Origin of the sequence: Micromonospora sp. NPDC048835, assembly GCF_040649995.1 — a bacterium.
GTDB lineage: Bacteria > Actinomycetota > Actinomycetes > Mycobacteriales > Micromonosporaceae > Micromonospora.
The window spans coordinates 55,825-169,110 of the sequence record NZ_JBEZGM010000002.1 but is presented as its reverse complement, the minus strand read 5'-3'; the positions used below and the strand labels follow the sequence as shown (position 1 = coordinate 169,110).

Here is a 113,286-nt window from a genome sequence, read left to right as displayed (position 1 = left end):
TTCCGGCAAGGCCGTCGGCGGCCGCCGCGCCCAGGCAGCCCGCAACGACGAGGTCATCCTCGAAGCCGCCCGCGCCGTCTTCCTCGACGACCCGAAGGCCCCGATCGCCGCCGTCGCCGAACGCGCAGGCGTCGGCATCAGCGCGCTCTACCGGCGGTACGCGAGCAAGGAGGACCTGCTGCGTCAGCTCTGCCACGACGGGCTGCGCCGGTACGTCGCGGAGGCCGAGACCGCCCTCGCCGAGCCGGACGACTGGACCGCGTTCGCCGACTTCCTGGCCCGGGTGGTCGACGCCGACGTGCACTCGCTCACCGTCCACCTGGCCGGCACCTTCACCCCGACCGAGGAGATGGGTCGGGACGCGATGCGCGCCGGCGAGGTGGCCAGCGCGCTTGTCGATCGGGCCCACGCGAGCGGGCGGCTGCGCCCCGACGCGGTCGTACACGATCTGGGGTTGCTGTTGGAGGCGTGCGCGGCGGTCCGCGTACCCGATCCGGAGCGGACCCGCCAACTGCGCCGCCGGCAGCTCGCGGTCCTGCTGGCCGGCCTGTCGTCGGTGCCGGGCGCGGACCCGCTGCCCGGTCCGCCTCCGGCGGCCGGCGAGTTCGACTGGCGGTGGCGTCGCCGGGAGTGATGGCCGTCACGCGCTAAGGTTGAGCGGAATACGCTCAACTCTGGTTGTGTCCAACCCAATGGACAACGCCGATCCGGGGGAGCCCATGAACGCCGAAAAACTCACCACCAAGAGCCGCGAGGCCATCACGGGCGCTGTTGCGCTGGCCAACCAGCGTGGCCATGCCACCGTGGAGCCCTGGCACCTGTTGCTGTCACTCCTGGACACCGACGGCTCGACCGCCACCGGTCTGCTGCGCGCCGTCGGGGCCGACCCGACCGAGCTGCGCCAGACCGCCCAGCGCTCGGTCGACAACCTGCCAGCCGCCCGGGGCTCCAGCATCGCCGAGCCGACGTTGGCGCGGGAGTTCGTCAACGCCATCGGCGCCGGCGAGCAGATCGCCCGACCGTTGGGCGACGAGTACACCTCCACCGAACACCTGCTCGCCGGCCTGGCCCGGGTGGGCGGGGCGGTGTCCGGCGCACTGAAGACCGCCGGTGCCACCGAGGAGGCCCTGGTCGCCGCCTTTCCGACCGTTCGCGGCGGCGACCGTCGGGTCACCACCGCCGACCCCGAGCAGACCTACCAGGCCCTGACCAAGTACGGCGTCGACCTCACCGTGAGCGCCCGGGACGGCAAGATCGACCCGGTAATCGGCCGGGACTCCGAGATCCGTCGGGTCATCCAGGTGCTCTCCCGGCGTACCAAGAACAACCCGGTGCTGATCGGCGAGCCCGGCGTCGGCAAGACCGCGATCGTCGAGGGCCTGGCCCAGCGGATCGTCGCCGGCGACGTGCCCGAGTCGCTGCGCGACAAGAAGCTCATCTCGCTGGACCTCGGCGCGATGGTCGCCGGCGCGCAGTACCGCGGCCAGTTCGAGGAGCGGCTGAAGTCCGTCCTGGAGGAAATCAAGAACTCCAACGGGCAGGTCATCACCTTCCTCGACGAACTGCACACGGTCGTCGGTGCCGGCAAGGGCGAGGGCTCGATGGACGCCGGCAACATGCTGAAGCCGATGCTGGCGCGGGGCGAGCTGCGGATGGTCGGTGCCACCACGCTCGACGAGTACCGCGAGAACATCGAGAAGGACCCGGCACTCGAGCGCCGATTCCAGCCGGTGCTCGTCGGCGAGCCGACCATCGAGGACACCATCGGCATCCTGCGCGGGCTCAAGGAGCGCTACGAGGTGCACCACGGCGTACGGATCACCGACGCCGCGCTCGTCGCCGCCGCCACGCTCTCCGACCGCTACATCACCGACCGATTCCTGCCGGACAAGGCGATCGACCTCGTCGACGAGTCCGCGTCCCGGCTCCGGATGGAGATCGACTCTCGTCCGGTCGAGGTGGACGAGATCGAGCGGGCGGTCCGCCGGTTGGAGATCGAGGAGATGGCCCTGGCCAAGGAGCCGGACGCCGCCTCGGTCGAGCGGTTGGAACGGCTGCGCAAGGAGTTGGCCGACAAGCGCGAACAGCTCACCGTGCTCTCCGAACGGTGGCAGACCGAGAAGAGCCACATCACCAAGCTCTCCACCGCCAAGGAGGAGTTGGAACGCCTCGGCGGCGAGGCCGAGCGGGCCGAACGCGACGGTGAGCTGGAACGCGCCGCCGAGCTGCGCTACGGCCGGATCCCCGCCCTCAAGGTCGAGTTGAAGCAGGCCGAGGAGGAGCTGGCTCAGCTTCAGGCCGATGGCGCGATGCTCAAGGAGGAGGTCGGCGCGGACGACATCGCCGCGGTGGTCGCCTCCTGGACCGGCATCCCCGCCGGTCGGCTGCTCGAGGGTGAGACGGCCAAGCTGCTGCGGATGGAGGAGTCGCTCGGCGGCCGGGTGGTCGGCCAGGCCGAAGCGGTAGGCGCGGTCTCCGACGCGGTACGCCGTGCCCGGGCCGGGATCGCCGACCCCGATCGTCCGACCGGAAGCTTCCTCTTCCTCGGCCCCACCGGCGTCGGCAAGACGGAGCTGGCCAAGGCCCTCGCCGAGTTTCTCTTCGACGACGAGCGGGCGATGGTCCGCATCGACATGAGCGAGTACGGCGAGAAGCACTCGGTGGCTCGTCTGGTGGGTGCCCCGCCCGGATACGTCGGCTACGACGAGGGCGGTCAGCTCACCGAGGCGGTACGCCGACGGCCGTACTCGGTGGTGCTGCTGGACGAGGTGGAGAAGGCCCACCCGGACGTCTTCGACGTGCTGCTCCAGGTGCTCGACGACGGCCGGCTCACCGACGGCCAGGGCCGCACCGTGGACTTCCGCAACGCGATCCTGATCCTCACGTCCAACCTCGGGTCGTCGGTGATCAGCGACCTGACCCTCGCCGACGAGCAGCGCCGGGAGGGTGTGCTGGCCGTGGTCCGGTCCCACTTCAAGCCGGAGTTCCTCAACCGGCTCGACGACATCGTGGTCTTCGCCTCGCTGCGCGGGGACGATCTGCGCTCCATCGTCGACATCCAGTTGAACCGGATGCGACGGAGGTTGGCCGATCGCCGGCTGGGCATGGAGATCACCGACGCGGCCCGGGACTGGCTGGCCGAGCACGGCTACGACCCCATCTACGGTGCTCGCCCGCTCCGCCGCCTGGTCCAGACAGCCATCGGAGACCAGTTGGCGAAGGCCCTGCTCTCCGGCCAGATCCGAGACGGCCAAACGGTAAAGGTAGACCGAACCGAAACCGCAACCCTCTCGGTAACCCCCGCCTAACCCCCACCCCCTGACCCGGTGATCAAGAGGTTTGCGTCAGATTTGCGCCCTCTTTTGACGCAAACCTCTTGATCAACAGGGTGGGGCGGGGGTGGGGCGGGGCCGGACGGGGAAAGGGTGGGGGCATGTTTGGGATTGGGAAGCAGAAATGGGAGCGCGAACTCAGCGCGGCCGTCGACACGGTGGCGGCGGCTGACACGCTCGCCTTTGGTGGGGTGGGGATCGCCGGGACGCTGTTGCCGGTGACCGAGGCGTACGAGCGGGTCTCGGCCGCCCTCGACGACCACCCCGAGGAGGTACGCCGGCAGCTCGACCGGGTGCTGGCCGACGGCACACCCGCCGGCCGGGCGTACGCGGCCACGCTGCTGGAGCGAATCGACCCGACGGCGGCCCGAGCGGCGTGGACGTCGCTGCGGGACGATCCGAGCGAGCTGACCACCTTCGTCGGCTGCGTGATGGACCGGGAAGCGCTCGGCACGTACGCCAGTCGGCGACTCACCGCAGCATGATCTATTCGCCGGTCGGTGCTGCCCGATCGGTTCTGCCGGTTGCTGACGACGCGCCGTACGTTGCGAGCCATGAACCCGTCCGTCACCGTGCCGCGTCCGCCCCGCCCGGTCACCGTGACCATCGCCTTCTGGTTGCAACTGGCCGTGGTACTGGTGCTGCTCGGCCTGGCCGCGCTGGCGGTGGTCGAGGCGGTGCACTTCGACGGCCAGATCGACCGGGCGGTACGGCTGGTGCCGGACGCCGACCCGGAGGAGGTTTCTGGCGAGCGGCAGGGCAACGTCGCGATGACGCTGATCCTCGGCGTGCCGGCGGTGTTGCTCGCGGTCTGGCTGGCGGTCACCGCCGTCCCGGTCCGGCGGGGCGCCAACGTCGCGCGGATCCTGGTCTTCGTGGCCAGTGGCGCGCAGTTGCTGGTCTGCTTCGCGCAGTGCTGTTCCGGCGGGCTTCTCGTGCCGCTGCTGACCATGCCGGAGATCAGCGACGAGCCGCCACCGGACTGGGACGAAGAGTGGGAGACCTCGACGTTCTTCGACACGCTCTACTCCGGCACCGACGCCTGGGACGGCCTGCTCGTCCCCGCGGCAGGGCTGGGTGTGCTCACCGTCCTGGCGCTCTCCGCAGCCGTGGCCCTGCTACTGGCGCTGCCGCCGGCGAACCGCTGGTTCGTGCCGCGTGCCGCGAACGAGGCGCCGCCCGGCCCCGCCTGGGTGATGCCCGTACCCGCCTACGCCCCGACCGGTTACGGCTATCCGACAGCTCCGCTCGTGCCGGGCTTCCTGCCGCCGAATCAGCCGCTCCCACCCGGCTACCTGATCTGCCCCGACCCGGCCGCGCACCTGTCGCCTGGCGCGCCGGGCACCTCACCAGTGCCGACCCGCCCGCCGACGGCATCTCCGGAGGAGGCACCCGACCACCTTCGCTAGCTGAGCTGTCGGCCACAGCGCGGGTCTCCCTGGTGCCGAGGGTTGTTACCGTCTGCGCCGACGTACCTGGGGAGGTGGTCGGGTGGACGCGCTGATGATGTGCCTGGTGGCGGCTGTCGTCGTACTCGCGGTGGTCGTGGTCGTCGTGCGGGCCCGCCGGCGGACGACGAACCGGACCGCCGGCCAACCGGCGGAATCGCCGCGCGGCGGCCCGCTCCGTCTGACCCTGGGCGACCGCGTGCGGATCCGCGAGCGGGAGTACGCGGTGAGCGCGACGATCCGCCTCGTCGAGGGCGACTGGAGCTGGGTGCAGCATCTGCTCGACGACGACACCGGCACCCGTCACCGGCTCTCCGTGGAGGACGGCCCCGAACTCGAGCTGGTGCTCTGGACCGCCGAGCCGGGTGCCACCGTCACCCCGGGCGCCCCGACCATCGAGCTCCGCGGCCGGCGCTACACCTGGGCCGAGACCGGGCAGGCGCGGTACACCGCCACCGGGGAGACCGAGCTGCCGCCGACCGGCACCATGCGCTACCACGACTACCAGTGCGGTCCCGCCGCGCGGCTCTCCTTCGAGGCGTACGGCGAGGAGGGCTGGCGGGTGGCCCGCGGTCACCTGCTCGACCCCGCCGACCTGACGATCCGCCCCGCTCCCGACGCTCGCTGAGCCGCAGCGGGCGGGCGCGCCGGGCTCGTCACGGTATGCCGAACTGGCCGGTTGTCGATACGGTGTGTGCGCGATCTTAGGGAAGGAGAATCGTGGTCGATCCCCAGAGCACTCCGGCCCGTCAGCGGCCGTCCATTGTGTCGATATCCAGCTACCTGCTCTTCCTGTTCCTGGCGCTCCAGGTGATCAGTCTGATCATCACGCTCAGCACCTTCGGTAAGACGCGGGACGCGCTCCGCGCGGCGTACGAGGGCAGCAGCACCGACGGTGAGCAGGTGGCCGACGTCTTCGCCGCCTTCGGCATCGGCGGCAGCATCGTCCTGTTGCTGCTCGCGCTCGTGCTGGGTGTGCTGGCGCTCTTCAACAACCAGGGCCGTAACGGCGCCCGGATCACCACCTGGATCGTCGGCGGCATCATGGTCTGCTGCGTCGGCGGTGGCCTGCTGAGCAACGCGGCCGGCGGTTTCAACACCGGTGGCGGTGGGACCGGCAACGGGCCGAGCCCGGAGGAGATCCAGCGCCGTCTGGAGGAGGCCCTGCCCTCCTGGGTCACCCCGGTCAGCGTCCTGCTCGGTGTGCTCAGCCTGATCGCGCTGATCACCGCGCTGGTTCTGCTGGCGCTGCCGAAGGCGAACCCGTTCTTCCGTAAGCAGGCAGCCGGCTGGGAGCCGCCCACCCCGGGTGCCAGCTACCCCGGCCAGCCGCAGGCGCCGGGTCAGCCCGGTTACCCGCAGGCATCCGGTGAGCCGGGCTATCCGTCGAGTGGGGAGCCGAGCTACCCGCCGCCGGCCGCTGACCGGCCGGACGACACGCCGCCCACGGACCGGCCCGGGTCGAACCCGCCGCCCACGAGCTGACGGCTGGATAAGCACGACGCCGACGATCCCTCCGAGTAGGTTGCAACCCGACGCCTACCGGAGGGATTCGTCGTGTCGTACCCGGAATCGGCACCGGCCCGGCGGCCCGCCGCCGTCCTGTCGGCTGCGACCGTGCTGGTGGTGATGGCGGCCGCCGCGCTCGCGTACGCCGTGGTCGACCTGGTGGTGCTTGGCGGCACCGTCGACGCGTTCCGCTCCGCCGCCCGCGACACGTCGGCGAGCCCGGAGCAGATCGACGACGTGGTGACGCTGATCCGCGCGTCGGCGGTGCTGTCGGCGGTGGTTGCGGTGCTCTCCGCGCCGCTGCTCGCCGGCCTGGCCCTCGGGCTGCTGGCCGGTCGTAACGGCGTCCGGGTGGCGACCTGGGTGGTCTGCGGGCTCGGCCTGCTCGCCGGTTGTTGCAGCGTGGCGGTGGTCGTCGGCGAACGGGCCGCGCCACTGCGACTGGGCTCCGGCGAGCAGGCTCTCGCCGAGCTGCTGGGCCTCGTCGGCGACGCCTACCCGTCCTGGTGGATCCCGCTCAACGCCGGGGTTTCCGTCGCACAGGGGCTCGGTTACCTTGTAGTAGCTGTGCTGCTGGCGCTGCCGGCGGCGAGCCGCTGGTTCGGCCGTCACCGCACGACGACGCCGACCGCACCACCGACGTTCACGCCCGCACCGCCGATGTTCACGCCCGTCCCGCACCAGCCCCCGTCGGCGCCGCCCGCGCCCCCGTACCCGCCCAGGTGAGGATCGCCCCGTGACGCTCGACCCCACGACCGCCGAGCGCCGAGCCCTGATCACCGGGGCCACCGCCGGCATCGGCGCGGCGTTCACCCGGCGGCTGGCCGCTGACGGCTGGCATCTGGTGCTCGTTGCCCGCGACGCGGCACGGCTGACCGAGTTGGCCACCGAGCTGGGCTCCACGTACGGCCGCGAGGTGGAGACGATCCCCGCGGATCTGTCCACCGACGACGGCTGCGCCGCCGTGGAGCAGCGGCTCGCCGAGGGCAGCCCGGTGCACCTGCTGGTCAACAATGCGGGGATCAGTCTGAACAAACCGTTCCTGCGCTCCACGGCCGAGGACGAGGCACGACTGTTGCGGCTCAACGTGCACGCGGTCATGCGGCTGACCCTGGCGGCACTCGGACCGATGACCGAACGGCGAAATGGGGCAGTGATAAATGTCTCTTCGGTCGCCGGGTTCGGCACGGCGATGCCGGGATCGACATACTCCGCCAGCAAGGCGTGGGTCACCAACTTCAGTGAGTCCGTCGGCCAGTCGGCGCGCCCGCTCGGCGTTCAGGTGATGGCTCTCTGCCCCGGTTACACGCGCACGGAATTCCACCAGCGGGCCGGCATCAACATGTCCAAGACACCTGAATGGCTGTGGCTGCGGGCCGAGGATGTGGTCGACGAAGCCCTGCGTGACCTGCGCAAAGGCAAGATGGTCAGCGTTCCCGCCTGGAAGTACAAGCTGGTTGTCGCCGGCATGCGCCACGCGCCGCGACGGTTGCTCCAGGCGGTCGCCCGGGACACCCGTGGTCGGATCGGTCGCGACGAGCGCTGAGCCTGGACGGGCCCACCAGCCCCGGGTGAAGGGCCGTACGCAGTTGGCGCGCCGCTGCCAGGCCAGTCGCTGAGCGTAGTCGAACATCGCCACTCATCGGTCTCCCGAGAGGCTGATCAGGGTGGACCCCACACACGGCGTTCAGAGTTGCGCAGTAACCTCTATCGCCATGGGGGACCACGACGACCTGCGTAAATTCATTACCGACCTGGCTGTGGTCCACGGCCGGGTCGTGCTCTCGTCGGGGCGCGAGGCAGACTGGTACGTGGATCTGCGCCGCGTCACGCTCCATCACCGGGCCGCTCCTCTGGTCGGCCGGGTGTTGCTGGACCTCACCGCCGACTGGGAGTTCGACGCGGTCGGGGGCCTCACCCTGGGCGCGGACCCGGTCGCGCTCTCGATGCTGCACGCCGCCGCTCCGACCGGCCGGGCCCTGGACGCCTTCGTGGTGCGCAAGGCGGGCAAGGCCCACGGTCTTCAACGGCGGATCGAGGGACCGGAGGTGGCCGGCCGCCGTGTGTTGGCGGTGGAGGACACATCCACGACTGGCGGAAGTGTTTTGACCGCTGTCGAGGCGCTTCGCGAGGCCGGGGCGGAAGTCGTGGGCGTGGTGGTTATTGTTGATCGAGGCGCCGGCGACGCGGTGCGAGCCGCCGGATTGCCGTACCGGGCGGCCTATACGTTGGCTGACCTCGGCCTTGTGGCGTAAAAGTCTGCCGATTCGGATCTGCTGATATGCAGGCGGATCGATGCTGCTGGTGGAAGGATGGAATACGTGGGAACTGCGTTGGCCGAAATGACTATGCCTCAGATCTCGCCGCTAAACGGCGAGCCGATCGAACGTGCCGATGCCGAGCGTCTCGCCGGGGTCCTCAAGGCCCTTGCTGATCCTGCTCGGTTGCGGCTGCTCAGCCTGATCCAGTCGGCCCCCGAGGGCGAGGCGTGCGTCTGTGACCTGACCGCGCCGCTCGGCCTCTCCCAGCCGACGGTCAGTCATCACCTGCGTATCCTCACCGAGGCGGGCTTGTTGCAGCGGGAGAAGCGCGGTGTCTGGGCGTACTACAGCCTGGTCCCGAGTGCGATCGCGACGATCGCCGACCTGCTGACCCCGCCGCGTAAGCGAGCCACCAAGAAGGCCCGCTGACGTAGGCACCATCCGCCGTCCCGAGCCGGGGCGGTGTCCGGCGGCGAGCCAGGGGTGGCGCCACCGGATGGTTGACACCTGCTCGTCCCCGGTCGCGCACCACCGGAGGTCGGGTTCGACATGCCGACGGCCGACCCCCATTCCAGGGGGCCGGCCGTCGTCGTACCTCTCAACGATCCTGACCGTGCTCCGGGCGCTGACGACCGTGCTCGTGCCGGTCGTGCTCGAACGCCTCGCGGGCTGCCTCCACGGCACCGGCGGCGCTTGCCGCCGCGACCACCGCGACCGCCTCGCCGCGCTTGCGCGCGCGCCGGTCACGCAGGAACTCGAAGAAGATCGGCAGCACCGAGATCAGGATGATCAGGGCCACCACCGGCAGGATGTAGTGGTCGATCTTGTCGCCGATGGCCTGGTAGATCTGCTCGGCCAGCAGGTAGCCGATCAGCAGGATGCCGTCCACCCAGAGCACCGCGCCGACGATGTTCCAGAGCAGGAACTTCCTGGCCGGCATGCCGAGTGCACCTGCGACCGGGTTGAGGAACGTCCGGACGATCGGGATGAAGCGCGCCAGCACGACGGCCTTTGCCGGCCCGAACTTCTGGAAGTAGTACTCGGCCTTCTCGACGTACTCCTTCTTGAAGAGCCGGGAGTTGGGCCGCTCGAACATCGGCCGGCCGTATCGAGCGCCGAGCCAGTGCCCCAACTGGGCGCCGAGGATCGCGCAGATCGGCCCACCGATCAGCAGGCCGGCAAGGGAGAGGCGGGTGCCGTCGCCGAAGATCGCGTCCGCCACCGGCGACGAGGCGACGCCAGCGAGGAACAGCAGCGAGTCACCGGGGAAGAAGAAGCCCACCAGCAGGCCGGTCTCGGCGAAGAGGATCACCCACACGCCGATCAGCCCGAAGGTCTGCAACAGATCCTTGGGATCGAGCGGGTTCAGGGCGACGCTCTCCAGGAGAGCGCGGGTCTTCTCAGCTGTGTCCACGGCCACATAGGGTACCGAAGCCCAGGGCCCCGGCCGCGCCGGACCGGCCCGTCACCACCCGCCCGCGCAGCGAGGCCCTACGACGGTGCCCCGCCGACCCGGGTGGGTCGACGGGGCACCTGTGGTGCGGGGTCGATCAGGCGACGAAGCGGGTCCGGCGGCGCTTGGCCACCAGGTAGCCGCCGACGCCCGCGGCGAGCAGCAGCGCGCCGAGGCCGGCGATCAGTCCGGTGGACTGACCGGTGATCGGCAGCGACGGGCCGTCACCGTCACCGTCACCGCCGCCACCGCCCGTGCCGCCGGTCGCGTTCACCAGGATCTTGGCGACGTCGTTGGCGGGCTTCAGGTCGTCGTAGAAACCGCCGTCGCACTGACACGGCAGGTTGATCTTGACGGCACCAGTGTCGTTCGGAACGACCTTGTCGATTCGAAGCGTGAACTCGGCAGTCTCCTGGTCGCCGGCCTTGATGAACGGCGTTGGGTAGCAGCCGTAGACCCGGCCGCCCGGCTGACCCGGCTCGCCCCACTCCTCACCGTTGATCGGGAAGCAGAATTCCGGAGCCGCCACCGCCGTGGTGTTCTTCGGGATCTCCACGTTCATGTGGGTGACCGCCGAGCCGCCTCGGCTGCGGTCCAGCGTCGCCGGTCCGTTGTTGCGGAAGCCGACGGTGACCTCGACCTCGTCGCCCTTCTTGCCCGTGGCGTTGTCGCCGATCGCCTGGAGGTCGGTGCCGTTCTTGCCGGTCACCTTGACCACAAGGCTGGACCAGTTGTTGTCCGGCTCGGTGTCGGCCTGGGCGCCCCGAGCCCCGGCCTTCCCGGGGAGCTTGGCGAGGGAGAGCTTCCCGTCGGTCCCCGGCTTGCCCACCGAGACACCCATGCTGTCGAGATACGCGTCGAAGTCCTCGAACTCCGCGGGCGTCATCCAGCTGACCTCGCCGTACTCCGAACCCGGGGCGTACGAGTCTTCGCCGACCCGATAGGCGAGGCTGGCGCCGTAGGTGGCACCCGGCGCGAGGTCGTCGTCGAAGTGACAGCTACGCAGCTCGTCGTCCACGTAGGTGCAGTTGCTGTAGTGCTTGTCCGCGCGGATGCCGTAGTCGTTGTAGAAGATGACGCTTGCACCCTTGGCGGTCGTCTCGCCGGAGTTGCTCACCTCGACTGCCGCGGTGAACCTGCCGCCGGGGGCCGCCGACTTCTCGATCTCCGGCCCGGCGGCGAGGTCGACACCCTCACCCACACGGATCTTGGCGTCGTGGCTGATGGAGTCGAAACCGGCGGCGCTGAGCGTCACCTTGAGGGTGCCCGCATCCCCGTCCTTCGCGCCCTTGACGGGCGCGATGACGACGGGGGCGACACCGCCGAGGCCCCACTCCTCCACACCGATCTCAAAGGGATCGGCGCAGAGCAGGACGCCCTTTTCGGGGGTCGTGCAGTATTCGGACGGCGTCTCCGCCGCGACGGTGACCTTGTCTGCCAGGTCACGGTAGTCGTAGCGAACAGTGACGTCGCGGAGCACGACCGGAGCGCTGCTGTAGATGGTCGTGGAATCCACCTTGCCGGCGGAATCGGTCGCGATGGTCGTGTCACCGAAGTACAGGCCCAGCTTGACGGGCGCTTCGTCAACGGCGACGGCGGGGGTGGCGGAGGCGGCAACGAGCGCGCCTACGACGCCCAGCCCGGCGAGCCAGCGCCGGGTGGAGTGCTTGAGCATGGGGTTCCCTCGTGTCGGGGGACGAAAGGTGGAGCCAGCGGATCTTAAGAAACAGCTAAGGCTTCCGCCGCCCGCACCGGCCCGCCAGCGCGGATATTGGCCGAACGGATGATCGATCCCGCCGCAATGTTTCGCCCACCCGCTCCCGTCATCTGAGGCAGGAGCCCCGGGAGGTGCAGTGAGGTACGAGGAGTTCGCGGACACGCGGCTGGCCCCGCTACTGCGGTACGCGGTGATGCTCACCGGCGATCCGCACCAGGCCCAGGATCTGGTCCAGGAGACCATGGTCCGGGTCCAGCTCAACTGGCGTCGGGTCGCCCGCGCCGACTCGCCCGAGCGTTACGTACGCCGGATGCTCACCAACCAGTACGTCGACTGGCGGCGCGGCTCGTGGGTGCGCCGGGTGCTACTGCGCGGCGAGCCCGACCCGTCGGTGCCGGTGCCCACCGACCATGCCCAGTCCGCCGTGGACCGGGACCAGATCTGGACCTGGCTGTCCCGGTTGCCGCGTCGGCAGCGGGCCGCTCTGGTGCTGCGCTACTACGAGGACCTGCCCGACGTCGAGATCGCCGACATCCTCGGCTGCGCCGTCGGGACCGTCCGTTCGTCCATCTCCCGAGCCCTGGCGACGCTCCGGGCCGAATGCGTGGAGGCGTGAACATGATCGAGGATGACCTGCGTGCCGCGTTCGCCCGGCACGAGCCGTTGACCCCGGCGACCGGCCCACTGCGGGCCGCGATCGACCGGCTCGCCGCGGGCCGCCGTCGCCGCCGCCAGCGGTTCCAGGCAGCCGGCGTCACGCTCGCCCTGCTCGCCGCGCTCGGGTTCGGGGTGCCGCAGTTGCGCCCCGATCGACCGGCTGCGGACCCGCTGGTGTCGGAGCGAACGGCCGACGCGCGGTCCGAGGCGCTCAATGTCCTGCTGCTCGGTGTGGACGGGTTCGGCGACGAACCGTCGTACCGGTTGGCGGACTCCGTCCTGCTCGTGCACATCCCGGCGGACCGGAGCCGGCCGTACCTCATCTCGTTGCCGCGCGACCTGGAGGTGCCGATCCCCGGCCGGGGGGTCGACAAGCTCAACAGCGCGTTCTACACCGGCGCCAGCGAACCACGGCCCGACCTGGACGCCGGCTACGACCTGACCCGCCGGGTGGTCGCCGACCTGACCGGGGTACGCATCGACGCGGGCGCGGTGCTCACCTTCGCCGGGTTGCGCCGGATCACCGACGCCGTCGACGGTGTGGAGGTCTGCCTACCGAAGGAGGTTCGTTCCTGGCACACCCGGCGGGTCTTCCCGGCCGGCTGTCAGCGGCTCGACGGAGCCTCCTCGGTCGACCTGCTGCGGCAACGGCGGTACCTGCCCGACGGCGCGTCCGACCGGGACCGTAACGCCCAGCGCTACGTCGCCGGGCTGATCCGGCGCGCGGTCGCCCAGGAGGTGCTGAGCAACCCGGTCCGGCTCGCCGCGCTGCTGTCGGCAGCCGGTAAGGGTATGGCGTTCGACGACGACGGCGCGCCGTTGACCAGGCTGGTGGCGGTGCTGCCCGAGCTGAAGAGCCTCGATCCGGTGGGGCTCAGCCTGCCGGTCGGCCCGTCGGTGGGCAACACCGCGCGGTTGTCGTTGGACCCGAAGCAGGGCCCGGAGTTCCTCGCCGCGCTGAGCGGGGACCGGTTGGCGCAGTGGGTGGCGCAACACCCGGAGCAGGTCAACACCACCCGGTGATCACGCCGGCACCCCGTCGGCCCGGTACGGGTCGACGGGGCGTCGGGCGGACGGCCCGGGTCAGGCGTCGAGGCGGGTGGTGCGGGGTCGGGCGAGCAGGTAGCTGGCCACGCCGCTGACGAGCAGCAGGAAGCCGATGCCGGCGATCGTGCCGGTGGGGGTGCCGGTGATGGGCAGCGAACCACCGTCATCGCCACCGTCGCCGCCATTGCCACCGCCGCCGTCGCCTCCGCCGCTGCCACCCTGGGCCACGTTCACCACGATGGTGGCGCTGTCGTTTGCCGGTCTGGTGTCGTCCCGGAAGCCGCCGCCGGCGGGGCACTCGCACGGCGCGTTGACCCGCACCGCACCCCGGGCGTTGGGGATGACCTTGTCGATGCGCAGCCGGAACGTCACGGTGTAGGTCTGCCCGGCCACCAGGAGCATCTCCGAGGCGCACAGGTAACTGCGGGTGCCCTGCCGCACCTGGCACGTGTCGGGGACGTCGACGGCGGTCGTGCCCGGCGGCAGCTCGACGCCGGTGTGGGTGGCGGCCTCGTAGTCCTCGTTGGTCCGGTCGAGCGTCGCCGGGCCGTTGTTCCTGAAGCCGACGGTCGCCGTGACGACCGCGCCGGCCCCGCCCTTGAGCGTGGCGCCGACCGCCGCGAGGTCGGTGCCGTTGGTGCCGGTGGCCTTGATGGTCCACCCGGTGTGGTCGTTGCCCGGCCGGACGTCGGTCTGGTCGGCCTGACGCATCCTGCCGGGTGCCTCGGTCAGAGTCAGTCTCGGGCCGCTGCCGGGGGTGGGCGTGCGTGCGCCGACGGCCGCCCGCACCCGGCTCAGGTCCTCGAAGTCGGCCACCGTCATGAACTGGGCGTAGCCGGACTGGTTGGTGGGCGCGTAGGTGTCCTTGGCGAGTTCGAGGTTCAGCGTGGCGACGAGCCCGGTGCCCACCGGGATCTCCTCGTCGAACTGGCAGGAGACCAGACGGTCGTCGGAGTAGCGGCAGTTGCTGAACCGGTCCCTGGTCCGGATCGAGTAGGGGAGGTCGAAGACGGCGACGAACCCGGTGACGGTCTCGTCACCGACGTTTGCCACGGCCAGCGGCACCGTGAACGCCCCACCCGGCTTCGAGGAGACAGTGGTGAACGGCCCGCCGGCCAGGTCGACCCCCGCACCGACCCGCACCTGCGAGGTGTAGCTCCCGCGCCGCCCGCCGGCTGCCTGGAAGCTGACCGCGACGTCGCCGGAGTCGCCGAGCTGCGCATCGTCGGTGGCGGCGATGGTGACCTGCTTTGCCCCGTTGCGGTAGATGCCGCTGCCGAGCGGCGCCACCTCGTGCAGGACGATCTCGTCGGGCTCCTCGCAGACGAGAACGCCCGGCTCCGGGGCGGTGCACTTCTGGCCGTTGGCCGGGGCGATGGTGATCGTGTCGGCAAGCGAGCGGTAGTCGTATCGCACGGAAACGTCGGTGAGGACCGTGGGCTCGTCGGCGTACAGCGACAGGGCACGGGTCGTCGGGGTCGCGCCGACGGCCAGGGTGGCGTCCTGGAAGTAGGGCTCGACGGCGACTGCGGCGACGGCGGGGGTGGCGGAGGCGGCGACCAACGCGCCGGCAGCGCCGAGCCCGGTCAGCCAGCGGAGCGAGTGCTTGAGCATGGGTTCTCCCGTGGGGGCTCTCGACGCGACGGGCAGCCGGCCCGGCGGCGGGATCAGCGGTAGTCGTCCTCGTCCCCGGTGACCACCCGGGCCTGCTCCATCGCGTCCCAGTCGCCGACCTCCAGGCCGCGGTGCGGCTCACTGTCGACGTCGGCGGGGCCGGCGACAGTGGCCTGCTCGACCGCGTCCGCCGGGTTCGCCTCGGGGTCGCGTTCGTTCGGCGCCAGGTGGTCGCCGGGGGTGAAGTCCTCGTCGGGCTGACCCATCGTCCCTCCCGGGGTCTCGGGGCACGGTTGCACACACCGTACGGGCTGAAGGGGCGCTCTGCCCGGAGGTGGAGTAGGCGGAATCAGCCCTCGGCGACGCGACCCGGTGCCAGGATGGTGCCGTGGGCTTCCTCATCAGACTGGCGATCACCGCGGTCGCGTTGTGGATAACCACGCTGATCGTGCCCGGGGTCGACGTGCACGGCCGCTCGGGCGGCAACACCGTCCTCACCCTGATCGTGGTGGCGCTGATCTTCGGCGTGATCAACGCGGTGCTGAAGCCGGTGATCCGGGTCGTCGGCTGTGTGTTCTACCTGCTGACCCTGGGGCTGTTCGCGCTTGTGGTCAACGCGTTGCTGTTCCTGCTCACCGACCGGATCGCCCGCGGGCTCGACCTGCCGTTCCAGGTGGACGGATTCTGGCCGGCGTTCTGGGGAGCGATCGTGATGACCGTGGTGACCTGGCTGATCAGCGTCATCGTGCCGGACAGGCTGGACCGCCGGTGAACGGCTGGCACCGGGTCGGTTGTTCCGGTGCCTCTCACCTACGGGATACTTCCCACGGAGGACAGCGCGGTCCGGCGCACACATGAAGAACAGCGGCCAGCACGGCCGAGAGTGGTAAGTAAGGAGCGCATCACATGCCCATCGCTTCCCCCGAGGCTTACGCGGAGATGCTGGACCGCGCCAAGGCCGGCCGGTTCGCGTACCCCGCGATCAACGTGACCTCCTCCCAGACGCTGAACGCGGCGCTCAAGGGCTTCGCCGACGCGGAGAGCGACGGCATCATCCAGGTCTCCACCGGTGGCGCCGAATACCTGTCGGGTCCCTCGATCAAGGACATGGTCACCGGCGCGGTGGCGTTCGCCGCGTACGCGCACGAGGTGGCCAAGAAGTACTCGGTCAACATCGCGCTGCACACCGACCACTGCCCGAAGGACAAGCTGGACAAGTTCGTCCGTCCGCTGATGGGCATCTCGCAGGAGCGGGTGAAGCGCGGCGAGGAGCCGCTGTACCAGTCGCACATGTGGGACGGCTCGGCCGTGCCGGTCGCGGAGAACCTGCAGATCGCCGCGCAGCTCCTCGACGAGGCCGCCAAGGCCAAGATCGTCCTCGAGATCGAGGTCGGCGTCGTCGGTGGCGAGGAGGACGGCGTCGAGAACGCCATCAACGACAAGCTCTACACCACCACCGACGACGGCCTGGCCATGGTCGAGGCGCTCGGCCTCGGCGAGAAGGGCCGCTACATGGCGGCGCTGACCTTCGGCAACGTGCACGGCGTCTACAAGCCGGGCAACGTCAAGCTGCGTCCGGAGATCCTCAACCAGATCCAGGAGGCGGTCGGCGCCAAGTACGGCAAGGACAAGCCGCTCAGCCTGGTCTTCCACGGCGGCTCGGGCTCCCTGCTCAGCGAGATCCGCGAGGCTCTGGACTACGGCGTGGTGAAGATGAACATCGACACCGACACCCAGTACGCCTTCACCCGCCCCGTCGCGGACCACATGCTCCGCAACTACGACGGTGTGCTGAAGATCGACGGCGAGGTCGGCAACAAGAAGCAGTACGACCCGCGCGCCTGGGGCAAGGCCGCCGAGGCCGGCCTGGCCGCCCGCGTCGTCGAGGCCTGCGAGCACCTGCGCTCGACCGGCACCACGATGACCAAGTAACGACGGACCACCAACGGCCGGCACCCCGCACGGGGGCCGGCCGTTCGTCGTCAGGCGGTCAACAGGCGTACGGCCTCCCGCACGTCGTCGGTCAGGTGGATCGTCGCCGCCAGGTCACCGAACGGGGACGCGGCCAGCAGCGGGCGCAGCAGCGCCTCCACCGGCAACTCCTGGGTCCAGTAGGCGCGGTCCAGGAAGATGTACGCCCCGCTGGCGCCGTCGGTGCCGTAGTAGGTCTTGGTGGCCGCCTGGAACACCTCCTGCACCGTGCCCGCCCGCCCCGGCGCGAAGACGATGCCGCCCCGGGCGAGGCGCAGGATGGTGTCCTCCCGGATCGCGTTCGAGAAGTACTTCGCGATCCGCCCGGCGAACAGGTTCGCCGGCTCGTGCCCGTACAACCAGGTCGGGATGGCCAGACCACCCGCACGCGCCCAGCCCAACTCGTCGCCACGCTGCCGGGGTATCCCCGCGTACCGCTGCCGGACCGTCAGCGCCGTGGCCGTGTACCGCTGGTGATCGGTGAAGTCGGGGGCGGTGGCCAGCAGGTCGATCGCGGCCGTCACGTCGGTCGCCGGGCGGTCCGCCAGGTAGGCGCCGAGGTTCGCGGCCTCCATCACACCCGGGCCGCCGCCGGTCACCACCAGCCGGTCGGCCCGCGCCAGCTCCCAACCCAGCACGGCAGCCATCCGGTACGCGGGGCTGCCGCGCCGCACCGCGTGGCCACCCATGATGCCCACCACCGACTGCGGCCCGTACGCGGCCAGCCAGACCCGGGTGGCGTCGGCGAGCGCGTTGTCCACGCCGTGGTCGTGCAGCCGCTGACCCAGCGCCTCCTTGACGTCCGGCAACGCGCCGCCGTGCGCCCGGTAGTGGTCGTACACCCGGGTGTCGTACATCCCGGTGAACCCGCCCTCGGCGAACCCGGCGGCCAGGTCGTCAGGGGTGTAGAGGTGCGTCGGCTGGGTCGGGTACGGCAACCCGGAGAACGGCGGCACCACGTTCGCGCCGCGCCGGACCAGATCGGCGCCGACGTCCCGGGACGCGAACCGGCAACCGACGAAGAGGGTGCCGGCGACGTCGACGCCGGTCAGGTCGGGCACCGGCGCCAGGTCGAGCCGCAGGCCCTGCACGGTCAGCCCGGTCAGCCGGCCGGTGGCCAACTGCTGATCGAACTCGGCCCGGGTCTGGATCTCACCGGCGTGCAGGTGCGGCTCGATGACGTCCGCGGGAGGTGGAGTCGGCACCGGGCCATCCTGCCCGTCCGACGGGGCCGGCCAAACCTCGGGCCCGGGGTGGAACCGACAGGAGCCCGGTGGTCGTGGCCACCGGGCTCCTGCGTAACCGGTTCCTGGGGAGGCTCCGGACCATTAGTTGTAGTGGAAAACACCAGGCTCCGGCATAGGCCGCAGGCGTGACCAACTCCTCAGCCGTTCAGCGGAACACGTCGGCCGACCCGCTCGCGTGTCGCCCTGTCCAGCGGGTTGAATGGGGCGATGCAGAACCTTTTGCCAGAGCCACCGGCCACCCGCCTGCCCGTGAACGACGAGGCCGACGCCGCCCTGGCCGCCGCCGCCGAGGCCGGCACCGACGAGGCGTACGCCAACGTGGCGGCCGGCTTCCCGACCTACAGCGCGGCCTGGGCGGAGCTGGCGGCGCGGGCGTTCGCGCAGGGCCAGGTGGTGACGGCGTACGCGTACGCCCGCACCGGCTACCACCGGGGCCTCGACCAGCTTCGGCGCAGCGGGTGGAAGGGGCACGGCCCGGTGCCGTGGTCACACGAACCCAACCGTGGCTTCCTCCGCTGCCTGTACGTGCTGTCCCGGGCTGCCGACGAGATCGGCGAGGCCGACGAGGCGGCCCGCTGTGCCCAGTTCCTGCGCGACTGCGACCCGGAGGCGGCGGACGCGCTCGCCAGCAACTGACCCGACCCCCGACGGCCGGCCCGACACCGGGCCGGCCGTCGTCGGGTCACAGCCCCTCGGCTACCGCGGCGGCGATCTTCAGCCAGGCGTCCCGGGTGGCCGAGGAGAGCCCGCCGTACCGGATCGGCTCGCCACTGTCGATGAGCCGCTCGTACGGGGCCAGCAGCACCGCCCGGGTGCGGGCCGCGAAGTGCTCCTGGATGGCCGGCAGGTCGATCTCCTTGCGCGACGGCGGCATCGACACCACCGTGACGGCCTGACGGACCAGCCGTTGCCGCCCGCTCTGCTCCAGGTGGTCGAGCATCCGGGCGGCGGTCTCGGCCGAGTCGTTACGGGCCGACATGGTGACCACCAACTGGTCGGTGGCGTCCATCGACGCCTGCCAGTTCTGCGCCCGGACGTTGTTCCCGGTGTCCACGAAGATCAACTTGTAGAACCGGCTGACCACCTCACGGATTTCGGCGAACGCGGCGGCGGTCAACATCTCGCCCCCGGTGGCCGACTCGTCCGAGGCCAGGACGTCGAACATCCCCTCGCCCTGCGAGCGGACGTACTGCGACAGGTCGCCGACCCGGCCGTGTGCGCCCTGGAACTGCCCGAGGTCACGCAGCATGTCCCGCACCGTGCGGGAGTGGAAGTCCTGTTGGGCCCGCATCCCGAGGGTGCCCTGGGTCTCGTTGTTGTCCCAGGCCAGCACGTAGCCGCCGCGCTTCTGACCGAAGGTCATCGCGAGCAACAGGATGGCCACCGTCTTACCGGCGCCGCCCTTCGGGTTGACGACAGTCACCTGCCGCAGGCCGCCGAAGTTGCGACGCACCATCTCGATGTCCCGCTTGAGCTCCTGCTCGTGCCGCCCCGGTGAGAGCCGGAGCAGGCCCATTTTGTTGACCACCGCGCGTACGCCCATCGTCGCCACCGGGTCGGCGGGCCGGACCTGGCGGCGTCGGGCGAAGTCCTCGGCGGTCGGCGCGGCGGTCTCCTCCGGCGTCCAGCTCGCGTCCGGGTACGCCGCCGCGTCCGGGTAGGCGGGGGCCGGCATCCGGGTGACCCCGTCGGCCTCCTGGTACGCCTGCCCGGGAGTGCCACCGGGCGAGCCCTGCTGCCAGGGTGGCGGGTACCAACCCGGTGAGGGCGGGAACGGCCCCGGCGGTGGGGTCGCCGACCCGGCCTGCGGAGGGGCGTGCTGCGCCGCTGGAGGGCTCTGCGGCGGGGTGCTGAACTGCGTCAGGTCGGGCGGCGGCGGAATCTGCGCCGGGCCGACCTGGCCCGGGATCGTCGGGGTGGACGACGGCCCGGAGTGCGCCTGCGCGGGACCGACGGGTGGGATGACGGGCGGCGGCGGAATCGGAGGCGTGGCGCCGGCCACGTCCTGAGCGGGCGCTGCTCCGGCCGGGCGTTGCGGCGGATACGCCCACGGCGACTCGGCGATCGGCCGCGCCGACCCGTCGGCCGACCCGTCGTCGCCGGACCCACCGGCCTGCGCTGCCGGTCCACCAGCCTGCGCTGCCGGTCCACCAGCCTGCGCTGCCGATTCAGCGGTCTGCGGTGCTGGTCCACCGGCCTGCGCTGCCGGTCCGCCAGTCTGCGGTGCCGGCCCGGTCGCCGCCACGGAGCCTGCGGCCGGGGAGGCTGCCGGCGGGGTGCCGGCGACCGTCGGGGGCTCGGTGACGCCCGGACCGGCGGCGGACGCGGTGGTGGCCGGGATGGGCCGGTCGGTAGCTGCGGCCGACTGGTCGGTGACTGCGAACGTGGCGGGGCGGTCCACAGCGGCAGTGGGGCGATCCAGGGTGAACGGCAGGTCCAGGTCCACCCCGCCCGGGGTGTTCGGCACCGCGGGCGTCGAACCCCGGTCGCCGGGCTGCGCCTGCGGCGCTGCGCCAGCCTTGCCTGCCACGTCGGCTGCGGCACCGGCCGCGCCGCTCACGGCGGGGCGGCCGTCACCCGGCGTGGCGGTGATGTGCGGTGTCAGCGCGGCGGGGGCGCTTGCGCCAACCGGCCCACCGTTGCTGCCGGGGCCGGTTGCCGGCGTCGTCGGTCGAGCACCGCTCGTCGGCGGCGCGGGCGGCGGTGACGCCACGGCCGGGTCGGTCGGTGGTGGCCAACTCGGCTGTGCCGGCGCCCAACCCGACCCGGTGCCGGACGGCCCGTTGGCCCCCCACCCGCCAGGCGCGGGGACGGCGCCGGTGAGCGACGGGTAGTCCGACGGCGAGGGCGGTGCCTGGGCCGCAGCGCCCGGCTGACCAGGGACCGGCGGTCGCCCGGTCGGCGGCGCCGCCACCGGTGGTGTGACAGGTGGCGTGACCGCCGGCGGCCCACCCCGCTGCTCGGCGACGGCAGCCCAGGGCGGCACCGCGCCCCGGTCGCCCGGCTCCGGCGGCCAGAGTGGTTCGACGTCCCGCTCCGGCACCGGCTGCTGGCCGGGCACCTGCGCCCGGTCGGCGTTCTCGTCCATTACGGCCCTCCCCAGTCCTCCTGCGAGGATAGGCCCATTCACCCAGCAGGGCTGATCGGCGCAGGCAGGTCGGCCGGTCGATGCGTCGAGGTCAGTTCGACCAGACCGCCCAGGCACCCGGCTCGATCCACCAGGACCGCTTGCGGGTCAGCTCGCTCTCGACACCATCGTCGAGGTACGGCACCTTGCCCTCGCGGGGCAGCACCGACACCGCCCGCCCACGGGCCCGCCGAACTTCGAGGCGTACCCGCTTGCGCCCCCACGCCGAGCGGACGACCACCGGCACTGCCACCGCGACCTCGACCTGGCCGTCGGCCGGGTCCGGCCCGCTCAGCAGGGTCACGTCGTTCAGCGTCGCGTAGCCGCCGGCGTTGCCGACCGCGCAGGCCAGCAGCGGTTCCGTACCGTCGCTGAGAATGGTGTCGTCGACCTCCACCCGGGCGCGCCAGTGCAGCGGCCGGCCGGTGTCGTCGGCGGCGCCGAGGAGCGCGCCGTCCAGGGTCACCGAGCCGCCGTCGTTGCGCAGCAGGTCCAGTCGGCGCGGCGTGCCGTCCAGCACCGCGGCGGCCACCGCCGCCGGGTCGCGGGGCAGCCCGAGCTGCGCGGCCAGGTCCCGGTGGGTGCCGCCACGAGCCGGGTCGAGCGGGAGTACGGCCACCGGCGGCAGGTCGGGCAGGGTCCGGTTGCCGGGCAGGTCCGCGGGGCGCTTGCTCGGCGCCGGGGCGTACCGCCGGACCAGCCGGCGCAGCACGGCGCGCAACTGCCCGTCGCTGGCCGTGGCGACGACCAGCCGGGTCTTGCTGTCCTGGTCCGGCCAGGTGAGGCCGTCCGGACGGGCCGGGCCGTCCAGCCGGGCCAACACCGCGTCGATCTCCGCGTCGGAACGGGCGGTGACCATCTCCACCCGGGCGCCCCGGGCGGTCAGGGCATCGGCGCAGGCCAGCACGGGCACCCGTGGCCGCTCCGTGGCGCACTGCCCGGTGTCGGCCTGGTCGCTGGCCCTCAGGGCGTCGGCCCGATCCTCGCTGGTCTCGCCGGTTTCGGTCTGGTTGGCCTTTCCGGCGTCGGCCTGGTCGGTGCTGGTCTGGTCGGCGTCGGCCTGGTCGGTGCTGGTCTGGTCGGTGCTGGACTGGCCGGCGTCGGCCTGGCCGGTGTCGGTCCCGTTCGCGCCGCCGCAGCAGGCCCCGCCGCTGCCACAGCCCCCGGGAGCGTCCCGCTCCGAACCGAGGGTGAGCAGCACCACGTCGTACACGGAAGGAGCCTCCTGCCTCTCGACGCGACCCCTGCCGGCCGCGCCGTCACTACTTGTTAACCTGACACCCCGGGCTCGCCGAGCGGTCGCCACCTGGCACCCGAGCCTTCTGGAGGCGGAAGAGATGCCAGCGATCGTGCTCCTCGGCGCTCAGTGGGGCGACGAGGGCAAGGGCAAGGTTACCGACCTGCTGGGTGAGCGGGTCGACTACGTCGTGCGCTACTCCGGCGGCAACAACGCCGGACACACGGTGATCACCCCGGACGGCCAGAAGTACGCGCTGCACCTGATGCCGTCCGGCGCGCTCTCACCGGACGCGATGATCGTCATCGGCAACGGTGTGGTCGTCGACCCGAAGGTGCTGCTCGCCGAGATCGACGGCCTCGCCGAGCGCGGCGTCGACGTGTCCCGGCTGCGCATCTCCGGTGACGCGCACCTGATCATGCCGCACCACCGGGCGCTGGACCGGGTCATCGAGCGCTACCTCGGCTCGTCCCGGATCGGCACTACCGGCCGTGGCATCGGCCCGGCGTACGGCGACAAGGTCGCCCGGATCGGCATCCGCCTCCAGGACCTGCTCGACCCGGGCATCCTGCGCAAGAAGCTGGAACTCGCCCTGCGCGAGAAGAACCAGATCCTGTTCAAGGTCTACAACCGCAAGGCGATCGACCTCGAGGCCACCGTCGAGGAGTACCTGGAGTACGCGGAGCGGCTCAAGCCGTACATCGCGGAGACCCGGGCGATGCTCTGGGACGCCCTGGACCGGGGCGAGACGGTGCTGCTGGAGGGCGCCCAGGCCACCATGCTCGACATGGACCACGGCACCTACCCCTTCGTGACCTCGTCCAACCCGACCGCCGGTGGCGCGTGCGTGGGCGCGGGCATCCCGCCGACCGCGATCAACAAGGTCATCGCGGTGAGCAAGGCGTACACCACCCGGGTCGGCGCCGGGCCGTTCCCGACCGAGCTGTTCGACGCCAACGGTGACCACCTGCGCAAGATCGGCGCGGAGTACGGCACCACCACCGGGCGGGAGCGGCGGTGCGGGTGGTTCGACGCGGTCGTGGCCCGGTACGCCTGCCGGCTCAACGGCGTCACCGACCTGGTCATCACCAAGCTGGACGTGCTGACCGGCCTGCCCAAGGTGCCGATCTGCGTCGGCTACGAGATCAACGGCGTCCGGGTCGACGACATGCCGATGAGCCAGACGGACTTCCACCACGCCACGCCCGTCTTCGAGGAACTCGACGGTTGGTGGGAGGACATCACCAAGGCCCGCACCATCGAGGACCTCCCGGAGAACGCCCGCCGCTACATCGCGCGCGTCGAGGAACTCTGCAACACCCGGGTCAGCGTCGTAGGCGTAGGCCCAGGCCGAGAAGAAAACGTCCACATCCACCCCCTCCTCCCCTAACAGCCCCCTCCCCTCCCCCTCCCCTCCCGCCTCCCCCGGCGCGCCTTCCCGCCTTCCCGCCTTCCCCGGTTGATCAAGAGGTTTGCGTCAAAATCCGGCCTGGATCTGACGCAAACCTCTTGATCGCCGAGGGGCGGGGGGAGGGGGAGGGGAGGGGGGAGGGGGAGGGGTTAGGGCGGGGGAGGGGGGAGGGGCGGGGTTATCCACAGGGATCCGTGGGTTGTCCACAGGGGCTTCGGTGGGATGGGGTGGGTGGGCAGGGTGTTGGTGTGGGACCACACCAGCTTCTTCGTGACGTCGCGGCCGGGCAGGACGGGATGGTCACCCTCGCTCAGGCGTTGCGTGCCGGCCTGACCAGGGATGAGGTCCGACAGCTCTGCCGGTCCGGCAGGTGGCAGCGGCTTCTGCGCGGCTGCTTCGTGCCGGACGCGGAGTTGAGTGATTCGACGCTACGACGGGCGCGGATCCGCGCTGCGGTCGTGAGCCTTGGTCCAGGGGCCTTCGTTGTTCTGGACACCGCTCTGGAACTGCACAGCATTGCGGGCCTCGGGCGGACTGCCCAAGTCCACGTCTCGGTACCGGCGGATCGACCGAGGCATCAGCGCGTCCCGGTGCCGTGGCTGACCGTGCACCAGATCACGGTTGATCCCGGTGACATCGTCGAGGTCGCGGGCATTCGTGCGACCTCTCCGCTGCGCACCGTCTCGGACGTCGTTCTCCTGGTTGATCGTTACCCAGCGGTCTCGGTCCTGGACTCGGCGCTCAATCGACGGCGCATCGATCCGGCCCAACTGATGGTGATCCCGAGCCTCATCCGCGGGCGGCGGGGTGCGGTCGCGGCACGCGCCTACTTGTCAGAGGTGGACGGGCGGGCGCAGTCGCCACTGGAGACGCGTAGCCGACTGCGGTGCGTGGACGGCCGGGTCCCACCCGACACGCTGCAGTTGGAGGTACGCGACGACGACGGCTGTCTGCTCGGCATCGGCGACCTGGGCTGGCGCGGCCCGAGGGTCATCGCGGAGGCAGACGGCCGAGACGCCCATGGTGCGCCGGAGGCCGTCTTCGCCGACCGTCGCCGGCAGAATCGCCTGGTCAACGCCGGCTGGACCATTCTCCGCTTCACCTGGCAGGACACCTTGCACCCGGCATACATCCCGCACACCGTTCGGCAGGCGATCGCAGCCGCCCAGCGCAGGTGATCAAGAGGTTTGCGTCAGATCGGGGAGGGATTCTGACGCAAACCTCTTGATCAACGCCGATGGGTGGGGGGTGGGGTGGGTGGGGGTCGGTGGGGGTGGGTGGGGGTTGGGAGGGGGCTGGGTGGGGGTGGTGGGGGCAGTAGGATCTCGGGCGTGCGGGTTCTTTTGGTGGGTGGTGGCGGGCGGGAGCATGCGCTCGCGCTCGGGCTGGTCGGCGATCCGGGGGTTTCCGCGGTTGTCGCGGCACCGGGCAATCCGGGGATCGCGAGCGTGGCTGAGCTGCGGTCGGTGACTCCGACGGATCCGGCCGCGGTGGCGGCGTTGGCCGTCGAGACGGCTGCTGACCTGGTGGTGATCGGGCCCGAGGCACCGTTGGTCGCCGGGGTCGCCGACGCGGTACGCGCCAAGGGCATCGCCGTGTTCGGTCCGTCCGGTGCGGCCGCGCAGTTGGAGGGCTCCAAGGCGTTCGCCAAGGACGTGATGACCGCCGCCGGCGTGCCGACCGCCAGGGCGTACGTCTGCACGGACGAGGAGAGCACGGCTCGGGCGCTCGACGAGTTCGGCGCACCGTACGTGGTGAAGGACGACGGGCTCGCCGCCGGCAAGGGCGTGGTGGTGACCGACGACAGGTCCGCCGCGTTGGCGCACGCCGGCGAGTGTGGACGGGTCGTGGTCGAGGAGTTCCTCGACGGCCCGGAGGTCAGCCTCTTCGTGGTCACCGACGGTGAGGCGGCGCTGCCGCTGCTGCCGGCGCAGGACTTCAAACGGCTCGGTGACGGCGACAGCGGGCCGAACACCGGCGGCATGGGCGCGTACGCGCCGCTGGCCTGGACCCCGCCCGACCTGGTCGACGACGTGATGCGCGACGTGGTGCACCCGACGCTCGCGGAGATGCGTCGCCGGGGCACCCCGTTCGCCGGGCTGCTCTACGTCGGGCTCGCGATCACGGCCGCCGGCCCTCGGGTGATCGAGTTCAACGCCCGCTTCGGTGACCCGGAGACCCAGGTGGTGCTCGCGCTGCTGGAGACTCCGCTGGGCGGGCTGCTGCACGCGGCGGCCACCGGCACGTTGGCCGAGCATCCGCCGCTGCGGTGGCGGGACGGCAGCGCCGTGACCGTGGTGCTCGCCTCGTCGGGCTACCCGGCCGCGCCGCGCACCGGTGACGTGATCACCGGTGCGGAGGGTCCGGGCATCATCCACGCGGGCACCGCCCGCCGGGCCGACGACGGCGCGTTGCTCTCCGCCGGCGGCCGGGTCCTCTGCGGTACGGCCACCGGCGCCGATCTGGCCGCCGCGCGGGATGCCGCGTACGTGCTTGTCGACGGGGTGGAGTTGGCGGGTTCGCAGCACCGTACCGACATCGCCGCAGTGGCTGTCGAGGGTCACATCACGATTCCCCGCTGAAGCCGGGCAACCCTCGCCCACCTCCGCCATGGACAGCCCGGCCTGACCCGCTATCCGTGGACGAGGTCAGCCGTAGTAGCGGCGTAGTTCGCGGGCGAGCACCTTGCCGGTGGCGTTGCGGGGCAGGTACTTCACGAAGATCACATCCCGGGGGACGCTGAACCGGGCCAGGAAGTGTCGGACGTACTCGCGTACCGCCTCGGGGTCGAGCGTCTCGCCGGGGTGCAGGGCGAGGAACGCGGACAGGCGCTGGCCGTACTCGGGGTCGGGTACGCCGATCACGGCCGCCTCGCGGACCTGCGGCAACTGTGCGAGCAGGTCTTCCACCTCGGACGGGAAGACGTTCTCGCCGCCGGAGACGATCATGTCGTCGGCGCGACCGTCGACGAAGAGCAGTCCGTCGGCGTTGAGCCGGCCGAGGTCGCCGGTGTCGAGCAGGCCGTCGCGGGTTTCCCGGCTGGCACCGGAGGTGTAGCCCTCGAAGAGCATCTCGTTGCCGACGAAGATCCGCCCGACCCGTCCCTCCGGCACGGGCTGGCCGCCGTCGTCGAGCAGTTCCAGCCTGGTGCCGCGCGGTGGACGGCCCGCGGTGGTGGGCGCGTGCCGCAGGTCCTGCGGGCCGGCGATGGAGGCCCAGGACACCTCGGTGGACCCGTAGAGGTTGTAGAGGACGTCTCCGTAGACGTCCATGAACTTCGGGGCCAGGCCGCCGGGCAGGGCGGAGCCGCTGACCGCGACGACGGTGAGCGACGGCCGTGGTTCCGGTGGGGGCACCTCCAGCAGCCGCTGCAGCATCACCGGTACGGCGAAGAGTGCGCCGCAGCGCTGCGCGGTCAGGGCGGTGAGGGTGGCGCTCGGGTCGAAGCGACGGTGCAGCACGATTGTGGCGCGCAGCGCCAGGCAGACCTGGAGGGCGGCGAGTCCCCAGGTGTGGAAGATCGGCGCGGCGATCATCACCCGGTCCCGGGCGTGCAGGGGGATGCGGTCGATGATGGAGACCAACGGGCCGAAGCCGCTCGGCGTCGGCCGGCGGGCGCCCTTGGGCGTGCCGGTGGTGCCGGAGGTGAGCACGATGATCCGGCCGTCGCGCTCCGGCGGGTGCAGGTCACCCGGCAGTGCCCCGGCCACCAGTTCCTCGCGGGCGCGTTCGTCGAGCCGGGGCAGTTCGGCGGGGAGGCCGAGGACCCGCTCGGCGAACTCGTCGTCGTGCACCAGGAGCCGCAGCCGCTGTTCCTCGGCGACGGTGCCCAGTTGGGCGGCGCTGAGCCCGGTGTTGACGAGCACCGCGTCGACGCCGAGCAGCGTGGCGGCGACGATCGTCTCGATCAGTCCGTGGTGGTTGCGGCAGAGTACGCCGATCCGGTCGCCGGCCTGCACGCCGAGCCCGGCCCGCATCGAGCGGGCCATCCGTTCGGCCCGGTCCAGCAGGTCGTGGTAGGTCAGCTCGACGCCGTTCTCATCGATCACGGCGGGGCGTCCCGGGTCCCGGGCGGCCGCCTGGCGTAGCTCGCCTGCCAGGCTCCACCCCCACGTCCGCAACGCGTTGAGCTGCGAGGCGACCCGGACCGGACTGCCTGGAGTGAGCAGCCCGCGACGGGTCAGGGTGGCAACCATGAACGGCAGGTCCATGCCGCAGACCTCCTAGGGCGGTGCGCGGACGGGGCGGCGGATCCCCGTCCATCAGGGCTTCTTTCCTTGATCATGCACTGGGTGCGGCTGAAGGCCCAGTTCGCCTCGGCACGGGGTGACGAAGACGGCACAGATCGTGGAATCCGGGCCGCCGTCGGCCCGACCCGTTGCGGAGGGGTCGAGCCGACGGCGGTCAGCGGATCTGCATCCCGGAGATCGCCCTGGAGATGACGAGTCGTTGGATCTCCGACGTGCCCTCGAAGATGGTGTAGATCTTGGCGTCCCGGTACCAGCGCTCGACCGGGTGGTCACGCAGGAAGCCGGCACCACCGAGTAGTTGCACCGCCTTCTCGGTGACCGACACCGCCACCTCGCTGGCCTTGAGCTTGGACATCGACCCTTCGCCAGCGGTGAACGGGCGGTTGTTGCGGCCCATCCAGGAGGCTCGCCAGACCAGGAGCCGCGCCGCGTCGATCTCCGTCCGCATGTCGGCGAGCGCGAAGGCGACCGCCTGGTTCTCGATGATCGGGCGTCCGAACTGGACCCGGTCCTTCGCGTAGTCGAGCGCGTACTCGTAGGCGGCCCGGGCCACGCCGAGCGCCTGCGCGCCGACAGTGGGTCGGGACAGCTCGAAGGTGCGCATGGCGGCCTGCCCGCTGGCCCGCTGTCCGGAGCGGGCGCGGGCCAACCGCTCGTCCAGCGAGTCCTTGCCGCCGAGCAGGCAGCGGCCGGGTACGCGTACCCCGTCGAGGAAGACGTCGGCGGTGTGCGACGCGCGGAGGCCGAGTTTGCGCAGCTTGCGGGTGGCGGCCAGGCCGGGCGTGCCGGGTGGTACGACGAACGCCGCCTGGCCTCGGGAGCCGAGCGCGGGGTCGACGGAGGCGGTGACCACGTGCACTCCGGCGATGCCGCCGTTCGTGGCGTACGCCTTCTGGCCGGTGAGCACCCACTCGTCGTTGGCCTCGTCGTAGACGGCCCGGGTGCGCATCGCGCTGACGTCGGAGCCGGCTTCCGGCTCGCTCGTGCAGAAGGCGGCGACGGTCGGCGAGTCGACGTCGCCGAAGCACTGCGGCACCCACTCGACCATCTGGTCCGGGGTGCCGGCGCCGTAGATGGCGGCGACGGCGAGCGAGGTGCCGAAGATGCTCATGCCGATGCCGGCGTCACCCCAGAAGAGCTCCTCGCTGGCGATCGGCAGGGAGAGCCCGGTCGGGTCGGCCCAGCAGGTGGCGAGGAACTCGAAGCCGTAGAGACCGACCTTGGCGGCTTCCTGGATCACCGGCCACGGCGTGTCCTCGCGCTCGTCCCACTCGGCGGCGGCCGGGCGCACGACCTCGGCGGCGAAGCCGTGCACCCAGTCGCGGAGGTCCCGCTGTTCCTCGTTCAGGTCGAGCGAGAACTCGGCCATGTCAGGCCTTGGGGATGTCGAACAGGTTGGCGATGTTTGCGGCGAGGCCGAGGTCGCCCTTGGCCTTCAGCTTGCCGGTCATGAACATCATCACCGGGTTGGCGCCACCGGAGACGATCTTCAGGAACTCGACCGGGCCCATGGTGAGGCTCAGCTTCGGGTCGTGCTGCGGGGGCTCGTTCACCACGCAGGTGCCGTCGGCGATGACCACCTCGTAGGTGTCGCTGCCACCGTCGGGGCGGCCGGTGATGACCCAGTGGATGACCGCGTTGGTGGCGCCGGCCCGGTCGGCGCGGAACAGCGATGGCATCCGGCCGAACACCTCGCCCAGGATCTTGTCGCGCGAGTCACCGGACATCACCTGGGCGATCTTGTCGTCCGGGGTGGACTTGACCAGCTGGGCGAACTCCTTGGGGCCGACGTTGGCGAAGGTGGCCGGGTCGAAGTCAGTCATCAGGTGCGCCTTCCGGAAGATTTGGCTACTCGCGCGTAACCCTACGCACGAGTAGGTATGCTCGCAAGGTGTCCAGCGCCCCCGCCTTCAAGCGCCTGCCGCGCGCCGTCCGCGAACAGCAGATGCTCGACGCGGCCGTCAAGGTCTTCTCCCGGCGCGGCTTCCACGCCGCGGGCATGGACGAGATCGCGGAGGACGCCGGCATCTCCAAACCCATGGTGTACGCGTACCTCGGCACGAAGGAGGAGCTCTTCGTCGCCTGCCTGCACCGGGAGGGCACCCGGATGATGCAGGCCATCGCCGGGGCGGCGGCCCCCGACCTGCCGGCCGACGAGCGGCTCTGGCGCGGGCTGCGGGCGTTCTTCGGCTTCGTCGGGGCCTACCGGGACGGCTGGGCGGTGCTCTACCGGCAGGCCCGGGGCGAGCAGCCGTTCGCCGGCGAGCTGGCCACCATGCGGACCCGGCTGATCGAGGTGGTCGCCGGGATGCTCGACCACGCGCTGCGCGCCGAGGGCCGCGAGATCGCCGCCCTCGACCTGGAGGTCGTCGCGTACGCCCTGGTCGGCGCGACCGAGTCACTTGCCGACTGGCTCGCGGACCACCCGGACGCCGACCCGGAGAAGACGGCCACCCGGATGATGAACGTGGCCTGGCTCGGTGCCGCCCAACTCCTGCACGGCGTCACCTGGTGTCCGCCGTCCGACTGACGGTCCCGGCGGAGACGGCATCGATGCCCGGCTGGGCAGCCCGCGCCGCACGCCCTCGTCCCCGGAGCCAGCGGACCATCTCGACGACCACGGTCACCGTCAGGGCGAGACCCAGACCGAGCAGGAGACCACGGAGCGGGTCCTGCTCGAAGGCCAGCCCACCGAGGTAGCCGACAAGCGCCGAGTAGAGCCCCCAGGAGCCGGCGGCAAGCGCGTCGAAGGCCAGGAACCGTCGCCGGGGATAACCCACCGCACCCATGGTGAGGGTGACTGCGGTACGGCCGCCCGGAACGTAGCGGGCCACGGTGAGGATCAGACCACCCCGGGTGGCGATCCCCCGGCGGGCCCGGTCGATGGCGGCCCGACGTCGACCCTCGGGCGGCAGCCGGTCGAGCAGCCGGGTGCCACCGCCGCGTCCGATGGCGTACGAGATGTGGTCGCCGACGAGCGCCCCGGCGGCGGCCACCAGGATCACCGCCGGCAGGTACGGCGCCCCGGAGGCCGCGAACACCCCCGCGGTGATCACCGCCGTCTCGCTCGGCACCACCGGGAAGAAGCCGTCGAGCACCGCGATCCCGAAGATCGCCAGGTACACCCAGGGCGAGGACATCGTGTCGTGCAGCAGGTCGAGCAGATCCATGATTCCGATGCTCGTCGGGGCGGTGGCTGCCGACATCGGCCAGTGGTCAGGCGGGCGGCACTACTTAGGTAGCGTCCGGCCCGGAGCGTGCGTCGGGGTCATCCCCCACCTCACCCGGGTACGGAGCGGCGGGGCGCCCTGATCCGTCGGCCGAGCCCTAGGCTCGCCGGGTGGCCTTCAGTGCCGTCGCCCTCCGGCGGGTCGTCAAGCGGTACGGCCCGTTACTGCTCGCCGTCACGGTCGGGACAGCGGTCGGGGCCAGCGCCACAGGTGACATCGGCGTCCGCTCGCCGCTGCCGGGCGCGGTCGTGCTGCTGATCGCGCTGGGCTCGGCGTGGGCGGCCGGCACCGTCCGTACCCGTCGTTGGCCGTTGTTCCTGGCCGCGGCGGTCGGCTGGTTGGTGCTCGCCGCAGCGGCCGCCGGGGTGCTGGCGTCGTACCAGGCGGGTCTGCGGCTGCGCGGTCGCCAACTCGCCGGGTTCCTCGCCGGTGCGGCCGGGGTGCTGGGCGGCGGGGTGCTGGTCGGGCTGGCGGTGGGCGGCGTACGCCGGATGACCACCGCGTCGAGCGGCAACGTGCTGCTGCTCGCTGCCTGCCTGGTCGGGCTTCCGTTGGTCTTCGGCCTCTGGGTGCGGGCCCGTCGGGACGCGCTCGCCGCTCTGCGGGACCGGGCCGAGCGGCTGGAACGCGAGCAGGAGGCCCGCGCCGACCGGGTCCGCGCCGAGGAACGGACCCGGATCGCCCGGGAGATGCACGACGTGGTGGCACACCGGGTCTCGCTGATGGTGGTGCACGCCGGTGCGCTGGAGGTGACCGCCGGGGAGCCGGCGACCGTCGAGGCCGCCGCGCTGATCCGGACGACCGGCCGGCAGGCGCTCACCGACCTGCGCGAGGTGCTTGGCGTGCTGCGCCAGGCCGACCCGGCCGTGACGCCGGAGCGGGGGCTCGACACGTTGGACGAGTTGATCGGGGAGTCCCGGGCCGCCGGGCTGCGGGTGTCCCGGCGGGACGAGGGCGTGCCGACGGCACTACCGGCGACGCTGGGGCGTACCGCGTACCGGGTGGTCCGCGAGGCGCTGACGAACGTACGGAAGCACGCGGCTGACGCCGAGACGACCGTCTGCCTGCGCTACCTGCCCGACGGGTTGGAGGTGCTGGTCCGCAACGGCCCGTCCGAGGGCGGGCCGACGCTGCCCGGTGCCGGGCAGGGCATCCTCGGGTTGCGGGAGCGGGTGGAGCTGCTCGGCGGCCGGTTGGAGGCGACTCCGGTGGACGGCGGCTTCCTGGTCCGGGCCCTGATTCCGCTTGCGGGCGCGGCGTGATCCGGGTGGTGGTGGTCGACGACGAGCAGTTGGTCCGGGCCGGGCTGCGGCTGATCCTCGAGGCGGCGGAGGACATCACCGTCGTCGGTGAGGCGGCGGACGGCGTCGGCGCGTTGGAGCAGACCCAGCGGTTACGTCCCGACGTGGTGCTGCTCGACGTGCGGATGCCGGGCGTCGACGGGCTGACCGTCGCGCCCGAGGTGGTCGCCGCCGGCCCGAAGGTGATCATGTTGACCACCTTCGACCTCGACGAGTACGTGCACCGGGCGTTGCGGGCCGGCGCGGTCGGCTTCCTGCTCAAGGACACCCCGCCCCGCGAGTTGGCCGCGGCCGTCCGCACCGTGGCCGCCGGAAACGCGATGCTCGCCCCGACGGTGACCCGGCGTCTGATCAGCTCGTTCGCCGAGCGCGGGCCGGGCCGCCGGGACGCGGCTCGGGCGCGGCTCGCACCGTTGACCGAGCGGGAGTTGGCGATCGTCCGGGAGGTGGCGCGCGGGCACGGCAACGCCGAGATCGCTCGGCGGTTGACGATGAGCGAGGCCACCGTCAAGGCCCACGTCAGCCGGGCGCTTGCGAAACTCCACGTGGGCAACCGGGTGCAGGTGGCCATCATCGTGCACGACGCCGACCTGCTGTGACGGGTCCGGCCGTCAGCGTCGGGCGGCGCGACGGTGCGCCTGGCGGCGTAACCACCGGATCCCCTCCAGGCCGAACGTGACGACCACCGAGAGCCCCACCCCGACGAGCACGCCCTTCACCGGGTCACGTTCGAAGGCCAGCCCGCCGAAGTAGCCGAGCAGCCCGCAGTACAGCGCCCAGGTGGTCGCGCCGATGCTGTCGTACAGCAGGAACGACCGGCGGGGATAGCGCACCGCGCCCATGGTGAGGGTGACGGCGGTCCGTCCGCCCGGCACGTACCGGGAGGTGGTCAGGATGATTCCGCCGCGCCGGTCCACCGCCCGGCGGGCCCACTCGGAGCTGGCCCGCCGGCGGCTGCCGTCGGGGAGGCGGGCCAGTCGGCGGGCGCCCCCGCCCTGCCCGATGGCGTACGAGACGTGGTCGCCGACAAGCGCGCCGATGGCGGCGCTCACGATCACCAGGGTCAGGCTGGGGTGACCGTCGCTCGCCGCGAGCACCCCGGCGGTGATCACGGCAGCCTCGCCCGGCACCGCTGGGAAGAACGCGTCGACCGCGGTGAGCCCGAAGATCACCAGATAGACCCATGGTGACGTGACCGTCCCACGGAGGAGGTCGAGCAGGGCGTCCATTCCCCCATGCTTGCCGGGCGCGACCTACCCGGTGGGCGAGTCGCCAGATCCCCCGGTGTTGTCAGTCGGCGTGCACCAGGGCCGGCGGAGCGAGCAGCGGGCCGCGCGTCCTCTTGTCGTCGGCGGTGGGGCCGTGCGAGGTCAGCACCACAGGTGCGTCCAGCTCCGTGCTCACCGCCTCGGCCCAGTCCGACGGCGGGTCGTCGTACACCGGGCGGGAGCGCAGCAGGCGGGCGGTGAGCGCGGCCTGCCGGTCCAGGTCGCCGGGCGGGCCCGGAGTGAGCCGGTCGGTGGTGTCGTAGCGGCGGCAGATGCGCAGGTCGGGGCCGGCCAGGTCGAGGTGGGTGAGGGCCAGGCCGTCGACGCCGCCGGCCGCCGCGAGGGCGTACCGGTGGGCGACCGCGTCGAAGTGGCCGAACCGGAACCGGCCCTGCCACGGGTTCGTCGGGTTGTGCGGGTCGGCGAAGGGCAGCGCCGGGTCCTCGGTCACCAGCGGGCCGGGTCCGTGCCGGGTGGTGACCAGCCGGAGCACCCCGATCCGGGTCACCTCGCCGGCCCTGCCCGCCTCGGCGAGCAGGCTGTCGACGTTCGCGAACGTGGTGGTGCTCCAGGTCGTGTACGGGTGGAAGCCGCGCCACTCGTCGAGCAGCACCCCCTGTGCGCCCTCGAAGACGCAGGTCCCGGTCCGCAGCGCCCCGGCGAGCCAGCTCCCGTCGACGATGGCGACCCGCCCGGCGAACCCGGTGTACGCGGGCAGGCAGTCGTCGATCGGTGGCGCGTCGAGCGGGCCCAACTCGGCGGTCAGCCGGTCCCGCAGGGTGGTCAGCCGGCGGCGCAGCAGCGCCGGGTGGTGGCAGTCGGCGACCCGGGGCGCGTCGTCGGGGTGGGCGAGACCGTACGCGACGGCCTCGCCCACCCCCAGCCCGCAGGAGCCGTGCCGGTCGGCTCCCCGGGCGATCTCGCGGGCCCGGTTGGCGGCCCGGTGGTACGGGGTGGCGAGCAGCGCGTCCCCGTCGACGGTCAGCCGGTCGAGCGCGTCGGGCACCCCGACCGTGGCGAGGTGGTCGGCCTCGGCGGCGAGCGCCAACGGGTCCACCACCACGTGCCGGGACAGGTGCGTACCGACACCGGGATGGAACGTGCCGGCCCCGAACTGCGCGAACGTGTGGTGCCGCCCGTCGCGCAGCACGACGTTGTGCGCCGCCTGCGCGCCCCCGTTGAAGCGGACCACCGTGTGCACCGGACGGGTGGCGCAGAGCCAGTCCACCACCGTGCCCTTGCCGGCGTCGCCGTACCCGAGGTCGACCACCGCCACGTGCCTCACAGCCGGGTCACCCCGCTGGCCGTGTCGGTGAAGGCGGGCAGCGTCGACACCTCGGCCCGCCGTTCCCGGCCGAGGCGGGCCAGCGCCTTCGACACGGTGCCGGTGGCGGTGGAGCCGGCCCGGTCCAGGTCACGAAGGCCCTCGTCCAGGTCGATCGCCTGCTCGCCGAGGCCGATGGTGAGCGCGATGGTCTCGCAGACCGCGTCGAGGTCGTCGAGGACGACGGCGTTCTGCCCGAGCAGGTCCCGCCAGAAGTCGAGCACCTTCGCGTTGCCGGCGTAGTGGCTGCCGGCGGGGAGCAGGTAGTAGGTGTCCCAGCGGCGGGTCACCTCGTCGACGACCTGGCGTAGCGGCACGTCCTCGGAGAGGTCGTCCCCGATCAGGCCGGCCACCTCCCGGGCCTTCACGCGGAGGTACGCCAGCTCGTCGCCGATGATGAACAGGTAGCCGCGCCGGCCCCGCTTCTCCCAGTTGTCGGTGACGGTGTGCCGGGCCATGAAGTACATGGCCAGCTCGTACGACTCGCTCATCTGCCCGCCGCCACCCCCCTCCAGGACGATCCGGCTGAGGTCGTCGTCCATCCGGTTGTCCGACTCGAACTGGCCCACCTGCAACGGCACCCGGTCGCAGGTGGCATCACCGATCGCGCCGAACATGATCTGCGGGTCGCTCGCGTAGCCCTGCCGTTGCAGCAGCCCGAGCAGTTGCGGCAGCTTGGTCTGCAGGACCCGCGGCACGTTGCGCATCGAGCCGGTCACGTCGAAGAGCACCGCGACGGGTGTCGAGTGGGGGTGCTCTTCGGAGTCGCGGCTCTCGCGGGTCGCGTCCCGGGGGTCGAGCGCGGGGTGCACGGTGCGGGCACCGCTGTCGCTGTAGGAGAAGGCGCTCTTGCCGGTGGACCGGCGGTAACGGTCGGCGGCGTCGTACACGTCGGTGGACCAGATTCCACTGCCCATGACAGCTCCTTAGGGGGTGAGGGTGAAGGGTCGGAAGGTGCGTGGCCCGTAGAGGCGTTCCAGCACCTGGTCGAGGTCGCGCAGCAGCCGCCAGGCGTCGTCGGGTCGGGCGGCGAGGGACCGTTGCCGGCAGCCCTGCGCGAAGGCGCGCAGCTCGCGGGGCGCTCGGGGGCCCATCAGCCAGCTCATGAGGTGGCTGGCCATCGCGATGTCGGTGCCCGGCCCGCAGGGCTGCTTCGTGAGGACCTCCTCCGGGTCCCAGCCGTGGCCGGGCACCACCGCCGGGATGGTGCCTCCGACGGCGGCCGAGAAGCACCAGTCGACGAGCACCACGCCGTGGGCGTCCGGCTCGATCAGCACGTGGCGCGGCAGGACCGCGCCGTGCACCACGCCCGCCCGGTGGGCCAGGCCGAGCACCACCAGCAGCCGCCGCCACATCCAGGCCACGTCCCGGGCGTCCAGCCCGTCCGGGTACGCGCGCCGCACCTCGTCGAGGTCGTGCAGGCCGGGTGCGGTGGCCAGCACGTTGATCCGCCGTTCCGCGCCGGTGGTGGCGTCGCGGTGCCGGAACTCGTCGACGAGTCGGGGCACGTATGGCAGGTAGCGCGGGTCGCCGCGCTCGGCGATGGTGCGCAGGGCGTGCGCCTCCCGGGTCATCAGGTCGTTGTCGGTGGGCCGCCGAGGCAGCTTGAGCAGTCGGTCGTCGCCCACGTCGTAGAGGTCGGCCAGGTCACCGGAGTGGGCCAGCGCGCCGAGCCGGTAGTCGCCGAGGACCGTGGTCTGCCGGGCCCGCCACCTGGTGGTGACGTGGATGAACGCCTCGGTGGCTTCGGCGCGTACGGCCGGGTCGGCCGGCAGGCGGTCGGGGTGCAGGGCCGCGACCAGCTCGCGGTAGCGGCGGGCCGGCTGGTCCGCGCCGAACAGGTCGGCGTCGGTGCGCGCGGCCGCGACCAGGCCGATCGCCTCCGCCGCCCTCACCGCACCGTCTCCTCGCGGGCCGGGCGCAGCAGCGCCGGGTGCAGCAGGCGGGCGTCGCCGGCCCGGTAGAGCCGGGCGCGGGGACCGCCCCGGGCGCCACCGCGCTCGGTGCTGGTGCCGGTGCTCTCCACGAAACCCGGCACGGAGAGCACCTTGCGGTGGAAGTTGCCGGCGTGCAGCGGGTGCCCCCAGACCGTCTCGTAGACGGCGCGCAGCTCGCCGATGGTGAACTCGGCGGCGAGGAAGCGGGTGGCGAGCGGCGTGTACTCCAGCTTGGAGCGGGCCCGCTCCAACGCGTCGTCGATGACCCGGCCGTGGTCGAAGGCGAGCTGTCGGCTCGTCAACGCGGTCACCGGCAGCCAGATCGCCTCGTCGGCGTCGCTGCCGGCGGCCGGGTCGGGCAGGTCGGGGGCGAACGCGAGGTGGGCGATCGAGACGACCCGCATCCGCGGGTCACGGTCGGGAGCGCCGTAGCTGCCCAACTGCTCCAGGTGTACGCGACGCAGCGCCTCGCCGCCGAGCCCGGTCTCCTCGGCCAGCTCCCGTCGGGCCCCGGCGGTCAGGTCCTCGTCGGGGCGGACGAAGCCCCCGGGCAGCGCCCAGTGCCCGGCGAAGGGTGCCTCGCCGCGCCGGATCAGCAGCAGGTGCAGTGCACCGTCCCGGATGGTCAGTGCCACCACGTCGACGGTCACGGCGACCGACGGGTAGGCCCGGGGGTCGTACGCGGCCAGGAACTCCTGCTCGTTCATCGCGTCTCTCTCATTCTGAGAACATCTCGCTGTGAGAACAACTTAGCGCAGAAGTGCACGCCTGCCAAGAGGCGTACGGAATGCGCCTCAGCGCACGAGACCTGCCAGGTGCGCTCAGCGCACGAGACCTGCTAGATGTGGTCGGCCCCGGGAGTCGTGCACCGCGAACCCGCCGTCCGGCAGGAGCGCGAAGCTCACCGTGCTCGGCAGCGGCACGGGCAGCTTGAAGGCGACCTCGACGGTGTACGCGTCCGGCAGGCGGGCCTCGAGCGCGGCCAGGCAGCGCGCCTTGCTCCACATGCCGTGCGCGATCGGCCGACGGAAGCCGAACAGCCGTGCACCCACCCGGGAGGTGTGGATCGGGTTGTGGTCGCCGGAGACCCGCGCGTACGCCGTACCGACGCTCGGTTCCACCCGCCAACGGGCGGTGGCCGGCGGCGCGGCGGGACGTACGCCTCGATCGCCCCCGCCCGTCCTGCGCTCCCGACCGAGGTACGTCGAGACGCCGCGCCACACCTCCTCCCCGTCGACCGAGCCGACGAGCACCACGTCCACCTGCCGCCCCCGGTCGTGCGGGCGCAGGTTCTCCGCGTACGCCGTGAAGTCGAGGGTGTCGTCGGCGGTGACCGGGCGGTGCGTGGTGATCCGGTTGCCGACGTGCACCAGGCCGAGCAGCGGGATGGGAAAGTCCGCCGCGGTCATCAGACGCAGCGCCAGTGGAAAGCCCATGACGTGCGGAAACGTCGCGGGCAGTCGATCGCTGAGCCGGAACCCGCAGACCCGGTCGTAGTCGGCCAACTGCGCCCGGTCGACGGTCACCCCGCCCACCGTCACCTCGACCGCCGGCAGGTCGGGCCCGCGTCGCCCACCGCCGAGGCCCGGTAGCGCGCCGAGCAACGCCCGCCGGTGCAGCGCCCCGGCCGCCGGCATCCGGGGCAGTTCGACCCGGGAACGGGTACCCATCACGCCCCCAGCAGGCTCTGGCCGCAGACCCGGACCACGTTTCCGCTCACCGCGCCGCTGGCCGGCCAGGCCAGCCAACCGATCGTCTCAGCGACATCCACCGGCAACCCGCCCTGGGCCAGGCTGTTCATCCGCCGGCCCGCCTCGCGGACGACGAGCGGGATGCGCGCCGTCAACCGGGTCTCGATGAAACCGGGGGCCACGGCGTTGACGCTGATCCCGCGTTCCCGCAGGGCCGGCGCGAGCGAGTCGACGAGCCCGATCACGCCGGCCTTGCTCGTGGCGTAGTTGGTCTGCCCCCGGTTGCCGGCGATCCCGGCGATCGAGGAGACCGAGATGATCCGCCCGCCGGCCGGGACCAGCTCCCGCTCCAGCAGCACGTCGTTGATCCGCTCCTGGCTGGAGAGGTTGACGTCGATGACCTGGTCCCACCGGTCGGCGTCCATCCGGCCGAGCGTCTTGTCCCGGGTGATGCCGGCGTTGTGCACCACCACGTCGACGCGGCCGTGCCGGCTGGCCAGGTGGTCGGCGAGCCGGGTCGGCGCGTCCGGCGCGGTCAGGTCGAGTTGGACGGCGCTGCCACCGATCTCGTTCGCCACCGCGGCGAGCGCGTCACCGGCGGCCGGGACGTCCAGGGCCACCACCCGCGCGCCGTCGCGGGCGAGCACCGTCGCCAGCGCCGCACCGATCCCCCGCGCGGCGCCGGTGACCAGCACGACCTGCCCGTCCAGCGGGCGGTCCCAGTCGGCCGGCACGCTCGTCGTGCCGCCGCCGACCCGGATGACCTGCCCCGACACGTACGCGGACCGGCCGGAGAGCAGGAACCGGAGCGTCGATTCGAGGCTGGTGAGGACACCGTCCTCGGCCCGGGTCACGTAGACGAGTTGCGCGGTGGCGCCCCGGCCGAACTCCTTGCCGATGCTGCGGACCAGCCCTTCCAGGGCACGCTGGGCGGTCGCCTCGCGGGGCGTCGCGCACTCCGGCGGCGGGGTGCCCAGCACGATCACCCGCCCGCCTGGCAGCACGGCCCGGGCCTGCGGGTGGAAGAAGTCGTAGAGCTGGCGCAGCTCGGTCGAGTCGGTGATCCCGCTGGCGTCGTACACCAGGGCGCCGAAGCGGTCCTGCGGGCCGACGGTGCCGGTGTCGCGCAGCTCGACCCCGGCGGTGGTCAGGATCGTGGCCACCGGCTCGGCGAACCGGCCGCCGGTGGCCGCGCCGAGCAGGGCCGGGCCGGGCAGCAGCGGGTCGCCGGGGTGGTGTCGGCGCAGTCGGGGCGGATCGGGCAGCCCGAGGCGCTTGACCAGCGCGCGGCCGGCGGCCGATTGGACGAAGCTCGCGCACCTGTCGGTCATGGGCGTAGCCTACTGGCGAGTAGGGTTCGAGCAACACATGCCGAGGAGGCGGATCGTGCAGAGCATCCGGCGGGTCGCGGTCATCGGGGGCAACCGCATCCCCTTCGCCCGTTCCAACTCCCGCTACGCGGACGCGTCGAACGCGGACCTGCTCGGCGCGGCGCTCGACGGCCTGGTCGCCCGCTACGGGCTGGCCGGACAGCGCATCGGCGAGGTGGTGACCGGCGCGGTGCTCAAGCACTCCCGGGACTTCAACCTCACCCGCGAGGTGGTCCTCGGCTCCCGGCTCGACCCACACACCCCGGCGTACGACATCCAGCAGGCCTGCGGCACCGGCCTGGAGGCGACGATCCTGGTCGCCAACAAGATCGCCCTCGGCCAGCTCGACGTGGGCATCGCCGGCGGCGTCGACACCACCTCCGACGCCCCGCTCGCCGTCAACGAGGAGATGCGACGCACGCTGCTCAAGCTCAACTCGGCCCGTACGCTCGGTGAACGGCTCAAGATCGCGGCGAAGCTGCGCCCGCTGCAACCGTTCAAGCCGGAGATCCCGCGCAACGCGGAGCCACGTACCGGTCTGTCCATGGGCGACCACGCCGCCCAGACCGCCCTGCGGTGGCAGATCGACAGGCGATCCCAGGACGAGCTGGCGTTGCGCTCGCACCAGCGGCTCGCCGCCGCGTACGACAGGGGCTTCTTCGACGACCTGATGACGCCGTACCTGGGGCTGACCCGCGATGCGAACCTGCGCCCGGACACCAGCGTGGAGAAGCTCGGCGCGCTCAAGCCGGTCTTCGGCACCCGCGGCCCGGACGCCGCGCGGGCCACCATGACCGCCGGCAACTCCTCGCCGCTCACCGACGGCGCGTCCACCGTGCTGCTGGCCAGCGAGGAGTGGGCGGCGGCGCACCGCCTGCCTGTGCTGGCCTGGTTCAGCTGGTCGGAGACGGCGGCGGTGGACTTCGTGCACGGCGACGAGGGGCTGCTGATGGCCCCCGCGTACGCGGTGCCCCGGATGCTCGCCCGCGCCGGGCTGACGTTGCAGGACTTCGACTACTACGAGATCCACGAGGCGTTCGCCTCGCAGGTGTTGGCCACCCTCGCCGCCTGGGAGTCGCCGGAGTTCGCAAAGGACCGGCTCGGCCTCGACGCCCCGCTCGGCGCGATCGACACCGACCGGCTCAACGTGAACGGTTCGTCGCTCGCCGCCGGGCATCCCTTCGCCGCCACCGGCGGACGGATCGTCGCCACGCTGGCGAAGCTGCTCGCCGAGAAGGGCAGCGGACGCGGGCTCATCTCCATCTGCGCCGCCGGCGGCCAGGGCGTGACGGCGATCCTGGAGCGCTGACCCGGCCGGCGCTTACGGTGTCTCATTGTCTTATACATAGAGACGCCATGCCGCCAACTGATGTCGTGGCTCTTAATAAGAGACACGAGGCGGGATGTGATCTACCAAACGCCGCAGCTCGGAGCCGACGATGCGGCCGTGCTCGCCGACGTCCACGAGATGCGCCGGGCGCTCGCCGCGACGCTCCGGGTGCCCCGGCGTTGGCAAGGAGGGCTGCGGCGGACCATGCTTGCCCGCGCCATCCGCGGTTCCAACAGCATTGAGGGCTACGTCGTGGAGGAGGACGACGCCGCCGCAGCGCTCGACGACGAGGAACCACTGAGTGCTGATGAGCGCACCTTCGCTGAGATCCGTGGGTATCGGCAGGCACTCGGTTTCGTCCTTCAGATGGCGGCCGATCAACACTTCGTCTTCGACACGACCGGCCTGCGCGGCATGCACTACATGATGCTGGCGCACGATCTATCCAAGAGCCCAGGCCAGTACCGCACTGGCCCCATCTACGTTCATGACGAGCGCGCCGACCGGCGGGTGTACGAAGGACCTGACGCCGAACTCGTTCCGCGGCTGGTTGAGGAGCTCGCTGCCCGGCTGCCCGGCTGCGCGGCGAGCGGGAGGTGGATCCGATAGTCCGCGGTGCGATGGCTCATCTGAACCTCGTGATGATCCACCCATTCCGCGACGGGAACGGACGCATGGCGAGGGCGCTGCAGACGCTTGTTCTGTCCCGGGAGGCAATCGTCGAGCCGGCGTTCTCAGGCGTCGAGGAGTGGCTGGGGCATAACACCGACGACTACTACCGGGTTCTGCTCGCGATCGGTCAAGGGGCCTGGAATCCCGACAACGACGCGGCGCTCTGGGTCTCGTTCAATCTGCGTGCGCACCACATCCAAGCCCAAACTGTGGCGCGGCGTGTCGAGGAAGCCTCGGCGATCTGGCAGCAGTTGGACCGACTCACCGCGGAGCACCGGCTGCCGGATCGCGTCACGAACCTGCTGTACGAGGCGATCCTCGGTTACCGCCTGCGCCGTGGCACCTACGTGAAGATGTCCGGGATAGAGGAGCGGACGGCCACTCGCGACCTGGCTCAACTGTGCGACAAAGGTCTGTTGCGAGGAGTGGGGGAGCGGCGAGGCCGCTACTACCTGGCCAGTCAGATCCTGGTGGACGTGCGGACCCGCTGCCGGGAGAGCAGGCGGCCGTTGACTGACCCCTACCCGTGGTTGCCGCCTCGATTGTTGGCGGCCGTGGGATCGGTCGCCAACACTCGATTCGCCGGATCTGGCTGATCCTCCAAGGTTCGTCCGGCGGCATCAAGCGCTGACCCGTTGGCTGTCCGCGTTGCCGGATACCCAACGGGTCGAACCGGCTCTCCGTCCGCATGCCGACCACCCAAGAGCTGGAGATCCTGTCGTTGCCACCGCAGGTGCCGGTGATCCGCCAGTTTCGGGTGGTCCGCTCGGTATACGGGCAGCCGGTCGAGGTGTCAGTCCTCATCAAGGGTGGTCACCTGCATGAGCTGGAGTACCACCAGCAGGTTCGGCCCGAGGGCGGGTAGCACGCAGGTGACGTGGTGCCGGGTTTGTAGGTCGGGCGGAGATATCGGGGCATCAGCCAACGGGCGTTAACGAGCCGTTCAGGAGTCGGCCCGCTGGTGGTGGGTTTACCGCGCGATGGTGATCGTTGCCGCAGCTCGAGGTGCGGCTCGATCACTCCTGCGTGCGGAACGGGGCCGTTGTCACCATGGAGTCCGTCCTCCCACGGGCGACCACCCTCTCGGTGGTCATCCCGATGTTCAATGAGACCGCTGTCATTCCGGCGCTCGTCGCCCGGCTACGGCCGGTGCTCGACGCGCTCGGCGTCGACTACGAGGTGGTCGCCGTCGACGACGGCAGCCGGGACGACACCGTGTCGGTGCTGTTCGACCACGGCCGGGACTGGCCGCAGTTGCGGGTGCTCCGGCTGCGCCGCAACAGTGGTCACCAGGCGGCGTTGACCGCCGGCCTGCACCGGGCCGTCGGCCAGTGGGTGGTCAGCCTCGACGCCGATCTCCAGGATCCACCCGAGACCATCGCCGAGATGCTTCGCGTCGCCCGCGAGGACGGGGTGGACGTCGTCTACGGCGTACGCGCCGACCGCAGCACCGACACGGTCTTCAAGCGCAACACCGCCCGGGGCTACTACTGGGCGATGCGCCGGCTCGTGGGTGTCGACCTGCCCGCGCAGGCTGGCGACTTCCGGTTGCTCAGCCGAGACGTGATCGAGGTCCTGCGCCGGCTGCCCGAACGCGCCCCGGTCTACCGGCTGCTGGTGCCGTCGCTGGGCTTCCCCAGCGCGGAGGTGCGTTACGACCGCGAGGCCCGCGCCGCCGGCGAGACGAAGTATCCGCTGCGCCGGATGGTGGCCCTGGCCTGGGAGAGCACGGCGAACTTCTCCGCCGCGCCGCTGCGCCTGGCCACCTGGCTGGGGATGTCCAGCTTCCTGCTCTGCCTCGGCCTGATCGTGTTCGGCATGATCGCCCACGTCTCCGGCACCACGATTCCCGGCTGGACCTCGATGTTCGTCGCGGTGCTGCTGCTCAGCGGGGTGCAGTTGGTCTGCCTCGGCCTGCTGGGCGAGTACGTCGGCCGGATCTACGCCACCGTGCAGAACCGGCCCGCGTTCCACGTCGGGTTCGACTCGCGGGACGAGACCCGGGTCGACGACGTCTCCCGTACGCCGAGCTTCGATGCGGCGGTCGGCGTCCGTGGCTGACCTCCTCCTGGCCGAGCGGGTCGAGACGCCGGCTCCGGCGTCGCGCCGGAACGCTCTCCGGCCGGTCCTCAGCGCGCTCCCGTGGTTGCTCGTGATCGCCGCGCTGCTCGTGGTCTGGTCCCGCGGCGGCGTGCCCGCCGCGGATCTCGCGCGATTCTCCGCCTACTGGGTCCTCGCGCTGGTGCTCCCCGGAACCCTTGTGCACCGGGCGTTGCGCGGCAGCCGGGGCAACCTGCCGGAGGACCTCGGCTACGGCGCGGCCACCGGCCTGGTGCTGGAGATCATGGCCTGGGCGTTGGCCGCGGCGACCGGTCAGCAGTCCCTGCTGCGGTGGTGGCCGCTGCCCGTCCTCGTCGCGTTCGTCGCCGTCCCCGGGCTGCGCCGGCACTGGCGGGTCGGCGAGCGCCGTCCGCTGCCGCTGGCCTGGCACTGGGGGATGGGTGCGGCGCTGCTCGTGGTGCTGGCCTGGGGATACACCCAGTGGCGGACGGTCCCGCTGCCGCCGGTGTCCGGTGGCTACTACCAGGACGTGCTCTACCACCTGGGTCTGGTGCAGGAGTTGACCCGCGCGATGCCGTTCGAGTTGCCGCACGTCGCGGGGGAGGCGCTGCGCTACCACTACCTGTCCGACGCGCACATCGCCAGCGGCAGCATGATCAGCGGCATTTCCCCGGCTGTGGTGCTGCTACGGCTCTGGCTGGTGCCGGTGGTCGGTACGGCGGTGCTGCTCGCGGCCGGGCTCGCCCGCGACCTGAGTGGTGCCGTCTGGGCCGGCCCGGTGGCCGCTCTCGCCGCCTTCACCGGTGCCGCGATCACACTCGGCTCGCCGGTAGGCGCGTCCGGCGAGATGCCGCTGTCGTACGCCAGCCCCTCCCAGACGTACGTGCTGGTGCCGTTGCTGCTGATCGCCGGGCTCGTCGTCGACGTGGTCCGGGACCGTCCCCTCGGCCCGGCCTGGCCGCTGGTTCCGGCGCTCGGGTTGGTCTGTGCCGGCGCGAAGTCCAGTGCGTTGCCGCCGCTGATCGCCGGCCTGGGTCTCACCGTCGTCGTGTTCTGGTGGCGGAAGCGGCAGGCACCCCGACCCGCCCTGCTGGCGCTGGCCTGCCTCGTGGCGGCGATGGCGCTCGGCTTCCGGCTGTTCGCCGGTGGCGGGGCCGGCACGCTGCGCGTGCAGGCGTTGGCGATGCTGCACTTCATCGCCCCGTACGCCGAGACCCTCGGACCGGGCGACGGAATCTGGCCGAGTGCGCTGCTGCCACCGGGCATCAACGACGGTGGCGCCCTCGGATGGCTGCTGGCGTTCGCCGTGGTGGCCTGGTGGGTGCTGGCTCAGGCACCCAGGTGGGTGGGCATGCGGCTGCTGGTCGACGGTGGGCACCGGGCCGATCCGGCCGTCTGGCTGATCGCCGCCACGGTTCTGGCCGGAGCGGCCACCACCTGGGTGTTCCAGCACCCGTCGATCAGTCAGATCTACTTCTGGATGGGTGTCATCCCGGTCGGCGTCGTGCTGACCACCTGGTCCCTCGCCACGGCCCGCGCACCCTGGCCGGTGCTTGTGGTGCCCGCCGTGGCCGGCGTGCTGGCGGGGCTCGCCACGGCCGGCACGGTCGCGGGTTTCGCCGTGCCGAGGATCAGCCGTCCCGGCACCCCCACCACCTCGACGATCGAGGGTTGGTTGCGGGTGCTGGGTCTGTCGGCGGCCCGGTACGTGCTGTTCGTGGCGGTGGCCGCCGCGCTGGCGGTCGGGGTGGCCGCCCTGTGGCGACGGCGCCACCCGGCACCGGTGCCGGCGGTCGGCTCGACACGTCGGCGGCGGACGGCGACGATCGCCCTGGCCGGTGTCACCGCGGCGATGCTCGGTGCCAGCAGCGCGGTCATCGTGGGCGGGACCGTCCGTTCGGTACTGACCGAGCCGGTGCCGGTGAGCGGGCCGCAGCCGTACGCGCTGACCCTCGACGAGATGCGCGCGGCGCTGTGGCTCGACGACAACGCCGCCGACGACGACGTGGTCGCCACGAACGTGCACTGCCGGCCGGTGCGGACCACCCCGCACTGCGACGCCCGCGCGTTCTGGGTGACCGGCCTGGGCGGGCATCGCGCTGTCGTGGAGAGCTGGGGCTACACCGACGCGGTGGTGGCCGCGCACGGCGTCGAGGGTCTGGGGTACGCCCGACAGAGCTTCCCCGACCCGGCGCTGCTCGCACTCAACGACGGGGTGTTCAGCACGCCGACCCGGGCCGACCTGGACCGGCTCCGCACCGAGCACGGGGTCCGGTGGCTGTTCGCCGATGCCAGGGCGGGTGCGGTGTCGGCGGAGTTGGCCGGGCTGGCCCAGGTCCGGTTGGTCGCCGGCCCGGTCACCGTGTACGAGCTGAACCGGCCCTGACCGCCTGCGCACCCCGACCCGGTCCCGGTGTCCGACCCCCGGCCCGGTCCCGCTCCCGACCAGCGGGTGCGGGACAATGAGGCACGTGACGACGATCCCCAACGTGCTGGCCAACAGGTACGCCTCGCCCGAACTTGTCGCCCTCTGGTCGCCGGAGGAGAAGGTCCGGATGGAGCGGCGGCTCTGGCTCGCCGTCCTCCGCGCCCAACGCGACCTGGGCGTGCCGGTGCCGGACGGCGTGGTCGAGGCGTACGAGCGGGTGCTCGACCAGGTCGACCTCGCCTCCATCGCCGAGCGGGAGCGGGTCACCCGGCACGACGTGAAGGCCCGGATCGAAGAGTTCAGCGCGCTCGCCGGGCACGAGCACGTGCACAAGGGGATGACCTCCCGCGACCTCACCGAGAACGTCGAGCAGCTCCAGGTGCGCGCCTCGCTGGAGCTGATCCGCGACCGGGTGGTGGCCACCCTGGCCCGCCTCGCCTTCCTTGCGTACGAGCACTCCGAGCTGGTGCTCACCGGCCGGTCGCACAATGTGGCGGCGCAGGCCACCACGCTGGGCAAGCGCTTCGCGTCGGCGGCGGAGGAGCTGCTGATCGCGTACGAGCGGCTGGAGGAGTTGATCGCGCGGTACCCGCTGCGGGGGATCAAGGGCCCGGTCGGCACGGCCGCCGACCAGCTCGACCTCTTCGACGGCGACGCCGACAAGGTGGCCGAGTTGGAGCGGCGGGTCGCCGAGCATCTGGGCTTCTCCCGGGTGCTGGACAGCGTCGGGCAGGTCTACCCGCGTTCGCTCGACTTCGACGTGCTGGCGGCGCTGGCGCAGACCGCCGCCGCGCCGTCGTCGCTGGCCACCACGATCCGGTTGATGGTCGGCCAGGAGTTGGCGACCGAGGGCTTCAAGCCGGGGCAGGTCGGCTCCAGCGCGATGCCGCACAAGATGAACACCCGCTCGTCGGAGCGGGTGAACGGCTTCGCCGTGATCATCCGGGGTTACCTGTCGATGGTCGGCGAGTTGGCCGGCGACCAGTGGAACGAGGGGGACGTGTCCTGCTCGGTGGTCCGGCGGGTGGCCCTGCCGGACGCGTTCTTCGCCGCCGACGGGCTGTTCCAGACGTTCCTCACCGTGCTCGACGAGTTCGGCGCGTACCCGGCGGTGATCAACCGGGAGCTAGAGCGCTTCCTGCCGTTCCTGGCCACCACGAAGATCCTGGTCGCGGCCGTCCGTCGGGGCGTCGGTCGGGAGGTCGCCCACGAGGTGATCAAGGAGCACGCGGTCGCGGTGGCGCTTGCGATGCGCGAGAAGGGCGCACCGGAGAACGACCTCTTCGACCGTCTGGCGGCGGACGGCCGACTCGGCCTGTCCCGCGCCGACATCGACACCCTGGTCGCCGACCGCAACGCCTTCGTGGGCGCCGCCCAAGCCCAGGTGGCAGCGGTGACGAGCCGCATTACCAAGGTGGTAACGGCCCACCCCGAGGCCGCCACCTACAGCCCACCCCCCATCCTCTAACCCCACCCCCACCGACCCCACCCCCACCGACCCCACCCCCACCGACCCCACCCCCGCCGACCCCACCCCCACCCCCACCCCCACCCCCACCCGCCCCGGGCCCCGCCCGCCCCGGGCCCCGCCCGCCCCGGGGTGATCAAGAGGTTTGCGTCATTTTCGATCTCCCTGGTGACCGAAACCTCTTGATCAACACGGGACAGGGTGGGGTGGGCAGGGGGTGGGGTGGGTTAGTCGCCGGTTGGGGTTTCGGCGGCGGAGCTGAGGTTGGGGGCGCTTGCCGGTTCGGCGATGCCGCCGAGCGACTCGGCGAAGCCCGCGGGCTCCGCGGTCCCCGCAGCCACCGCCGGCTGGTCGGTCGGCATGACCTCGGGCATCTTGGGTACGGCGACCACCGCAGTCCCGTACGCACAGATCTCCATCCACATCTCGCCGCAGTCCCGGCTGTCGAAGCGCATGCCGATCACCGCGTTCGCGCCGAGCCGGAGGGCCTCCTCGCCGAGGCGGGTGACCGAGTCGGTGCGCCACCGGGTCAGGTTGTCCGGGGCCATCGGGTCGTACGCGCCGCCGCGTAGGTTCTTGACCCCCTCGCGGTACGGGTTGCGTGTCCTGGCCATCGATGACACGACCTCACCGAGAATCTGGCGGATCTCGTAGCCGGGCAGTTGCTCTGTCGTCACGACCAGCACGTTTCCGATGCTGTCAGGAGTGGCGCGACCCGATCGTGTGCATTGTTCACCTGATCGGATGCTGCAAAACGGCGCGGCGCGGACGGCCGGCACGTGGCCGACCATCCGCGCCGCGCCGGGCGCTAACTGTCAGACACCGGCCACCGAGGTGATCCAGGCCCGGTTGTACGCAACGCTGCCGTAGTTCTGGATGGTCGACCCGTCGGCGGTGGAGGCGACGCCGACCTGCTGACCGTTGTAGAACTGCGGGCCACCGGAGTCGCCGCGCCAGGCGTTTCCGTTGATCCGGGTGCTGCGGATCGCCTGGCCGCCGTACGCGTCGGTGACGCTGTTGCTCGTCACCCGGACGGTGGCGGTCTTCAGTTGGGTCGACGCCGAGCAGCCGCTGTAGCAGGTCATGCCCCAGCCGTAGATCGAGTTCGTCGAGTTGATCGGCGGGTTGCTGCTGGCCAGGCTCACCGTGGAGGTGCTGACGGTGCTGGAGAGCCGCATGAGCGCGAGGTCGTAGCGGGTGTAGGTGGCGCTGACCGTGCGGGTGACCCCGCCGGAGGTGCGGTTCACGCTTCCGACGCGTACCGACATGGTGCCGTTGATGCAGTGCCGGGCGGTGAGCACCCACTGGGCGGCGATGACGCTGCCGGAGCAGGTGAACGAACCGTTGCTGAGCACCGCTGCGGCCCAGGGCGCGGACGAGACGGTCTCGCCGCCGATGATGGGTTGCGGGCCGGCCGGGGCGGCGGACGCGGCGGACGTGACGCCGAGGGCGCCGACCAGCGCGGTGCTGAACACGGCGAGCAGGGGGCGGATGCGCATCGGGTGGACTCCTTGGACGGGGCGGGCCCGGGGTCTCCGGGTGCGGACGGGCGGGCGACGGGGGTTCCCGTGCACCCACTAATCGACTTACGTCGATGTACAGTAGGGCCCGCGGCGGCCGTAATCAAGAATGTGATTCAGGTTGATCAATGTAACGATTCGGCCACCCGTCGCGCCGTATATGTCCTGCTGAGGACACGTGTCGCGGCTGGCGGGTCACCCTGAGCGCCGGTAATGTCGATCACTGCCTGAACTGCACCCGGCCGGTGCGTCCGTAGCGATATCTGCCAGGTACGCTGGCTGCGCTCGCCCGTTGTGGGTCGGCACCCAACTGCGTACACAGTCAGGAGTGCCCAGTGCCTCGCGTCGTCGTCGACGTCATGCTCAAGCCCGAGATCCTTGATCCGCAGGGCCAGGCCGTCGCAAACGCGCTGCCCCGGCTCGGCGTCAGTGATGTCGCCTCGGTTCGGATCGGCAGGCGGATCGAGATCGAGTTCACCGGTGAACCGGACCTGGACCGCGCTCGGGAAATTGCCGACAAACTGCTCGCCAACCCCGTCATCGAGGACTTCACCGTCCGCGTGGTCGAGGCCGACGAGACCGCGGACGCCCGCTCGTGACCGCCCGGGTCGGTGTTGTCACCTTCCCCGGCTCGCTCGACGACGGGGACGCGGCCCGGGCTGTCCGGATCGCCGGAGCCGAGCCGGTCCGGCTCTGGCACGGCGACCCGGATCTGCACGGTGTCGACGCGGTCGTCCTGCCCGGCGGGTTCTCCTACGGTGACTACCTTCGCTGCGGTGCCATCGCCCGGTTCGCCCCGGTGATGGAGACGATCGTGGACGCCGCCCAGGGTGGTCTGCCGGTGCTCGGCATCTGCAACGGCTTCCAGATCCTGTGCGAGGCGCACCTGCTGCCGGGTGCGCTCACCCGCAACCAGCACCTGCACTTCCGCAACCGGGATCAGGTCCTGCGCATCGAGTCGGCCGGGACGGCGTGGACCAACGCGTTCCAGCCCGGCCAGGAGGTGCTCATCCCGGTCAAGAACGGTGAGGGCTGCTACGTCGCGGACACCGCGACGCTGGACCAGCTCGAAGCCGAGGGCCGGGTGGTCGCCCGCTACATCGGCGGCAACCCCAACGGGTCCCAGCGCGACATCGCCGCGATCAGCAACGCCGCCGGCAACGTGGTCGGCATCATGCCGCACCCCGAGCACGCGGTGGAGGCGCTCACCGGCCCTTCGCTTGACGGCCTCGGCTTCTTCACGTCGGTCCTCAAGCACCTGGTCGGGGCGCCGGCATGAGTGCGGGCAGCGGCTCCGGCGGGCACCAGCGCAGCGAGGAGAGGTCATGACCACCCATCCGGACCCGGTACGGGACACACCGGAGGCGTACTCCGCCCCGGCGCAGCCGACCGAGCCGAACCCGGCGCAGCCGGTCGCACCGGCGGGCGCTCCGGCGCAGCCGACCGCCGCCGTCTGGACCGAGGGCGTGGACACCGTGCCGCGCGCCGGCGGCACTCCGGGCGAGCTTCAGCCGTACACCGAGCTGGGCCTGCGCGACGACGAGTACGACCGGATCCGGCAGATTCTCGGCCGCCGGCCCACCCAGTCCGAGCTGGCCATGTACTCGATCATGTGGAGCGAGCACTGCTCCTACAAGTCGAGCAAGGTGCACCTGCGCCAGTTCGGCGAGAAGGCCCCACAGAGCGACCGGCTGCTCGCCGGCATCGGTGAGAACGCCGGTGTCGTGCAGATCTCCGACGAGCTGGCGGTGACCTTCAAGGTCGAGTCGCACAACCACCCGAGCTTCGTCGAGCCGTACCAGGGCGCGGCGACCGGCGTCGGCGGCATCGTCCGGGACATCCTCGCCATGGGCGCCCGCCCGATCGCGGTGATGGACCCGCTGCGCTTCGGTGCCGCGGACCACCCGGACACCGCCCGCGTGCTCACCGGCGTGGTCGCCGGCGTCGGCGGCTACGGCAACTGCCTGGGCCTGCCCAACATCGGCGGTGAGCTGGTCTTCGACCCCTCCTACCAGGGCAACCCGCTGCTCAACGCGCTCTGCCTCGGCGTGCTGCCGGTCGACCGGCTGCAGAACAAGGCCGCCGCCGGCCCGGGCAACGTTGTCGTACTGATGGGTGCCAAGACCGGCCGCGACGGCATCGGCGGCGTCTCGGTGCTGGCCAGCGCGACCTTCGACGAGGGCAGCGAGGCACGCCGACCGGCCGTGCAGGTCGGCGACCCGTTCACCGAGAAGCTGCTCATCGAGGCGTGCCTCGAGCTGTACGACGGCCAACTCGTGGTCGGCATCCAGGACCTCGGCGGCGCCGGCCTGACCTGCGCGCTCACCGAGACCGCCGCCGCGGCCGGCACCGGCATGCGGGTCTGGCTGGAGCGGGTCCCGCTGCGTGAGCCCTCGATGGACCCGCACGAGATCCTGGCCAGCGAGTCGCAGGAGCGGATGCTCCTCGTCGTCGAGCCGGACAAGCTCGACGCGGTGCTCAAGACCTGCGAGAAGTGGGGCGTGCTCGCCACCGCGATCGGTGAGGTCACCGCACCGGAACCGGACGGCCGCCCGGGTCGACTGCTGATCACCTGGCAGGACCACCTGGTCGTCGACGTACCGCCGGGTTCGCTCGTCGACGACGGGCCGGTCTACGCCCGGCCGATGCGGGAGCCGGCCGACCTGATCCTGCTCCAGGCCGACCGGGCCGAGACGCTTCCCCGCCCGGCCGACCCGGAGGCGCTGCGGGAGACCGTGCTGCGCATGATCGCGTCACCGAACCTGGCCGACAAGTCCTGGGTCACCGAGCAGTACGACCGCTACGTGCTGGGCAACACCGTGCTCGCCCAGCCGGAGGACGGCGGTGTGATCCGGCTCGACGAGCGGACCGGCCTCGGCGTGGCGCTGTCGGTGGACGGCAACGGCCGGTACACCCGCCTCGACCCGTACAACGGCGCCAAGCTGGCCCTGGCCGAGGCGTACCGGAACGTGGCGGTGACCGGCGCGAAGCCGATCGCCGTGACCGACTGCCTCAACTTCGGCTCGCCGGAGGACCCGGGCGTGATGTGGCAGTTCGCCGAGGCCGTGCGCGGCCTGGCGGACGGCTGCCTGGAGCTGGGCATCCCGGTGACCGGCGGCAACGTCAGCTTCTACAACCAGACCGGCGCGGCGGCCATCCACCCGACCCCGGTGGTCGGCGTGCTGGGCGTGCTGGACAACGTCGCGGACCGGGTGCCGATGGGCTTCGTGCCGCGCGGCGGCGGCGACCACGACCAGCTCTACCTGCTCGGCGAGACGAACGTGGAGCTGTCCGGCTCGGAGTGGGCCTGGGTGACGCACGAGCACCTCGGCGGCATCCCGCCGCAGGTCGACCTGCTCCGCGAGAAGGCGCTCGCCGACCTGCTGGCCGAGGCGGCCCGGGTGGGTCACCTCAGCTCGGCGCACGACCTCTCCGACGGGGGCCTCGCGCAGAGCCTGGTCGAGTCCTGCCTGCGTCGCGGCGTCGGTGCCCGGGTCGCGGTGCCGGAGCAGTTCACCGAGGGTTCGATGCCGTTCGTCTACCTGTTCAGCGAGTCCGCCACCCGGGCGCTGGTGTCGGTGCCGCGCGGCCACGACAAGGCGTTCGCGGCGCTCTGCGCCGAGCGGGGCGTGCCGTTCGAGCTGATCGGCGTCACCGACCCGTCCGGTGGGGCGCTCGAGGTGCACGGGCAGTTCCGGATCGGCCTGGACGAGCTGCGTACCGCGCACACCGAGACGTTGCCGCGCCTCTTCGGGGGCTCGGCGGCCGTCGAGGTGCCCGCGCCGGCCGCCGGTGTGGCGGGTGCGGTCGAGGCCGTTCCGCTGCCGGGCGAGCCGGCCGAGCCGGTCGACGCGGCCGAGGTGGTCTCCGAGCCGATCGCATCCTCGGGTCCGTCTCCGGAGACCGGCGCGGTCGAGCCGATCGGGTCAGAGCAGCCGGGCGAGACGGCCGAGCCTGATTCCGGTGTCACCGAGCCGTCGCCCGACGAGCGCTGAGGCGTTGGCGGCCGCCGTCCACGGCCAGCCCGGATCGGGTGCCCGGTTCGACTGGGGGCTGACCGGGGCGGCCGAGCTCGGTCGGGTCTGCGCGGCGCTGGTGGTGGTGGACGTCCTCTCGTTCACCACCGCCGTCGAGGTGGCGGTGGCCCGGGGCATGCGGGTGCACCCGTTCCCCTGGGGTGAGCAGGCTGCCGAGTACGCCGTCCGGGTCGGCGCGACCGCCGCGGTCGGGCGCCGGCAGACGACCGCGGAACATCCGTGGTCGCTCTCGCCTGCGGCGCTGAGCAGCGCGCCAGTGGTGGCGGACCTCGTGCTGCCCTCCCCGAACGGCTCCGCGATCAGCGCCGCCGCGAGCGCCACGGGCCTGCCGGTGGTCGCGGCGTGCCTGCGCAACGCCCGGGCCGTCGGGCGCTGGCTGCGCCGCCAGGGGTACGGCACGGTGGACGCCCCGATCGGCGTGGTCGCCTCCGGGGAGCGGTGGCCGGACGGGTCGCTGCGCCCGTCCGTGGAGGACCAGCTCGGTGCCGCCTCGGTGTTGGACGCCCTCTCCGGCGTGCCCGGAGGGCTCTCGGTGGAGGCGGCAATGGCGCTTGCCGCGTTGGCGAGTACCCCGGACGTGCCGGCCGCCGTGCGTGGCAGTGTCTCCGGCCGCGAGTTGACCGAGAGCGGTTTCGCCGGCGACGTGGATGTCGCCGTCCGGATCGGCGTCTCCGATGTGGTACCGGTGCTCCGTCAGGGCGTCTTCTCCGCCGCCTGACCCGCCCCCGACCGCCCGCGCCCACCCCGCCCCCTGGGCCGCGCCGATCTTGCACTTTCTGTCCCTACCTAAGGGGCATTCCACGCGTTTAGGCAACCGAAACTGCAAGATCGGCGCGGGTCGGGCAGCGAAACGGCCACCCGGATCTCCGGGTGGCCGTTTCATCGTGCTGTGGTGGGGGTCAGTCGTCCAGCCAGTCGAGGCGGCGACCGCCGCGCTCGGTCGGCGGGGGGGTCTCCGGTCGGTTCCGCCCGGCGGGCTGGCCGTAGCCGCCCTGGTCGTAGCCTCGGTCTTCGTAGCCGCCGCCGCGCTGCTGCGGAGGCTCCTGGCCGTAGGTGCCGCCCTGGTCGTACCCGCCGGCCGGTTGGCCGTAGCCGCCCTGGTCGTAGCCCCGGTCGTCGTAGCCGCCGCCGCGTTGCTGCGGAGGCTCCTGGCCGTAGGTGCCGCCCTGGTCGTATCCGCCGGCCGGTTGGCCGTAGCCGCCCTGGTCGTACCCACCGGTCTCCGGACCGCCGTAGCCGGCGGTCGGCTCGGCAGCGCGACCGCCGTACGGGGCGGCGTCGGGCTGGCCGTACCCCTGCCCCTGCTCCGGCTGGTAGACGCCGGTGGCGTACGGGTCGGCGGGGGCCGGGTACTGGGTGCTGTCGCCGGTGTACCGGCCGGTCGGCTCGTCGAACCGCTCGCCGTAGGCACCGCCGCCAGCGGGAGCCGGCGGGTAGGCGGCGGTGCCGCCCGGGGCGTCGTAGTCCCGACCGCCGTAGCCACCCCCGGATGCCGGGGCGTTGCCGTAACCGCCCCCGGAGGCCGGAGCGTTGCCGTAACCAGCCCCGGATGCCGGGGCGTTGCCGTAACCGGCGCCGGGTGCGGCACCGTAACCGTCACCGGCGCCGTAGCCGCCCTCCGGGCCGGCCGGAGTGCCGTAGCCGCCACCCGAAGCGGGGGCGTTGCCGTAGCCGCCGGCGCCGTAGCCGCCGGATGCTGGCTCGTCGCCGTAGCCGGCGCCGCCCCAGCCCTGCTGACCCGCGCCGCCGTATGCCTGCGCGGGCGCGCCGTACGGGTCCGGTGGGACGTCGTCGACCACCGGGCGGTGCATCATCGTCGGCGCCTCGCTCAGTGCCGCGCCGCCGACCATGGTCGGGTCCGCTCCAGTACCTGGACGACCGCCGACCACCCGGGTCTGGTCGTCGGGGCCGCGGAACCCGCCCCGCGAGGGCGGCACCACACCGCCACCGCCGGCGGCCGCCGGAGCGTCGTCGTCGCCGTTCTCCCTGCGCTTCATCCAGAGCAGCACGATCGTGCCGACACCGGCGGCGACCAGAAGACCACCGAGCAGAATGATCATGTACGAGCCGAGGCCGCCGCTGTCCTCGTTGTTCGCGGCGTTCGCCGGAGCGCCCTGGCTGGCCTCCTCGGTGGGCTCCTCCTCGGTGCCCTCCTCGGTGGTCGTCTCCTCGGTGGGAGTGGCCTCGGGGGTGGCGGACGGGGTGACGCTCGGCGTCACCTCGACCTTGATGGCGAGGCTGAGCCGCTGCCCGGTGATGGCCTGCCCGGCGCTGGCGTTCACAGACTTGAACGCCTTGATGTTGTCGAACGACGCGCCCAGGTCGATCCGGCCGGGCGCGATCGGCTTGTCGCTGGTGCCGGTGAAGCGGAAGTCGCCGGTGCCGTTGCTGGTGGCGTCGTATTGGTGACCGGCGCTGTCCCGGAGAACCACGAAGGCATTGGGTACGGCCTTGCCGTCGGCCTGCGCGACCACCTTGCCAGAGACCGACCGCACGGTCTGGTTCTGCGGCGGCGGCGGCGGAGCGGCCTTGCCGACCAACGTGACGGTGGTCGACGCGTCCTTGCTTCCTGCCGAGTCCGTGGCCTTCACGGTGATCGTGGCGCTGCCATTGGCCGCGTCATCCGCGAGCCGGAAGGTGGCGCTGAAGGAGTCACTCGAGGTCACCTGGCCACGGGAGCACCCGTCAACGCAGGTCAGCTTCGAATTGCTCGAGCTGACGCTGACATCGGCGGGCGGCGCACCAATGCCGAAGTCGAGCCGGTAGCTGATCTTCGTGGTCTTGCCGGCCTCGACGCTGCCCGGCGAAGCCGAAACATCTGTAACGTTGGGAGCGGCCATGGCTGGTGTGGCGGGAACGGCGAGCAGAGCGCCGGCAACCAGCGCTACGACCACACCGGCCCGCTGCTTCCAGGCACGTCGGTGTGTTGACACGTCCACCGCCTTCCGGGCTGACTTCCCTCTGACCGGCGGGGCGCCGGGCCGGGGATCATCACGGTACGAATACGCCGTCGGCAACTATGCCTTGTCCGACTGCATGAGCGCGACCCAGGGCCAGCGTCGCGTGTCCGGCCCGGGGGTCGTATCGTCCCGTCGTGTCCTCTCCGCACAGTAAGTCCGCTGCTGTTACGGCCGCCTTGTCGGCGCTCGACGAGGGGCGTACACCCGAACGGCCGGTGTTCCGAGAGGCGGTCCGGTCGTTGTTGGCCGTCCTCGCGGAGCGCGCCCCCGGCCGATCGGTGGAGGTGCGCGTCCCACCATACGGGGCGATCCAGTGCGTACCGGGGCCTCGACACACCAGAGGAAACCCACCAAACGTGGTCGAGATGGCCCCGAACACCTGGCTGGAGCTGGCGACCGGCAGGGTCTCCTGGGCCGAGGCGGTCACCGACGGTCGTGTCCAGATGAGCGGTAACCGTGCGGACCTCTCGGCGTTTCTGCCCCTCTGATCGTCCCGATGTCCCACTCGCCGTCACGCTGGGCAGGGTGATCGTGACTTTCTGTATTGACGGCGATTCGCGTACACTGTCAAGCGACGACAGTGGTCCCGGCAGAGGAGTGTGGATCCGCCCGTGATCCCCGCCCGGCCGGTCCAGACCAGCATGAGGGAGCGGTAGGTGCCCCGAGGCGACGGCCGGCTGAGCCACGACCTTGACCCCCAACGACCTGGCCCCCAGGATGCCTGCGGCGTCTTCGGCGTCTGGGCCCCCGGCGAAGAGGTCGCCAACCTGACCTACTTCGGTCTCTACGCCCTGCAGCACCGCGGCCAGGAGGCGGCGGGCATCGCGGTTAGCGACGGCTCCGGCGTCGTGGTCTACAAGGACCTCGGCCTGGTGGCGCAGGTCTTCGACGAGCCCACCCTGGCGAGCCTTCGTGGTCACCTGGCCATCGGGCACGCCCGATACTCGACCACCGGCGCATCGAACTGGGAGAACGCCCAGCCGACGATCCGGTCGACGACCTCCGGCACGACCATCGCGTTGGCCCACAACGGCAATCTGGTCAACACCGCCGAGTTGGAGAAGGAGGTCGCCGATCGCGGGCTCATCGCGGACGGGTCGACGAACGACACCTCCCTGGTGACGATGCTGCTCGCCGGTCGACCGGACCTGTCGGTCGAGGCGGCCGCGTTGGAGGTGCTGCCGCAGTTGCGCGGCGCGTTCAGCTTCGTCTTCATGGACGAGTCGACCCTCTACGCGGCCCGTGATCCGCACGGCGTCCGCCCGCTGGTGCTCGGCCGCCTGGAGCGCGGCTGGGTGGTCGCCAGCGAGACCGCCGCCCTGGACATCGTCGGCGCGAGCGTGGTGCGTGAGGTCGAGCCGGGCGAGCTGATCGCGATCGACGAGAACGGCCTGCGCTCCGCCCGGTTCGCCGCGCCGGAGCCGAAGGGCTGCCTCTTCGAGTACGTCTACATCGCCCGCCCGGACGCCACGATCGCCGGGCGGAACGTCCACGCGACGCGGGTGCAGATCGGTCGGCAGTTGGCCAAGGAGCACCCGGTCGAGGCTGATCTTGTCATCGGCGTGCCGGAGTCCGGCATTCCGGCCGCGATCGGGTATGCGGAGGCGTCCGGCATCACCTACGGCGCCGGCCTGATGAAGAACCCGTACGTGGGCCGTACCTTCATCCAGCCGTCGCAGACCCTGCGTCAGCTCGGCATCCGGCTCAAGCTCAACCCGCTGCGGGAGAACGTCCGGGGCAAGCGCCTGGTGGTCGTGGACGACTCGATCGTGCGCGGCAACACCCAGCGCGCCATCGTCCGGATGTTGCGCGAGGCGGGGGCGCTCGAGGTGCACGTCCGGATCTCCTCGCCGCCGGTGAGCTGGCCGTGTTTCTACGGCATCGATTTCGCCACCCGGGCGGAGCTGCTGGCCAACGGGTTGGACAACGACGGCATCCGGCGCTCGATCGGCGCCGACACGCTGGGCTACGTTTCGCTTCCTGGTCTGATCGCCGCGACCGAGCAGCCGAAGACCCGGTTGTGTCGGGCGTGTTTCGATGGGGAGTACCCGATCGAGTTGCCGGCCGGCAACCTGATCGGTAAGCACGTGCTCGAAGGGGTGGGTCGACGCGTCGCCAACTCGGCGCTGGAGACCCCGCCCACCAACGGCTCGTCCGTCGCCACTCCGGGTGGCGTTACCGCAAACCGCCCGTAGCACCAACCGGCGCGGCCCGGCTACCGCCGGCGGCACCGAGAACCAAAGGGGAGAACCGTGACGCACGTGTCCGAGCGCAGCGGCGCAGGAAGCAGCCCGACCGGCGCCGGCGGCGACCGCCAGCCGTGGACGGGCGGTGCTGGCCGCCAGGCGCGCAAACGCTCGGTCTCGTACGCCGATGCCGGCGTCTCCATCGACGCGGGCGACCGCGCGGTGGAGCTGCTCAAGTCGAAGGTGCGGCAGACCCGCCGTCCTGAGGTGCTCGGTGACCTCGGTGGTTTCGCCGGCCTCTTCCGGCTGGACACGAAGAAGTACAAGAGCCCGATCCTGGCGTCCTCCACCGACGGGGTGGGCACCAAGCTGGTGATCGCACAGCAGATGGACATTCACGACACGGTCGGCATCGACCTGGTCGCGATGGTCGTGGACGACCTGGTGGCCTGCGGTGCCGAGCCGCTGTTCCTGCTCGACTACATCGCCACCGGCGAGGTCGTCCCGGACAAGGTCGCCGAGATCGGCGCGGGCATCGCCGACGGCTGCCGCTACGCCGGCTGTGCGCTGCTGGGCGGCGAGACCGCCGAGCACCCAGGCGTCCTGCGCCCGGACGAGTACGACATCTCCGCCACCGGTGTCGGCGTGGTGGAGGAGGCCGACATCCTCAGCCCGGAGCGGGTCGAGGTCGGCGACGTGGTGATCGCGATGCGCTCGTCCGGCCTGCACTCCAACGGATACTCCCTGGTCCGGCACGTGCTGCTCGGCGCGGCTCGGATGCGTCTGGACATCGTGATCGACGACTTCGGTCGGCAGCGGACCCTCGGCGAGGAGCTGCTCACCCCGACCAAGATCTACGCCAAGGACTGCCTCAAGCTGATCGCCGAGGCCGAGGTGCGGGCGCTGTCCCACATCACCGGCGGCGGCATCCCCGGCAACCTGGTCCGGGTGCTGCCCGAGCACGTCGACGCGGTGGTCAACCGGTCCACCTGGAAGCCGCAGCCGATCTTCGACCTGATCCAGACGAAGGGTCGGATCGACGACCACGACATGGAGTCGACCTTCAACATGGGCGTCGGCATGTTCGCGATCGTGTCGGCCGAGGACGCCGACCGGGCGCTGGCCACCCTGACCGGCCGTGGGGTTGAGGCGTGGCAGGCCGGCGAGATCATCGAGGGCACCGGAAACGTGCAGATGGTTGGTCAGCACACCCGAGGATGATCACCCTCCGGTGATCGTACGGGCACCTGATCAGGGCTTCACCCGAGTGGCCAACGCCGCCTAGCCTGAAGGGCTCAGGCTAGGCGGAGGAGGGCGATGGCTGCTCGGGGACGTTCGTTCAGCGGGATGCGCGGTCTGGCCGCGGTCCCGTCGTACGTCGTCATGCAGCCCACCACCCTCTGCAACCTCGACTGCGCGTACTGCTACCTGCCGTTTCGGGCCGTCGACAGGCGGATGCCGGTGGCGGTGGCCGAGGCGGTGGCGGCTTCGGTCAACCCCTGGGCGGCGAACGGTCGCTTCTCGGTGGTGTGGCACGGCGGCGAGCCGCTCGCCGCCGGTCGTGAGCATCTGGCCGACCTGATGGCGCCGTTCGGGTCCGAGGTCGAGCACCATGTGCAGACAAATGCCACCCTCATCGACGACGACTGGTGCGACTTCTTCGTCAAGCACGGGATGCGTGTGAGCGTGAGTGTCGACGGGCCGCAGGCGCGCAACGGCGACCGGGTCAACCGGGGCGGTCAGCCGGCGTACGACCGGATCCTGCGCGGCATCTCGGCGCTGCGCCGTCGTGGTCTGCCCTTCTCCGCGCTGGCCGTGGTGTCCCGGCCGGAGCCGGGGCTCGCCACCGAGCTGTACGACTACTTCCTCGAGCTGGGCTGCGACGTGCTGGGCGTCAACATCGAGGAGACCGAGGGCGTCAACACCCGCGACAACCGCCACGATCCGTCGGCGGTGTCCGGGTTCTGGGCGGAGCTGGTCGGCGCGTGGCGCCGGGAACCGCGGATCCACCTTCGCGAGATCGAGTGGTCGTTGCGCTACGCCGCGGCGGTGCTCGACAACTCGGCGGACGGGGTGCTGCCCCGCCACCTGGACCCGATCCCGACGATCGGTCACGACGGCTCGGTGATCGTGCTCTCCCCCGAGTTGGCCGGCTTCACCGACGCCCGCTACGGCGACTTCAGCAGCGGCAACGTGCTGACGACCCCGCTGGCGCAGATCCTCGGCAACGCGGCGGCGACGCCGTGGGTGGAGGAGTTCCTGACCGGCGTGGAGGCGTGCCGGGCGTCCTGCCCGTACTTCGGCTTCTGCGGCGGCGGCCATGCCGCCAACCGTTACTTCGAGCTGGGGCGTTTTGACGGTACGGAGACCGAGCACTGCCGCAACAGCAAGATCCGCCTATTGGAGGGAGTGTTGGAGCATGCCCGAGACCACCAGTCACCGGCGGCCTGAGCGCGAAGCGGACGATGGAGTCACCGAACGGGTGCGGGGCGCGGCTCACGGGCTCGTCGCGCTGCTCCAGGAGGCAGAGGACGCACGCCGGCTGCGCTCGGAGGTGTCGGGCGGCGACGGCTCCAGCGCGGTCTGCGCCTGGAACCACTTCGAGAACATCCCGACGTTCTACAACTGGAACAACCGCCCGCGCTGAGGGTGCCGTGGTCAGGGGCCTGTCGGGCGGCCGGAGTGGCTCCGGTCGGGCCAGGCCCCTGATCGTCGGCGACTGCACCTGCACGGGACGTGCGTGAGCACGCGGAGGTTACCGCGTGCTCAGCTGCGTCGAGAGGTCAGCGGGTCGGACGGACCCAGGGATCTGGGTCGTCGTCAGCGTGATCCTCATCATCATCGCCGACTGACTCTTTAGAGTCGTCGTCGAAGTGGTGCTCAGACTTACCAGCACCCGCCAACTCGCGCTGCAAGGCGGTGAGGTCGGTGTTCGGGGAGTGGTACTTCAACTCCCGCGCCACCTTAGTCTGCTTGGCCTTAGCACGGCCGCGCCCCATGGCTCGACCCCCTCGCACAGAATGCGGGGCAGCCCGAAGGCGGGCCCCGATGACGTCAGGCATCTCTCGTGGCTCTTACGGTACATGGGGATGCCACCGTTCGGCACCTCGGGTTACCGTCAGCCGGCTCTGCGCGTCGCGTCGATCCGGCCGTCACCCAGTGTACTGGGTAAGGAGCGGATCGGTTAGCACCCGTGACACCGGACAAACCGCATCAAACTTTGAAACCCGGGTTCAGCTTAGCGAGCCGCACCGGCCCTCGGGGGCCCGGAGGCGGATCTCGTCGATCCGCCTCCGGTAGTGCTCAGCGCAGGTGGATCGCGCGCAGCCGCCCGACGTCCGCCATCCGTCGCTCCGCGAGCCGGTCGGCGGCCACCGCCGGCGGCACACCCTCGGCGTCGGCCAGGTGCAGGATCTCGCGGGTGGTGTCGTAGATCCGGGTCGCCCGCAGCTTCGCCCGGTCGAAGTTGAAGCCCTCGATTTCGTCGGCCACCTGGATCACGCCGCCCGCGTTGACCACGTAGTCCGGGGTGTAGAGGATGCCCCGGTCGGCAAGCAGCTTCTCGATCCCCGGGTGGGCGAGTTGGTTGTTGGCCGCCCCGGCCACCACCTTGGCGCGCAACGCCGGCACGGTGTCGTCGTTCAGGGCGCCGCCGAGCGCGCACGGGGCGTACACGTCGAGGTCCGCGGCGACCAGCGCGCTGGAGTCGTCGACGAGGGTGACCTGCGGGTGGTTGGTGCGCACCCAGGCCAACGCCTTCGGGTTGACGTCGGTGGCGACCACCTCGGCGCCGTCCTCAAGCAGGTGCCCGGTCAGGTACTTGCCGACCTTGCCCAGCCCGGCCACGCCGACCCGCCGGCCCCGCAGGCTCGGGGTGCCCCACACGTGCTCGGCCGCGGCCCGCATCCCCTGGAAGACACCCCAGGCGGTGAGGATCGACGAATCGCCCGCGCCACCGTGCTCCACGCTGCGCCCGGTCACAAAGCGGGTCTCCCGGGCCGCGACGTCCATGTCCGCCACGTACGTGCCGACGTCGCAGGCGGTGTAGTACCGGCCGTTGAGCGACTCCACGAAGCGGCCGTACGCGCGCAGCAGCGCCTCGCTCTTGAGCTGCTCCGGGTCACCCCAGATGACGGCCTTGCCACCGCCCAGGTCCAACCCGGCGAGCGCATTCTTGTACGCCATCCCGCGCGACAGGTCCAGCACGTCGGCGAGGGCGTCGTCCTCGCTCGCGTACGGGTAGAAGCGGGTGCCGCCGAGCGCCGGGCCCAGCGCGGTGGAGTAGATGCCGATGATCGCCTTGAGGCCGCTCTGCTTGTCCTGGCAGAACACGACCTGTTCGTGCCCGGTCGATATCGGGTCGTCGGTGCTCGCGAATACGCCCATGGTTGGCTCCTACGGTGGTGTGCGTCCTTGTGGAACGCGGACCTGGTGGACCCCGGCGGGGATGCTGCCGGTGTCATCGAGCCTAGTATCGGCCGCCGTGCGGGCGCTCGACGCGCCACCGCCGTCCCACGGTGCGGCGCGCGTGCTCCGGCCGCTGACCGCATACCGGCGTGGTTCGTGGGAGGATCGCGCGGTGCCGTCGCTCTTCGCTTCTTACCTGCGCGTGTACGAACCGTTGGCCGCCTTCGATCGGGACCGGCAGAGCTACTGGCGCCGCTACGTCTCGGAGGGGCGCGCGGTCGCCCCGGTGGAGGGGCCCGGTCGGCAGCGGACGGCGGTGATCGAGGCGCTGGGCGCCGGCTGGACCCGGCTGCCGGACCTGCCGGAGGAGGCGTACGTCCTGGAGACGGACGACAGCCTGCTGGTCTGCCCGTGGAACCTGCGCATCCGGGTCGCTGAGGCGGCGCTCAGCGCCCGGGACGGGGTGCCCTCGGTGCTCGCCGACGCCTTCGTGCCGCCGGTGCTCGCCGGGCAGGCCAGGGCGGTGGTGGACGACTGGCGCAGTGGCGCCCGGGTGCTGGAGCACGGGGTGCCCCGGGTGCACGAGCAGATCGCCACCTGGGGCGTACCGCTGCGGTGGTTCGTGCTCTTCGACCCGGCGGAGCGGGACCTGGTGACCCAGCCGGGTCGCCGGTCGCTGCGCTACCGCACCGAGATCTCCAAGGCTCGACGGCGCTCGTCGCGGGCGCTGTCGGTGCTGCGCAAGTCGGTGGGCGAGGCGCCGATCACCGAGGCGGTGGAGGAGGCGGCCCGCTGGCTGGAGGAGTTCCATCCGCGGTCCGTCGTCGAACTGGACTACGGCGGTCTGGTCGACCTGCTCTCCGACGAGACTCTCGCCGCGGACGACTCGCCCGAGCTGGTCGCCGGTGGCCTCGCGGGGCTGTCGCGTGGGGAGGCCGAGGAGGCGTCCGCCGCGTACGACAAGTTGGTGGCGCGGTGGCGCGCGGTGCAGCTGTTGGAGCGGTGCAATTAGGGGCATAAACCCCTAGGAGCGCTCCCAAGGTGAAGCGCTCTCGTAGTTGACGCATCACGAACCGTGATCATGAGTCCGAATAAGGTACTTTCTGCCGTGTAAAAGTCGTAAAAATCGGGCATGGTTCATCCGTCCGTCTAGGGACCTTCATCCGTTCGGCCCATGTCGGACATCGGGGACTAGCCGGACCATGGGAGACGCGTCGGCCGGCGGGACCCCGGCCGATGTCTATACATGTGGAGGAGTGACCGATGGCATCGCGAACGCACGAACCAGAGCCGCTACTCACGCCGGCCGAGGTGGCGTCGATGTTCCGGGTCGACCCGAAGACGGTGACCCGTTGGGCCAAGGCTGGCAAGCTCAGTGCCATCCGCACCCTGGGTGGCCACCGTCGGTACCGTGAGTCGGAGGTCAGGGCGCTGCTGCAGGGCCAGATCCCGCAGCAGCGGCAGGGCGACTGAGCCGGCGACAGTTCTACGTCAGGGGCGGTGGATCTCGGTCCGCCGCCCCTTTCCATGCCCGGTGAACACGGCGGCGGCCCCTGGTCAGCGCTGCGGCTCGGCCAACGTCACCCGGATGCCGACCGTACGGCCCTCGCCGTGGCGCAACCGGCTGCCCAGCAGGCTCAGCCGACCGATCAGGCGGTACTTGTGCTTGAGCAGGTCACGGACCCGACCGGTGTCGGCGCCCCCGTAGATCGTCGCGTGAGCTGGCACCTCCATTCCGTGTGGCCGACCCCGCACGTCGCAGGGCGCGACTGTCACGTCGCCGGTGTGGCGGATCCGCTTCACCTTGCCCGAGTCGGCCCGGGTCCAGACCGCCAACGCCTCACCGTCGCGTACCGCCCAGACCGGGGTCGGCACCGCCCGACCGTCCCTGCGGAAGGTCGTGAGCAGGATGTACTTCTCGGCCGACAGTCGGTCCAGCATTGTCACGCCGCCAGGATACGGCCGCTACCGGCCGCTGAGTGGCCGGATAGCGTGAAAGCCGTGACGGTTGAGCCTCTGATCGGTGACGTGGTCGGCGAACTGCTGCGGGACACCCTCGCGGTGGCCACCGGGGTGGGTCCCCGGCCGCTTGTCGGTGGTCGACTGCCGCGCCCCGTCATCGAGATCATCGAGCGGGACGACGGTCTGATCAACGGCGCCCCGGCCGCGCACTACCTGGACCAGCCGGCGGACTGGCAGCCGTACGACCACCGCGCGGTGGACCGGTCGCGCGGCGAGACGCTCGACATCGGCACCGGCGCCGGCCGGATCGCGCTGCTGTTGCAGGAGCGCGGCGTACCTGTCACCGGGCTGGACACCTCCGCGGGCGCGCTCGAGGTGAGCCGGCGGCGCGGCGTCCGGCGACTGGTGCACGGCACCGTCGACACGCACGTCGCCGACGGAGCGCGCTACGACACATTCCTGCTGCTCGGTAACAATCTCGGGCTGTTCGAGGGCCGCGAGCACGCCCCCCGCTTCCTGGCCGCGCTCGCCGCGCTGGCCCGCCCGGGCGCGCAGATCATCGCGCAGGGCACCGACCCGTACGGCACCCGCGACCCGCTGCACACCGGCTACCACGAACGCAACCGTCGGCGTGGGCGGCTCGGTGGCCAGTTGCGGCTGCGGCTGCGCTACCGCGAGTTGAGCACCGAGTGGTTCGACTATCTGGTCTGCTCGGCGGACGAGTTCGCAAGCCTGGTGCACGGCTCGGGCTGGCGGCTGACCGATGTGGACGACCGTGACGCCCCCTACTACCTGGCGACCCTGCGCCTCGTCGACTGAGCGCCTCGCCGACTGAGTGCCGACGGCCCCCGCGATCCGCGCTCGAAGCGGAGGCAGGGGCCGTCGTACGTCTCAGACCTGGACGGTCGGGGGGAGCTGCTCGGGCGGGAGGCCGCCGTCGCCGTCGACCACCTCGTCCGGTTGGCCGTCCTCGTCGATGTCGACCATGGTGATGTCCACCTTGCCGTCACCGTCGGTGTCGAACTGGAACAGGTCGGCCTTGCCGTCGCCGTCGGTGTCCACCACCCACACGTCGGTCTTGCCGTCGTTGTTGGTGTCGGCGCGCAGCAGCTCGACCCGCTCGTCACCCCGGGTCTCCACGGTCTCGGTCTCGGTGACGCTCTCCGGTGCCTGGCTCATGTCGAAGTGGTCCTTCCCTCGGTTGACGGGCCGTCATTACCCGATCCGGCGCTCCCCCACGCATGGGGAGCATCGGCGTGCTGCATAGGGTCGCACCATGAGCGAGCGGAGCGGGCGGGACACCCGGGCCGGTGCGGCGGGGACCCCGCGCACCGGCGGACGGGACAGGGAGGCGTGATGAGCGATCGTTTCGTGGTCGTCGGTGCCGGCACGATGGGGCTCGGCATCGCGTACGTGGCGGCCGGCGCCGGGCACGCCGTCGAGCTGGTCGAGGTGGACCCCGACCGGGGTGCGGCGGCCCTGAACCGGCTCGCCGAGCTGTGGGAGCGGGCGGTGCAGCGCGGGAAGCTGAGCGCTGACGAGGCCGCCACCAACCGGCACCGGGTTACGCTGCGTCCGACCCTCGCCGACCTCGCCCCCGCCCCCCAGGTGATCGTGGAGGCGGTGCCGGAGCGGCTCGACCTGAAGCGGGCGGTGCTGCGGGACGCGGCCGCTCTGCACCCGGCGCTGCTGGGCAGCAACACCTCGAGCATCGCCATCGGCGAGCTGGCCGCCGAGCTGGACGCGCCCGAGCGCTTCCTCGGCCTGCACTTCTTCAACCCGGTCTGGGCGATGACCCTGCTGGAGATCGTGGTCGGCCCGGCCACCGCCGCGGAGACCACCACCGCGGCCGTCGCGCTCGCCGGCCGGTTGGGCAAGGACCCCGTCGTGGTACGCGACATGCCCGGCTTCGCCACCTCCCGACTCGGGGTCACCCTCGGGCTGGAGGCGATCCGGATGGTCGCCGACGGGGTGGCCGGCCCGGCGGACATCGACAAGGCCATGGTGCTCGGCTACCGGCATCCGATCGGGCCGTTGGAGCTCACCGACCTGGTCGGCCTCGACGTGCGGCTGGACATCGCCCGCACGCTCCAGAACGCGTACGGGGACCGCTTCGCGCCACCGCCGCTGCTCGTGGAGATGGTGGCCTCGGGTCGGCTGGGCAAGAAGTCGGGGCACGGTTTCTACCGCTGGGAAGGCGGCGTCAAGCAATGACCGGGTTGCGGATCGAGGAGTTGCCGGACCGGCTGGTGGTCACCCTGGACCGGCCGGAGAAGCGCAACGCCATCGACGCCGACCTGATCGACGAGCTGCATCAGGTCTGCGCCGAGTTGGAGGCGCGCCCGCGCCTGCTGCTGCTGACCGGTGGCGCGGCGGGCATCTTCGCCGGTGGCGCCGACATCGGCCAGCTCCGCGAACGGGGTCGCACGGATGCTCTCGCCGCGATCAACTCGGCAGCCTTCGCGCGCATCCGGGCATTGCCGATGCCGACCGTGGCGGCCGTCGACGGCCCGGCGTTGGGCGGTGGCGCGGAGCTGGCGTACGCCTGCGATCTTCGGGTGTGTACGGCCCGGGCGGTCTTCGGCCAGCCGGAGGTGCGGTTGGGCATCCTGGCCGGCGCCGGCGCGACCCACCGGCTGCCCGCGTTGGTCGGCGAGGGCCGGGCCAAGGAGCTGCTCTTCACCGGCCGCCGGGTCGACGCCGCCGAGGCGCTGCGGATCGGGCTGGTGAACCGGGTCGTGGACGAGCCTGGCGAGCTGCTGACGGTGGCGCACGCGCTGCTTGACGAGATCGCCCTGGGCTCACCGTTGGCCGTGCGGCTGACCAAGCTGGCGGTCGACGCGCCCGCCGCCGCACACCCGCATCTCGACCTGGTCAGCCAGGCGGTGCTCTTCGAGGACGACGAGAAGCAGCGCCGGATGACCGAGTTCCTGGAGCGCCGTCGGCCGCGCTGATCCCGCGTACCGGAAACGGCCGCACCGGCGGGAAGCCGGTGCGGCCGTCGTGGGTCTCGGTGCCGCCTACTGCCGGATCTGTACCCCGGCGTCGGCCAGGCCGCGAATCACCTGGGCGGACTCGCCGAAGCCGATGATCAGTACGGCGTCCGCGCCGAACGCCTTGATCTCCTTCGCACCGCTGCCGAAGTCGACTGGTGCCGCCTTTGCGTCGGCCGGCGGCTCGTACGTCATCAGCTTGAGTCGGTCGCCGGCGACGCCGGCCTTCTCCAACTCCTCGCGGACGGTGCCCTGGAGGCCCTCACCGTAGGAGTCCTTGCGGGCGACGATGACGATCTTCTGTGAACCGTCGCGCAGGATCACGTCGGCAAGCGCCCGGCCCTGGAGGCTGTCCGGTGGGGCGGTGCGGAAGTAGAGGCCCTGGTCGTCGGCGTCGGTCAGGCTGCTGTCGGTGTTCGACGGGGAGAAAAGGATCTTCCCGGCCGCCACCACGTCCGGCAGCACCGCCCGGGAGATGCCCGAACCACCCGCGCCGATGATCACGCTGACGCCGTCCGTCACGTGCTTCGCCACCGTCGCCTTGGCCACCGCCGGGTTCGTGCCGTCGTCGCCGTCCAGCCACGTCACCGGCTTGCCCAGTGCGCCGCCAGCGGCGTTGATCTCCTTGATGGCCAGCGCGGCGCCGGCGGCCATCGGCGGGTAGGCGATCGCGAGGTCACCGGTCTTCGGCAGCAGGCCGCCCAGGATCAGCGGCTCCTGGTCATCGTTGCCACCGGCCCGCTGCTTCTTCGGCTTCGGCGGCGTCTTGGTGCTCGCCGCCGACTCGATGCCCGCGCCGACGAACTCGGTCTTGCCGTCGTTGATCTGCTGCCCGTCGAAGGTCAGCGTGGCGTAGCTCGCGGTGGCCGGCTCACCCTTGTCGGTGAAACCCGCCCGGGTCAGCGACACGCCGCGGTATTCGACGTCCTGCCCGCCGCGGGCCAGCGCGAGACAACTGGCCGGGTTCTCGCAGCGCTGCCCGTCGTTGGTCACGGCGACGATCTGCTTCGTGATGGCGGCCGGGTCGGTGCTGCCAGCCAACTGGGCGGCGAGCACGGCGATCACCACCGCGTCGTACGTCTCGGCGGAGTACACGTAGTCCGTCAGCGCCGGATTGACGGCCCGTAGCCGGCCCTTGAAGTCCTCGGGCAGCGGAACGAGGGGCGTGGTGCCCTTCATCCCGTCGACGAGACTCGCCCGTTCCTTCAACTCCGCAGGATAGGAGTTGAGCATGTTTCCGTCCGTGCCGTAGAGGCGCACCTGTTGGGCGCTCGCCTCCTCGGGCTTGTCATCCCCGCAGGCGCTTGTGGCGAGCAGGATCGTCGCGCAGGCAGCCAGTGTGGCCACCCGCGAACGGCGTGATACGAACATGGTCGTCCTTCCTCCGGCGAAGGTCCGCTGCGCACATTAGCGTGCCGAAGCCGACGGCGGGACCGTGGAGGTGGCGTAATGCGCAGGTAACTCACGTTGAATACGGACAGTGACGGTCGCCGGGGGACTTGACCAGCAGTTCTACTGTGCGCTGCGTGACTGACCTACCACAGCAGACGTTCGATGACGCGGCCGCCGTGCTCCGTTCGGCGCTCGCCGGCGATGGAGACGCGGTGGTGGGGGCCTTCGACGCGGTCGTCGACCGGGCCGGTCTGGACGGCGCGTACGGGGTCGCCTGGTGCCTGGCCGCGACCATGCTCGGTGACGCGCCGGAGGCCCGCGGTGCGGCGCTCGACTTCCCGGGAATCGACCAGGCCGGGTACGACACCCGCTGGGTGGCCCGCTTCGTGAGCGCGTACGCGAATCAGGACGAACCGACCGGTGAGGCCCTGTTCGGCGCGGCGGCCGCCGACGGGCTGCTCCCCGACTGCCTGCTCACCCTCGCCGGCTCGACGATCGCCACCCTGCGCAGCCGCGCCGGGTGAGCGGCCGCACCGGGCGCCGCGCCGGTGGGTCGCGACCGCGGTAGGCCGGTCGCGGCGTCCGCCGTCGTGGGGCGGACGCCGCAACCGCGCGGTTCAGTCAGAACGCGTGGTACGCGATCAGCGGCTCGTACTCGTACCGCAGGTTCTCGAAGCGGACCCGGAAGTTGACGCCGTCCCGGACGTTTGTCGCCACGGTGATCCAGCCCGAGTTGGCCGGCAGGTAGGTCCAGTAGTTACAGGCGCTCGTCTTGTCCACGAAGATCACGCACGCGTCCGTGCCGTACACGCTCGCGTTGCGGACGTTGATGTCGCGGCAGCGCGTCGTGGTCCGGTACTGGCCGGCCGAGCCGCCGTAGCGGCCGGTCTCGAAGTACGACCGGACCGCACCGCCGTAACAGGTGGCGAGCGGGGCGAACTGGTTCTGCCCCGAGCTGACCGGTGTGGTCGGTGATGTCGGCTCCGCCTGGGCGGGCGTGCCGGTGGCGAGCAGTGCGGTGACCGTGGCGACGGCGAGCAGGCGAGCGGTGGGGGATGGCATTCGTTCGCACCTCCGAGAACAGGTGACTGACCGTCCGTATCGGACTGATCTTCTGACCGTGACGATGATACGTATCGATTGATCCCGGTGGTGCCCCGATGATGTCCGGCCTGTGTGATAGCTCTGTAGGCATGTCCGAGGCCATGCTCAGCAAGGTGCGCAAGCTGCTGGCCCAGGCCGAGGACCCGGCCTGCACACCGGCCGAGTCGGCCGCGTTCACCGCCAAGGCGACCGAGTTGATCGCCCGCTACGGCGTCGACCGGGCGCTACTTGCCGCCCAGGACCCGACCACCGACCCGGTCGGTGATCGGGTGCTCGACGTCGTCGCCCCGTACGCCCGCGACAAGGTCGGCCTGCTCGCCGCAGTGGCCGAGCCCCTGCGCTGCCGCTGCGTACGCCGTCGGCAGGGCAACGGCTTCGCCCTGCACCTCTTCGGCTTCGCCAGCGACCTGGAGCGGGTCGACCTGCTCTTCACCTCACTGCTCGTACAGGCGGCGCACGGCCTCGCCGCCACCGAGGTGCCCGCGGACGACCACCCCGCAGCCTTCCGCCGCTCCTGGCTTGCCGGTTTCGCCGAGGTGGTCGGCGGGCGGCTCTGGGCGGCCGAGACGGCGGCGGCAAGCGAGTCGGGCGCGCCGTCGATGGCGCTGGTGCTCGTCGACCGGTCCGACCGGGTGCAACGCCGGCTCACCGAGGAGTACCCGCGGCTGCGCACCGCACCACCGCGCCGGTTGGGCGGCACCGGCTTCGGCTCGGGGGCGGAGGCCGGCCAACGCGCAAACCTTGGTGGTCGTACGGTCGGCGGCTCCGGGGCCGACCGGCGGCTGGGTCGCTGATCCGGCGGTGGCTCGGTGGTTGATCTGGGGGGTTGGTCGTTGGTCCGCTGGGGTCGGCGGCTGATCCGCTGGTTCGTCAGGCCGCCGTGCTGGGGCGGTGGCGCGAGACCGCGGCGACGTAGCGGGTGAGCAGCTCGTGCCACCCGGCGGTCAGTGCCGTACGGTAACCCTCGGCGGCCTCGCCGTGCCGGTCGAAGTGCCGGTGCTCCAGCTCGACCCAGGTGCGCTCCGGGCCTTCGGGATGGAACAGCACCTCGACCTCGCTCGCCCGGGCCGGGTCCGGCACCGGCGCCCGGTCGGGGCCGATCTGCCAGACGAAGACCAGTCGACGAGGTGGGTCCCAGGTGAGCACCCGACCCCAGTCAGCGCGGAAACCGTACGGGCCCAACTCGTAGAGCATGCCGCCGGCCCGAGGCTCCATGCCCAGCTCAGCCAAGGCGTCCGGACCGGACCAGGTGTACTCGGTGACCCACCATTCAGTCAGCTCGTCGGTGAAGACCGCGAACGCGTGCTCGGCGGAACCCGGGACGAGGAGGCTGCACCGGAGGGAGAACCGGTCGACGTCCTGCCGGATGTCGGCCGGATCAGTCAATTCCTGTCCCATAGGCCCGGACCATACCGGCTGATGCCCGGGTGTGCAGCTTCGCACAGTGCCTGGTTCCAGACAGAGGGTCGTCGAGCCGTCACGGACGGGATGCCCCGCCGGAAAGCGGGTAACCGCGCCGAACGACCGGAACTCTTTGCAGGCGGGCGGGAGATCATGAGCGAGAACGCGCAGCAACGAGAGCCGGTCCGGAACGTCGACGACGCAGCTCCGGACGTCCTGCTCGACATTCCGAAGGTCTCCGTCGACTCCATCCGGCTGGCGGTCGACGGGCTGGAGGCCGACCTGTCGCTGCGGGCCCGGGTCGCCAACCTGCTCCAGGTCGACGCCGGCGTACGGGTGCACCTCAACGGCGGCGAGTTGACAGTCAACGGGGTGAACGCCGAGGCGGAGCTGCGGGTGCGGTTGGAGCAGTTGACCGGGATCCTGGGACGAGCGCTCGACACGCTGGACAACAACCCGCACATCATCGAAGCACTCGCGCGTACCGCCCTCGACGATGTCGACCGCAGCACCCAGCAGTTGACCGCGAACGCAGCGGCAGTCAAAGCGACTCGGCGCTCAAACGGCGGGCCTGCGGGCCCTGGGCCTGCGAGCCCGCTTCCGGAGGGGCGTGAGCCTGGGAGCCTGCGTCCGGAGGGGCGTGAGCCGGCGGGCCAGCGGGCTGCGGGCCGTGAGCCTGCGGGGCGGCCTCCGGAGGGACGTGAGCCGGCGGGGCGGGGCGCTGCGGGGCGTGAGCCTGGGGTCGGTGCGCCGGGTGGCGGCCGGCCGGAAGGCCAGCGGCGCGAGGGGTCGCGGCATTCCGCGGAAGAGCGGCCCGGGAGCGCGGGCGCCGGAGAGCACCCGACAGGGGCGCGGCCGGACCTGCAACGTCCTGAGGGATCAGCGGGGCCGGCGGGCGGTGGGACCCGCAACCAGCCTGGTCGGTCGGCTGCGCCCGGTGCGAGTCCGTCCGATGATGGCGACAGTGGTTTGCCAGGGGCGGCGCAGGCCGCAGCTCAGAGCGCGGCGCAGTTCGCCGAGCAGGCGGGGGAGACGCTGCGACAGGCCGGTCGCAGCGTGTGGGAGGCGATCCAGGGCAGCGTGGCGCAGCATCGCCCACCGGGCCGCCGCGACCACTGACGAGCCGCCGTCCCCTGTCGAGCACAGGGTGTTCCCGCCCCGTGCCCGTGCGAAGGGCGTCAAGATCCGAGCAATGTCAGGGGAACTGCTGCCTCAGCCGGTCGGGAGGCAGCAGTTTCGGTGATAGTGCGCGGGCTGCCGCGCGCGGGTGTGATCCGGCGCGTCGCCAAGCAACGCATTGGCGCAAGATCGTGCTCGATCCTTGATGTAGTGGCCTCGTCCGCAGGCAGTTCGAGACGACTGTTTCCGGGATCGAGCACGATCTTGGAGGTGTCGGCGGCCGTTTCGGCGGTGCGCGGAACGTCGAGATGCACGCGATGTGGCGGCACCGCGGTGCCGGGTCCCTCAACGTTGCCGCGCCGGGGTCAGTTGCGCGACGACCTGCCGGGTCCCTTGACGCCGCCGCGCCGGGGTCAGTTGCGTTAATCACGCCGGGGTGACGTCAGGTCGTGTCGGCGGAAGCGTCGGAAACAGCAAGATCCCCACCTGCGTATTCGCTGGTGGGGACCTCTGTAGCCCGGCGAAAGGCTATGTGGCCAGGGGCGGGGTCGAACCGCCGACCTTCCGATTTTCAGTCGGACGCTCGTACCAACTGAGCTACCTGGCCGTGTCGCTCGGCTCATGTTACCCGGCAACCGGACTAACCGGCGGCAAGGCGACCTGCTCCGATACGCAGAACGCCGCGCGGGGCGCGGCGTCAGCGCTGCGGTCCTGACGGGACTTGAACCCGCGACCTCCGCCTTGACAGGGCGGCGAGCACTCCAACTGCTCCACAGGACCTAGCTTGTGTTGCTCCGGCTTGCGCCGGTCGTGCCCCCAACGGGATTCGAACCCGTGCTACCGCCTTGAAAGGGCGGCGTCCTGGGCCGCTAGACGATGAGGGCGGCCCCGCCATCATTGCACACTCGCAACTTCAAGCGGACTTGCTCCCATCCGGCCCCGCCGGAGGCTTCGAAAGCATACGTGATGCTCCGTCGGTCGACAAAATCGGTGTCGGCACAGGCTTGGGGTGGGCCATAACTGCAGGTCAGAGCGGTGCTAGTGGAGTCGGGTGATGCCGAAGCGCTTCTTCAGGTCGGCGATCACCTTCGGGCACGCGGCGAGCGTCGCGGCCCGATTTCCGCCCCCGTCGTGCAGGAGGACGATCGCGCCGGGGCGGCTGGCGGCGTGGATTCGCTTGCCGATCGTGGCCGCGGTCGGCTTGTCCCAGTCCTGTGGGTCGACCGACCAGTGCAGCGGACGCATCCCGAGGTCCTTGGCCACGCCGAGCACCTCCGACGTCCATCGGCCGCCTGGCTGCCGGTAGAACGACACCTTCGTGCCGGGAGCGGCCTTCCGGATGGCCCTGTTGGTGCGGTCCAGGTCGGCCCGGATGTCGGCGACGGGTCGCCGGGCGAGGTCGAGGTCGTGTCGCCAGCTGTGGTTACAGAGCTGGTGTCCCTCCCGGACGATCCGCCGGATCAACTCCGGGTGGCGCTGCGCTTCCCGACCGACGACGCAGAAGGTCGCGGTGACCTTTGCGGCCTTCAGTTGGTCCAGCACCTTCGGCGTCCAGGCTGGGCTGGGCCCGTCGTCGAACGTCAGGGCCACCGGGCGTACCCCGGTGTTGCGACCCAGACCGGCGGGGAGCTTGGCCGGCAGCGGCCGCAGCGGCGGCTTGGCCGGCTTGGTGACGCTGGGGCGTGGTGTGGGGGTGGGCGGTGTGGTGGATTGCACCGGCTTCGGCGGGCCGGCGGCGGCGATGGTGTGGTCCGGCTGGGCACAGCCGGACAAGACCAGCGCCACGGCGAGGACGGACGCCAGGGCGGCGCGGGCTTGCATCTGCTCGCTCCCGGAGGGGTCGGGGTAGGCGGACCCGACCGACGGTAGTTCACGCCGCCAGCCGGCGACAGTGCGGTCAGTCACGCCTCGACTGGTCGAGGGAGTCGCGGACGGCTGCGGAGAGCGAGACCGCCTCGGCCAGGTCGACCGGCCGCACCACTCCGGCGGGCAGCGTGTCGGCGCGCCAGCCGGGGCCGGCGGCGAGCACCAGCAACGGGCGTCGGGGTGCGGCGAGCAGCGCACTGAGCTGGGCCGGGTCGGCGGTGGCCCGGGTGTGTGACCAGAGCACCACGGCGGCCGGGCCGGTCCGGTTGACCGCCTCGACCAGAGCGGCCACCGGCACCCGCGCGCCGAGCATCCGGTAGCTGACACCGGCCTCCGCGAGAGCTGCGGCAAGCGCCTCCAGTGGAAGTGTGTGCTGTTCCTCGTCGGCGCAGGAGAGCAGGATGCGGGCCGGCCCGGTGGGGACCTTGGCCCGACTGGCTGCCGCGAGCGCCTCCGAGACGCAGCGGGACACCAGGTGTTCCACCTCGATCAGGCCGGCGGACGCGGCGTGTCGTTCGCCGATGCCGGCGAGCACCGGGCGCAGCAGGCTCTCCCAGGTGGCGACGACACCGCCGGCGGCCAGGGCGTGCGCGATCGTCTCGCTGATCGTCGCCGCGTCCAGCCGCATGGCGGCTCGGGCCAGCCCGCGGGCGGCCGGGCCGGACCGGCCGACCGGAATGGTGCCGCCGCCGTCACGGCCGGTCGGGTGGGCCCGGGCGGGGCTGGCGGTGCCGTTGCCGTGGGGCAACTGGTCCGGTGCCTGGCGGGCCCAGCGGGCCGCCTCGGCTGGACTCACCCCCTCGGCGGTGAGTCGTCGCATGATCTCGAGGCGGGCCAGGTCGGAGGGTGTGTACCGGCGGTGGTGGCCGGGGATGTGCTCGCTGGGCCCGAGCCCGTAGCGCTGGTGCCAGGTGCGCAGGGTCGTCACCGCGACGCCCAGCCGACGTGCCACCGCGCCCGCGCTCAGCGCCTCATCGACCACCCGACCGCTCCGCCGTGTCGTCCGCCAACAACTCGGGCGGGGTCATGGCGGGGCCGGGTGCGCCCGACCGGGACTCCGAGGGACGCAGCAGCCGGTGCACCACCCCACCCAACCAGGGGGCGTACGACCGGGGGTCGCGCTTCAACTCGGCCTCCAGTGCGGTGGGATCTGCCCACCGCAGCTCGGCCACCTCGTCCGGGTCCGGCAGTAGCGGAGCGCTGGGCAGGAAGTCGCCGCGCAGCACGTGGTCGTACTCGAACTCGACACGACCGGTCGCCGGATCCTCGGCGTAGTAGACGTAGACGCCGACCTCGGTCAACTCGACCGGGCCCGCGCCCAACTCCTCGCTGAGCCGCCGGTTGGCCGCCTCGACGAGCGACTCCCCGGGCTGGGGGTGGCCGCAGCAGGAGTTGGCCCACCGCAGCGGGAACCGGGTCTTGATGGCTGCTCGGCGCTGGAGCAGCACCTGACCGTCCGGGTCCACGAGCATCACCGAGAAGGCCCGGTGCAACTGCCCCGGCGGTTGGTGGGAGGCCGTGACGGTCGTCTCCCCGTGGGGGGTGCCGGTCTCGTCGACGAGTTCGACGAGGTGCTCCTCGCGGCTGCTCATCGGCCTTCACCGGTGATGCGGCCGGCGGCGAGCTTGCCGGAGATGAGCACCATCGGCACGCCGACGCCGGGCTGGGTCCCGGAGCCGACGAACACCACGTTCGACAGGTCGCGGTGCAGGTTGGACGGGCGGAACGGGCCGGTCTGGAAGAGGGTGTGCGCGGCGGCGAACGGGGTGCCCGCGGCCATCCCCTGCTCCTCCCACTCGGCCGGCGTGATCGCCCGGAGCACCTCGACCCCGGAGCCGAAGCCGACGTAGCCGCGCTCCTCCAGGGTGCCGATCAGCTGGTCGGTGTAGCGCTGGGTCAGGTCGCCGCGCCACTCGAACGGCGCCCGGTGCAGGTTGGGCACCGGGGCGAGCACGTAGTAGGTGTGCCGGTCCGGCGGGGCCACCGCGGGGTCGGTCCGGCTCGGGTTGGTCACCAGGAGCGACGGGTCGGTCATCAGCTCACCTCGCCGAATGACCTCATCGAAGGTGCCCTTCCACGCGCGCCCGAAGTGGATGTTGTGATGGGCGATCTTCGCATAGCCCTGTCGGGAGCCGACGTGCAGAACGACGCAGGACGGCGAGTAGGTGAGCTGGCGCTTCGGCGCGGCGGGGAGCAGGTCCCGGTAGGCGACCGGCAGATCGGGGTTGAGCACCACCACGTCCGCCGGCACCAGGTCACCGTCGGCGGTGAGCACGCCGGTGGCGCGGCCGTTCGCGGTCTCCACCCGGGTCACCGTGGTGTCGTAGCGGATCTGCACGCCGTGCTTCTCCGCCGCGCCGGCCATCGCCCGGGAGACCGCGTGGATGCCGCCGCGCGGGAAGTAGACGCCGGCCACCGAGTCGAGGTACGCGATGACCGCGTAGATGGCCAGCGCGTCGTGCGGCGCGAGGCCGGCGTACATGGCCTGGAAGGAGAAGATCCGTTGGGTACGCGGGTCGCGGAAGAACTGGTTGATCTTCGTTTGGAGTCGCCGGAAGGCCCCGCCGCCGAGCAGCTTGAGCAGGTTGCCGGTGATCAGGTCGGTCGGCGCGTCCAGGTTGCGCTCGATGAAGTCGGTGCGTTCCAGCCGCCACAGCTCCCGCGCGTACTCGACGAAACGCAGGTAGCCGTCGGCCTCCCGGGGCCCGCAGACCCGGGAGATCTCGGCCGCCATCCGGGTGGTGTCGGTGAGCACGTCGAGGGTCGAGCCGTCCGGGTAGTAGGCCCGGTAGGCGGGGTCGAGCGGGGTCAGCTCCAGCCAGTCGTGCAGCTCCTCGCCGACCGCGCCGAGCGCCTCGGCGATGAGGTCGGGCATGGTGAGCACCGTCGGGCCGGTGTCGAACTCGTAGCCGTCGACGCCGAGCCGACCGGCCCGCCCGCCGGGGACCGGCTCCCGCTCCAGCACCGTCACCTGTCGGCCGCTGCCGGCCAGGTGCAGCGCGCAGGCGAGCCCGCCCAGCCCGGCCCCGACGACCACCACCCGGTCGGTCCGTCCTGTCACCGTCCGCACGTGACCACCTCCTCGCTCGAGTCGCTCATCAGGCCCGCCGGTTGGTAGCGGCGGTGGCCAGCCCGGTCAGCGCGGTTCGCGCCGTCTGGTCCACGGGCGCGGCGTCGAGCGCGGCCAGCGCGTCGCTCACCCGTTCGGCGATCATCTGCTCCAGCCGGGTCACCGCGCCGGTTTCGGCGACCAGTCCGGCGAGCCTGTCGACAGGGCCGTCGGCGGCCCGCTCCAACGCGGTGAGCTGGGCCGGTGTGGCCAGCTCACGGGCCAGCATGAGCAGCGTGGTGGGCTTGCCGGTGCGTAGGTCGTCGCCGGCCGGCTTGCCGGTGGCCGCCGGGTCGCCGTAGACGCCGAGCAGGTCGTCACGGAGCTGGAACGCCTCGCCGACGGCCAGGCCGTAGTGGGTGTACGCGGAGGCCAGCGGATCGTCGGCGGGCACCCCGGCGAGGCAGGCCCCGAAGAGCAGTGGTCGCTGGACGGTGTAGCTGGCGGTCTTGTAGCGGGCCACCCGCAGTGCCCGGTCGACGGACCAACTGGCCGGGTCGTTCTCGCCGAGCACGTCGAGATACTGCCCGGCGACCGTCTCCACCCGCATCTGGTCGTAGCAGCGGCGCACCTCGAAGAGTCGGTTCGACGGCACCGAGGCGTGGGCCAGCAACTGGTCGGCCCAGACCATGCAGAGGTCGCCGATGAGCACGGCGACGGCCTCACCGAACCGGCCGGGGTCACCTCGGTGGCCGGCGGTGACGTGCTGCTCGGCGAGCGCGACGTGCGCGGTGGGTCGACCACGGCGGGTGGTGGACGCGTCCATCACGTCGTCGTGCACCAGCGCGAAGGTGTGCAGCAGCTCCAGCGCGGCAAGCGCCGGCAGCACGGGCGGCAGCGCCGCGGTGCCGCCGACCGCCCCGCGCCAACCCCAGTAGGCGAACGTGGATCGGATCCGCTTGCCGCCGGTCAGGACGGCCTCCCGCGCGGTGGCGGCGAAGTGGCCCATCGATGCGTCGATGTCGTTGAGGGTGGCCACCTCGGCGGTGAGGAAAGTGTCGAGGGTCTCGTCGACCGCAGTTACCAGATCGTGGGTGTAAGCGGCCAGGACGGCGCGGACCGGATCGTCCCCATCCCCCGGCCCTGCCGGCGCCACGCGGGTCACGTTGCCCGCTACTGCGTCGTTGGCCATGCGGCTGAGCGTACCCTAGGCTACGAGTTGCGTCGATTGGTGCGTCGATAATGGAGGAGGGCCGGTGGAAACTGATCTCACCGCTGCCTATGACCGGTGCCGTGAGCTGCACAAACGCCACGGCCGCACCTACTATCTCGCCACCCGCCTGCTCCCCGCTTGGAAACGACGACATGTGCACGCCCTCTACGGCTTCACCAGGTACGCGGACGAGATCGTCGACCGCACCGAGGACCTGCCGCCGGCCGAGCGCGCCGCCCTGCTGGACCACTGGGCCAGCCAGTTCATGGCCGGTCTGCGCGGTGCGTCGGTCGACGACCCGTTGCTGCCGGCCGTGCTGCACACGATCGCCGTCTTCGATCTCGACCGGGACGACTTTGCGTCGTTTCTGAAGAGCATGGCGATGGACCTGACCGTCACCGCGTACCCGACCTACGACCACCTGCTCGACTACATGGAGGGCTCGGCGGCGGTCATCGGCACCATGATGCTGCCGATCCTGGGCAGCTCCGACCCGGTCGCGGCCCGGGAGCCGGCCCGGCAGCTCGGCTTCGCCTTCCAACTCACCAACTTCATCCGGGACGTCGCCGAGGACCTCGACCGGGGCCGCACCTACCTGCCGGACGAGGACATGGCGAAGTTCGGGGTCACCCGCGAGGAACTGGCCGAGGCCCGCGCCCGGGGCGGCGTCACGCCGCGGATCCGCGACCTGATCGAGTACGAGGTGACCCGCGCCCAGGCGCACTACGCCGCCGCCGCACCGGGCATCACCATGCTGGCGCCCGCCTCGCAGGCCTGCATGCGCACCGCGTACGCGCTCTACGGCGGCATCCTCGACGAGGTGGCCGCGCAGGGCTACGACGTCTTCGCCCGGCGGGCCCTGGTGCCACAGCGACGACGGATGGCGGTGGCCGCGCGGGCCCTGCTCAGCTCGACAGGTACGCCGGTCGTCATCCCCGGGCCGACCATCCACCCGGCGGGCCGGTGACCGCGAGCACGGCGGTCGTGCTCCTCACCCGCGACCTGCGGGTGCACGACCACCCGGCGCTCGCCACCACCTGTGCGGCCTTCGACCGGGTGGTGCCGCTGTACGTGCTCGACCCGGCCCTGGCCGGCCTGTCGGCCAACCGCACCCGGTTCCTGCACCAGGCCCTCGCCGACCTGCGCGCCCAGCTCCGTGACCTCGGTGGCGACCTGGTGGTGCGGCACGGCGACCCGGTGGCCGAGGCGATCCAACTCGCCGGCGAGGTCGGCGCCACGGCGGTCGCCCTCAGCGCCGACGTGAGCCGTTACGCCAGCCGCCGGGAGCGGCGACTACGCGCCGAGTGCGAGCGCCACCGGCTGCACCTGCGCCTGTTCCCCGGGCTGACCGTGGTCGAGCCGGGCGCGTTGCGCCCAGGTGGCGGCGGTGACCACTACCGGGTGTTCAGCCCCTACCACCGGGCCTGGGCCGCCAAGCAGTGGCGCGAGGAGCTGGCCCCGCCGCGCCGGGTCACGCTCCCCGACGGCGTACGCGTGGGCCGGCTGCCGGCGTTGCCGGCCGGCGACTCGCCGGACGCGGCGATCGGCGGTGAACGGGTCGCCCGGCAGCGGCTCACCGACTGGCTGCCCGACCTGACCCGGTACGGCGATCAGCACGACGACATGGCCGGCGACGACACCTCCCGGCTCAGCCCGTACCTGCGGTTCGGTTGCGTGTCGCCGCTCGCGGTGGCGAACCGGGCCGGCGACCGGTCCGGCCCGTTCGTCCGGCAGCTCTGCTGGCGGGACTTCTACTACCAGGTCACCGCCGCCTTCCCGGAAATCTCGACAGCCGCGTACCGGCGGGGTGCCACCGAGCAGTGGCGCTACGACGACGACGCGTTGACCGCCTGGACCGAGGGCCGCACCGGGATGCCGATCGTGGACGCCGGGATGCGGCAGCTGCGGACGCAGGGCTGGATGCACAACCGGGCCCGCCTGATCACCGCCGGCTACCTGACCAAACACCTCGGACAGGACTGGCGGTCCGGGGTGGCGGTGTTCTTCCGCTGGCTGCTCGACGGGGACGTGGCGAACAACTCCGGCAACTGGCAGTGGGTCGCCGGCACGGGCAACGACACGAAGCCCTACCGGGGGTTCAACCCGGTCCGGCAGGCCGAGCGGTACGACCCGGACGGCGACTACGTGCGTCGCTGGGTGCCGGAACTGAAGGGAGTGCAGGGCAAGGCGGTGCACCAACCGTGGCGGCTGCCCGACCAGCTCCGGAGCACGTTCGACTACCCGCCGCCGCTGTCGGTGCCCGGCACCGACCCGGTCTGGCTGCGCTGAACGCCGGTCGCCGGTCGCCGGTCGCTGGTCGCCGGTCGCTGGTCGCCGGTCGCCTCAGAGCACCGAGTGCAACGCCTCGACGAGCTCGTCCACCCGGTCGTGCTCGGCCAGGTGCGCGGTGGCGTACGCGAAGGCGTAGCCGCGCTCGGGGTCGGCCCAGGCGCTGCTGCCACCGATGCCGCCCATGCCCCAACTGCCGTCCGGCTCCCGCTGCATGCCGAGCGTCCACTGGACCGTACGGTCCAGCACCAGGTCCGGCCCGTCGTACTGGACCGCTGTCGCCTCCGCGATCAGGTCCTGGTCGATCAGCCGGACGCCGTCCAGCACACCGCCGGCCAGCAGACCCGCGTAGAGCCGGGCCAGGCTGGACGCGGTGGCGTGCAGGTTGACGGCGGGCATCTCGGCACCCCGCCAGAGCGGAGTGTTCAGCACGGCCAGGTCCAGCCCGCCGGCCGGGTTGCCAAGCGCCCGCGCCCGCAGTGACCCCGGCTCGCCGAGCTTGCGGCTCGGCCACTGCGGGTCGCCGTACCGCAGGTCGGCGCAGCGCAGCTGATCCGCCTCGGTGAGCCCGAAGCCGAGGTCGAGTCGCCACCGGTCGGCGACCTCCTCGGCCAGGAACCGACCCACCGACCGTCCGTCGACGCGGCGGACCAGCTCGCCCACCAGATGCCCGTACGTCCAGGCGTGTTCCCCGGCCACCGAGCCCGGCGACCACTCCGGGTCGGCGGCGGCCAGGTCGCCGGTGAGCAGCGTCCAGTCGGCGATCGCGGTGGCCGGTCGGGGCACCGGAAAGGCCGGCAGCCCAGCGGTGTGCGACAACACCTGGCGCACGGTGGCGAGGGTGCGGAACTCCGGCCAGTACCGCTGCACGTCTGCGTCGAGGTCGACCGCCCCCCGGTCGACGAGCAGCAGCACGCAGAGCGCGGCCACCGGCTTGCCGACCGAGTAGACGTTCACGAGCGTGCCCGGCAGCCACGGCTCACCACCCGGCCCGCGGCCGCTGCGGGAGCCGCCGACCAGATCCACGACCGGCTGCCCGTCGTACCAGATGGTCAGGCCGGCGCCGGTCTCCCGGCCCGAGGCGAGCAGGTCGTGGAAGCAGTCCCGGACCGGACCGAAGCGTGCGTGCATCCGGCCACGGTAAGCGTTCGGGCTGGTGAGCGTGCCGACTTTTTCCGCCGACCCCGGTGGTCGGGGTGGTGTCGCTGGGGGATGCTGGTCCGTGTGGCAGAGGCGGAGCTGGTGGACGTGGTCGTTGTCGGGCTCGGTGTCGGCGGCGAGGAGGTGGCCGAACGGCTCGCCGAGGCCGGCCTGAGCGTCGTCGGCGTCGAACGGGACCTGGTCGGCGGCGAATGCCCCTACTGGGGCTGCATCCCGAGCAAGATGATGATCAGAGCGGCGAACGCGCTCGCCGAGGCCCGCCGGGTCGACGGGCTCGCCGGAACGGCGCAGGTCCAGCCGGACTGGGCGCCCGTGGCCAAGCGGATCCGCGAGGAGGCCACCGACACCTGGGACGACACGGTCGCCGCCGAGCGGTTCATCGGCAAGGGCGGCCGGCTCGTGCGGGGCAGCGGCCGGCTCGACGGTCCGCGCCGGGTCCGGGTCGGCGACCAGGTGTTCGAAGCCCGACACGGGGTGGTGCTGGGCACCGGCACCCGTCCGTCGGTGCCGCCGATCGACGGCCTGGCCGACACGCCGTACTGGACCAACCACCAGGCGATCGAGGTCGAGAAGCTGCCGGAGTCGATGCTCGTGCTCGGCGGCGGCGCGATCGGTCTGGAGCTGGCGCAGGTCTTCGCCCGCTTCGGGGTCCGGGTCACCGTGGTCGAGGCGCTCGACCGGGTGCTGGCCGTCGAGGAGCCCGAGGCGTCCGAGGTCGCCGCCGCCGCGCTGCGCGCCGACGGCGTGGAGATCCACACCGGAGTACGCGCCGAACGGGTCGAACACGACGGGGCCAGGTTTACCCTGCGCGGCAGTGGCGGCACGGCGTTCACCGCCGAACGGCTGCTGGTGGTGACCGGACGCAAGGCCCACCTGGCCGAGCTGGGTCTGGACACGATCGGCTTGGACGCCAGTCAGCGTTACCTCCCGGTCGACGACCGGCTGCACGTCACCGACCATGTCTGGGCAGTCGGCGACCTGACCGGCGAGGGCGCCTTCACCCACATCGCCATGTACCAGGCGGGAATCGTGATCGCCGACATCCTGGCCCGCGCCCGGCAGGCGAAGGCGGGAGCGGACGCCAGCGGCACCTCAAGCGTGGTCGGCGGAGCGATGGGCGCGTCCAGTTCGCTTGCCGCCAGCGGCTCGAGCGGATCGGCCGGCACCGTCCCGCGCGCCGACTACCGCGCGCTGCCCCGGGTGACCTTCACCGATCCCGAGATCGGTGCGGTCGGGCTCACCGAGCAGCAGGCCCGTGACCGTGGCATCAACGTCCAGGTGGGCTTCACCCCGCTCGGCAGCTCGACCCGGGGTTGGATCCACCGGGTCGGGGACGACGGTTTCATCAAGGTCGTGGCGGACGCCGACCAGGGCGTGCTGATCGGTGCGACCTCGGTCGGCCCGGCCGGCGGCGAGGTGCTGTCCGCCCTCGTGGTGGCGGTGCACGCGGCGGTGCCGTTGAGTCAGCTCCGGCACATGATCTACGCGTACCCGACCTTCCACCGGGCCATCGAAACCGCCCTACGCGACCTGTCCTGACGACCGCCCGCGTCCGGTGGCCCTGCGCTCCGGCCCCGGTCCCGGCCCCGCGCTCCGGCCCCGGCCCCGCGCTCCGGCCCCGGCCCCGGTCCCGGCCCCGCGCTCCGGCCCCGCGCTCCGGCCCCGGCCCGGCCCGGCCCCGGCCCCGGCCCCGGCCCCGGCCCCGGCCCCGGCCCAAGATTCGCGCAACTTCCCGGGATGTTGCTGCCTCCGACGTGCAGGAGACATCAATATCCCTGTTGTTGCGCGGATCTTGGCAGGCAGCGAGCATTCGGCGTCAGCCGGGGACACGTCGCGCAGAGCACCATGACTCTGAGGCATATCTATGCCGCAGAGTCATACGGCTCGTGGCGGTGCGCGCGACCGCTGGAAACGACCCGAGCTGGTGTCGGCGCCGCGCGGAGTGTGGCGTTGGGCCTGGCACTGGCACTGGCACTGGCACTGGCACCGGCCTCGGCACCGGCGGCGCGGGCGGCGAACGGAGCGATTCGACCTGGCCGCGCCCGCCGCGAAGGCCTACCGCGTGACCGTGTGGATGCGCGCCGGGCTCGCCGCGAAGGCCTACCGCGCGATCCGGTGGATGCGCCTATTTGGTGACCGGTGGGAAGAATGCGGCAGTCGGACAGCAAGCGCAGCGCATTTTGCTGTTCATTTCTTTCATCAAGACGACGTACGATTGCGCTCGTGACCAAGCGGTTGACTGAAGTTGCCAAGAAGGCGGGCGTCAGCGAGGCCACCGTTAGCCGGGTGCTCAACGGCCGTGACGGAGTCTCAGAGGCGACCCGGACCGCGGTGCTGACCGCGCTGGACGTGCTCGGCTACGAGCGACCCACCAAGCTGCGTGGCGAACGCGCCCGGCTGGTCGGGCTGGTGCTGCCCGAATTGCAGAACCCGATCTTCCCGGCGTTGGCCGAGGTCGTCACCGGGACGCTCGCCCAGCGCGGCTACACCCCGGCTCTCTGCGCCCGGACCATCGGTGGTGTCTCCGAAATGGACTACGTGGAGATGCTCCTCGACCACCAGGTCTCCGGGGTGATCTTCGCTGGTGGTTCGTACGCGCTCGCGGACGCACGGCACGACCACTACCGTCGGCTGACTGATCGAGGTCTTCCGGTCGTGCTCGTCAACGCGGGTGTGGACGAGCTGGGTTTTCCCCGGGTCTCGACTGACGACGCGGTGGCGGTGGAGCAGGCGTACGGGCATCTGCGCTCGCTCGGGCACGAACGCATCGGGATGGTGCTCGGCCCGGAGGGGCATGTGCCGTCGCGCCGCAAACTGGACGCGATGACCCGGGCCGCCGGCTGGGACGAGGGCGACGCCGAGTGCGTCGAACGTTCCAGCTTCTCGATGGAGGGCGCACGGGTTGCCGCGACGAAACTGGTCGAGCGTGGCGTCACCGGCATCATCTGCGCCAGCGACGTACTGGCGTTGGGCACGATCCGTGCGGCCCGGCGGCTGGGTCACTCGGTGCCGACCGACATTTCGGTGGTGGGCTTCGACGACTCCGCGTTCATGACCTGCACCGACCCGCCGTTGACCACGGTCCGGCAGCCGATCGAGACGATGGGGCAGGCTGCCGTCGACCTGCTGGTCACCCAGATCGAAGGTGTCGGTGTGCTCCAGGACGAGCTGCTCTTCGAGCCTGAGTTGGTGGTACGCGGCTCGACCGCTCCCGCCCCTGGTCGCTAGGGACTGCACCGAACGAGCCTTCCGGCCGTCGACCGCTCCACGCGGTCGGCGGCCGTTTTCGGTGCCCACACCACCCCACCCCACACCACCCCACCCCACACCACGCCACACCACGCCACACCACGCCACGTCGATCATGGAGTTGTGGTGGGTTGCATAACGCCCGTAATGCCCCTGAATCAGGCACCACAACTCCATGATCGACGCGCTCGGGCAGGGGCTGGCGGCATCGACCTGCTCGAATGGGGCGGTATGACGCGTTAAAGTCCGCTTTATTGGGGCGCTTTCACTGGCTTGCCAACATCTGTCGTCATCGCGTCGTGTCCTTTCGGAACCGGGTCGATACCTTGCTGAAATGAGTCGGCCTCGCTACAGTGACTCCACTCACACCTGGCTCCGACGCAGCTACTGGGCGTCAGGTCGTATCACCGCAGATCAGCGAAGGTCATTGGAGTCACCCGTTCCCGAAGGGATGGACAGATGTCCGTACCGCACTACCGAAAGGCTGCGGCGGTCGCGCTCGTGGCCGGCCTGGGGCTCAGCCTCACGGCGTGCTCCACGAAGAGCGACGACAAGGGCTCGAACGCCAGCGGCAAGGTCACCATCACGGTCGACTGCCAGCCGGTCGGCGCGCAGAAGGAGCTGCTGAAGAACTGGAACGACGACGTCGCCGAGTTCCAGAAGCAGAACCCGGACATCACCATCAAGAGCGTCAGCGTCGGCGAGCAGTGCAACAACCCGCCGGACTTCACCGCCCGCCTCGCCGGCGGCACGGTCACTGACGTGTTCTACGGCTACATGACCGATCTCCAGCAGGTGCTCGACTCCGGCCAGGCGATGGACATCAGCCAGCACGTCAACAAGGACGCGATCGCGACCTGGGACAGCGTCGACCCGGCGCTCAAGGAGGTCTTCACCGACGGTGGCAAGCTCTACGCCGTCCCGGTGAAGAACTACTCGATGGGCCTGGTCTACAACAAGGTCCTGTTCCAGCAGGCCGGGCTGGACGTGAACAACCCGCCGAAGACCTGGGCCGAGGTCCGGGCCGCCGCCAAGAAGATCTCCGCGCTCGGCAACGGCATCGCCGGCTACTCGGAGTACAGCGCCGGCAACACCGGCGGCTGGCACTTCACCTCCCTGCTCTACTCGCAGGGCGGCCGGGTGCTGAGCGAGGACGGCAAGAAGGCCGACTTCAACAACCCGATGGGCAAGCAGGTCCTGCAGAACCTCAAGGACATGCGGTACGGCGACAACAGCATGGGCGCCCGTCAGCTGCTGCAGTGGGGCGACCTGCTGACCAACGCCGGTGCGGGCAAGGTCGGCATGTTCATCGGCGCGCCGGACGCCACCCAGGCGATCGTCAGCCAGTTCCAGGGCAAGTTCCAGGACTGGGCGATGGCTCCGCTGCCCGGCCAGGACGGCGCGGCGAAGGGGACGCTCGGTGGCGGCGAGGGTTACTTCTTCAAGAAGGACCTCACTCCCGAGCAGGTCAAGGCCGGTCTGAAGTGGGTCGCGTACCAGAAGCTCACCCCGGGCAAGGGCCAGTTCGACTACGTCCGGGCCAAGCCGCAGAACTACCCGGTGGGTCTGCCCCAGCCGCTGCTCTTCGCGAACGGCAGTGACGCGCAGAAGCAGGAGCTGGAGCTGCGCAAGGCGAACGCGAACGTCGACACGGCGAACTTCGCGCTCTTCGAGGCGACCCCGGTTCCGATCAAGGGTGAGCCGCGCAACGCCCAGGCCATCTACGCGGTGCTCGACGCCGCGATGTCCGGGGTGCTGACCAACCCGAACTCGAACATCGACGCCCTGCTCAAGACCGCCGAGGAGAAGGTCAACCAGCTCCTCGCCGCCGAGAGCTGACCGATCGTGTGGGGGCCGGCACGCCGATCCGGCCCCCACACTCCTCGCACCGCATCGTCGACGTCACCGACTCACCCAGGAGTTGCCTTGGCGATCACCACCGTCCCGGAGACCCGCAGGAAACCGGGCCGCCCGCCGTCGCCGTACTCGGCGCGGCCGCAGCGCACCAGCCTCGGCCGCAAGGTACGGGACAACCTCACCGGTCACGCGTTCCTGATCGGGGCGGTGCTCTGCTTCGTCGTCTTCTCCTGGTACCCGATGATCCGCGGCATCGTGATGAGCTTCCAGCGCACCCGGCGCGGCGAGACCACCTGGGTGGGCTGGGACAACTACTCCCGCATCATCGCCGACCCGAGCTTCTGGACGGCCTGGCAGAACACGTTCTACTTCACGGTGCTCGCGCTCGCCCTCGGCTACGTGGTGCCGTTCTTCGTGGCGATCCTGCTCAACGAGTTCCGGCACGGCAAGGGTTACCTGCGGATCCTGGTCTACCTGCCGGTGATGCTGCCGCCGGCCTCCGCGCTGTTCCTCTTCAAGTTCTACGCGTACGACCCCAGCGAGGCGGGTCTCTTCAACGCGATCCTGAAGGCGCTGCACCTGCCCACCTCGCAGTGGATGCAGTCGCCCGAGATGACGATGCCGGCGATGGTGCTCGCGTCGACCTGGATGAACATGGGCGGCGCGGTGCTCATCTACCTGGCGTCGTTGCAGAACATCCCGGGCGAGCTGTACGAGGCTGCCGAGCTGGACGGCGCCGGGATCTGGCGACGGATCGTGCACGTCACCATCCCGCAGACCCGGCTCATCCTCGCGCTCCTGGCGATGCTGCAGATCGTCGCCACCATGCAGCTCTTCATCGAGCCACTGATCCTCGCCAACGGTGCGGGCGCGGAGGACTCCGCGACCTCGGTGGCGTACCTCATCTACCAGCACGGGTTCTTCCAGAACGACCTCAACGGCGCCGCCGCGCTGGGCGTGATCATGCTCGTGGTGCTGGCCGGCTTCTCCGCCGTGTACGTGCGGCTGACTGCGAAACAGGACTAGGACGGCGAGGAATGGCACAGGATTCCGGAACCCGGACCCTCATCTCCCAGACCCAGATCAGCCGGGGACGCGGTCGGGTCATCTACTGGACGCTGCTCGTCGTCGTGGTGGCGGGGTTCACGCTCGTCTTCCTCGGCCCGCTCTACTGGATGGTCACCGGCGCGCTCAAGTCCGGTCAGGAGATCGCGCAGACCCCACCCTCGCTGTTCCCGAAGGACCCGCAGCCGCAGAACTACATCGACGCCTGGAACAACCTGGCCCTCGCCAAGCTGCTCTTCAACACCTTCTACTACGCGATCGGCGCGGTGCTGTTCCAACTGGTCTTCGACAGCGCGGCGGCGTACTCGCTGTCCAAGCTCCGACCGATCTTCGGTAACGCGATCCTCGGCCTGATGCTGGCGACGCTGATGATCCCGGCGATGGTCCTCATCGTGCCGCAGTACGTGACGGTGCTCGACCTGCCGATCCTGCACATCAACCTGCTGGACTCACCGTTCGCCATCTGGCTGCCGATGGTCGCCAACGCGTTCAACATCTTCCTGTTGAAGCGGTTCTTCGACTCGATTCCGGAGGAGCTGATGGCGGCCGCCCTGATGGACGGGGCGTCGTCGCTGCGTACGCTCTGGTCGATCATCCTGCCGCTGTCGCGCCCCATCCTCGGCGTCGTCTCGATCTTCGCCGTGACGGCGGTGTGGAAGGACTTCCTCTGGCCGAAGCTGGTCATGCCCTCGCCCGAGACCCGGACGGTGAGCGTCGGCATCTACACCTTCGCCGGCGGCACACCGATGAACGTGGTGATCGCCGCCTCGGTCATCGCCGCGATCCCGACGGTCATCATCTTCCTGATCTTCCAGCGGAACATCATGTCCGGTCTGACCACGGGCAGCATCAAGGGCTAGCCACGTCCGCAACACCCCGCGCGGCGAACAACGACAGTTCGTCCGACACACATACAGGTCCGGCGGACCCGCCGACGTACTGACCCAGAAAGCAGGTGCTCGTGTCCACAGCAGACAGCAGTCCGTGGTGGCGTGGAGCGGTGATCTACCAGGTGTATCCCCGGAGCTTCGCCGACGGCAACGGTGACGGCATCGGTGACATCGCCGGCATCCGGTCCCGGTTGAACCACCTGTCCGCGCTCGGCGTCGACGCGATCTGGTTCAGCCCCTGGTACCCGTCCCCGATGGCGGACGCCGGCTACGACGTCTCCGACTATCGCGACATCGACCCGGTCTTCGGCAGCCTGGTCGAGGCGGAGGCGCTGATCGCCGAGGCGCACGCGCTGGGCATCCGGACCATCGTCGACGTGGTGCCCAACCACTGCTCCGACGCGCACCCCTGGTTCCAGGCGGCGCTCGCCGGCGGGCCCGGCGCACCCGAACGGGACCTGTTCTGGTTCCGGCCCGGCCGAGGCCCCGACGGTGACGAGCGGCCCACCGACTGGGTCGGCGAGTTCGGCGGGCCGACCTGGACCCGCACCACGAACCCGGACGGCACCCCCGGTGACTGGTACCTGCACCTGTTCGCCCCGCAGCAGCCGGACTTCAACTGGGACCACCCCCGGGTGCGGGAGGAGTTCGAGGACATCCTGCGATTCTGGTTCGACCGGGGTGTGGACGGCATCCGGATCGACTCCGCCGGGCTGCTGGTCAAGGACGGGACGCTGCCCGAGGTCCGCGAGGACGAGCCGCACCCGTTCCACGACCTCGACGGCGTGCACGACATCTACCGGGGCTGGCGTCGGGTCGCCGACGAGTACGCCGACCGGGCGCTGATCGGTGAGGTGTGGCTGCCGGACCGGCAGCGGTTCGCCAACTACCTGCGCCCGGACGAGCTGCACGCCGCGTTCAACTTCGACTTCCTCGGCTGCGCGTGGGACGCCGCCGCGCTGCGGGAGAGCATCGACGGGACGCTCAGCGCGCACGCGCCGGTGAACGCGCCGGCCACCTGGGTGCTCTCGAACCACGACGTCACCCGACACGTCACCCGCTACGGTCGGGCGGACACCCGGTTCAGCTTCGCCGCCAAACGCGAGGGGACCCCCACCGACCTGGAGCTGGGCACCCGCAGGGCCCGCGCCGCCGCGTTGCTCTCGCTGTCGCTGCCCGGTGCCGCCTACGTCTACCAGGGCGAGGAACTGGGCCTCTACGAGGTCGAGGACATCCCGTACGCGATGCGTCAGGACCCGATGTGGGAGCGGTCCGGCCGGGTCGACCCGGGTCGGGACGGCTGCCGCGTACCGCTGCCGTGGGCCGGGGACGAGCCGCCGTTCGAGTTCAGCCCGGCGGGTGCCGCGGCGCCCTGGCTGCCGCAGCCGGCCGACTGGAAGGACCGTACGGCCCGCGCGCAGACCGGCGACTCGGCCTCGATGCTCGAGCTGTACCGGGCGGCGATCCAGGCCCGCAAGGCCGAGCCGGCGCTCGGTGACGGCGAGCTGACCTGGCTGCCCGCTCCGGACGGGGTGCTGGCGTTCAGCCGTGGCGGTGGCTTCACCTGCGTGGTCAACCTGTCCGCGGTGCCGGTGCCGATGCCAGCTCAGGGGGGCTTGCTGCTGGCCAGTGGACCGCTCGAAGACGGGTTGCTGCCGTCCGACACTGCGGTCTGGCTGCGTACCGCCGAATCCACCGACGGGCCGCGCCCGGCGGACGGCCCGGCCTGACCTGACTCTGTTCGCCGTGGTGCCGGCGGCCCGTCCCGGCCGCCGGCACCACCCCACAAGGAAGGGAGACCCGAGGGGGGACGCGCGACACCGCACCGACACGGGGGGATCTGGCCTGCCTGACGAAAGGGAGAGCGCAGCTCATGGCCAACCACACCACCGGCACCCCGCACCACCGACACCCGACCCGGGCAGGGTTGGCCGCCATCGCCGCCGCCCTGCTCGCCGCAACATCGGTGACCGCCCTCGCGGTCACCGGCACCGCGACCCCGGCCTCGGCGGCGGGGTTGTCCCCCTTCGACATCCCCAACCGGGGTGCCACCGTGCCGTTCATCGAGCACGAGGCGGAGAAGGTCGCCCACAACGGCACGAAGATCGGCCCGGACCGGCGCTACGGGACGTTGCCGTCCGAGGCGTCCGGCCGGGAGGCGGTCACTCTCGACGCCGTCGGTGAGTACGTCGAGTTCACCCTCACCGCCCCGGCAAACGCGGTGACCTTCCGCTACAGCCTGCCGGACAACTCGGCCGGCACCGGCCGGGACGCCACGATCGACCTGCGGGCCAACGGCAACCTGCTGAAGTCGGTCCCGGTCACGTCGAAGTACGGCTGGTACTACGGCGGGTACCCGTTCAACAACAACCCGGGCGACACCAACCCGCACCACTTCTACGACGAGACCCGGGCACTGTTCGGCAGCACCCAGCCGGCCGGCACGAAGATCCGTCTCCAGGTCTCCTCGACGGCGCAGTCGCCGACCTTCACCATCGACCTGGCCGACTTCGAGCTCGTCGCGCCGATCGCCAAGCCCAGCGGTGTCATCGACGTGGTCACCGACTTCGGCGCGGACCCGAGCGGCGCGACCGACTCGACGGCGAAGTTCCAGGCCGCGGTCGACGCCGGTAAGGCCCAGGGCCGGGCGGTCTGGATCCCGACCGGCACCTTCACCCTCTGGGACCACGTGGTGGTCGACGGGGTGACGCTGCGCGGAGCGGGCCCCTGGTATTCGGTGCTCGGCGGCCGGCACCCCACCGAGCGGAACAGGTCCGTCGGCATCTACGGCAAGTACGTCCCCGGCGGCGGCTACACCGGCCCCGTCCGGTCGCACGAGGCCAACGGGCCCAGCCGCAACGTCACGCTGCGGGACTTCGCCATCATCGGCGACATCCGTGAGCGGGTCGACGACGACCAGGTGAACGCCCTGGGCGGGGCGATGACCAATTCGGTGGTCGACAACCTGTGGCTGGAGAACACCAAGGTCGGGGCGTGGATGGACGGTCCGATGGACAACTTCACCATCCGCAACAGCCGGATCCTGGACCAGACCGCGGACGGGGTGAACTTCCACACCGGCGTCACCAACTCGACGGTGACGAACACGTTCGTCCGCAACACCGGCGACGACGCCCTCGCGATGTGGGCGCAGAGCGTGCCGAACGTCAACAACTCGTTCACCCACAACACCATCGGCGTGACCCTGCTGGCGAACCACCTGGTCAGCTACGGCGGTCGGGACATCAAGATCACCGACAACGTGACCGCCGACTCGCTCACCAACGGCGGCGGCATCCACGTGGCGAACCGCTATCCGGGTGTGCAGGGCGACACCGCGGTCCGGGGCACCTGGACGGTCGCCCGGAACACGTTGATCCGCAACGGCAACTCGGACTACAACTGGAACTTCGGCGTCGGGGCGATCTGGTTCTCCGCCCTCAACGAGTCGTTCCAGCAGGCCACCATCAACATCACCGACACCGACATCCTGGACAGCTCCTACGCGGCGCTGCACTGGATCGAGGGCCAGACCAGCGGCATCAACCTCAGCAACGTCCGGATCGACGGCGCCGGCACGTACGCGCTCCAGGTGCAGGCACCCAGCCAGGTGTCCTTCACCAACGTGCGGGCCACGAACATCGCGCAGAGCAACCCGATGCACAACTGCGTGGGTGGCGGCTTCCAGATCACCCAGGGCTCCGGCAACTCCGGCTGGTACACCCCGACCCCGTACTGCGGCCCGTGGCCGGACCCCCAGTGGGGTGGCGGACCCACCTCGCCGCCGCCCACCACGACCCCGCCCCCGACCACGACGCCGCCCACCACCCCACCGCCCACCACGCCGCCCCCGACCGGCGGGAACCTGGCGCTGGGCCGGTCGACGACCACTACCAGCACCAACCAGAGCTACACGGGCGCCAACGTGGTGGACGGCAACGCGGCGAGCTACTGGGAGAGCGCCAACAACGCCTTCCCCCAGTCGGTCACCATCGACCTGGGCGCGTCCCGGTCGGTCGACCGGGTGGTACTCAAGCTGCCGAGCGGTTGGGAGCAGCGCACCCAGACGCTTTCGGTGCTCGGCTCCACCGACGGCTCGTCGTACAGCACGCTGGCGTCGTCCGCAGGTCGGGTCTTCGCCCCCGGTTCGGGCAACACCGTGTCGATCGGGCTGCCCTCCGGTGACCGCCGCTACCTGCGGGTCACCGTCACCGGCAACACCGGTTGGCCGGCCGCCCAGCTCTCCGAGGTCGAGGTGTACGGCGGCACGCAGACCACCCCGCCGCCCACCACCACACCCCCGCCGACCACCCCGCCCCCGACCACGCCGCCGCCGAGCGGCAACCTGGCGGCCGGGCGGTCGATCACCGAGACCAGCCACTCCGACGTGTACGCCGCCCCCAACGCGGTGGACGGCAACGCGAACACCTACTGGGAGAGCGCCAACAACGCGTTCCCGCAGTCGTTGACCGTGGACCTGGGGGCCGACCGTTCGGTGTCCCGGGTGGTGCTGAAGCTCCCACCGTCGTCGGCCTGGCAGACGCGTACCCAGACGCTCTCGGTGCTCGGCTCCACGAACGGCTCGACGTTCAGCACGCTGAAGGCGTCCGCCGGCTACAGCTTCAACCCGGCCAGCGGCAACACGGTCACCGTGACCTTCACGGCGACCACCCAGCGGTACCTGCGGCTGACCGTCACCGGCAACAGCGGCTGGCCGGCCGGCCAGCTCAGCGAGTTCGAGGTCTACACCAGCTAGCTCGGATGCCCCCGCCCCGACCGGGCGGGGGCACCCGGTCCGGGCCCTTCGGCGCAACGCCGCGCCGGCCACCCGACCCGCCCCAACCCGCACCGCCCCCCACCTGTCGCGGAACGACGGGCGTACCCCTGCACCCGTCGCCGGGCAACGCACCCCACCCACCCCCGAAAGAGGTGTAGCGACCCCATGTCCAGGACCGGCACCAGACCAGGCACGCCGCCAACCGGCGCGCCCACCACCGTCCCCCGCACCGCCCGCTCGGGCCGCCGTCGGATCATCGCCGGCGCGCTCGCCGGGATGCTCCTCGCCACCGCCCCGGTCGTCACCCCCATGGCGAGCGCGGCACCGGCGGCCGACCGGGTCGCCGCCGCAGCCCGGGTGGCCATGCTCGCCGGGCTCTCCGCCACCATGACCGCCAGCAGCTACAACCAGAACTACGTGGCGGGCAACGCCAACGACGGCAACGCCTCGACCTACTGGGAGAGCAACAACAACGCCTTCCCGCAGTGGATCCAGGCAGACCTGGGCGCCACGGTCAGCGTGGACCGGGTGGTGCTGAAGTTGCCACCGTCGTCGGACTGGCAGACCCGGACCCAGACACTGTCGGTGCTGGGCTCGACAAACGGCTCGTCCTTCAGCACGCTGAAGGCTTCCGCCGGCTACACCTTCAACCCGAGCAGCGGCAACACCGCGACGGTCAGCTTCACCGCGACCAGCACCCGCTACGTACGCGTCCAGGTCACCGGCAACACCGGCTGGCCGGCCGCGCAGTTCTCCGAGGTCGAGGTGTACGGCGCCACCGGCAGCAACGACACCCAGGCTCCCACCGCCCCGGGCAGCCTGGCCTACACCCAGCCGGCCAGCGGGCAGGTCCGGCTCACCTGGTCGGCGTCGAGCGACAACGTCGGGGTGACCGGGTACGACATCTACGCCAACGGCGCGTTGCGCGGCAGCGTCAGCGGCTCGACCCTGACGTACACCGACAGCCAGGCGGACAGCGCCACCGTCTCGTACTACGTGCGGGCCAAGGACGCGGCCGGCAACCAGTCGTCGAACAGCAACACGGTGACCCGGACCGGAACCGGCAACCCGCCCACCGGGAGCAACCTGGCGATCGGTAAGCCGATCACCGCCTCCGGTTTCGTGCACACGTTCGTGGCCACCAACGCCAACGACAACAACGTGGCCACCTACTGGGAGGGCAACGGCAACCCGAGCACGCTGACCGTGCAGCTCGGCGCGAACGCAAGCCTCAGCCAGGTCGTGCTTAAGCTCAACCCGGACTCGGCGTGGGGCGCGCGTACCCAGAACATCACGGTGCTGGGCCGGGACCAGGGCTCGTCGAGCTTCACCACCCTTGTCGGGGCGGCGAACTACACGTTCAACCCGGGCAGCGGCAACACGGTGACCATCCCGGTCTCCGGCGCGGCGGCCGACGTGCGGCTCTCGATCGCCTCGAACACCGGCGCCCCGGCCGGGCAGGTGGCCGAGTTCCAGGTCTTCGGCACCCCGGCGCCGAACCCGGACCTGACCGTGACCGGCATGTCGTTCAGCCCGTCCGCGCCCGTGGAGACCAGCACCATCACGCTCTCGGCCACCGTGCGCAACGCGGGCTCGGCGACCTCCGGCGCGACGAACGTCAACTTCTACCTGGGCTCCACCCGGGTCGGCACCGCGTCCGTCGGCAGCCTCGCGGCCGGCGCGTCGACGACCGTCAGCGCCAGCATCGGCACCCGCGACTCGGGCAGCTACCCGCTCAGCGCCAAGGTCGACGAGTCGAACTCGGTCGTCGAGCAGGACGACACCAACAACAGCTACACCAACCCCAGCCCGCTCGTGGTCGCCGCGGTCGCCAGCTCCGACCTGGTCGCCTCGGCGGTCGCCTGGTCGCCGGGCAACCCGTCGGCCGGCAACACGGTCACCTTCTCGGTGTCCGTCCGCAACGCCGGCAACCAGGCCTCCGCGTCCGGTGCGCACGGCATCACGCTCACCGTTCTCAACGAGTCCGGCACCGTGGTCCGTACCCTGACGGGCTCGTACTCCGGCGTGATCAACGCCGGTGCGACGGTCGGCCCGATCAACCTGGGCACCTGGACCGCCGCGAACGGCAAGTACACCGTCCGGGTGGTGCTCGCCGTGGACGGCAACGAACTGCCGGTCAAGCAGGCAAACAACACCAGCGACCGCCCGCTCTTCGTGGGGCGCGGCGCGAACATGCCGTACGACATGTACGAGGCCGAGGACGGCGTGGTCGGCGGCGGCGCGGCGGTCGTCGGGCCGAACCGGGAGATCGGCGACCTGGCCGGTGAGGCGTCCGGCCGTCGGGCGGTGACCCTCAACTCGACCGGCAGCTACGTCGAGTTCACCACCCGGGCCAGCACCAACACGCTTGTCACCCGTTTCTCCATCCCGGACGCACCGGGCGGCGGTGGGATCAACTCGACGCTGAACGTCTACGTCAACGGCACCTTCCACAAGGCCATCGACCTGACGTCCAGGTACGCCTGGCTGTACGGCAACGAGGCCAGCCCGGGTAACTCGCCGAGCGCGGGCGGGCCGCGGCACATCTACGACGAAGCCAACGTCATGCTCAACTCCACCGTCCCGGCCGGCAGCAAGATCCGCCTACAGAAGGACCCGGCCAACACCACCACGTACGCGATCGACTTCATCAACACCGAGCAGGTGTCGCCGATCGCCAACCCCGACCCGACCCGTTACACCACGCCGGCCGGCTTCACCCACCAGGACGTGCAGAACGCCCTGGACCGGGTGCGGATGGACACCACCGGCAACCTGGTCGGGGTGTACCTGCCCGCCGGCAACTACTCCACCGCTTCGAAGTTCCAGGTGTACGGCAAGGCCGTCCAGGTGACCGGTGCCGGCCCCTGGTACACCCGGTTCAACGCGCCGTCGGGTCAGGACAACACCGACATCGGCTTCCGGGCCGAGGCGTCGGCGGCGAACTCGTCGTTCAAGAACTTCGCGTACTTCGGTAACTACACCTCGCGGATCGACGGGCCGGGCAAGGTGTTCGACTTCTCCAACGTGTCGAACATCGTGATCGACAACATCTGGAACGAGCACATGGTGTGCCTGTACTGGGGCGCGAACACCGACTACATGACGATCAAGAACTCCCGGATCCGGAACATGTTCGCCGACGGCATCAACATGACCAACGGGAGCACCAACAACCTGGTCAGCAACAACGACGCCCGAGCCACCGGCGACGACAGCTTCGCGCTGTTCTCGGCCATCGACGCGGGCGGCGCGGACATGAAGGACAACATCTACGAGAACCTGACCTCGACCCTGACCTGGCGGGCCGCCGGGGTGGCCGTCTACGGCGGCTACGGCAACACGTTCCGCAACATCTACATCGCGGACACGCTCGTCTACTCCGGCATCACCATCAGCTCGCTCGACTTCGGTTACCCGATGAACGGATTCGGCGCCAACCCGCCGACGCGCTTCGAGAACATCTCGATCGTCCGGGCCGGTGGGCACTTCTGGGGCGGGCAGACCTTCCCGGCTATCTGGGTCTTCTCCGCTTCGAAGGTGTTCCAGGGCATCCGGGTCAGCGACGTCGACATCATCGATCCGACCTACAGCGGCATCATGTTCCAGACCAACTACGTCGGCGGGCAGCCGCAGAACCCGATCACCGACACCATCTTCACGAACGTGTCGATCAGCGGGGCGCGCAAGAGTGGTGACGCCTACGACGCGAAGTCCGGCTTCGGAATCTGGGCGAACCCGATGCCGGAGTCCGGGCAGGGGCCGGCCGTCGGGTCGGTCACCTTCAACAACCTGCGGCTGAGCAACAACGCGGTGGACATCCAGAACCCCACCTCGACATTCACCATCAACCGCAACTGAGCTGACCGGTAGCCGACGCCGTCGGGAGGTCCAACCCTCCCGGCGGCGTCGTGCCGTGCCGGCCCTCGCCCGCCGCGAACCGGGCCGCGCCGGCCAGCGCGTCCGCCGCGAGCGAATCCATCCCGTACGCCAACTCGGCCGCCATCGCCTCCGGCTCCGGCCGTCCCGCGCCGGCCAGCATCGAGGCCCGGTCGTTGCGCAGGCAGTTCTGCGGATGCCGCGCGATCGAGGCCGCCAGCTCCTCGGCCGCGGCCCGCGCCCGGCCGGGCGGCACCACCCGGTTGACCAACCCCATCGTGTACGCCTCGTCGGCCGGCACCGGGCGGCCGGTGAGGATCAGGTCCATCGCCCGACTCTCACCGATCAACCGGGGCAGTCGGACGGTGCCGCCGTCGATCAGTGGCACGCCCCAGCGGCGGCAGAACACCCCGAGCGTGGCGTCGGACTCGGCGACCCGCAGGTCACACCAGAGCGCCAGCTCGAGCCCGCCGGCCACCGCGTACCCGGAGATCGCCGCCACCACAGGTTTGCTGAGCGTCATCCGGGTCGGACCCATCGGGCCGTCCCCCTCCGGCTCGACCCGGTTGCCGCTCGGCGTGCCGATCGCCTTGAGGTCGGCGCCGGCGCAGAACGTGCCACCGGCGCCCCAGAGCACCGCCACCGCCGCGTCCGGGTCGGCCTCGAAGGCACGAAACGCGTCCGCGAGCGACCGAGCGGTAGGCCCGTCGACGGCGTTCCGCACCTCCGGCCGGTCCAGCACCACGGTGGTGACTGCCCCGACCCGCTCCACCCGCACACCCATCCCGCCAGCATGCCCGCCCCGCCCCACCCCGACAATCCCCGTCGATCTTGCACTTTCGGTTGTCGACATGCGGCTTATGGCACGAGTTGTCGGAGCAGGAACCGCAAGATCGGCGTTGTGGGCGGTGCGGCGGGTTTGTCGTTGCCGACCGGTTTGCGACGGCGTTCGCCGGGAAGTCGGTACTCGTGCGAGCACTTCTGACGAAAGTTGAACAGGACTCCCGACTGGACCGCGCGGGCGACCGGTTGCAGAAGGTCGTACTGGGGACGCTGCGTCCACGTCGGCTGCGCGACCTGCTGCACGGGGTCACCCTCGGGCATCCGCTGCACCCGGCGATGGTGCAGGTGCCGGTCGGCGCATGGATCAGCGCCGCGGTGCTGGACCTCATGCCCGGGCAGCGTCGGCCCGCCACCGTACTGGTCGGCCTGGGTACCGTCAGCGCGGTGCCCGCAGCGGTCGCCGGCCTGAACGACTGGGCGGCACTCGCCCGGGACCAACGCCGGGTCGGCCTGGTGCATGCCGCCGCCAACACCGTCGGCCTGACGCTCTACGCCGGCTCGTTGGCCGCACGGCTCTCCGGCCGCCATGCGATGGGTCGCGCCCTCGGCTTCCTCGGGCTCTCCACCGTGAGCCTGGGTGCGTACATCGGGGGTCACCTGGCCTACAAGCAGGGGGCGCAGGTCAACCAGAGCGTCTCCGAACTACACCGGATGAGCGATGGCTGGCACTCGTTGGCTGACATGGCGACGTTGCCGCAGCGCACCCTGATCACCCGCGAGGTGGACGACAACATCTCGGTGATCCTCTACCGGCACGGCGACGAGGTGACCGTCATGCTGGAGCGCTGCCCGCACCAGAGCGGGCCGCTCGGCGAGGGCGAGGTGCAGGAGATCGACGGCCACGCCTGCGTTGTCTGCCCGTGGCACGGCAGCGCGTTCCGGCTCAATGGTGGCGAGGTCATGCAGGGGCCGTCCGGCAACGACCAACAGGTCCTGCCCACCCGGATCCAGAACGGCGTGCTCCAGACCCGCCTACCCTGACCGCCCGCGCGCGCCTCCGGGCCGCGGTCGGTACTTCGGGTTGCGGGCCGCACACCGTGCGCGATACTCCCGCCTGGGAGCCAGAGTCGTCCTCAACCCAGATACCTCTGAGTCATAGTTATGACTCAGAGGTATCTGACTCTCCAAGGCATTGCCCCGGCGCTGCCGGCTCTCGGCGTTGCCGGACCCCGGCGATCCCGGCCGCGCTGGCGTTCACGGCCCCGGAGACACCGGAGCCGTGCCGGTTGCTCAGGTGCGTCGGTGTCGGCCGATCGGCGGTCCGTCTGGCACCGAGTCGAGGCCGTGCTCACCGTTGAACAGGCCGCCTTCGTTGCCACCGCCGGCCCAGCCGTCGTCACCACTCCAACCATCCGGCCCGGCGCCGGCCATCCCGCCGCCGTGGACTGCCGTACCCCCGGAGAGGGCCATCCCGCTGCCCGGAAACGCCGTGCTGCCGGGGAAAGCCATTCCGCTTCCGGCGGGCGCCACTCCGCTCGCGCCGTGCCCCGCCCTGCTGACGGAAGGCGCAACCCCACCACCGGCAGGCGCCATCCCACCGCCGGTAGAGCGCAAGCCGTCGCCGTTCGGTGCCGTGCCGCCGCTCGCTGTCGAGGGAGCCTCGATGGCCGCAGCCGCTCGACTGGCAGCCCACGCGGCACCGCTCCCGGCGGCCCCACCACTGCCTCGCCGGCCCACGCCCGCGCTGCTCCGGCCTGTGCCACCGCCTGGGCCTGCGCCACCGCCTTGTCCCGCGCCACTGATTCGTCCCGTGCCGTTGCCCTGGCCCGCGCCACGCCGGGGGGACGTGCGGGAGGACGCCGCCAGTCGGGGAGCCGACCCGGCGGCGGCCGGGCGGCGGCGCATCCCCAGTACCGCGCCGATCTGGGCACCGACGATGCTCGCCACAGCCAGTACGGCGGAGACCGCCAGCGGTCGATTCACCCGATCTTCCGCGCTGGCCCGGGCCGCACCGACAGTCATCGCCGGTGGCTGGCCCGTTGACTCCGTACCGCTGGGTGGTGCCGGGGCCACCCGCGGCGGTGCGGCCCGCTCGGGCGCCGGTCGGGGCGTAGCCTGCTTCGGCGTCGCGGCACGGTCGACCAGCCGGCCGGTGGCGTGCTGCCGGGCCCCCTGGTCGGTGGCCTCGGTGGGTAGCCGGAGCAGTTGGCCGGGGCGGATCCGGTCCGGGTCGTCCAGCTTGTTCAGTTTGGCGAGCTGCCGGTAGTCGCCGAATTCGTCAAGGTAGCGCTCGGCCACCTCGCCGAGGTAGTCGCCCCGCGCCACCCGGTACACCGGCGCGGCGTCGTTGTTCGCTGCGGCGGGTGCGGCGCGTCCCGTCCCGGCCACGCCCAGCAGCCCGCGCTGCGCCACCGGCGCGGCCGTGTCCGGTGTCGTCGCGGCGCGGGCCGGTGCGGCGAGGGTGGTGACCGCCGGTGTGCTCGGACTCGCGTACGCCGGGGCTCCGTAGATCGCCGCGGCGCTGGCGGCGGCCGGGCTGGCGACCAGGATCAGCGCGACCGAGCCGACCAGCGCGGCGGCGGCCTTCTGCTGGCGGCCCATCCCGGGCAGCTTCGGTGCCGGCCGGCGCAGGGCCTGCGCGCCCAACTCGACGAGGACGGAGAAGGCGAACGTGGCCCAGCCGAACCACCCGGCCACGGCCAGCGCCCGCAGGAAGAGCTGACCGTCATCGCGGCTGGTCAGTGCGGTACCCACCTCGCTGATCGTGGGGAGATGATCGGGCAGGGGATTGCCGGCGAAGGCGAGCAGCGCGATCGGCGCGCCGAGAAGTAACACCAGGAGCACGGCCAGCGCGCCGATGCCGGTGAGGATCCGTCCGGTCCGCCGTACGACGGACCCACCCGATACGGGCATGGCTGCCTTCCTTCCTACGGGGCTGGGGTGATGGCACGTGCGGTCGCCTCGCCGGTGACGGTGACCGTCTTGTCCTGCACGAACGGGCCGAGCATCGAGCGGCGGTAGGTGATGCTGACGGTCACCCGGATCAGGATTTCCCCGTCGACCTCGGGGAAGCTCACGGTGTGACCGGAGGTGTCCACGACATCCAGGTAGCTGGCGACCGCTCTGCGCGCCTGCGGCTGGTCGATCCGCTTCGGCCCGCCCTCGATGGCGGTGGCCCGGTCGATTGCCTGCCCGCCGGCCCGCGCCGCCTCGGCGGCCAGGTTCTGCGCACGTTGCAGGGTGCGGAGCTGCCCGGCGCCGTCGAAGGAGAGGCCGATGATGGCGAGTACGCCGACCATCGTCACCGCGAGGAAGATGCTCACCCGGCCGTGGTCGCCTGCCCGCGAGGACCCGGCAGTCGACGGGGCCGTCACTGCCGACTCCGGTAGCGGTCGAGCGGTGAGGTGAACGTGGCGGTGATCTTCTTTTCACTCTTCATGCCGGGCAGGAGGCCGAGGGTGATGTCCCGGAAGGACACCCGGCAGATGATGGTCACCGTCACCGAGGCGTCCGTACCGACGGTGCTGCGGAAGGCGTCGTCGAGGCCGGGAGAGTCATGGCCGGCCACCGAGCTGCCGAACGTGGGATCCAGGTCGTTGGCGCAGGCCAGGCCGTGCCAGTCCAGCTGCTTCCGGGCGGCTTCGAGCGCTGCCGTCTCAGCGGTGTTGGAATTTCGGGAGATCGAAGCGGCGCGGGCGGCGTCGTGAGCGGCCGCGTCGAGCGCCTCCGCGGCGACCGCGGTGCGCCCGACGACACCGGCCAGCACCATCAGCGCGATGAACGCGGGCGCGAGCACCGCCACCTCGATGGAGACCGAACCCCGCTCGGCGGTACGGGTCATGGCGGGGTCACCCTCTCCACCGTCCCGTGCGCGGTCTGTCGTACCGCGAAGTCCACGCCCGGGACCACGGACAGGGATCGCCCGCTCACCGTGCAGGTCACCTCGGTCGCGGTGGTCTCGCAGGTCGGGCCGGCACTGTCCCAGCCCACCAGCCAACCGCCGGCTGCCTTCAGGAAGCGGGAGGCGCTGTCCACCCCGGCGCCGTCGCCCGCCTCGTACGTCCGCTGGGCGTTGACGCCGCTCTGCGCGGCGTTCAACGCCGTGGAGCGGGCGAGGAAGACGGCCGCGACCTGGATCGAGGCGAAGAGCAGCACAAGGATCAGCGGCATCATCACGGCCAACTCCACCGGGTTGGCACCCCGTTCGTGGTCGCCGGCCGCGAGGCGACGCCGGGCGGCGGTCACCGCTCGGCTGCACCACGGGTACGCGGCTCGGCGCATCCCGACTACTTGCCCGGGCTCGTGTAGTCCGGGATCTTCTCCATCCAGTTGTTGGCCTTGGTCAGGGCCAGGGCGGTGACGGCCATGGCGACGGCGACCAGACCGGCGATGATCACGGCGGTGGGCACCGGGCTGTCGCCACGCTCACCGTCGCGGCGCAGCTCGGCCAGGCGCGTCGTCAGCACGACGTGCAGGTAGCTGATGATGGACATGGCGTTTCTCCTTGAGGGGACGGGGTCAGAGGCGGGAGACGAACGGATAGAGGACGAACCCGAGCAGCACGAAGACGAGCAGCGCGCCCGGGATGTCGAGCTTGCTGGTCACCGCCTCGGCGCTGGTGAGGTTGTCGGTACGGATCTGGTCGCGTAGCGAGTCGGCCCGGCTGCGCAGGGTCTCGTGCACCTGCGCTCCCTCGCTGCCCGAGGAGCGCATGATCGCGCCGACGTCACCCAGCTCGGGGATGCCGATCTTGTCGGCGAGGTCGCGCAGCTCGTCCCAGGGCGAGTGCATCTGCATCTGGGCGATCCGCAGCGACTCCTGGAGCCGGTCGAACACCCAGCCGTCGCAGACCGCGGCCGCCCGCTCCAACGACTGCACCGGACCGTGCGCGGCCGAGAGCTGCAGGGCCACCAGATCCAGGTAGGTGCAGACCGCCTGGCGGAACTCGTCCCGGGCGGCCTTGGCCTTGACCAGCACGGCCCGGTGCGCCAGCAGGCCGGCCAGCAGCGCCATCCCGAGACTGCCGAGCACCGGTACGACGAACGGGAACGGGATACCGAACGCCCACAGCGCCACCCCGAGCAGGGTCGGCGTAGCCAGCCCGATCAGCGTCGAGAGCAGCACCGAGAGCGTGTACTGCTCGGGGGTCTGACCGATCAGCGCCAACTGCTGCTGCGGTGGACGCAACCAGCGGGACATCCCGGTCAGCCAGTCGAGTCGGCGGGACGACGGAGCGGCGAGGTGGCCGGTGCCCGGTGGCTGGTGCAGCCGGCGCAGCGCCGGACCGAGCGCCGGAGTCGCCGGCACAAGCTCCCGGATCACCAGGAACACGCCGAACCCGATGCCGGCACCACCACAGACCGCCACCACCAACTGCCAGTTGACGATCACGGGACCCGCCTTTCGTTCGCGACTGCGGGGCTCCGCTGCGCTGCACTCCTCGCGCTCACGGGAGCCGCCTTTCGTTCGCGACTGCGGGGCTCCGCTGCGCTGCACTCCTCGCGCTCACGCGATCACCTCGGCTGGGTCGGGCGCGGGCAGGAAGCGAGCCGGCCGTTGTGGCTGACTCATCGACCGCACCCAGGCCAGCAGGCCGATGAAGGCGGCACCGAGAACAGCCATGATCACCTGGCCGACGGGTGTGCCGTACGGCTTGATGTACTCGGTGTTGATCAGCCCGTACGCCAGGGTCGCCAGGGTCATGCCGGTGAGGAAGCGGACCGCGAACCGGGGCTGGGTGCGCTTGGCCTCGATCTCCCGGCGGGTGGCCACCTCGGAGGACGCCGCGCCCGCGATTGAGGCGAGCACGTCACCCAGCCGTTCACCCCGGTCCGACAGGTGCAGGATCAGCGCCGCGACCACCTGGTCGCAGACCGGGTCGGCGATCTCGTCGGCGAACGCCAGCAGCGCGGAGCGAGCCATCCAGCCGGCCTGTAGACGGGCGGCGAGCAGCCGTACCTCGTCCTCGATGCCGGGTGGCACGCTGCCGATCGTTCCAATGATCGACTGTTGGAGGCCCTGCCCGGTGCCGGAGACGTCCTTGAGTCGGCGGGTCCACTCGCCGACCGCCTCGATCCGGGCGATCGCCCGCTGTTCGGCCTTGCCCACCCCGAACAGCCACGGTGCGCCGGGCACCGCCACCGCCACCAGCAGGCCCACCACCGGCAACCCGGTCAACAGGAACGCCAACGCCCCGGCGACAAGCGCGGCGACCAGCAGTGCCTGGTAGCTCCGCTGCTCGGCCGGAGCGCCCCCCGGTCCGCGCCACAGCCGGCTCAGCCCTGGCCCCCCGCCCGGGCGCCGCCCCGGAGGTCGGCGGGTGCCGACAAGCGCGACCACGGCCAGCAGCAGCCCGGCCACACAGGCGGCCCCAGAGATCACCGCGATCAGTTCCAGGCTGCCGAGCATCAGGTCACCGCCGGGCCAGTCGGGTCTGCCGGGGCCGTCGCCAGGCACCGGCACCGGCCTCGACCCACCGCGTCAGCAGTCGCGCGTCGTACCCCACCCGCAGTAGCTGGTCGCGGATCCGCTCCGGTAGGTGCCGGGGCACGGCACGGCCGTCCGGGCCCGGCCCGAAGACCGTGGTGGTGGTGATCCGTCCGGCTTCGCCGGCCCCGATGACCTCCTCCACATGGGAGACGAACCGGTGTTTGCGGCCGCCGATGGCGGTCTCGTCCTCGATGGTGACGTAGACGATCAGGTCGAGCGCGTTGCCGGCCATCCGGCGGGCCTGGTCGACGGTCATCTCGCGGCCGTGGGCCAGGGCCAGTTCGACGATGCGTTCACCAACACCTGCGGCGGTACGGGCGTGGATGGTGCACATCGACCCCCGGCTGGTGGTCATCGCCTGGAGCATCGGCACGATCTCCCGGGACCGCACCTCGCCCACGATGATCCGCAGGACGCCCATCCGTAGGGACAGCGGGATCAGGTCGGCGATCGTCACCTCGCCGGCGGGGCGCCCGTCGAAGCCGCGTTCGCCGTGGCCCTCCCGGGCCTCGAAGCTCATCACCGCCCGGTGTCGCTCCCGGCGGCGGGCGGGGAGCAGTTCCCGAGACTCCTCCATCAGCACGTACGGCTCGTCGGGCGGGATCTCGTTCATCAGCGCCCGGATCACGGTCGTCTTTCCGGCGCCGGCCAGCCCGGCGACCATGATGTTCAGGCCGGCGCGCATCGCCGCGCGGAGGAAGTCGCGCAGCAGCGGGTCGATCATCTCGTCCAGGTCACCTCGGGCGCCCGCGAGGTCGTCGAGGCTCACGTCCAGGGTGTTGTGCTTGCGGATGACCGCGTACGGGCGGTGGCTGACCAGGAACACCGCGGCCAGCCGGCTGCCGTCGGGCAGTTGCAGGTCCAGGGTTGGCTTCACGGTGGAGAGGGACCGCTCGGTCGAGCCCGCGCGGCGGGCCGCCGCCTGCAGGATCTCCACCAGTTCGGCGTCGCTGTCGGCGATCGGCTCGGCCCAGTCCACCCCGCCGCCGTGCCGGGTGATGCGAATCTGGTCGCAGCCGAGGATGTGCACCTCCTCGATGGTGTCGTCGACAAGCAGGGTCTGCAGCCGGCCGAGCCCGACCAGTTCGGCGGTCACCTGGTCGAGCAGCAGACGCTCCTCGCCGGCGGCCATCGGCGTGCCGGCCCGGCGCACCGAGTCCGCGTACGCGGCGACCACTGTGACGGCGAGCCGGGCCCGCTCGGTGTCCTCCTCGTCGACGGTGAACTCCCGGCCGCGCTGCCAGAGGGTGAGCCGCTCGGTGAGCTCCCGGCGCAGCTCCCGGACCACCTGGAAGTCCATCCGTGGCCGGGGCGGCTCCGCCGGCGGGGTGGCCGCCGGGGCCGGCTGCGGGCCGGGCTGCTGGTGCCGGCCGTTCGGCACGGCGAGAGGTGGCGCGGTGGAGGTCACGCCCGGCGGTTGTTGGCGCGGATCAGCGGAGACCGGCTCAAACCGCATCTGGCACCCCCTGCTGCACGGGCCACGCCAACCGGGCCCTCCGCCGCTCCAGGAGCGCCCCGATCGGAACCTCGAGCGCGGCCGCCGCACGCATCAGCGGCCGACCCGCCCGCACGGTGCCGCCCAGGGCGAGCACCCCGGCGGTACGCGGGTCGTGCGGCAACCGTGCGATGACCGGCAGTTTCAGCGCGCGGCTGATCTCGGCCCGCCCGTGCCCGTCGCCGACCAGCAGCAGCCGCAGGGTGCCCGGTGGCACCCGGTGCTCGGCGAAGTCCCGTTCGATCGCGGCGACCACCGCGCGGGTGCCGGAGAGGTCCGGCAGGTGCGCCCGGGTCACCAACAGCACCACCGAGGCGGCCCGCAGCACCGGCCACGGCGGCCCGGTCACGTGCAGCCGACCACAGTCGACCAGGACGTCGTAGCCGGGGGTGCCGCGGTCGAGGGCGTCGAAGTAGTCGGCGAAGCGTTGCCAGAGCGGGGTGACGCTGCCGCTCTGGGCCGGGTCGGTGAGGCCGGGCAGGAGCAGCCGTTCCCGGCGGGGGGCGTCCAGGTCGACCAACTGGGACCAGAAGGCGGTCTCCAGGTTGCCGTCGCGCAGCTCCCCGACGGCCAGTTCCCCGATGCCGCGCGGGCCGTCCAGTTGGCCGCCGAGGTATCCGGCGAGGATCGAGCCACCGGCCGGGTCGCACTCGGCGAGCACCAGCCGCCGGTGCCAGGCCAGCGTGCAGGCCAGCGCCGAGGTCGTGACGCCGGGCGAACCCTTCGCGGACACCAGCGCGATGATCGCCATGTTCAGGCCGCCTCGGTGAGCACGACGGCGAGCCGTTCCTGTGCGGCGAGCGCTACCACCGCCGGCACGTCCCGGGTGAGCAGCGCCAGGTAGAGGACCTTGTCGTCGTTGGCCGGGCTGACCATGTCGATGACGGTGGCCGCGAACCGGGTGCTGGCAGCCGCCGCGTCTCCGTCGGCGTCGTTGTCCGGAGTGCTGACCAGCAGCACCTTGTCGCCGGGGTGCAGTGTGCGGGCCGGCACCTGGGCGGTGTTCAGGCCGAGCGCGATCTGCTGCTGGCCGGGGCCGAGCAGCGGGTCGTCGGTGACCTGCGCCAGGGTGAGCAGCGTGCCCGGTAGCAGCGCGACGGCGGCCCGTTTGCCGACCACCTCGTCGAGCCGGGCGGCCGGCACCGGGCGCAGGCCCTGACCACCGGCGACCTGCACGGTGACCAGATCCGCCGCGCTGATCTCGCGGCCCACCTCGACTGGACGGGCCACCGCCAGATAGCTGCCGGTCGCCCGTACCGAGGTGACCGCGAAGGCCGCGCCCAGCCCGCCCAGGGCGATCAGGAGGACGGCGAGGCCGAGCAACCCGGGACGGACCCGGCGCTGTCGGACCACGGTCGGTGGGTTGACGGGCGCGTCAAGCGAAGGGGTCCCGTTGCGCGTCGCGAGGCTCATCTCGTGACCACCTGAAGTTCGTTGATCCGGATCGGAACGATGCCGCTGTTACGGGTCACCAGGATTTCTCCGCTCTCGCCACCGCCGCGCCAGGTCACCGTCCAGTACGTGGTCGCGGTGACCTGGTAGTCGCCGGCCTTCTGGTAGCCCTTGTCGTAGCCGCAGGTCGGGGAGGTGGAACCGGCCCGGTCGCCCTTCGGTTTGTACTCGGTGCCGGCACCGGAGCAGGTGACCGTGTCTCCGTTGCCCATGTCCCAGACGATCCGGGTGACCTCGGCGGTGATCTCGACGGTCAGGCCCCGGTCGGTCTCGTCGGCGTTGATCGGGCCGAAGTAGGCGGGCTCGTCGGCGGACCACATCCACACCGGCAGGCCGACCAGGCCGGGGCCGATGCGCTTGCGCGGCGCGACGCCCAGCGGGGCTGGCCGCAGCGTGATCGAGGCGAGGGCGCGACGGGCCAACTCCTCCGGGTCCGGCGGTGCCCCGAACCCGGCCGGCGGGTCGTCCAACAGCACCACCGTCTGGTTGCCGACGTCGGCGCCGCCGTTGCACGTCTTCACGTACCACTGCTGGCCCTCGGGCGCCTCCGGCTGCGGCTCGGCCAACTTGTAGTAGCAGCCGTCGCTACTGCTGAACCAGCCCAACACATCGTCGTAGCAGGGGACCGTGCGCCCGTTCCACTGACAGGTGCCGCCACCGCCGCCGCCACCGTCGTCGTCCCCGCCACCGCCGTCGTTCCCACCGTCACCCGGGTTGCCGGGTTCGTCGTCCCAGACGCTGCAGTCCGGCTGGTCCGGCGGGCAGCCCGCCCCCGGGTCGGCGCGCCGCGCGGCGGCCGGCATGGTCACGCCGACCACCAGCACGAGCGCGAGGCCGACACCGGCGAGCACTCTCCGGGCACCCCGGCCTCCGGTGGTCAGCACGGCTGGTCCCGGTGCGTCGTACCGGAGTTGATCAGCCAGCGGCCGTCGGGATAGCGGGTCGCGGTGGCGGTGGAGAGGTGTCTGCCACCGCCGCTGCCCGGGACCGGGCGCTTGTTCTTGGCGTAGACCAGCCGGTAGCCGGTCGTGTCCAGGCAGTCCTGGATCTCCACGATCGCGGGCTTCGCGTCCAGACTGACGGCGGTCACGGTCGGGTCGGACTTCAACGTCCCGGTACGCATGGCGCCGTGCTCCTTCGCGTCGCGAATGGACAGTTGGACCCGCGTGAGAAGTGGATCAGCGAGGAACCGGGACAGTTCCGGTGCGCGCGGATCGCTGCGCGCGCCGGCCGTGCGCGAGGCCGCGAGATAACCGGAGTACGCGTCGAGGGCCGCCTTTTCGGCAGCTCGCCGTTCGACGTCGGGATCGGTTCGCTGCTCGTCGGGGCGGGCTGCCGCCGGCCGTTCGACCGCGTCCCGTCCGCTGGCGCAGGCGGTGACCGGCGTTGCCGCCACGACCACCAGCAGGCAGATTGCCGCTCGCCTGAGCTGCCGTCCGCGCACCGTCGAGCCTCCTCGTGGTCGCCCGGGGCGGTGCTGGTCACCGCCGTCGGGCATGCGGAAGTGCGCCCGGATCAGCACATCCGGAACCGTTCATTGCACTTCCGCATTCACCGTTACGGATCTTTCACAAATGCAGGGGTCCTGTGTCGTCCGTGGTCAAGGTGAGGCTTGCATCACACCCAAGGGGCGAGCATAGGCTGACGCCCGCCGATGCAACAGAGGCAATTCAAGCGAACACTCTGCGTGATGACAGGTGGTGGTGGCGGGTGTCCACACTGCACCCCGAGAAATGGTCGAGCAAAAGGTCGTTATTGGCGGGGCCACACTGGGCCGGACGGGCTCACCGACGCCGCGTCATCGGTCGCGGGAGTGGGACATCGCGGTCTCATCCCGGCATTCGATCGTCCTCGGCACCCGTTCTGCGGGCTGATGCGCCCCACCGACCGTCCGACCGGAAAGCGGTCGAAAGCGCCCCCGTCGGGTCGCGCCGGCAGGTCGCTTTCTGCGCCATCCGCTACACCGCAGCGAGCGTACGATCACGATCCGTGTTCAACCTTCCCGGAGGGCAGCCGGCCCCAATGGAGGCGACATGGCGCTGACCGGCCCCCCAGCGGCAGTACCCGGTCGGGACGACCCACCCGATCGTCGCCCGGACCCCCTTGCGATCCTCGCGATCAGCCCGCTCATCCGACATGTCGTGCTGCGTCACGCCGTACCCCAGGGCCTGCCCAACCGGACCGGCTGCGACGCCTGCGGCGCGCCGATCGGCCTGACCCGGCCCTGGCCGGCGCTGGGCCCGGCAGCCCGGTGCGGTCACTGCCGGGCCCGGGTCGGCCCACCGCCGGGCACCGTCGAGGTGGCCGTGCTGGCGGCGGTGCTGGTGGCGTTCGCCAGCACGTCGGGCGGGGCGCTGCCGGCGTTTGTCTGGTGGCTCGGTTGGACGATTCCGGCGATCTTCGTCGACCTGGCCGTGCACCGACTGCCGGATCGGCTCACCCTGCCCGCAGCAGCCGGAACGTGGCTGCTGCTCGGCGTTGCCGCGCTCGACGCCGACCCGGGAAACTGGCTGCGGGCCGTCATCGGCGGCGCCGGGCTGGCGCTCTTCTTCGCCAGCACCGCGGTGCTGCTCGGCCGCCGTGGCTTCGGGCTGGGCGACGCGAAGCTGGCGCTCAGCGTCGGCGCGCTGCTCGGCTGGTACGGCTGGCCGGTGCTGCTGTTCGGGCTGGTGCTCGCCTTCGGGCTCTCCGCCCTGGTCAGTCTGGGTCTGCTGGCCACCCGCCGCGCCACCTGGAGCACCCACCTGCCGTTCGGTCCGTTCCTGCTGCTCGGGCCGACGGCTGCCCTCCTACTGACAACCTGACACCCCGGGTCGTCGCTCAGGGGCGGGAGCGGCTGGCCAGTTTGGGGACCGGGCTGTCGGGGCGGTTGGCCCGACGGCGGAGCACCTCGGCTGTCGGTCGGGCCAGCAACGGGGTGGCCACCACGGCGACCAGGGCGCCGAAGAGTACGCCCGCGACCACGTCGTGCGGGTAGTGCACACCCACGAAGACCCGGGAGAAAGCGCCGAGCGCGGCCAGGGGCAGCGCGACCAGGCCGAGTCGGCGGGAGAGCAGCAGCGTGGTGACCGCCAGCGCCCCGGCGATGGTGGCGTGGTTGCTGGGGAACGACCAGTCGCCCGAGGGTGGACAGGTGCCCGCGATGATCTCCCGAGTGATCGTCCGGCAGGGGCGTTCCTCGTCCACCACGGTCTTGAAGAACTCGCTGCCGACGTACGCCAGGAGGGCTGGCACCGGCGCGACCAGGGCGAGTGCCCGGTCGTGCGGGCCACCGGACCGGCGGCTCAGCGCGGCCATCACCAGCAGCGCGCCGAGAAGAAGGATCACCCCCTCGGTGGCGTGGCCGACGAACCACTGCACCGGCTCTGGGCTGGCGGCGGCGGCGTCGACGACGTCGCTGTACCACTCGGCGCTGATCTCCGGAACGTCCATGCTGCCGTTGTCGAGCATGCATCACCTCACCATGCGTTCATACCCCGTTCATCGTGCGTACACCCTACGAACGCGGCAGACGGCATCGCTGCTGGCGAAGGTCAAGCGGTCTGCGCGACCTTCGTCAGGGGATCGGACCGCCGGCCATCCGCTCGCGGACGGCCTCAAGCGCCTCGAAGGCGTACGCCCAGTTGTGGCACTTGAAGCTGCGCAGACCGTCGATCGCGGTGTGACAGTCGGAGCAGCGGACGCCGGCGATGGAATCCGGGATCTCGGTGTTGACGTACTTGCGCTCGCCCAGGATGACCGTGGCGATCATGGCCTTGTCGTGCAGACCGGAGAGGGCCGACGAGACGATGTCGTACCAGGTGATCCGTCGGCGACACTTCGGGCAGTCGGGCTCGTCGCCGCTGACCCAGAGCGGGGCGCCGACGCTGCGCGCCGGCATGCCGAGCAGTTTCTCCAGCCGCCGGACGTCCGACTCGGGCGTGGTCCAGCGGTGTCGGCCGGGCAGTGATGCGGGCGAGTCGTACACGGCGCGGAACAGGTCGTGGTCGACCTGCACGGTCTCACGCTGAGCGGTCATCGGCGTCCCTCCTCGTTGAGTCGGTGCCCCCACCGTGGTCAGCGGTGACCATGGGCGCAGCCGGATCAACGACACGAGGGGTCCGTCGGTCGTCGCCGCGGCTGCCGGACATCGAATCCCCTCCGGCCCGCCAAGGGACCGCTTTCGCCTCCCGTGGTCGGGCTCGGGTGGTACGACGGTGTCAGGGCGTGCGCCAGCGGGAGGAGCGCCGATGGCGAGCAGACCCGAACGGTTGCTGCGGGGGAGCACGTCGCCGCTGAGCGCGTCGTTCCTGGAGCTGTTCTTCGATCTGGCGTTCGTGCTGGCCCTGAG

105 protein-coding genes, 3 tRNA genes and 3 pseudogenes (2 of these 111 cut by a window edge) are annotated in these 113,286 nt (G+C 71.4%); 59 read left to right on the top strand and 52 right to left on the bottom strand.

Features of this window, described 5'->3' with window-relative positions; genetic code table 11:
- From AB0C15_RS03240 to AB0C15_RS03195, 10 genes are all read left to right on the top strand, one after another.
- Positions 1–634, top strand: the 3' portion of a protein-coding gene (locus AB0C15_RS03240) for a helix-turn-helix domain-containing protein (RefSeq protein ID WP_357348167.1). It extends 11 nt beyond the left edge of the window; 634 of the gene's 645 nt are visible here — the last part of the coding sequence; its start codon lies beyond the left edge, outside the window; the stop codon is at positions 632–634.
- Positions 635–719: 85 nt separating this feature from the next.
- Positions 720–3,308 carry an ATP-dependent chaperone ClpB gene (gene clpB / locus AB0C15_RS03235; protein ID WP_357348165.1) on the top strand — a complete coding sequence of 863 codons (2,589 nt, stop codon included), beginning with the start codon at positions 720–722 and terminating at the stop codon, positions 3,306–3,308.
- A 125-nt stretch (positions 3,309–3,433) separates the two neighbouring features.
- Positions 3,434–3,817, top strand: coding sequence for a hypothetical protein (locus AB0C15_RS03230; protein ID WP_357348163.1), 384 nt, complete (start codon positions 3,434–3,436; stop codon positions 3,815–3,817).
- 69 nt (positions 3,818–3,886) lie between these two features.
- The gene (locus AB0C15_RS03225; protein ID WP_357348161.1) at positions 3,887–4,741 is read left to right on the top strand and encodes a hypothetical protein; all 855 of its coding nucleotides are present in this window, start codon (positions 3,887–3,889) and stop codon (positions 4,739–4,741) included.
- A gap of 94 nt (positions 4,742–4,835) precedes the next feature.
- Positions 4,836–5,408 carry a DUF4178 domain-containing protein gene (locus AB0C15_RS03220; protein WP_357348674.1) on the top strand — a complete coding sequence of 191 codons (573 nt, stop codon included), beginning with the start codon at positions 4,836–4,838 and terminating at the stop codon, positions 5,406–5,408.
- A gap of 92 nt (positions 5,409–5,500) precedes the next feature.
- On the top strand, positions 5,501–6,265 hold the full coding sequence (locus AB0C15_RS03215) for a hypothetical protein (RefSeq protein WP_357348159.1): 765 nt from the start codon (positions 5,501–5,503) through the stop codon (positions 6,263–6,265).
- Between the two features lie 72 nt (positions 6,266–6,337).
- Entirely contained in the window at positions 6,338–7,015 is a 678-nt protein-coding gene (locus AB0C15_RS03210; RefSeq protein ID WP_357348157.1) for a hypothetical protein, read from the top strand.
- A 10-nt stretch (positions 7,016–7,025) separates the two neighbouring features.
- Positions 7,026–7,835 carry an SDR family oxidoreductase gene (locus AB0C15_RS03205; protein WP_357348155.1) on the top strand — a complete coding sequence of 270 codons (810 nt, stop codon included), beginning with the start codon at positions 7,026–7,028 and terminating at the stop codon, positions 7,833–7,835.
- Positions 7,836–8,004: 169 nt separating this feature from the next.
- Entirely contained in the window at positions 8,005–8,544 is a 540-nt protein-coding gene (gene pyrE, locus AB0C15_RS03200) for an orotate phosphoribosyltransferase (RefSeq protein WP_112586136.1), read from the top strand.
- A 57-nt stretch (positions 8,545–8,601) separates the two neighbouring features.
- A complete protein-coding gene (locus AB0C15_RS03195) occupies positions 8,602–8,979 on the top strand; it encodes a metalloregulator ArsR/SmtB family transcription factor (RefSeq protein ID WP_030332125.1) in 378 nt (125 codons plus the stop codon).
- 169 nt (positions 8,980–9,148) lie between these two features.
- Here the strand turns inward: AB0C15_RS03195 and AB0C15_RS03190 are convergent, their stop codons facing one another.
- Complete coding sequence (locus AB0C15_RS03190) at positions 9,149–9,970, bottom strand: DedA family protein (protein WP_357348153.1); 822 nt, start codon at positions 9,968–9,970, stop codon at positions 9,149–9,151.
- A gap of 130 nt (positions 9,971–10,100) precedes the next feature.
- The gene (locus AB0C15_RS03185; RefSeq protein WP_357348151.1) at positions 10,101–11,678 is read right to left on the bottom strand and encodes an LPXTG cell wall anchor domain-containing protein; all 1,578 of its coding nucleotides are present in this window, start codon (positions 11,676–11,678) and stop codon (positions 10,101–10,103) included.
- 178 nt (positions 11,679–11,856) lie between these two features.
- Between AB0C15_RS03185 and AB0C15_RS03180 the strand changes: the two genes are divergently transcribed.
- Positions 11,857–12,336: a SigE family RNA polymerase sigma factor gene (locus tag AB0C15_RS03180; protein ID WP_357348150.1), complete on the top strand. Its 480-nt coding sequence runs from the start codon at positions 11,857–11,859 to the stop codon at positions 12,334–12,336.
- Positions 12,337–12,338: 2 nt separating this feature from the next.
- Positions 12,339–13,400 (top strand): LCP family protein, encoded by a 1,062-nt coding sequence (locus tag AB0C15_RS03175; protein WP_357348148.1) that lies wholly within the window; start codon positions 12,339–12,341, stop codon positions 13,398–13,400.
- Positions 13,401–13,460: 60 nt separating this feature from the next.
- Here AB0C15_RS03175 and AB0C15_RS03170 read toward each other — a convergent pair whose 3' ends face one another.
- The gene (locus tag AB0C15_RS03170; protein ID WP_357348146.1) at positions 13,461–15,038 is read right to left on the bottom strand and encodes an LPXTG cell wall anchor domain-containing protein; all 1,578 of its coding nucleotides are present in this window, start codon (positions 15,036–15,038) and stop codon (positions 13,461–13,463) included.
- A gap of 53 nt (positions 15,039–15,091) precedes the next feature.
- Positions 15,092–15,304 (bottom strand): hypothetical protein, encoded by a 213-nt coding sequence (locus AB0C15_RS03165; protein ID WP_357348144.1) that lies wholly within the window; start codon positions 15,302–15,304, stop codon positions 15,092–15,094.
- A gap of 122 nt (positions 15,305–15,426) precedes the next feature.
- Between AB0C15_RS03165 and AB0C15_RS03160 the strand changes: the two genes are divergently transcribed.
- Together AB0C15_RS03160 and fbaA are read left to right on the top strand one after the other, a co-directional pair.
- Positions 15,427–15,810, top strand: a complete 384-nt coding sequence (locus AB0C15_RS03160) for a phage holin family protein (protein ID WP_357348142.1) — start codon at positions 15,427–15,429, stop codon at positions 15,808–15,810.
- A 134-nt stretch (positions 15,811–15,944) separates the two neighbouring features.
- A complete protein-coding gene (fbaA, locus tag AB0C15_RS03155) occupies positions 15,945–16,970 on the top strand; it encodes a class II fructose-bisphosphate aldolase (protein ID WP_357348140.1) in 1,026 nt (341 codons plus the stop codon).
- 50 nt (positions 16,971–17,020) lie between these two features.
- Here the strand turns inward: fbaA and AB0C15_RS03150 are convergent, their stop codons facing one another.
- Positions 17,021–18,214: a hypothetical protein gene (locus AB0C15_RS03150; protein ID WP_357348138.1), complete on the bottom strand. Its 1,194-nt coding sequence runs from the start codon at positions 18,212–18,214 to the stop codon at positions 17,021–17,023.
- Between the two features lie 249 nt (positions 18,215–18,463).
- Between AB0C15_RS03150 and AB0C15_RS03145 the strand changes: the two genes are divergently transcribed.
- A complete protein-coding gene (locus AB0C15_RS03145; RefSeq protein WP_238685276.1) occupies positions 18,464–18,892 on the top strand; it encodes a DUF3151 domain-containing protein in 429 nt (142 codons plus the stop codon).
- 46 nt (positions 18,893–18,938) lie between these two features.
- On the opposite strand, the gene AB0C15_RS03140 is transcribed toward AB0C15_RS03145, so the two are convergent.
- Complete coding sequence (locus AB0C15_RS03140) at positions 18,939–21,344, bottom strand: chromosome partitioning protein (RefSeq protein ID WP_357348136.1); 2,406 nt, start codon at positions 21,342–21,344, stop codon at positions 18,939–18,941.
- A 91-nt stretch (positions 21,345–21,435) separates the two neighbouring features.
- On the bottom strand, positions 21,436–22,596 hold the full coding sequence (locus AB0C15_RS03135; RefSeq protein ID WP_357348134.1) for a diacylglycerol kinase family protein: 1,161 nt from the start codon (positions 22,594–22,596) through the stop codon (positions 21,436–21,438).
- A gap of 124 nt (positions 22,597–22,720) precedes the next feature.
- On the opposite strand from AB0C15_RS03135, the gene AB0C15_RS03130 reads away from it, so the two are divergent.
- From AB0C15_RS03130 to purD, 4 genes and pseudogenes are all read left to right on the top strand, one after another.
- A complete protein-coding gene (locus AB0C15_RS03130; RefSeq protein WP_357348132.1) occupies positions 22,721–24,010 on the top strand; it encodes an adenylosuccinate synthase in 1,290 nt (429 codons plus the stop codon).
- A 215-nt stretch (positions 24,011–24,225) separates the two neighbouring features.
- Positions 24,226–24,417, top strand: a pseudogene (locus AB0C15_RS03125) (type IV toxin-antitoxin system AbiEi family antitoxin domain-containing protein); the annotation flags it as partial.
- A gap of 12 nt (positions 24,418–24,429) precedes the next feature.
- Complete coding sequence (locus AB0C15_RS03120) at positions 24,430–25,209, top strand: hypothetical protein (protein ID WP_357348672.1); 780 nt, start codon at positions 24,430–24,432, stop codon at positions 25,207–25,209.
- A gap of 153 nt (positions 25,210–25,362) precedes the next feature.
- Positions 25,363–26,613, top strand: a complete 1,251-nt coding sequence (gene purD, locus AB0C15_RS03115) for a phosphoribosylamine--glycine ligase (RefSeq protein WP_357348130.1) — start codon at positions 25,363–25,365, stop codon at positions 26,611–26,613.
- Between the two features lie 66 nt (positions 26,614–26,679).
- On the opposite strand, the gene AB0C15_RS03110 is transcribed toward purD, so the two are convergent.
- From AB0C15_RS03110 to AB0C15_RS03100, 3 genes are all read right to left on the bottom strand, one after another.
- Positions 26,680–28,242: an AMP-binding protein gene (locus tag AB0C15_RS03110; protein ID WP_357348128.1), complete on the bottom strand. Its 1,563-nt coding sequence runs from the start codon at positions 28,240–28,242 to the stop codon at positions 26,680–26,682.
- Positions 28,243–28,435: 193 nt separating this feature from the next.
- On the bottom strand, positions 28,436–29,650 hold the full coding sequence (locus AB0C15_RS03105) for an acyl-CoA dehydrogenase family protein (RefSeq protein WP_357348126.1): 1,215 nt from the start codon (positions 29,648–29,650) through the stop codon (positions 28,436–28,438).
- A 1-nt stretch (position 29,651) separates the two neighbouring features.
- Complete coding sequence (locus tag AB0C15_RS03100) at positions 29,652–30,104, bottom strand: SCP2 sterol-binding domain-containing protein (RefSeq protein WP_357348124.1); 453 nt, start codon at positions 30,102–30,104, stop codon at positions 29,652–29,654.
- A gap of 68 nt (positions 30,105–30,172) precedes the next feature.
- Here AB0C15_RS03100 and AB0C15_RS03095 point away from each other — a divergent pair, with 68 nt between their 5' ends.
- Positions 30,173–30,811, top strand: coding sequence for a TetR/AcrR family transcriptional regulator (locus AB0C15_RS03095; protein ID WP_357348122.1), 639 nt, complete (start codon positions 30,173–30,175; stop codon positions 30,809–30,811).
- Here AB0C15_RS03095 and AB0C15_RS03090 read toward each other — a convergent pair.
- Positions 30,786–31,454, bottom strand: a complete 669-nt coding sequence (locus AB0C15_RS03090) for a DedA family protein (RefSeq protein ID WP_357348670.1) — start codon at positions 31,452–31,454, stop codon at positions 30,786–30,788. The two genes, AB0C15_RS03095 and AB0C15_RS03090, sit on opposite strands and share 26 nt — an antisense overlap.
- 167 nt (positions 31,455–31,621) lie before the next feature.
- Here AB0C15_RS03090 and AB0C15_RS03085 point away from each other — a divergent pair, with 167 nt between their 5' ends.
- Positions 31,622–32,773: a histidine kinase gene (locus tag AB0C15_RS03085; RefSeq protein ID WP_357348120.1), complete on the top strand. Its 1,152-nt coding sequence runs from the start codon at positions 31,622–31,624 to the stop codon at positions 32,771–32,773.
- Positions 32,770–33,411: a response regulator transcription factor gene (locus tag AB0C15_RS03080; protein WP_357348118.1), complete on the top strand. Its 642-nt coding sequence runs from the start codon at positions 32,770–32,772 to the stop codon at positions 33,409–33,411. Before AB0C15_RS03085 ends, AB0C15_RS03080 begins: the two co-directional genes overlap by 4 nt.
- A gap of 12 nt (positions 33,412–33,423) precedes the next feature.
- On the opposite strand, the gene AB0C15_RS03075 is transcribed toward AB0C15_RS03080, so the two are convergent.
- The 7 genes from AB0C15_RS03075 to AB0C15_RS03045 all read right to left on the bottom strand — a co-directional run bounded on the left by AB0C15_RS03075 (position 33,424) and on the right by AB0C15_RS03045 (position 40,363).
- Positions 33,424–34,041, bottom strand: a complete 618-nt coding sequence (locus AB0C15_RS03075) for a DedA family protein (protein ID WP_357348116.1) — start codon at positions 34,039–34,041, stop codon at positions 33,424–33,426.
- 61 nt (positions 34,042–34,102) lie between these two features.
- Positions 34,103–35,365 carry an adenylosuccinate synthetase gene (locus tag AB0C15_RS03070; RefSeq protein ID WP_357348114.1) on the bottom strand — a complete coding sequence of 421 codons (1,263 nt, stop codon included), beginning with the start codon at positions 35,363–35,365 and terminating at the stop codon, positions 34,103–34,105.
- Positions 35,362–36,321, bottom strand: a complete 960-nt coding sequence (locus AB0C15_RS03065) for a hypothetical protein (RefSeq protein WP_357348113.1) — start codon at positions 36,319–36,321, stop codon at positions 35,362–35,364. Before AB0C15_RS03065 ends, AB0C15_RS03070 begins: the two co-directional genes overlap by 4 nt.
- Positions 36,322–36,330: 9 nt before the next feature.
- The gene (locus tag AB0C15_RS03060; RefSeq protein WP_357348111.1) at positions 36,331–37,299 is read right to left on the bottom strand and encodes a serine/threonine protein kinase; all 969 of its coding nucleotides are present in this window, start codon (positions 37,297–37,299) and stop codon (positions 36,331–36,333) included.
- Entirely contained in the window at positions 37,296–38,048 is a 753-nt protein-coding gene (locus AB0C15_RS03055; RefSeq protein ID WP_357348109.1) for an NUDIX domain-containing protein, read from the bottom strand. Before AB0C15_RS03055 ends, AB0C15_RS03060 begins: the two co-directional genes overlap by 4 nt.
- A 114-nt stretch (positions 38,049–38,162) precedes the next feature.
- The gene (locus AB0C15_RS03050) at positions 38,163–39,011 is read right to left on the bottom strand and encodes a MaoC/PaaZ C-terminal domain-containing protein (protein WP_357348107.1); all 849 of its coding nucleotides are present in this window, start codon (positions 39,009–39,011) and stop codon (positions 38,163–38,165) included.
- On the bottom strand, positions 39,011–40,363 hold the full coding sequence (locus tag AB0C15_RS03045; protein WP_357348105.1) for a 3-oxoacyl-ACP reductase: 1,353 nt from the start codon (positions 40,361–40,363) through the stop codon (positions 39,011–39,013). The genes AB0C15_RS03050 and AB0C15_RS03045 overlap by 1 nt, the downstream gene beginning before the upstream one ends.
- Positions 40,364–40,418: 55 nt before the next feature.
- Between AB0C15_RS03045 and AB0C15_RS03040 the strand changes: the two genes are divergently transcribed.
- The 7 genes and pseudogenes from AB0C15_RS03040 (at position 40,419) to purB (ending at position 48,361) form a co-directional block, all read left to right on the top strand.
- Positions 40,419–41,711 carry an acetyl-CoA C-acetyltransferase gene (locus tag AB0C15_RS03040; RefSeq protein ID WP_357348103.1) on the top strand — a complete coding sequence of 431 codons (1,293 nt, stop codon included), beginning with the start codon at positions 40,419–40,421 and terminating at the stop codon, positions 41,709–41,711.
- 96 nt (positions 41,712–41,807) lie between these two features.
- Positions 41,808–42,341, top strand: a complete 534-nt coding sequence (locus AB0C15_RS03035) for a hypothetical protein (RefSeq protein WP_357348101.1) — start codon at positions 41,808–41,810, stop codon at positions 42,339–42,341.
- Positions 42,342–42,352: 11 nt separating this feature from the next.
- On the top strand, positions 42,353–43,000 hold the full coding sequence (locus tag AB0C15_RS03030; RefSeq protein WP_357348099.1) for a Fic family protein: 648 nt from the start codon (positions 42,353–42,355) through the stop codon (positions 42,998–43,000).
- Positions 43,001–43,074: 74 nt separating this feature from the next.
- Positions 43,075–43,269, top strand: a pseudogene (locus AB0C15_RS03025) (GntR family transcriptional regulator); the annotation flags it as partial.
- A 185-nt stretch (positions 43,270–43,454) separates the two neighbouring features.
- On the top strand, positions 43,455–44,465 hold the full coding sequence (locus tag AB0C15_RS03020; protein ID WP_357348098.1) for a glycosyltransferase family 2 protein: 1,011 nt from the start codon (positions 43,455–43,457) through the stop codon (positions 44,463–44,465).
- The gene (locus AB0C15_RS03015; protein ID WP_357348096.1) at positions 44,458–46,851 is read left to right on the top strand and encodes a hypothetical protein; all 2,394 of its coding nucleotides are present in this window, start codon (positions 44,458–44,460) and stop codon (positions 46,849–46,851) included. Before AB0C15_RS03020 ends, AB0C15_RS03015 begins: the two co-directional genes overlap by 8 nt.
- Positions 46,852–46,936: 85 nt before the next feature.
- Entirely contained in the window at positions 46,937–48,361 is a 1,425-nt protein-coding gene (gene purB / locus AB0C15_RS03010; RefSeq protein WP_357348094.1) for an adenylosuccinate lyase, read from the top strand.
- Positions 48,362–48,588: 227 nt separating this feature from the next.
- Here purB and AB0C15_RS03005 read toward each other — a convergent pair whose 3' ends face one another.
- Positions 48,589–49,152 carry a YbjQ family protein gene (locus AB0C15_RS03005; RefSeq protein ID WP_357348092.1) on the bottom strand — a complete coding sequence of 188 codons (564 nt, stop codon included), beginning with the start codon at positions 49,150–49,152 and terminating at the stop codon, positions 48,589–48,591.
- A 24-nt stretch (positions 49,153–49,176) separates the two neighbouring features.
- The gene (locus AB0C15_RS03000) at positions 49,177–49,860 is read right to left on the bottom strand and encodes a trypsin-like serine protease (protein WP_357348090.1); all 684 of its coding nucleotides are present in this window, start codon (positions 49,858–49,860) and stop codon (positions 49,177–49,179) included.
- 356 nt (positions 49,861–50,216) lie between these two features.
- Here AB0C15_RS03000 and purS point away from each other — a divergent pair, with 356 nt between their 5' ends.
- Genes purS through AB0C15_RS02980 form a run of 4 tightly spaced genes read left to right on the top strand, consistent with a single transcriptional unit; the run spans position 50,217 to position 54,636 of the window.
- Positions 50,217–50,480 carry a phosphoribosylformylglycinamidine synthase subunit PurS gene (gene purS, locus AB0C15_RS02995; RefSeq protein WP_091624745.1) on the top strand — a complete coding sequence of 88 codons (264 nt, stop codon included), beginning with the start codon at positions 50,217–50,219 and terminating at the stop codon, positions 50,478–50,480.
- Positions 50,477–51,160 (top strand): phosphoribosylformylglycinamidine synthase subunit PurQ, encoded by a 684-nt coding sequence (gene purQ, locus AB0C15_RS02990; RefSeq protein WP_357348088.1) that lies wholly within the window; start codon positions 50,477–50,479, stop codon positions 51,158–51,160. Before purS ends, purQ begins: the two co-directional genes overlap by 4 nt.
- A 46-nt stretch (positions 51,161–51,206) precedes the next feature.
- Positions 51,207–53,876 (top strand): phosphoribosylformylglycinamidine synthase subunit PurL, encoded by a 2,670-nt coding sequence (gene purL / locus AB0C15_RS02985; protein WP_357348086.1) that lies wholly within the window; start codon positions 51,207–51,209, stop codon positions 53,874–53,876.
- 4 nt (positions 53,877–53,880) lie between these two features.
- Positions 53,881–54,636: a 2-phosphosulfolactate phosphatase gene (locus tag AB0C15_RS02980; RefSeq protein WP_357348668.1), complete on the top strand. Its 756-nt coding sequence runs from the start codon at positions 53,881–53,883 to the stop codon at positions 54,634–54,636.
- 181 nt (positions 54,637–54,817) lie between these two features.
- Here the strand turns inward: AB0C15_RS02980 and AB0C15_RS02975 are convergent, their stop codons facing one another.
- A complete protein-coding gene (locus AB0C15_RS02975; protein ID WP_357348084.1) occupies positions 54,818–56,851 on the bottom strand; it encodes a hypothetical protein in 2,034 nt (677 codons plus the stop codon).
- Positions 56,852–57,012: 161 nt separating this feature from the next.
- Here AB0C15_RS02975 and AB0C15_RS02970 point away from each other — a divergent pair, with 161 nt between their 5' ends.
- The 5 genes from AB0C15_RS02970 to amcA all read left to right on the top strand — a co-directional run bounded on the left by AB0C15_RS02970 (position 57,013) and on the right by amcA (position 61,711).
- Positions 57,013–57,366: a sterol carrier family protein gene (locus AB0C15_RS02970; protein WP_357348082.1), complete on the top strand. Its 354-nt coding sequence runs from the start codon at positions 57,013–57,015 to the stop codon at positions 57,364–57,366.
- A gap of 168 nt (positions 57,367–57,534) precedes the next feature.
- Positions 57,535–59,073, top strand: coding sequence for an amidophosphoribosyltransferase (purF, locus tag AB0C15_RS02965; protein ID WP_357348080.1), 1,539 nt, complete (start codon positions 57,535–57,537; stop codon positions 59,071–59,073).
- Between the two features lie 57 nt (positions 59,074–59,130).
- Positions 59,131–60,285 (top strand): phosphoribosylformylglycinamidine cyclo-ligase, encoded by a 1,155-nt coding sequence (gene purM, locus AB0C15_RS02960; protein WP_196920530.1) that lies wholly within the window; start codon positions 59,131–59,133, stop codon positions 60,283–60,285.
- A gap of 126 nt (positions 60,286–60,411) precedes the next feature.
- Entirely contained in the window at positions 60,412–61,515 is a 1,104-nt protein-coding gene (gene amcB / locus AB0C15_RS02955) for a cyclophane-forming radical SAM peptide maturase AmcB (protein WP_357348666.1), read from the top strand.
- Positions 61,484–61,711 (top strand): multiple cyclophane-containing RiPP AmcA, encoded by a 228-nt coding sequence (gene amcA / locus AB0C15_RS02950; RefSeq protein ID WP_357348079.1) that lies wholly within the window; start codon positions 61,484–61,486, stop codon positions 61,709–61,711. The genes amcB and amcA overlap by 32 nt, the downstream gene beginning before the upstream one ends.
- A gap of 136 nt (positions 61,712–61,847) precedes the next feature.
- Here the strand turns inward: amcA and AB0C15_RS02945 are convergent, their stop codons facing one another.
- On the bottom strand, positions 61,848–62,063 hold the full coding sequence (locus AB0C15_RS02945) for a DUF3073 domain-containing protein (protein ID WP_124821603.1): 216 nt from the start codon (positions 62,061–62,063) through the stop codon (positions 61,848–61,850).
- Positions 62,064–62,367: 304 nt separating this feature from the next.
- Positions 62,368–63,450: a Glu/Leu/Phe/Val dehydrogenase gene (locus AB0C15_RS02940; protein WP_357348077.1), complete on the bottom strand. Its 1,083-nt coding sequence runs from the start codon at positions 63,448–63,450 to the stop codon at positions 62,368–62,370.
- A gap of 193 nt (positions 63,451–63,643) precedes the next feature.
- Here AB0C15_RS02940 and AB0C15_RS02935 point away from each other — a divergent pair, with 193 nt between their 5' ends.
- Together AB0C15_RS02935 and AB0C15_RS02930 are read left to right on the top strand one after the other, a co-directional pair.
- Positions 63,644–64,483, top strand: a complete 840-nt coding sequence (locus AB0C15_RS02935; protein ID WP_357348076.1) for a hypothetical protein — start codon at positions 63,644–63,646, stop codon at positions 64,481–64,483.
- A gap of 251 nt (positions 64,484–64,734) precedes the next feature.
- Positions 64,735–64,944, top strand: coding sequence for a BldC family transcriptional regulator (locus AB0C15_RS02930; RefSeq protein ID WP_007073996.1), 210 nt, complete (start codon positions 64,735–64,737; stop codon positions 64,942–64,944).
- Positions 64,945–65,028: 84 nt separating this feature from the next.
- On the opposite strand, the gene AB0C15_RS02925 is transcribed toward AB0C15_RS02930, so the two are convergent.
- Positions 65,029–65,418: a PPOX class F420-dependent oxidoreductase gene (locus tag AB0C15_RS02925; RefSeq protein WP_357348074.1), complete on the bottom strand. Its 390-nt coding sequence runs from the start codon at positions 65,416–65,418 to the stop codon at positions 65,029–65,031.
- Positions 65,419–65,472: 54 nt separating this feature from the next.
- Between AB0C15_RS02925 and AB0C15_RS02920 the strand changes: the two genes are divergently transcribed.
- Entirely contained in the window at positions 65,473–66,252 is a 780-nt protein-coding gene (locus AB0C15_RS02920; RefSeq protein WP_357348072.1) for a class I SAM-dependent methyltransferase, read from the top strand.
- Between the two features lie 72 nt (positions 66,253–66,324).
- Here the strand turns inward: AB0C15_RS02920 and AB0C15_RS02915 are convergent, their stop codons facing one another.
- Positions 66,325–66,612, bottom strand: a complete 288-nt coding sequence (locus tag AB0C15_RS02915) for a hypothetical protein (RefSeq protein ID WP_357348070.1) — start codon at positions 66,610–66,612, stop codon at positions 66,325–66,327.
- Between the two features lie 177 nt (positions 66,613–66,789).
- Here AB0C15_RS02915 and AB0C15_RS02910 point away from each other — a divergent pair, with 177 nt between their 5' ends.
- Both AB0C15_RS02910 and AB0C15_RS02905 read left to right on the top strand, forming a co-directional pair.
- Positions 66,790–67,647 (top strand): 3-hydroxyacyl-CoA dehydrogenase family protein, encoded by an 858-nt coding sequence (locus AB0C15_RS02910; RefSeq protein WP_357348068.1) that lies wholly within the window; start codon positions 66,790–66,792, stop codon positions 67,645–67,647.
- The gene (locus tag AB0C15_RS02905; RefSeq protein ID WP_357348066.1) at positions 67,644–68,387 is read left to right on the top strand and encodes an enoyl-CoA hydratase/isomerase family protein; all 744 of its coding nucleotides are present in this window, start codon (positions 67,644–67,646) and stop codon (positions 68,385–68,387) included. The genes AB0C15_RS02910 and AB0C15_RS02905 overlap by 4 nt, the downstream gene beginning before the upstream one ends.
- 66 nt (positions 68,388–68,453) lie before the next feature.
- On the opposite strand, the gene AB0C15_RS02900 is transcribed toward AB0C15_RS02905, so the two are convergent.
- On the bottom strand, positions 68,454–69,797 hold the full coding sequence (locus tag AB0C15_RS02900; protein ID WP_357348064.1) for an ABC transporter substrate-binding protein: 1,344 nt from the start codon (positions 69,795–69,797) through the stop codon (positions 68,454–68,456).
- A 155-nt stretch (positions 69,798–69,952) separates the two neighbouring features.
- Here AB0C15_RS02900 and AB0C15_RS02895 point away from each other — a divergent pair, with 155 nt between their 5' ends.
- Positions 69,953–70,342, top strand: coding sequence for a hypothetical protein (locus AB0C15_RS02895; RefSeq protein WP_357348062.1), 390 nt, complete (start codon positions 69,953–69,955; stop codon positions 70,340–70,342).
- Between the two features lie 97 nt (positions 70,343–70,439).
- On the opposite strand, the gene AB0C15_RS02890 is transcribed toward AB0C15_RS02895, so the two are convergent.
- Entirely contained in the window at positions 70,440–70,880 is a 441-nt protein-coding gene (locus AB0C15_RS02890; protein ID WP_357348060.1) for a hypothetical protein, read from the bottom strand.
- 131 nt (positions 70,881–71,011) lie between these two features.
- Between AB0C15_RS02890 and AB0C15_RS02885 the strand changes: the two genes are divergently transcribed.
- Entirely contained in the window at positions 71,012–71,716 is a 705-nt protein-coding gene (locus tag AB0C15_RS02885; RefSeq protein ID WP_357348058.1) for a DUF2786 domain-containing protein, read from the top strand.
- 76 nt (positions 71,717–71,792) lie between these two features.
- Here AB0C15_RS02885 and AB0C15_RS02880 read toward each other — a convergent pair whose 3' ends face one another.
- A complete protein-coding gene (locus AB0C15_RS02880; RefSeq protein WP_357348056.1) occupies positions 71,793–72,320 on the bottom strand; it encodes an SRPBCC family protein in 528 nt (175 codons plus the stop codon).
- A gap of 156 nt (positions 72,321–72,476) precedes the next feature.
- On the opposite strand from AB0C15_RS02880, the gene AB0C15_RS02875 reads away from it, so the two are divergent.
- Positions 72,477–73,442, top strand: coding sequence for a hypothetical protein (locus tag AB0C15_RS02875; RefSeq protein ID WP_357348054.1), 966 nt, complete (start codon positions 72,477–72,479; stop codon positions 73,440–73,442).
- A 533-nt stretch (positions 73,443–73,975) separates the two neighbouring features.
- On the opposite strand, the gene AB0C15_RS02870 is transcribed toward AB0C15_RS02875, so the two are convergent.
- The 8 genes from AB0C15_RS02870 to AB0C15_RS02835 all read right to left on the bottom strand — a co-directional run bounded on the left by AB0C15_RS02870 (position 73,976) and on the right by AB0C15_RS02835 (position 79,549).
- Positions 73,976–74,049 (bottom strand) — tRNA-Phe (locus AB0C15_RS02870).
- 99 nt (positions 74,050–74,148) lie between these two features.
- Positions 74,149–74,222: transfer RNA gene (locus AB0C15_RS02865), tRNA-Asp, on the bottom strand.
- A gap of 31 nt (positions 74,223–74,253) precedes the next feature.
- Positions 74,254–74,326, bottom strand: a tRNA-Glu gene (locus AB0C15_RS02860).
- A 154-nt stretch (positions 74,327–74,480) separates the two neighbouring features.
- Positions 74,481–75,347: a polysaccharide deacetylase family protein gene (locus AB0C15_RS02855; RefSeq protein ID WP_357348052.1), complete on the bottom strand. Its 867-nt coding sequence runs from the start codon at positions 75,345–75,347 to the stop codon at positions 74,481–74,483.
- Positions 75,340–76,290, bottom strand: a complete 951-nt coding sequence (locus AB0C15_RS02850; RefSeq protein ID WP_357348050.1) for a MerR family transcriptional regulator — start codon at positions 76,288–76,290, stop codon at positions 75,340–75,342. The genes AB0C15_RS02855 and AB0C15_RS02850 overlap by 8 nt, the downstream gene beginning before the upstream one ends.
- Positions 76,280–76,900, bottom strand: coding sequence for an isopentenyl-diphosphate Delta-isomerase (gene idi, locus AB0C15_RS02845; RefSeq protein ID WP_357348048.1), 621 nt, complete (start codon positions 76,898–76,900; stop codon positions 76,280–76,282). Before idi ends, AB0C15_RS02850 begins: the two co-directional genes overlap by 11 nt.
- The gene (crtI, locus tag AB0C15_RS02840; protein WP_357348045.1) at positions 76,897–78,378 is read right to left on the bottom strand and encodes a phytoene desaturase family protein; all 1,482 of its coding nucleotides are present in this window, start codon (positions 78,376–78,378) and stop codon (positions 76,897–76,899) included. The genes idi and crtI overlap by 4 nt, the downstream gene beginning before the upstream one ends.
- 28 nt (positions 78,379–78,406) lie before the next feature.
- Complete coding sequence (locus AB0C15_RS02835; RefSeq protein ID WP_357348043.1) at positions 78,407–79,549, bottom strand: polyprenyl synthetase family protein; 1,143 nt, start codon at positions 79,547–79,549, stop codon at positions 78,407–78,409.
- Positions 79,550–79,613: 64 nt separating this feature from the next.
- Between AB0C15_RS02835 and AB0C15_RS02830 the strand changes: the two genes are divergently transcribed.
- Complete coding sequence (locus AB0C15_RS02830) at positions 79,614–80,537, top strand: phytoene/squalene synthase family protein (protein ID WP_357348041.1); 924 nt, start codon at positions 79,614–79,616, stop codon at positions 80,535–80,537.
- Positions 80,534–81,859, top strand: coding sequence for a deoxyribodipyrimidine photo-lyase (locus AB0C15_RS02825; RefSeq protein WP_357348039.1), 1,326 nt, complete (start codon positions 80,534–80,536; stop codon positions 81,857–81,859). The genes AB0C15_RS02830 and AB0C15_RS02825 overlap by 4 nt, the downstream gene beginning before the upstream one ends.
- A 54-nt stretch (positions 81,860–81,913) precedes the next feature.
- On the opposite strand, the gene AB0C15_RS02820 is transcribed toward AB0C15_RS02825, so the two are convergent.
- Entirely contained in the window at positions 81,914–82,990 is a 1,077-nt protein-coding gene (locus AB0C15_RS02820; protein ID WP_357348038.1) for a serine hydrolase domain-containing protein, read from the bottom strand.
- A 93-nt stretch (positions 82,991–83,083) separates the two neighbouring features.
- On the opposite strand from AB0C15_RS02820, the gene AB0C15_RS02815 reads away from it, so the two are divergent.
- The 8 genes from AB0C15_RS02815 to AB0C15_RS02780 all read left to right on the top strand — a co-directional run bounded on the left by AB0C15_RS02815 (position 83,084) and on the right by AB0C15_RS02780 (position 98,719).
- Entirely contained in the window at positions 83,084–84,559 is a 1,476-nt protein-coding gene (locus AB0C15_RS02815; RefSeq protein WP_357348036.1) for an NAD(P)/FAD-dependent oxidoreductase, read from the top strand.
- A 684-nt stretch (positions 84,560–85,243) separates the two neighbouring features.
- The gene (locus tag AB0C15_RS02810; RefSeq protein WP_357348034.1) at positions 85,244–86,248 is read left to right on the top strand and encodes a LacI family DNA-binding transcriptional regulator; all 1,005 of its coding nucleotides are present in this window, start codon (positions 85,244–85,246) and stop codon (positions 86,246–86,248) included.
- Between the two features lie 480 nt (positions 86,249–86,728).
- The gene (locus tag AB0C15_RS02805; protein ID WP_357348032.1) at positions 86,729–88,108 is read left to right on the top strand and encodes an extracellular solute-binding protein; all 1,380 of its coding nucleotides are present in this window, start codon (positions 86,729–86,731) and stop codon (positions 88,106–88,108) included.
- Positions 88,109–88,195: 87 nt separating this feature from the next.
- A complete protein-coding gene (locus AB0C15_RS02800) occupies positions 88,196–89,152 on the top strand; it encodes a sugar ABC transporter permease (protein WP_357348030.1) in 957 nt (318 codons plus the stop codon).
- An 11-nt stretch (positions 89,153–89,163) separates the two neighbouring features.
- Positions 89,164–90,051 carry a carbohydrate ABC transporter permease gene (locus tag AB0C15_RS02795; protein ID WP_357348028.1) on the top strand — a complete coding sequence of 296 codons (888 nt, stop codon included), beginning with the start codon at positions 89,164–89,166 and terminating at the stop codon, positions 90,049–90,051.
- Between the two features lie 101 nt (positions 90,052–90,152).
- Positions 90,153–91,811: a glycoside hydrolase family 13 protein gene (locus AB0C15_RS02790; RefSeq protein ID WP_357348026.1), complete on the top strand. Its 1,659-nt coding sequence runs from the start codon at positions 90,153–90,155 to the stop codon at positions 91,809–91,811.
- Between the two features lie 143 nt (positions 91,812–91,954).
- The gene (locus AB0C15_RS02785) at positions 91,955–94,837 is read left to right on the top strand and encodes a discoidin domain-containing protein (RefSeq protein ID WP_357348024.1); all 2,883 of its coding nucleotides are present in this window, start codon (positions 91,955–91,957) and stop codon (positions 94,835–94,837) included.
- 186 nt (positions 94,838–95,023) lie between these two features.
- Positions 95,024–98,719 (top strand): discoidin domain-containing protein, encoded by a 3,696-nt coding sequence (locus AB0C15_RS02780; RefSeq protein WP_357348022.1) that lies wholly within the window; start codon positions 95,024–95,026, stop codon positions 98,717–98,719.
- Here AB0C15_RS02780 and AB0C15_RS02775 read toward each other — a convergent pair.
- Complete coding sequence (locus AB0C15_RS02775; RefSeq protein ID WP_357348021.1) at positions 98,706–99,521, bottom strand: crotonase/enoyl-CoA hydratase family protein; 816 nt, start codon at positions 99,519–99,521, stop codon at positions 98,706–98,708. The two genes, AB0C15_RS02780 and AB0C15_RS02775, sit on opposite strands and share 14 nt — an antisense overlap.
- 185 nt (positions 99,522–99,706) lie before the next feature.
- Between AB0C15_RS02775 and AB0C15_RS02770 the strand changes: the two genes are divergently transcribed.
- The gene (locus AB0C15_RS02770) at positions 99,707–100,561 is read left to right on the top strand and encodes a DUF2231 domain-containing protein (RefSeq protein ID WP_357348019.1); all 855 of its coding nucleotides are present in this window, start codon (positions 99,707–99,709) and stop codon (positions 100,559–100,561) included.
- 846 nt (positions 100,562–101,407) lie between these two features.
- Here AB0C15_RS02770 and AB0C15_RS02765 read toward each other — a convergent pair.
- The 12 genes and pseudogenes from AB0C15_RS02765 to AB0C15_RS02710 all read right to left on the bottom strand — a co-directional run.
- A pseudogene (locus AB0C15_RS02765) lies at positions 101,408–102,433 on the bottom strand (LysM peptidoglycan-binding domain-containing protein); the annotation flags it as partial.
- A 14-nt stretch (positions 102,434–102,447) separates the two neighbouring features.
- Positions 102,448–102,894, bottom strand: a complete 447-nt coding sequence (locus AB0C15_RS02760) for a pilus assembly protein TadG-related protein (protein ID WP_357348017.1) — start codon at positions 102,892–102,894, stop codon at positions 102,448–102,450.
- Positions 102,891–103,361 (bottom strand): TadE/TadG family type IV pilus assembly protein, encoded by a 471-nt coding sequence (locus AB0C15_RS02755; protein ID WP_357348015.1) that lies wholly within the window; start codon positions 103,359–103,361, stop codon positions 102,891–102,893. Before AB0C15_RS02755 ends, AB0C15_RS02760 begins: the two co-directional genes overlap by 4 nt.
- The gene (locus tag AB0C15_RS02750; protein WP_357348013.1) at positions 103,358–103,801 is read right to left on the bottom strand and encodes a TadE/TadG family type IV pilus assembly protein; all 444 of its coding nucleotides are present in this window, start codon (positions 103,799–103,801) and stop codon (positions 103,358–103,360) included. Before AB0C15_RS02750 ends, AB0C15_RS02755 begins: the two co-directional genes overlap by 4 nt.
- Before the next feature lie 5 nt (positions 103,802–103,806).
- Positions 103,807–104,013: a hypothetical protein gene (locus tag AB0C15_RS02745; RefSeq protein ID WP_279514622.1), complete on the bottom strand. Its 207-nt coding sequence runs from the start codon at positions 104,011–104,013 to the stop codon at positions 103,807–103,809.
- A gap of 25 nt (positions 104,014–104,038) precedes the next feature.
- Positions 104,039–104,908, bottom strand: coding sequence for a type II secretion system F family protein (locus AB0C15_RS02740; protein ID WP_357348664.1), 870 nt, complete (start codon positions 104,906–104,908; stop codon positions 104,039–104,041).
- Positions 104,909–105,025: 117 nt separating this feature from the next.
- A complete protein-coding gene (locus tag AB0C15_RS02735; RefSeq protein WP_357348011.1) occupies positions 105,026–105,928 on the bottom strand; it encodes a type II secretion system F family protein in 903 nt (300 codons plus the stop codon).
- Between the two features lie 4 nt (positions 105,929–105,932).
- Positions 105,933–107,465 (bottom strand): CpaF/VirB11 family protein, encoded by a 1,533-nt coding sequence (locus tag AB0C15_RS02730; protein ID WP_357348009.1) that lies wholly within the window; start codon positions 107,463–107,465, stop codon positions 105,933–105,935.
- On the bottom strand, positions 107,455–108,255 hold the full coding sequence (locus tag AB0C15_RS02725) for a ParA family protein (RefSeq protein WP_357348007.1): 801 nt from the start codon (positions 108,253–108,255) through the stop codon (positions 107,455–107,457). The genes AB0C15_RS02730 and AB0C15_RS02725 overlap by 11 nt, the downstream gene beginning before the upstream one ends.
- 2 nt (positions 108,256–108,257) lie before the next feature.
- Positions 108,258–108,917: an SAF domain-containing protein gene (locus AB0C15_RS02720; protein ID WP_357348005.1), complete on the bottom strand. Its 660-nt coding sequence runs from the start codon at positions 108,915–108,917 to the stop codon at positions 108,258–108,260.
- On the bottom strand, positions 108,914–109,759 hold the full coding sequence (locus AB0C15_RS02715; RefSeq protein WP_357348662.1) for a hypothetical protein: 846 nt from the start codon (positions 109,757–109,759) through the stop codon (positions 108,914–108,916). Before AB0C15_RS02715 ends, AB0C15_RS02720 begins: the two co-directional genes overlap by 4 nt.
- Before the next feature lie 74 nt (positions 109,760–109,833).
- Positions 109,834–110,400, bottom strand: coding sequence for a hypothetical protein (locus tag AB0C15_RS02710; RefSeq protein WP_357348003.1), 567 nt, complete (start codon positions 110,398–110,400; stop codon positions 109,834–109,836).
- Between the two features lie 589 nt (positions 110,401–110,989).
- Between AB0C15_RS02710 and AB0C15_RS02705 the strand changes: the two genes are divergently transcribed.
- Entirely contained in the window at positions 110,990–111,760 is a 771-nt protein-coding gene (locus AB0C15_RS02705; RefSeq protein ID WP_357348001.1) for an A24 family peptidase, read from the top strand.
- A gap of 16 nt (positions 111,761–111,776) precedes the next feature.
- On the opposite strand, the gene AB0C15_RS02700 is transcribed toward AB0C15_RS02705, so the two are convergent.
- Complete coding sequence (locus AB0C15_RS02700) at positions 111,777–112,406, bottom strand: phosphatase PAP2 family protein (RefSeq protein ID WP_357347999.1); 630 nt, start codon at positions 112,404–112,406, stop codon at positions 111,777–111,779.
- A gap of 106 nt (positions 112,407–112,512) precedes the next feature.
- On the bottom strand, positions 112,513–112,974 hold the full coding sequence (locus AB0C15_RS02695; RefSeq protein ID WP_357347997.1) for a hypothetical protein: 462 nt from the start codon (positions 112,972–112,974) through the stop codon (positions 112,513–112,515).
- A gap of 211 nt (positions 112,975–113,185) precedes the next feature.
- Here AB0C15_RS02695 and AB0C15_RS02690 point away from each other — a divergent pair, with 211 nt between their 5' ends.
- A protein-coding gene (locus AB0C15_RS02690; RefSeq protein ID WP_357347995.1) for a low temperature requirement protein A crosses the window boundary here: on the top strand, positions 113,186–113,286 show its start. 1,060 nt of this gene lie beyond the right edge of the window; the window shows 101 of its 1,161 coding nt (coding positions 1–101); the start codon lies at positions 113,186–113,188; the stop codon falls past the right edge of the window.

Coding starts and splice junctions, on each gene's coding strand:
- AB0C15_RS02780 (WP_357348022.1), top strand. CDS start 95,024: ATGTCCAGGACCGGCACCAGACCAGGCACGCCGCCAACCGGCGCGCCC.
- AB0C15_RS02795 (WP_357348028.1), top strand. CDS start 89,164: ATGGCACAGGATTCCGGAACCCGGACCCTCATCTCCCAGACCCAGATC.
- AB0C15_RS02910 (WP_357348068.1), top strand. CDS start 66,790: ATGAGCGATCGTTTCGTGGTCGTCGGTGCCGGCACGATGGGGCTCGGC.
- AB0C15_RS02875 (WP_357348054.1), top strand. CDS start 72,477: ATGAGCGAGAACGCGCAGCAACGAGAGCCGGTCCGGAACGTCGACGAC.
- AB0C15_RS02755 (WP_357348015.1), bottom strand. CDS start 103,361: ATGACCCGTACCGCCGAGCGGGGTTCGGTCTCCATCGAGGTGGCGGTG.
- idi (WP_357348048.1), bottom strand. CDS start 76,900: ATGAGCAGCCGCGAGGAGCACCTCGTCGAACTCGTCGACGAGACCGGC.
- AB0C15_RS02940 (WP_357348077.1), bottom strand. CDS start 63,450: ATGGGCGTATTCGCGAGCACCGACGACCCGATATCGACCGGGCACGAA.
- AB0C15_RS02915 (WP_357348070.1), bottom strand. CDS start 66,612: ATGAGCCAGGCACCGGAGAGCGTCACCGAGACCGAGACCGTGGAGACC.
- pyrE (WP_112586136.1), top strand. CDS start 8,005: ATGGGGGACCACGACGACCTGCGTAAATTCATTACCGACCTGGCTGTG.
- AB0C15_RS02880 (WP_357348056.1), bottom strand. CDS start 72,320: ATGGGACAGGAATTGACTGATCCGGCCGACATCCGGCAGGACGTCGAC.
- AB0C15_RS03000 (WP_357348090.1), bottom strand. CDS start 49,860: ATGCGCATCCGCCCCCTGCTCGCCGTGTTCAGCACCGCGCTGGTCGGC.
- AB0C15_RS02805 (WP_357348032.1), top strand. CDS start 86,729: ATGTCCGTACCGCACTACCGAAAGGCTGCGGCGGTCGCGCTCGTGGCC.
- AB0C15_RS02715 (WP_357348662.1), bottom strand. CDS start 109,759: ATGCCGGCCGCCGCGCGGCGCGCCGACCCGGGGGCGGGCTGCCCGCCG.
- AB0C15_RS03100 (WP_357348124.1), bottom strand. CDS start 30,104: ATGACTGACTTCGACCCGGCCACCTTCGCCAACGTCGGCCCCAAGGAG.
- AB0C15_RS02885 (WP_357348058.1), top strand. CDS start 71,012: ATGTCCGAGGCCATGCTCAGCAAGGTGCGCAAGCTGCTGGCCCAGGCC.
- AB0C15_RS02945 (WP_124821603.1), bottom strand. CDS start 62,063: ATGGGGCGCGGCCGTGCTAAGGCCAAGCAGACTAAGGTGGCGCGGGAG.
- AB0C15_RS02930 (WP_007073996.1), top strand. CDS start 64,735: ATGGCATCGCGAACGCACGAACCAGAGCCGCTACTCACGCCGGCCGAG.
- AB0C15_RS03105 (WP_357348126.1), bottom strand. CDS start 29,650: ATGGCCGAGTTCTCGCTCGACCTGAACGAGGAACAGCGGGACCTCCGC.
- AB0C15_RS03140 (WP_357348136.1), bottom strand. CDS start 21,344: ATGGACGAGAACGCCGACCGGGCGCAGGTGCCCGGCCAGCAGCCGGTG.
- AB0C15_RS02750 (WP_357348013.1), bottom strand. CDS start 103,801: ATGCGCCGAGCCGCGTACCCGTGGTGCAGCCGAGCGGTGACCGCCGCC.
- AB0C15_RS03055 (WP_357348109.1), bottom strand. CDS start 38,048: ATGAACGAGCAGGAGTTCCTGGCCGCGTACGACCCCCGGGCCTACCCG.
- AB0C15_RS03230 (WP_357348163.1), top strand. CDS start 3,434: ATGTTTGGGATTGGGAAGCAGAAATGGGAGCGCGAACTCAGCGCGGCC.
- AB0C15_RS03030 (WP_357348099.1), top strand. CDS start 42,353: ATGGCTCATCTGAACCTCGTGATGATCCACCCATTCCGCGACGGGAAC.
- amcB (WP_357348666.1), top strand. CDS start 60,412: ATGCGCGGTCTGGCCGCGGTCCCGTCGTACGTCGTCATGCAGCCCACC.
- AB0C15_RS02730 (WP_357348009.1), bottom strand. CDS start 107,465: ATGCGGTTTGAGCCGGTCTCCGCTGATCCGCGCCAACAACCGCCGGGC.
- AB0C15_RS03020 (WP_357348098.1), top strand. CDS start 43,455: ATGGAGTCCGTCCTCCCACGGGCGACCACCCTCTCGGTGGTCATCCCG.
- AB0C15_RS03185 (WP_357348151.1), bottom strand. CDS start 11,678: ATGCTCAAGCACTCCACCCGGCGCTGGCTCGCCGGGCTGGGCGTCGTA.
- AB0C15_RS03175 (WP_357348148.1), top strand. CDS start 12,339: ATGATCGAGGATGACCTGCGTGCCGCGTTCGCCCGGCACGAGCCGTTG.
- AB0C15_RS02785 (WP_357348024.1), top strand. CDS start 91,955: ATGGCCAACCACACCACCGGCACCCCGCACCACCGACACCCGACCCGG.
- AB0C15_RS03165 (WP_357348144.1), bottom strand. CDS start 15,304: ATGGGTCAGCCCGACGAGGACTTCACCCCCGGCGACCACCTGGCGCCG.
- AB0C15_RS03145 (WP_238685276.1), top strand. CDS start 18,464: ATGCAGAACCTTTTGCCAGAGCCACCGGCCACCCGCCTGCCCGTGAAC.
- AB0C15_RS03220 (WP_357348674.1), top strand. CDS start 4,836: ATGATGTGCCTGGTGGCGGCTGTCGTCGTACTCGCGGTGGTCGTGGTC.
- AB0C15_RS02695 (WP_357347997.1), bottom strand. CDS start 112,974: ATGACCGCTCAGCGTGAGACCGTGCAGGTCGACCACGACCTGTTCCGC.
- AB0C15_RS02890 (WP_357348060.1), bottom strand. CDS start 70,880: ATGCCATCCCCCACCGCTCGCCTGCTCGCCGTCGCCACGGTCACCGCA.
- AB0C15_RS03225 (WP_357348161.1), top strand. CDS start 3,887: ATGAACCCGTCCGTCACCGTGCCGCGTCCGCCCCGCCCGGTCACCGTG.
- AB0C15_RS02900 (WP_357348064.1), bottom strand. CDS start 69,797: ATGTTCGTATCACGCCGTTCGCGGGTGGCCACACTGGCTGCCTGCGCG.
- AB0C15_RS02835 (WP_357348043.1), bottom strand. CDS start 79,549: ATGGCCAACGACGCAGTAGCGGGCAACGTGACCCGCGTGGCGCCGGCA.
- AB0C15_RS02820 (WP_357348038.1), bottom strand. CDS start 82,990: ATGCACGCACGCTTCGGTCCGGTCCGGGACTGCTTCCACGACCTGCTC.
- AB0C15_RS03130 (WP_357348132.1), top strand. CDS start 22,721: ATGCCAGCGATCGTGCTCCTCGGCGCTCAGTGGGGCGACGAGGGCAAG.
- AB0C15_RS03110 (WP_357348128.1), bottom strand. CDS start 28,242: ATGGACCTGCCGTTCATGGTTGCCACCCTGACCCGTCGCGGGCTGCTC.
- amcA (WP_357348079.1), top strand. CDS start 61,484: ATGCCCGAGACCACCAGTCACCGGCGGCCTGAGCGCGAAGCGGACGAT.
- purL (WP_357348086.1), top strand. CDS start 51,207: ATGACCACCCATCCGGACCCGGTACGGGACACACCGGAGGCGTACTCC.
- AB0C15_RS02905 (WP_357348066.1), top strand. CDS start 67,644: ATGACCGGGTTGCGGATCGAGGAGTTGCCGGACCGGCTGGTGGTCACC.
- AB0C15_RS03065 (WP_357348113.1), bottom strand. CDS start 36,321: ATGGGCAGTGGAATCTGGTCCACCGACGTGTACGACGCCGCCGACCGT.
- AB0C15_RS03075 (WP_357348116.1), bottom strand. CDS start 34,041: ATGGACGCCCTGCTCGACCTCCTCCGTGGGACGGTCACGTCACCATGG.
- AB0C15_RS03050 (WP_357348107.1), bottom strand. CDS start 39,011: ATGGGTACCCGTTCCCGGGTCGAACTGCCCCGGATGCCGGCGGCCGGG.
- clpB (WP_357348165.1), top strand. CDS start 720: ATGAACGCCGAAAAACTCACCACCAAGAGCCGCGAGGCCATCACGGGC.
- AB0C15_RS03195 (WP_030332125.1), top strand. CDS start 8,602: ATGGAATACGTGGGAACTGCGTTGGCCGAAATGACTATGCCTCAGATC.
- AB0C15_RS03045 (WP_357348105.1), bottom strand. CDS start 40,363: ATGACCGACAGGTGCGCGAGCTTCGTCCAATCGGCCGCCGGCCGCGCG.
- AB0C15_RS02700 (WP_357347999.1), bottom strand. CDS start 112,406: ATGCTCGACAACGGCAGCATGGACGTTCCGGAGATCAGCGCCGAGTGG.
- AB0C15_RS02735 (WP_357348011.1), bottom strand. CDS start 105,928: ATGCTCGGCAGCCTGGAACTGATCGCGGTGATCTCTGGGGCCGCCTGT.
- AB0C15_RS03005 (WP_357348092.1), bottom strand. CDS start 49,152: ATGGTCGGCCACGTGCCGGCCGTCCGCGCCGCGCCGTTTTGCAGCATC.
- fbaA (WP_357348140.1), top strand. CDS start 15,945: ATGCCCATCGCTTCCCCCGAGGCTTACGCGGAGATGCTGGACCGCGCC.
- AB0C15_RS02725 (WP_357348007.1), bottom strand. CDS start 108,255: ATGGCGATCATCGCGCTGGTGTCCGCGAAGGGTTCGCCCGGCGTCACG.
- AB0C15_RS02745 (WP_279514622.1), bottom strand. CDS start 104,013: ATGTCCATCATCAGCTACCTGCACGTCGTGCTGACGACGCGCCTGGCC.
- AB0C15_RS02775 (WP_357348021.1), bottom strand. CDS start 99,521: ATGGGTGTGCGGGTGGAGCGGGTCGGGGCAGTCACCACCGTGGTGCTG.
- AB0C15_RS03170 (WP_357348146.1), bottom strand. CDS start 15,038: ATGCTCAAGCACTCGCTCCGCTGGCTGACCGGGCTCGGCGCTGCCGGC.
- AB0C15_RS02720 (WP_357348005.1), bottom strand. CDS start 108,917: ATGAGCCTCGCGACGCGCAACGGGACCCCTTCGCTTGACGCGCCCGTC.
- AB0C15_RS02705 (WP_357348001.1), top strand. CDS start 110,990: ATGGCGCTGACCGGCCCCCCAGCGGCAGTACCCGGTCGGGACGACCCA.